Source organism: Sphingobacterium sp. UBA3549 (assembly GCF_002376635.1).
Taxonomy (GTDB): domain Bacteria; phylum Bacteroidota; class Bacteroidia; order Sphingobacteriales; family Sphingobacteriaceae; genus Sphingobacterium.
This window is the reverse complement of record NZ_DFOE01000037.1, coordinates 346029-461371: the sequence shown is the minus strand read 5'-3', so window position 1 is coordinate 461371 and position 115343 is coordinate 346029. Positions and strand designations below refer to the sequence as shown.

Sequence of the window (115343 nt, the reverse complement as noted above, 5' to 3'; positions counted from 1 at the left end):
ACTTCATTTTTCATCAATAGGCTCACTGGCCTAAAAATTCCCATTGGCTGCGATCCTTCAGAAAATCCCCTTTCCGTCGAACAGCCCCCATCTACCCAGGGTAGATCCATAATATGTGCCGGATGGTCTGCTCGAACAGCTAAAAGATTGGGCGTACCATCCAATTTAATTGCATCAGTGACATCCAGTGTAAATGTGGTTCTTCCACCCGCATGGTATCCCACGCGCATACCATTTAACCAAACGGTCGCATAGGAGCCCACCCCTTCGAAGAATAAATAGAACCTATTTTTGTTCTTTTGCTGTTTGATCGAGAAATTTTTTCGATACCAAGAATAACCATGTAAATTGCCATGAAGCAATCTACGATAACCCTCGTAGCCATCCCAATTATGAGGAACATCCACTTTCCGCCAGTCCTTATCTGTCTTAAAAGACACATTGTGAAATCCATTGTATCTTGCGGAATCTTTCTGATGCATTATGGTTTCCCATCCAAAATCCAATGTGATCGTTTTACGGAGTTTTTGGGCATACGAAAATGATCCGCACAATAGCATACAAACGCAATAAAACAGTTTTCTGAACAACGTCAATCTAATCTTCATTATTTCTTTAACTTCAATTCTTTATCAAAGGCATAAGATTCGCCTTTCTTTGTTTTAATCTTTATTTCGTGACGACCATAACGCAAATGGAGTTCTTCTCCTGAAAGCGATTCAACGGCCACCCCTAATAACTGACCGTCTTTCCATTCCATATTGATCTGAAATGCGCCTCGCGCTTTGATTCCTTGGACTTTTCCTGTTCCGATTTCCGCCGGTAATGCCGGTAATAGCTCAATTCCATCCGTGTGGCTCTGGAGTAACATTTCTATAATTCCCGATGCCCCACCGAAATTCCCATCGATCTGAAACGGTGGATGGGCATCAAATAGGTTTGGATAAGAACCACCTCCATTATCCGCCGGCCGCAATAGCATTTTTACCATGTGATAAGCATGCTGAGCGTCTTTTAATCTCGCCCAAAAATTAATTTTCCATGCTAAGCTCCAACCTGTCCCTTCATCTCCCCGTAACACCAACGAGCGCTTTGCAGCTTCAACCAGCTGTGGTGTACCAATCAGATTGATTTCATTTCCCGGGAATAAACCCCACAAATGGGATACATGTCGATGTTTATTCTGCGGATCGTCCATATCTACCAACCACTCCTGCAGTTGTCCATATTGCCCGATTTGGTTAGGTGCAATCTGATTCCGCATGTTGCTAATCGAATCCCGTAAAAGATTATCGCTATCCAGTATCTTGGAGCTTTGGTTGAAAATATCAAATAAGGAGCGAATAATCTGATGATCCATAGTAGGCCCCTTGACCAACCCTCCATTCTCGGGGGAGTTTGAAGGTGAGCTGACCAACCATCCCGTTACTTTGTCCTTGACAAGAAAGTCCTTAAAAAATAAGGTAGCATCCTTAATAATTGAATAATATTCTTTTAAAAAGTGTAAATCTTGTGTGTAAAGATAATGTTCCCAAAGATGTCTCACCAACCAAGCTCCACCTGTTGGCCATATACCATGGTTGGAATTATTAATGGGAGCTGTACCCCGCCATAAATCCGTATTGTGATGTAAAACCCAACCCCGGGCAGCATAATATTCTTTGGCCGTTTCTGCACCCGCCACATGCAAATCTTGAATCATTTGGAATAAAGGATCCTGCAATTCAGAGAGATTTAAAACCTCGGTCGGCCAATAGTTCATCTCCAAATTTATGTTAGTCGTATATTTGCTCCCCCATGATGGTTCTAAAGATGAATTCCAAATGCCCTGAAGATTCATAGGTTGGCTACCTGTTCGAGAAGCTGCAATTTGGAGATATCGGGCGTATTGCACATAAAGCGCGAGCAGCCCAGGGTCATCCAACATTACTGCCCTTCTTAATCTTCTATCTGTTGGAATAGTATCGAGCTGGCTGCTATCGTAAAGTTCTATTGCAAAGCGACGGTACAAATTCTGGTAATCTTTTTGATGGATTTGATACAATTTATCAAAGTCCGACTTCCATAAATTTTTGGATCTATCCAATGCGACAGTAGCATACTGATCGTTCAGTTCTCGATAAGATTTAAAATTGGTTGATGCAGTTAGATAAATCTGGACCTCATCGGCTTGTTTAACAACAAGATCATTACCTTCATAAAATACCCGACCACCTTTCAATTTGAGCTTTACGAAGGCTGTTCCTCGCATCGAACCATTTTTGACCCATACCTCCATACCGATGGAGGAGTCCATCATGTGATCAAGTTTGGCACGCTGATGTTTGGTATTCAAGCGTAATCTAAAAGTGATTTTTCCCTTCTGATCTGCCTGTAATCTTAAGCCGATAAAATTGTTGGGATAACTTGCAAAATAAGTTCTTTTATAGTGAATTCCATGAGCATCATAATTGACACGAACTTCACCTTTATCCATATCGAGTATCCGGCTGTAGCGCTTTGCCTCTTTGTGATCGAATTGCAAATTTAACGTACCAAAAGGCTGATAAGATGCCTGATAACTTCCTATTTTGGGACTGTTTGGATCTTGAATATAGTATTTCCACTCTCCATTAAGCGAGATTAGTTTTCCGGTGGAACTTTTTAATCCTATTGACTGCTTTGTGTCCTTATAACCAGCTACACCTCCTTTTCCTTCTAAATTGATCACCTGAATTGCGATACTATTTCTCCCTTCTTTCAGTAGCCCTTTAGGTATTTGATAAAGTCTTCTGGTATCATCCCCCACCGACTGACCAACGAGCTTACCATTGATATACGTATAATCGATGGTCCTGATCTTATTTAAATCCAACGCCCAGACCTCTGACAGCTGATTTTTTGAAAGGTGAAATTCATAACGAAACCAAACGGCACCATCCAAACCCTCCAGTCCTAGACTCTCCCAACCCTCATAATGCGGAGCCCTTATAAGCGGCCATTTACTATCGTCAAAAACGAACTCAAAAGGCCCATGCTTTTGCTCGCGAATTTTCCCAATTTTTTCCAGCCAAGCATCAGGATCTTCTGATTCACTTTTAAGCCCCATAAATTCCCGCATCGCTAAAGATTCCGCACCTCTCTGTTGCCCTTGATCAAGCAACTCCCGTATGTTTTGAAGATACTTTGATGCGCCTTTTTTATTATAATTTCGTGGTCCATCCGTCCACAATGTCTCCTCATTAAACTGCAATTCTTCCTCCTCGACTCCCCCATAAACCATGGCTCCGAGTCGACCATTGCCAATAGGTAAAGCCTCCTCCCATTGTTTGGCAGGATGATCAAACCACACACGTGTTTGTGCAAAAGCGAAGCCCAAGGGCCATATCGAAAAAAAAGACAATAAAATATACAGATACAAACGCATTATTTAGCTTCCAAAGGGTTTACATTTGACGTTAACTGACCGTTTCTATAATTACCACGGAGTATTTGTTTTACACGAGCTAGATTATTACCGTGAACATAGATAGCTTCATTCGCTGATCCGACTAAATCCAAAAAGAGTGCTGTACCTAACAATGGAAAGCAACTCTGCACATTCACTGATTTACAATTTTCAAGCTCGATAAGCGATCTTTCAGCCACCGGTGTTGTGTTTTTTATATTCAATAGATTCAGTTCTTTACCGTTCTTGACGGATAATAGCGCACCCTGTGTGATCGCGACGTTTACATTACTCAATGTCAATCCATTCACATTGAGCGCTGAAAAACCTGTGGTTCCCTGCATGTTAATATCCGAAAACACGACATTTTCAATTGGCATTTCTGCTAAGCCTCGCATATAACCAATGCGATTTGTTGTACCAGATAAATTGTTGATAAAGATGTTCCTGAATTTAGGCGTACGTTCACTAACAGGCCCCGGTTCACTTTTAGCATATTCCATATCTAGTACAATAGCCTGATCTCGAATATCACGCATGACAATATTGGAGACTTGAATATTTTCTACAATCCCACCTCTACCTCTTGCGGTTTTTAAACGTATACCACGATCTGTTCCGTCGAAAATACAATTGGAAATAACAATATTTTTCACACCACCTGACATTTCACTCCCAATAACTACCCCACCATGTCCGCGAAGCATCGTACAGTTTGTAATGGTATAATTCTCTGCGGGGATATTGATTTTCCTTCCCGAACGATCCTTTCCAGATTTTATGGTAATGCAATCATCCCCTACACTAATGTGGCAATTGGCAATGCGAACATTGGAGCAAGATTCTGGATTGATACCATCTGTATTAGGCGAAGGAGGGTTATCTATTGTAACGCCTTCTACGGTAACGTTATCACAATATTGTGGATTAATTGTCCAAAACGGCGAATTTTGAATTTTAATATCTCTGATCTGTACATTTTTACAGTTTAAGAACTGTATAAAAGGCGGGCGTAAAAATCCTCTCTCAATCCATCCCGGAAGGTCCGGAGCCAAAACATCTTTATTGAGGCGTTTAAACTCTTTTTGCCATTTGCTATCTTCTGTCTGCTTCTTAACATCAACCTCTGAATAGCCCCACCATTTTTTACCGTGTCCGTCAATGAGCCCACGTCCTTGGATACTGATATTCTCTAGATTATTACCGTAAAATAATGGCGAAAAGTTTGTAACAACAGTTCCTTCCCAACGAGATTCAACCATAGGTAAATACTCATCAAAATTATCGCTAAAATGTAACTCCGCTCCAGCATCGATATAAATCGTAATATTACTTTTAAGATGAATGGGCCCGGTGACGTATTTTCCAGCTGGAAAATAAATCGTCCCCCCGCCTCTATTGGACGCTGTTGTAATAGCTTTTTTGATAGCCAATGTATTACTTCCCGTGCTGTCCTTCCGACCACCAAAATCCATGACGTTAAGCCAAGTTTGTGCCTGCAAACCCAACATGAATAAACAGAGTAATACAGTTATTATTCCATGACGATAGCTCTTTCTGATCATATTACTTTAAGTTAATCTTACAATTTTTTAAATCCTTTTGTTGCATTGACTTTACACCGTCCACATAGATGATCAGTCCCTTGCCTTTGTGATATTTCTCGCCAGTGACATCCCAGTAAATAGCAATGTTCTTATTGTGATACGTTAACTGGGTGAGTGAAAAGTAGTCCCATTGATCTTTCGAAATCAACGGTTTTATCTCAAGAATAGGATTAGTTTGTGGTTTTATTCCAATTAGATCCTGAATAATGATATCCGCAAATGTAGAATGGTTATAAAACTTACTTCTCGGATGATCTCCCTTCAACCATTCGCCAGTTTTCTCATCTTGATATTCACCGATGTAGGGTTTACCATTCATAACATGGGATTTGGCATATTTATGGATTTGCTCGTATAAATCGTTTGCGTCAACTGCTTTATTCCTTTTATAATCGCTTAAATAATTAGCCATCCCCCTGATGGTCTGTGAACTTGTAAAAGGCCAAATTGCACCATCCCATTCACAGCTATGTCCAGTTCCACGGGTTCGAAATGTCGGTTCACGCCGCTCAGCCGTTGTTGTTCCCCAAGGTGCATTAAATCCTGCGGTATCGGGTAGCTGCAGCCAAGCTTTTCCATAAGCTGTTCTATCCGGAGGTAAATGAAAGTACCATGGGATAAAACCGATTGCTTCCCGCGTGGGGTGTAGCTCCCCTTTTTCCATCTTTGTTTTAAAAAATTGATCTTCTTTGTCCCAAAGCGAATCCAATATCAATTGGCGTAAAGTCTGTGCATAGGAATTGTATTTTTTCTCTAATTTTGGATTAGACACCAATTTGGCAATTGTCGCAATCGCTACAGCGTTTCCATACATATAGCTATTGATTGACGGACGCATATTATGAACCTTACGTCCACCCGACACCGACTCTTCCATACCATCTTGAACGTCAAATTGCCAAAAGAGTCCATTTTTAGTCTTTCTTTCTTTTTCCCACTTTTTAAAATCCAAATCCAAATCCAATAGACGGTCTTTTAGATATTGATTATCAGGATTAACTTTACAATAAGCTAGTAAGGCATCAGGTAGCCAAGAACTGAATTGATGAAACCTTGGCTTCGATTGATTCTTGTCTGCATGATAAAGCCAAAAGTCGATGTATTCTTTTAGAAATGCATTGTCACGAATCCACCTTCCTTCATACAAATGGTGTCCGAGCGCACAACTGATTGAATTGTATTTTCCAGCATGCTTCACTGGCTCAATAAATTCGGTCACCAAGGTGCCTTCCGGACTAGATTTGATATGTTTTCGGTAAGACCACCATCGAAAATAATAGGTTTGCTCGATTTCCTTATCCGGACAGTCAAATAAAGGAATATTAGCCATCATCCAGTCATAGGCATCCTTATTCGGAATATTATTGATTACTGCTTCGTTATCGTTTTTGTTAAACTCTTGAACATAGCTGTGAACTTTATCTTCTAATTTCTGCTGTGCCTTTACACATGATAGCGCACAGAAAAGAAGCGCAAGAATAGATTTTATAATTTTCATTCCTTATTTAATATCAAAAAAGTTGAAGTAGATGTATTGTGTTCTCGTAAAATACCCACTTCGTTTAAGTTGTTTATCCTGTACTATCCTGAAGGACATGGTTGTATTTACAATTTGGTTTCCCGATAATAGCCAAACAAGTCGTCTAGATCATCTCCTTGATTGTCCACGTCTGCATTATATGAATTAGAGAGTTGCTCATGATCCACTATACCCAAAATAAGCACCTCTCCTTTTGGAATCTTCAGCTCATTGACCCCTGGAGGAAAGGAATAGGTATGAATATCCACCATCGGCATGTATTGTATTCGTATAGCATTACGTATTCTTGCCTCTGCTTGACCAAAATCATTTGCACTTGCATCAATTTCCAGTATAGGTTTAGGCGCAAAAACTTTGTCATTACTATTAAAATAACCAATCAATATCTTCACTGCTTTATTATTCTTAAAGCGAAGATGTGTTCCCTGAAGCTTTTGCTTTTCGGTATTAATCTGTACCGCTTGCAGTCCTTCCAATTCGTTGGCCAGATGGGTAACAACTAACTCCTGATCTGCATACAATTTTGCGCCCTTTTTCAATGGAATAAGTTGCTGATCATCCAAAAACGTAATCTCTTCTGACTTTAATACCGCTTTGGCATGTGTATAGACATCCGAAATTGTAGCTAAAGAATCTATCGCATGTTTAAAATTATTCAACTCCGCTTCAAATACAGGAAGCATCTCTTTCCAGTGAATGAACGAAGCATCAGCTCCGCGCATGGGTATCTTACGTTGTTTAGTCTGCATGCTATTTGCATATAAATAGGCCTGATTTGTGATCTGCGTAAGTTTTCGATATTCCGTCACACTTTGCTCCAAATCTGGCAGCGCTTTCCGAAGCGCGCCAAGATCATGGGAATACTTGTATTGAAGCAGCTGAAGAGCTGCCTTAACCTTATAGCTATAATGATTGGCCAACAATTGATGAATCCGTATATCAGTAAGCCAGCGATTAAATTCTGCAACATTTTTCATTGGTTTTCCTAACTCCTTAATCAGCGCAGCTGCACGATCTCCATGTTTCACAATTTCTTCCGACACTTGCAGAGGTGTCTCCCCAACATGGCCTTCCTTGTGGTAATCTCTCTCGACATAATCAATAATCATTTCTCCTTCAGGAGCTTCAGATTCATAAAGAAGAGTAAACAGACCATAACGATAAGGATTTATCAATTGCGTCATCAGCATTCCGAGTGAAGACGTCTGTCTATTACCATCTGTAATACCAAATCGCCTAAGTATTTTAGGCGATATCTCACCAATTTCTTCGATAGCCAATAGTAAATTCAGTGCATCCTTCTCGGGAATACCATAATATCGGGAAAGTTCATTCGACCAATAAGATTGCTCTTGTGACAAATCTCGATTTTCATTCCAAGCATATCGTGACCATGCCTTGTACCACATCCAGTCGCGATCTACCTGAAGCAATCTATTATTTACCTTGTCTGCTGCATATGGCCAGTCCCAGTAAGATGCCTGGGGGTAGATATGAATACCGTTTGAATGATGAACTTCATGCATAGCTTTGACCGATCTCTGGATAAAATCAGGTGAGCCATATCTAAATGGTTCCAAGTTGGCTAAAATATGAACATTCTGAATATGGACTGTACCAATGGCACTTAAAGAGCGATGTAACTCGGCCCACTTCCCTCTTGGAGTATAGGTGGTCAGCGCCTCACCATTATATTTAGCCATAGTATAGAGGTTTTTATAAATTGGTAATGCAGCTTTCATAACAGCTGGTGCATCAGTGTCGTGGGCTCTTAAAATAATAGGTGGCTCGCCATTAGTACCTGATGCATGTAATCCGTCCTTTACTCCCGGAATGATGGTATTGGTAAACCAGTTAATATCATCTTGACCGACTCCCTCCATTGCCTCGCCCAACGTGATTAGTAATCCGACGTTTGGATACTTAGCCACAAAAGCAGCAATACTTTTGCGGGTGTAATCAGAAATTAGCGGTGTAATAGCACGATTGCGCTCTTGAGTTTTTAACCCATGACGATCGGCAAAAGGCTTCGGCAGGATGATGTTATAAAACATCTGGATAATCCAAATCCCCCTTTTATTAGCTTCTTTTGTCAAAAAAGTATAGATCTCCTCGTTTTTATCAAATGTTGTCTCATCTACTTCAAGCGCATAAGAATAATCTTTTAATTTCACCAATGAAGAAAAAGGGTGCCCATTCCATAAATACAAAGCATTGTACCTGTTTTCAACCATCATATCCAAATACTTCAACCACAATTTTTTATCATAAAACCATGGAAAAGATTCAGGTGTATAAGGATATTCGTAAATATCATGCCCCGGCAAATACGCAGTTTTTTGAAGGCCAATGCTTGTGCCACGCATAACCATTTTTGGTCCATCGGCCAAAAAGAATGGCCCAGCGTTCAGCCAATGCCTATCTGCCAGCAACGCCATACAGCCATACAAAACCCCCGATTCATCCGTACCGATCAAAGTGATCGGATCTGTTTTGCTCTTTCGAAATAGAACAAAATGTTCTTTTTCAATCAATTTACTCCTGATTGAGTCTGGTAAAGATTTTCTTTGTACTGCCGTACTTACCTCAATATCGAGATCGTCGGTAACACTTGATTTAATCAATTCTTTTTGTAACAGGTCAACTGCATATTGAAACCGTTCTTGATTTACAATTCCTTCCATCGTGTAACGAACGGTACTACTTTTATTTCCGGCATAAAGTTCAGCAAGTATTGAAAAGACAAAAAGAAACATGCATAATAGTCTTTTGCACATAATTGGTTATTTATAATTCACTAATAAATGTTAATTTTACATATAAAATTTCAAACATTAAAATTCGTATCTCGTTTTTTACAAAGGAGATGCTTTACAAATGCAGATTTCTCTATTATTAACTAGAATATTTTAGTATTTTAGAGCATACTCAACAATAATTCATTGAAAAAATATTTGCTATTTCTAGATACAGAAACGTCTGGCCTACCGAAAAAATGGAATAAAAGGTACACAGAAATCGATAATTGGCCACATGTACTGCAATTGGCCTGGATCATTTTTGACGAAGCCCAAAATGAGATCAAACGGAGCAATAAATATATCTACGAACCACTCATTCCGATCAGTCCGGCATCAGAGCAAATCCATGGGTTGACGCCCCCTTTCTTAAGGCAATATGGTGAGAAGAAAAAAGAAGTGTTGCGCAAGCTCAGTCATGACATCAAAAAATATAAACCTCAGATTGTTGGACATTTCCTTTCCTTTGATTTACAAGTATTATCTGCGGAATTCTACCGATCGAACCTTGCGCTTCCGTTTGGTGAAATAGATTATTTTTGTACACTTTTACATAGCAAAAGGTATGTTAGAAATCCAAATATGGTACATCTTCCACTGTCGCTGTTACATGAATCCCTATTCTTGTCTCCACCGGAACATTTACACGATGCAGAAAAGGACGCTGAGATAACAGCTAAATGTTATTTTGAAATGATTCAACGAAAGGATCTAACTCATCAAGATATCCTTAACCAGCAAATAGAATTTCATAACATCTTTTAATTTTTTCCTAATGAAAAATTCCGAGATTATCCTTTCTACACTAAAATCTACCCCTCCATTTCAGGCACTGCCCGAATCCCTGCAGCTCAGTATTGTTGATATATTCAATGAGTACCGCTTCTCCAAAGACACGCTTGTTTATCGACAAAGCATTACAGACATGGATGGGGTAGACTTAATCTATGAAGGTGAATATGAAACATTTTTCTTGGACGATTTAGACAACAAAAGATTAATAGAAATTCACCATAAACCCTATTGTTTTGGCGGAATATCCGTGCTTTTAAATAGAACAAAAGCATTAAAATCCGTAATTGCCAAAAAAGGTACAATTATCTATCGGTTACCTAGGAAAAACTTTATCGAGCTTTGTAACGCTAATGAAGAATTTTTTCATTTTTTCACTAATTCTTTTGGAAGAAGAATGTTGGATGAAGAATTTTCCCATTTTGTCAAATCTCCAGCTTCCTTTGAAGAAAGCTATTTTGCTGCAGATCAATTATATTCAAGAAAGATCGAACACATCACCTACAAAGATATTGTTGCTTGCTCCCCTCAAACGCCCATCTATGAAGTTGCGAAGACTATGGCGAATCAAAAGGTGAGCTGCCTGTTCATAAAAGATGATAACAGCATTATTGGTTATGTAACCGATATGACCTTGCGCGATAATGTAGTTGCTAAACAGGTGCCAGTCGACCACGAAATTATGGAAGTCATGGGCAACCCTATTGTTAGCATTTCAGATCAATCTTATCTTTATGAAGCAGTATTAAAAATGTTCCGGACAAAATCCAGATATCTGCTGGTTGAAAAAGAAGGTAACTACGTTGGATTTTTAAGCCGGAACAGATTATTAAGCGAACAGGGCCAATCTCCACTTGTTTTTATTCAATCTGTCAAGCTTGCAGAAACACTCAATGAATTGCGTGAAAAATGGAACAACGTTCCCGAGATTATCCATCAGTTGCTTGGCAGAGGCGTAAATGCTGAAATTGCCAATCAGGTAATCACAACCGTAGCAGACAGTATTGCACTAAAGGTCATCGAAAAAGTCATCGGAGAAATGGGCGAACCGCCTGCTAAATTTGTATTTATGGTGACTGGCAGTGAAGGGAGAAAAGAGCAAACATTAATGACGGATCAGGATAATGCCATTATCTATGAAGATAAGGCAAACGAACAGCGTGAACTCGTCCGAGAATATTTTTTAAATTTTGCTACCCGGGTGTCAGATCATCTAAATACAATAGGTTTTAGCTACTGTACGGGCGGATATATGGCCAGCAATCCCGAGTGGACACACTCCCTATCCCATTGGAAAAACAACTACAAAAAATGGATTGAAGAAAGTATTCCTGAAAACGCGATTAAGTTTTCAACTTTTTTCGACTGCAGACGCTTGTATGGCGATCAAGGCATTATTAATCAGCTTAAAGAATTTCTCAATATTGAATTACAGCGGCCAAATGATCGCTTTTTTACCTTTATAGCAAAAAATGCCCTTCAATATGAGCCACCGCTAACATTTTTTAAAGCGATAAAAACCCAAACTATAGGATCATCCGAAGTATTCAATATAAAAAAAGCAATGACGCCTATTGTTGACTTGGTCCGCGTATACGCGCTCAAAAACCGAATTTATGAAGAAAACACTGGTGGTAGGCTCAAACAGCTATTAGAATTAGGAATATTCACACAAGAACAATATGAAGAATTACATCAATCCTATTATTATCTGATGTCGATTCGTCTGAAAAATCAAGCAAATCAGATTAGAATAGCCAAACTGAGTCCAAACAATTATGTACCGATGGACAGCCTGACAAATATTGAAAAAGCAACCATCAAAGAGATATTTAAAACGATCACTAACTTTCAGTTGGGAATCAAAGTAAAATTTACCAGCAACCTCTTCGGTTAACAGGTCGAATTAACACCAAATTGTTAAAAATCTCTTTCCGAAAGTTCAATTTTATATCCCTATGTCCATAAGGAAAACAAGGAAGCCATCAGTAAACTGATGGCTTCCTTAACGCATATTCAACTTATTTCTAGATGGTTTTGCTGCCTATTTCGTAGGCAGTCTAATCAGCGTAAAGGAGTATGGTGCAAAAGTTTGAACAAGTTTTTTCCCATTATAAACAACAGTACTTTCCTTTGGACGAATATTTAATGGTTCTTCCAAACTATTACTGACATTTAGGTCGGGATTCGCCAGCGTAACAAGCTGTGCCGTGGCCGTTAGCTTCTTCTTGGAAACTACATCAAGATTAACTTTTTTCGGCTGACTATTGTAATTGACAACTTTCACAATCAATTCCTTTGAAGACTCGTCATAAACTGCAGATGCATACAAACTATCTTTACCCGAAACGGATTCACCATCACGCATAATCGGAATAATAGCTGTGCCCCTGTTGGTTGCATACAACTTTTGAACCTGGTAGCTAGGTGTACCATATACCTGCAGATTATCAACCCAAATTAGATCCGGAGACCATTGCCACCCATCAACATGACCAAACAATGGCGCATAAGATGCCATTTCAACCACATCACCATTTCGTTCAAGACCAGTCATGAATGCAGCTTCAGAAAGAGCTGCCTCCCACGTACTTTTTCCAGGACCATTTGGTCGTGTCGTATGTGAAGCGTATTCACCCGCAAAAATCTTTGCGCCGTTTCGGTTGTAATTGTCATAACGGCTCGCACTTGAAAGAAACCAGGATGGTGGGCGATAATAATGTTCATCGATGATATCGATATTCATGGCACGCAACTTATCATCTAAGAAATCAAAGCGATCCCCCTCTGGATCAGTACCTGAACTCGCTATAATTTTGATCTCTGGATGCTTTTCGTTCAATGCCTTCTTAAAGATGGCCAGACGTTCAATATATTGAGGACCCCAATTTTCATTGCCTACGCCTAACATTTTGAGATGAAATGGCTCAGGGTGCCCCATTTCTGCACGCAATTTACCCCATTTTGTAGCAGTAGATCCGTTGGCAAATTCAATCAGATCCAAGGCATCCTGAACATACTCATCTAACTCATCTAATGGTACAACTTCGCCTGTATTAAACTGACACGCCATCCCACAATTAAGGATAGGCACCGCAGTGGCGCCGATATCTTCTGCCAATAAAAAATATTCGAAGAAACCTAAGCCAAAAGTTTGGAAATAATCTGGCGTTAAACGATGTTTAAATTCAGTATTCCAACGGTTAATAATCAGTTCTCGTTCACTAATTGGACCAACCGTTTTTTTCCATTGAAATCGATTGGCCAAATCTCTACCTTCCACAATACAACCTCCCGGAAACCGGATAAAACCAGGTTTCATATCCGCAAGCATTTGAACCATGTCTTTGCGTAATCCCTTTCGTCTCCCTTTCCAAGTGTCGACGGGAAACAAAGACAACATATCGACGTCTAAAGTGCCCTCACCTGTAAACCAAACATTTAATTTAGCCTTTTCTGTTGTTTGGTCAACAGGAAATTTAACCGCAGCTTCCGACCACGATGCGACGGGATCAAGAGGAAGTTCAGCGGCCCCGATTACCTTATTTTGAGGATCAAGCAGTTCAACGTGGATTGTCATTCCTTTCGCAGTACTTTGGTACTGTAAAGAAAACTCATATGCTCCTCCCGCTTTTACCCCCATTCCCCTAAAGCCTTCATTTTGCAATCCTAATTTTAGATTGCCCGCATTATTTAATCTTAAATAACGTTTATTACCCTTCCGCTTACTGTCATTCACCAGCAAATAAGTCCCCTCAACACCATTTTCGAGCTTCTTCCAGCCCATCCAAGGTTCATCAAATTCAAAGGATCTATTCTTCACCAATTCAGCATAGATTCCCCCATCAGCGCCCAAGTTAATGTCTTCAAAAAACACGCCCCACATATGTGGCGATATTTTCCCCGAGGGCTTATCTAACTGAATATTTAATGCTATTGGTGACTGCGCCGCAGCTGAAAAGCCTAAACCCGCTAGCGCTACCATCAACGATACAACTTTCTTCATCTATATAATTATTTGATCATTAATGTTTAATTAATGAGTTTTAAAACTATCTTAGGTTAATTCCAATACGATTACTGAAAAAGCAGGAATATCTACTTCAACGGTACCATTAACAACCTTCGCCTTATTGTACACGGCAGGTGTAATCGTTGTCGGTTTGTCGAACGAATTAAAATCGCGCAGATGCTCAGCGGTAAGTATTCTACCAGTTACTTTTCCGGCTTTCAACGAGCCCAAATCCACCTGCACCTTATTTTTCTTTTTTGGGTCAATATTCACAAGGGAAATATGTGTACGGCCTTGTTTGTCCTCTGAGGCTGAAACCGAAACCGCAGGGATTTTCTCTTGATTAAATTCAAAATCAGTCGATTGCAGCGATATAGGAATTAACTTAGCGTCCTGATGTACCTTATACATTTCCATGACATGGTACGTAGGCGTCAAAATCATATTCTTCCCTTCCGTAAGAATAACCGCTTGTAATACATTTACTGCCTGGGCTAAATTGGCCATCTTAACCCGACGAGCATGATTATTAAAGATATTCAATGTCATACCAGCAATCATAGCATCACGCATGGTGTTCTGTTGGTAGAGAAAGCCAGGGTTCGTCCCTGGTTCGACCTCATACCAGCCCCCCCACTCGTCTACGATTAGATCTATCAGTCCTTTTGGATCGTATTTGTCCATGATGGCAATATTCTTCTCCACTAGTTCATTCATAAACCAAGCTGATTTCATGGTCTTGAAATACTCCTCTTCCGAATATTTCGTTGCAGAGCCTTTCTTATCCCAGTTGATGACCGCATAGTGATGTAATCCCATACCTTTCATCAAACCACTTGGAATTTTCTTCATGAGTGTTTCGGTCCAATTGTAATCTGCACTATTGGCTCCAGAAGCAATTCGATATAGACCACTCCCATTCGTCCAATCCGACATGAAAGTCGCGTATTTGCGGTAGATATCAGTATAATAATCGGCAGTCATATTTCCACCACAGCCCCAAGCTTCATTTCCTACACCCCAAAATTTAACCTTCCAAGGTTCCTGCCGTCCATTTTTACGTCTCCAATCTGACATGGGGCTTTCTCCTTTAAAGTTTACATATTGAACCCAATCAGCAAGCTCCTGCACCTCACCACTACCAACATTACCAGCTAGATAAGGTTCTGCCCCAAGCAATTCACACATATTTAGAAAATCATGCGTTCCGAATGAATTATCCTCTGTCACGCCACCCCACCAGTTATTAACCATAGCAGGACGTTGGGCTTTGGGGCCAACTCCATCCTTCCAATGATACGTATCGGCAAAACATCCACCGGGCCAACGTAGATTGGGGATGTTCAAATTTTTGAGGGCTTCGATAACATCTTTCCGAACGCCATCAGCATGGGGAATCGAGTCATTTTTTTCACCAACATAAAATCCATCATAAATGCAGCGGCCCAAATGTTCAGCAAAATGACCATATATATGTCGACTTATAATCTGCTCTTGCTGCGGAGTTTGCAATTTGACACTACTCTGTCCATGGAGTAGCCCATTGACCAGCGCGAATACAACGCCTAATGTAAATCTTAGCTTCATCCTATATTGACTTTACTCTTTCACGATAAATTTATAAGTCGTTTTGGAGCTATATTGCTCTCCAGGCTTTAATACTGTCGATGCAAAATTGGGATGATTCGGTGCATCTGGAAAATGTTGCGTTTCCAAACAGAATGCCGAACGGAATGGATAGACTTTTCCTGCTTTCCCTTTAGGGTCTGTATCCTTCATAAAATTGCCACTGTAAAACTGCAAACCAGGTTCGGTCGTATAGACTTCCATTGCAATACCAGTCTTGCTTGTATACACCTGAGCAACCTTTTGGAAACCATCTTTCTTATCAAGTTCAAAATTATGATCATAGCCCTTTCCGATCTTTAGCTGCGCATTTTCATCCTCAATCCGAGCACCAATACGTGCCGGCTTCTTAAAATCGAATGCTGTACCCGCTACCGGCAAACTCTTTCCTGTTGGAATTAAGCTGTCGTCAACTTCTGTAATCGTCTTTGCATCAATCTGAAGTTCGTGATCCAAAATCGAAGAATCACCGGCCCCATTAAGATTAAAGTAAGCGTGGTTGGTAAGGTTCAATACGGTCTCCTTATCCGTTGTTGCTTGATAGTCTATAGCCAACCCATTGTCGTCCAAGGTGTAAGTTACCTCCATCTTGACTGTCCCCGGATAACCAGCTTCTTTATCGGGTGAAGTATAGGCCAATGTAATGGATGTTTCCGTGCTACTAACGACATCCCACACTTTATTATACACACCATTTGTACCACCATGAAGGGAATTTTCGCCATCATTCTTTTCCAGAGAGTACACCTCTCCATTCAGCTTAAACGAAGCTTTACCAATCCGATTACCATACCGTCCTACAATAGCCCCATAAAAATTATTATAGTTTTCCTTGTATTCATTAGCTGAATCGTAACCCAAAATCACATCTGTCATTTGACCATCCTTATTAGGAACATTTAAACTCACCAAGCGTGCACCATAATTTGTCAAGGTAATGGCAAGTTTGTCATTCTTAAGCTGGAATAGTTTAACCTCTTTACCATCAATCTGGCTGTCAAAAGCCTGGTTGGAAGAAGAATCAGCCAATGTCGATGCTGGCTTATTTTGAGTTGACGGGGACTGACAGCCATAAGCTAATGAAGCACAGGTCAACAAACCAATAATAATTTTCTTATTCATCTGCAATTAAGTTTTGTTCCATCGTTTTGATGGAGGCTTCCTAATTTCAATTAGGAATGGTTCATAATCATTTATTTAATCAAACAGCGTTAATGCTACCAAAAACGCACATAAATAGCAGTGACCAATAATAAAGTCACGACAATTAATGCCAATACGGATGGTTCTACTTTGAACATCGATCGATCCAAGACGAAAGCTTTTGGATTAACCTTCGGTCCGAATAAGCTAACGGCAATCATAGCGATCATAGTAAATACAAAAGCTAACCCCATACAGATCTGGAACGGAATTTCATATACACCAGCTTTATTCAGATACGCAGTATAGATCCATGTCTCTGGTCCAAAAACTTTCGTTGCAAACTCGTTGAAGAATATAGACAACGCAAATCCAGTGATCAGTCCAGTGATAGCCGCCGCTCCGGTGGTTCTTTTCCAAAACATACCCAACAAAAACATCGCAAAAACCCCAGGACTAATAAAACCGGTATATTTTTGAATGAATGTAAATCCTCCGGCCCCGCCGATGCCCAGCGCATCATTCCACGTAAACAGCACAGAAAGTAAAATAGAGATAACGATCGTTATCTTTCCTACCCAGACCATTTTAGCTTCACTCGCATCTTTATTGATATATTTTTTAAAAATATCCAATGTGAAGATTGTTGCGATACTATTTGCTTTTCCTGCTAATCCAGCAACAATAGCAGCTGTTAAGGCAGCTAATGCAAGTCCTTTCATACCATTTGGCAAATAGCCCAAAATTGCTGAATATGCATTATCGGCATGAAACACGCCCCCAGGGGCCATTTCTTGTTGTAATGCCCCATTTTTATAGAGCACATAAGCAGCTATGCCTGGAAGCATGACAATAATTGGCATAAACAATTTTAGAAATCCCGCAAAGAGAATTCCGGTTCGCGCAGTCTTCAAATCAGCACCCAAAGCGCGTTGGGTGATATATTGATTGCAACCCCAGTAATTTAAATTGACTATCCAGATTCCCGCAAGGTACATCCCTATTCCAGGTAACATCAGATATTTATTAATATCTTCCTGACTGGCGCCTGGTCCGGGTTTATCAACAAAAAGGTTGAAATGCTCCGGAGAGTCTTCCATCAGTTTATTAAATCCAGCTAACGCATCTTTTCCTAAACCAAAATGTTCGCTGACTAAAGTCAACGCTACATAGGTCGTAGCTATACCACCAATAATCAACACAACAACCTGAATAACATCCGTAAAACCAATAACACGCATTCCACCTAGGGTAATAATCACCGCAAATACAGCTAAAGCGACTGTTATCGTATGAAAGCTATCTCCGCCACCGGCCATACTCGAAATGGCAATTGCCCCTAAATACAAAATCGATGTCAGGTTGACAAAAACATATAAAAACAACCAGAAAATTGCCATGATAAGACTTGTCGTTTCATTGTATCGATTATTCAAAAACTGGGGCATGGTGAAAATCTTATTTTTCAAATAGACCGGTATAAACCAAACCGCCACAATAATTAGCGCTACCGCCGCAATAAGCTCATATGCCGCCACAGCAATACCAACCTCAAAGCCGTTACCGCTCATCCCGATAAATTGTTCAGCCGAGATGTTTGACGCAATCAATGAAGAGCCTATGGCCCACCAGGTAAGTGATCCTTCCGCCAAAAAGTAGTCCTTGCTACTGCTCAAACTATTGGTCTTTTTACGATAAATCCAGTAGCCATAGCCAGCTACGATAAAGAAGTAAATTACAAAGATGATGTAATCTACCGTTGCAAATTTTTCCATATTTCCCAAATTGGTTATTATAAATAAGCCATTTATGCCTTCACGAGAGAAGCACATAAATGGCTTAAGTTATTATTTACTGAGTAAATAATAAAGTTCATTCCATTTTAATTGATCTTCGAGTTTCGCTAGTGTAGTCTCCTCATCGATCAAAACATATTCCAGTCCGGCAATACGCGCAAAATCTTCGAGATATTCAGGCGTCAAGCTCAAACTGTAAGCGGTATGGTGAGCACCTCCAGCTACAATCCAGGCGCTGCAACCTGTTTTCATATCAGGAAGCGGTTTCCATAACACGCGTGCGACGGGAAGCTTTGGTAAATCCTCTTCCACGGAAACACCTTGTACCTTATTAACGATCAAACGAAAGCGCGTTCCCATATCGACCAATGAAGCATTCAGTGCATTTCCGCTCTGACCGTTGAACACCAAACGGGCAGGGTCCGCCTTGCCACCAATCCCTAGCGGATGCACTTCGATACGCGGTTTTCCGGTTGCTAATGCCGGGTCTACTTCTAACATATGTGAACCAAGTACCATTGGATTCTGTGGATCAAAATGATAAGTATAGTCTTCCATAAATGCAGTGGTTCCTGGTAATCCTGCTCCCATCACTTTACATGCACGCACCAAAGCTGGAGTCTTCCAATCTCCTTCACCTGCAAAACCATATCCCTCAGCCATTAATCGCTGTACTGCCAAGCCCGGAAGTTGCACCATACCATGCAGATCCTCAAAAGTATCCGTGAAACCTTTAAAGTTTCCTTGTTCCAAAAACTTCCTTAAACCAATTTCGATTTTAGCGGCCTCGATTAAGTTCGTATGAAACGCTCCGCCAGCTTTCACATTTTCGGCCAACTCATAAGCCGATTCGTACTCCGCCAGCAAGGCTTCAATTTCCGCTTCAGTACTGGCGTTGATAACCTCTACTAAATCACCGATGGCGTAAGTATTTACCGAAAAGCCAAATCTCGACTCCGCTTCCACTTTATCGCCGTCTGTAACCGCCACATAGCGCATATTGTCACCAAATCGTGCAAATTTTGCGCCCTGCCAGTCATGCCACCCAGCTGCCGCGCGAGCCCAAATATTGATCCGTTCAAGCACCTCCGCATCTTGCCAATGGCCAGTCACGACTTTACGCGCTATCTTTAAGCGGCTAACGATATGTCCAAATTCGCGATCTCCATGAGCACTTTGATTGAGATTCATAAAATCCATATCGATACTATTCCATGGAATATCCTGGTTGTACTGCGTATGCAGATGTAACAATGGCTTTTGTAATGCCTTTAAACCTCTAATCCACATCTTTGCTGGGGAAAATGTATGCATCCATGTGATGACGCCTATACAATTTTCTGCACTATTGGCGGCAGCCAATGTGGTATATATCTCATCCGTATTCTTTACGATCGGTTTATATTTTACTCCTACCGGAATCACTTTTTGCGTATGAAGGTAATTGGCTATCTCTTCTGCATGTAGAGCAACTTGTCTTAAAGTCTCCTCTCCATACAGGTCTTGGCTCCCCACGACAAACCAGACCTCTAGTTCTTTTAAATTGATATTCATGTTAAATTGTAGTTTTTCTATAGATTTTTTATTACTCAAACATTATTGACCATAATAGGAATTAGCACCATGCTTCCGTTCATAATGCTTTTTAACCAAAGCAGCTTTTAATCGAGCGGCTTTGGGATTGATCTGTTCTGTCAGCCAGGCCATTTTAGCAACCTGTTCCAGCACCGCACTGTTATACACAGATTTTGCTCCAGTTTTACCCCAGGCAAATGGAGCATGGTTGCCAACGAGAATCATTTCCACTTCTTTATAGTCTAGCTTTTTCTCACTAAAATGATTGATAATCTGAAAGCCTGTTTCATGTTCATAGTTTCCTGCAATCATTTCATCGCTCATCGGTGGAGCACATGGAATATCTTTTGTCAGGTGATCGGCGTGTGTGGTACCAAAAATAGGAATATCCCGCTGCGCTTGTGCCCATGCCGTGGCATAGGTTGAGTGTGTATGGGTTATACCTCCAATCTCTTCCCAGTGTTTGTAGAGCAGCGCATGCGTCTTTGTATCGGACGACGGGCGGAGATCACCTTCAATGATTCGACCGTCAAAATCTACAATTACCATATGCTCTGGCGAAAGTTCTTCATAGGGAACGCCACTAGGTTTAATAGCAAATACACCATGCTGACGATCGACCACACTCACATTTCCAAATGTAAAAAGCACTAAGCCCAATTGGGGCAATTGCATATTGCAATGATATGCTTCCTCTTTAATTGAATTATACATGATTAAATTTGAATGGTTAAACAGTAAGGGCACGCAATTCTTTTCCTTCTACGAAAGCACCCAAAGCACGGTAACGTTCGTAGCGTTTAGCATACATTGGCACCCATTTTTCCTCTGGTATGTAGGTTTGTTCAAAGCCTTGCCCCATCGCTTTCATCGCATCTTCGACCCGGTCATATAAACCCGCTGCCGTGGCGGCAAACATCGCTGCGCCGATAGCGCACGTCTGCTCACTTTTATGGATACGAATCGGCATATTCATTACATTTGCCATCATTTGCATAATAAAAGGTGATTTTTTTGCGACACCGCCCAAACCAATCAAACCTTTCACAGGAATACCCTGAGCGACAAAACGGTCCACAATCGCCTTTGCTCCGAAACATGTTGCTTCGACAATCGCCCTGAAAATACGTGGAGCATCAGTTCCGAGGTGTAAGCCCGTAATCGCACCTTGCAAGGATTGATCTGCATCGGGTGTGCGGCGACCATTGAGCCAGTCAATTGCTAATTCAGACGCTTCTGTTACCGGAAGCAACGCAGCCTGCTCACTTAACCGAAACAATAGCTTATCTTCCAATGTGGCGATCAACTGTTCACGGTTGTCCTCAGACATACCTTCAACCTCTTGTATTAAATTCTTCGTTGGCCACAATAACACTTGCTTCAGCCATGCGTAAGCATCACCAAATGCAGACTGTCCTGCCTCCATGCCAATCATTCCCGGAATAATCGAACCATCTACCTGACCACAGATCCCCTTCACCAAAGTATGCTGTACTTCCTCCTTTGGGGCAACTAGCATGTCGCAAGTAGATGTTCCCATCACCTTACTTAAATAATACGGTTCAATTTGCCCCCCAACCGCACCCATATGACAGTCAAAAGCACCTACACCGACAACGACCGACGTCGTCAGCCCCAATCGTTGTGCCCATTCTTCCGAAAGTTGACCAGCAGCTTTATCGGCCGTATAGGTTTCGGAAAACAGTCGGTCTACTATACCGTCCAACAAGGGGTCTAGCGACGAAAAAAAGGAATTAGGTGGCAATCCACCAAATTCTTCAGCCCAAAGCGATTTGTGACCAGCCGAACAGACACCACGTTTCATAGCAGCTACATCTGTTCCTCCAGTTAATAAAAAAGGAATGTAATCGCAATGCTCCACCCAGCTGTATGTAGCGGCACGCACCTTTTCATCAGCCCTAAAAACATGAAGCAATTTGGCCCAGAACCATTCCGAAGAATAGACGCCCCCCACATACTTCAGATAATCGACTGAATTATTTTGATTATAAAGGTTAATCTCCTTGGCCTCCTGAACGGCCGTATGATCTTTCCATAAGACGAACATGGCATTGGGGTTTTGCTCAAACTCTGGCAGTAAAGCTAACGGAATGCCCTTTTCATTTACGGCAACTGGAGTAGACCCCGTTGTATCAACGGAAATCGCTCTTACGGTTTCACCTATATTGCTTAATCCCGATTTGCTTAAGCAATCTTTTATGGTCGCTTCCAATCCTTCGATGTAATCCAAAGGGTGTTGCCTGAACTGACTTAAAGCAGCATCACAATACTCACCTCTTTTCCAACGCGGGTAGTAAAATACCGAAGAAGCGATTTCCTCGCCATTGTTAGCATCGACCAATACCGAACGGACCGAATCACTTCCATAGTCCACCCCAATGACATGCGATTTATTCATTTTTGCTGAATTTGGTTTATAACTTATATTATAATTGTTCTTAACGTCTTACTTTTCAATTTTCCATCTCTAAAGTTAGCATTGAAAAAAATAATTAGTGTCAAATAAACATTTAATTTTTTAAATATGAAAGAAAATTTTCATATTTAAAAAATTGATCTAACTTCATAGCAGCAAATTATGATTGACCCTACATCCTGATATAGGCATATAATACGGTTTAAAGGAGTATATCAGCCAATTATTGTACTTATTTTTAGCTATTTACTTTTTTACATAGTTTTGCCCATGGAATTGGTGGGGTGAAGTCAGATAAAACGATAAAACGATAGACAATGGAATATTATAAAAAAGATTCAGGGATCCTTTTGGCTGTAGACTGTATCATATTTGGATTTAACGGCGAATCCCTAGAAGTACTTTTAATTAAACGCGATTTCGAACCAGAAAGAAATAAATGGAGCCTAATGGGAGGTTTCGTTCAATCCAATGAAAGTCCTGAAGAAGCTGCAAGCAGAGTGCTGAGACAGCTAACAGGACTTGAAAATGTATATATGGAGCAATGTAGTGTATTTGGGGAGCCTACCCGCGAACCTAACGATCGCGTTGTCAGCATCTGTTACTTTGCCCTGATTGATACGCAGCAATACAAACATATCCTCAGTGATGATTACGAAGCAAAATGGTTTCCTTTGCAAGAGCGCCCGGCACTTATCTTCGACCACGACCAGATGATTACTTCAGCGCAGCACCGCCTACGCATGAAAGCAGCGTTATATCCCATATTATTTGAATTGCTACCCGAGAAATTTACCATTCCCCAAATTGCTGCGCTCTATGAAGGCGTGTATAATATCGAGCTGGATAAGCGCAATTTCAGCCGAAAGCTGCTATCTTCAGATCTTATCATCAAACTCCAAGAAAAGGATAAAGAAAACTCGAAGAAAGGTGCCTATTTTTTTAAATTGAATACGGCTATTTATAAGGAAAAGATCATGTCCTTTCTTCGTTATTTACCGAGCTGGTCTATCGAACCCTAAAAATAAAGCAGGAAAATCTAACCTGACAATAGGAATATATTCACTTTCAATTTTCGTTTTTTCAATTATTCCTTATATTTATCACAGGTATATCCTAGCTTTACATCTAGGAAAAGCTAAATGATGCATTTTATAACTATAAACAACATGAGCAAATTGAGATTAGCATTTATATTCTTTACAATTTTATTTATTTCATCATATACTACACTACAGGCACAAAATCCTGCATCGGCTCCCCCGACTAAAGCAGCGCAACAGGATAATGCCTTCAAGTATAGTCCCGATGGATTAAAAAAAGGAAGTTTGTCCAATCAATTTGACCACCTTAACTATATTTCGAAAAACAACTATGATTTCAAGATGGTGCGTAAAACCAATCTTGACATTGTCAAAAGGAATGTGATTGATACTGTAGCAAAACTTCACAAAGAAATCAGCTCATTGAAATCTTCTTCAAGCAATTATTCTTCGAACACAAAAAATTTGCAAGATTCTATCCAGGTCTTAAACGATCAGCTGGCGCAAGAGAAGGAAAAGACAGAAAGTTTATCTTTCTTGGGAATCAGTACATCGAAAGCTTTTTACAATACCGTTGTTTGGACGATCATTGGGATATTGGCAGTAGCGACATTTATCTTTCTATTTTCCTATCGAAAAGCGAAAGTGGATACAGTGGAATTCCAAAAGACAGCGGAGCAATCCCAGGAAGAATTTGCAACTTTTCGCAAAAAGGCTATGGAAAAAGAACAACTGCTTAAGCGCCAGCTACAAGACGAATTAAACAAAAAAATCTAGTACTCCTTTTCCTAAAATTAGGAGATATATCTTGATCGACCTGTAGCGAATCCATGAACCATTCGATGACAGGTCGATTTTATTTAGCGGTGTAGGTTAAAGAAGAAAAACTATATTTGCATCGATCGAAATTGAAACAGACAGAATTACAATAGATAACATTTTGACCTACATTAATAAATTTATAATTTAATTACAAATTCTATTTGTTTTTAAATACGAATAACCTTATTTTTGCTGACCAAAAAAGAGGCCTTTTATGTCTCTTATATAAAATTGATTAATAAATATTTAGTCCCTATAATATGCCCAAGATTGGTAAAATAGCGCAGATTATCGGCCCAGTTGTTGACGTCAACTTCGCCGACAGTGAAAATCTACCTAAAATTTACGATGCATTGTACATTCAAAAAGAAAATGGACAACGTGTTGTATTAGAAGTTCAACAACACTTAGGTCAGGATCGTGTACGTACAATTGCCATGGACGCAACTGAAGGTTTAGTTCGCGGAATGGAAGTCGTCGATACTGGTGCTCCTATCAAAATGCCTGTTGGTGAAGAAATCAAAGGTCGTGTATTCAATGTAGTTGGTGATGCCATTGACGGGATCCAAAATTTGAATAAGGAGAATGGTCGTCCTATTCACAACGTACCACCTAAATTCGAAGATTTATCAACTGAATCCGAAGTACTTTTTACTGGTATCAAAGTTATTGACCTTTTAGAGCCATATGCTAAAGGTGGTAAAATTGGTTTATTCGGTGGTGCCGGTGTAGGTAAAACTGTATTAATCCAAGAATTAATCAACAATATCGCAAAAGGTCACGGTGGTCTTTCTGTATTCGCCGGTGTAGGTGAACGTACTCGGGAAGGTAATGACTTGTTGCGCGAGATGTTAGAATCTGGTATCATCAAATATGGTGAGCATTTTATGGAAGGCATGGAAAAAGGCGAATGGCCTTTAGACACTGTAGACCACGAATTGATGAAAGATTCAAAATGTACATTCGTATTCGGTCAAATGAACGAGCCTCCTGGTGCACGTGCACGTGTTGCTTTATCAGGCCTTACAGTAGCGGAATACTTCCGTGACGGTGATGGCGAAGGTCAGGGCCGTGACGTATTATTCTTCATTGATAACATCTTCCGTTTTACACAAGCAGGTTCTGAAGTATCAGCCCTATTGGGTCGTATGCCATCAGCCGTAGGTTATCAACCAACGTTGGCAACGGAAATGGGTTTAATGCAAGAGCGTATCACATCAACTAAAAACGGATCTATCACTTCTGTACAAGCCGTATATGTACCTGCCGATGACTTAACTGACCCTGCTCCAGCGACAACTTTCGCCCACTTGGATGCAACCACAGTATTGTCTCGTAAAATTGCTGAGTTAGGTATCTACCCTGCCGTGGATCCATTAGATTCTACATCGCGTATCCTTTCTCCAGCCGTTTTAGGTAACGAACACTACAATACCGCTCAACGTGTAAAAGAAATTCTTCAACGTTATAAAGAATTGCAAGATATCATCGCTATCTTAGGTATGGATGAATTATCTGAAGAAGATAAATTAACAGTACACCGTGCACGTCGTGTACAACGCTTCTTATCACAACCTTTCCATGTTGCAGAGCAGTTTACAGGTTTAAAAGGCGTATTGGTAGATATCAAAGATACCATCAAAGGATTCAATATGATTATTGACGGTGAAGTAGATGAGTATCCTGAAGCTGCCTTCAACTTAGTAGGTAACATTGATGATGCTATCGAAAAAGGTAAAAAATTATTAGCAGAAGCAGTTTAATTTAGATTATATCTAAGAATAATGAAATTAACAATTATCACTCCTGACAAATTAGCATTCGAAGGCGAAGTAACGGCTGTTACTGTACCTGGCTCTGCAGGCTCTTTCCAAATTTTGAAAGACCACGCTGCCATCGTTTCTACTTTGGAAGATGGAAAAGTAATTATTCAACAAGGTAAAGGTGAACAAGAAGTGTTCATTAAAGGTGGTGTTGTCGAAGCAAAAGACAATGTCATTACCGTGCTTGCTGAAGGAATTATCGGAGATTAAATCAAATCGATTTTATAAAATTTAAAAGCTTCCGATATTTCTATCGGAAGCTTTTTTTTTAAAGTTTTTTTGACGTTTTCATCATTTTAAGAAGAAAATTGACCGTTGTCACAAAAAATTATTTTTCACAACAGTAGACCGATATTAAATATGGTATACGACTAACAAAATATAAAACTGACAAAACCTACTATTTTATCAAAAAAAATTGCAAAAAGAATTTAATATAAAATTTTATTCTAAATTTAAAATTAGCAGTTTGCCTATTGCCAATTATTGTAATTCCTGCTACCTTGAGGAAATGAAAATCGAAAGTTTTTATAGAAACTTGAGATCGCATGATTTACCACCAAAACACCACGAAGGGAATTATTATACTGAGGTAAATTCAGGGTTATGAAATACTACGATAAAAATACATTGATCTATTTGAATGGAGCTTTTGTAAAAGCTTCCGAAGCGGCGTTGGATCCGTTTGCGCAGTCACTGCATTATGGGTATGCTGTATTCGATGGATTACGCGCATATAATACCCACAATGGCCCCCGTATCTTTAAAGCTGATAAGCATTTCGACCGTTTGAAGAAATCATGTGAAGGAGTTAATATTCCTTATCGTTGGAGTAATAGAGAGCTGATCGAAATTTGTTATGAGCTTCTGGCCACCAACAACCTCAGAGAAGCCTATATACGTCCATTGGTATTGACCGGTTCAAATATGCACTTAACCTCATCAACCGAAGCAACCATCATGATTGCAGCCTGGGAATGGGGGCCATATCTTGGTCAAAACTTATTACGGGTATGTATTTCGGATATCAAAAGACCTAATCCAAAATCGTTTAAAATTGACTCGAAAATCTCTGGGCAATATGTTAACTCTATTCTTGCCACAACGGAAGCCATCAAAAGAGGGTATGACGAAGCTTTAATGCTCGATCATGAAGGCTATGTTGCCCAAGCATCCAGTGAAAACATTTTTATTGAAAAAGATTTCAAAATCTATACACCGCCCACGAAGAACATCTTCCCGGGCATTACACGCCAAACGGTGAAAAATATCTGTAAAAAGTTAAATTTCGAAGTTATCGAAAAGCAACTGACTGTTGAAGATATTTATACCGCAGACAGCGCCTTCTTATGTGGGACTGCCGCAGAAATCATCGGAATCAAACAAGTCGATGATGTCATCTATCAAGAAGCTTGGGAACATAGCATAGGGGCATCAATCCAAAGACGTTATAAAAATTTAGTATTAGAGAACGAAAATTATGAAGTCATCATCTAACGGCGAAAATGCAATGAACAAATACAGCCGTACATTTACACAAGACGAAACGCAACCTGCTGCAAAAGCCATGCTTTACGGTATCGGTCTTACAGATGCCGACATGGACAAAGCACAGGTCGGTATTGCCAGCATGGGATATGATGGTAATACGTGTAATATGCACTTAAATGATTTGGCACAAATCGTCAAAAAGGGCGTTTGGAACAATAATTTAGTAGGCCTGACCTTCGGAACCATTGGCGTCAGCGACGGGATGAGTAATGGTACAGATGGCATGCGTTATTCATTGGTAAGCCGGGATGTGATCGCTGACAGTATCGAAACAATCTGCGGTGGGCAATATTATGATGGCTTGATCTCTATTCCTGGCTGTGATAAAAACATGCCCGGCGCTATTATGGCAATGGCTCGTCTGGACCGTCCTTCTTTAATGGTATATGGTGGAACAATCGCTCCTGGCCACTATAAAGGGGAAGAATTAAACATTGTATCTGCATTTGAAGCATTGGGACAACGCATCTGCGGAAATCTATCCGATGAAGACTATGAAGGGATTATCAAACATACCTGTCCCGGTGCAGGTGCCTGTGGCGGGATGTATACAGCAAATACCATGGCTTCTGCTATTGAAGCATTAGGCATGAGCTTGCCTTACTCGTCTTCCAATCCAGCAATATCGGAAGAGAAGAAAAATGAATGCCTCGAGGCAGGTAAACACATCCGTACCCTACTTGAGAAAGATATCAAGCCTTCTGATATCATGACACGCAAGGCATTTGAAAATGCTTTACGCACCATTGTTATCTTGGGGGGAAGCACGAATGCTGTTCTTCACTTTATTGCTATAGGTAAAGCGATAGGCGTAGACATCACCCAAGATGACTTTCAACGCATGAGCGATGAAACGCCTGTGTTAGCCGACTTTAAACCATCCGGCAAATACTTGATGCAAGATCTCCAACAATATGGTGGAACTCCTGCTGTCATGAAGTATCTCTTAGACCAAGGCTTACTCCACGGCGACTGCATTACTGTAACAGGAAAAACCATTGCCGAAAACTTGGCTGATGTTAAATCAATCATGGAATATGATCAACCGATTATCAAACCATTAAGCGATCCTATTAAAGCCACAGGACACTTACAGATTCTTTACGGAAATCTTGCTGAAAAAGGTTCTGTAGCAAAAATCTCCGGTAAGGAAGGTGAAAAATTCACCGGCCCTGCACGCGTATTCGACGGCGAACATGATTTAGTAGCAGGTATTGCATCGGGACGAATCAAGCCTGGCGATGTTGTCGTAATCAAAAATGAAGGTCCTGTAGGGGCACCAGGCATGCCTGAAATGCTCAAACCGACCTCATTGATTATCGGCGCGGGCTTGGGTAAATCTGTTGCTTTGATTACTGATGGCCGCTTCTCTGGTGGAACGCATGGTTTTGTCGTAGGGCATATCACACCGGAATCTTACAAAGGTGGGCTGATCGGCCTTGTACATGATGATGATATCATCGAGATTGACGCGGTCAATAACAGCATCAATGTCATCCTTTCGGATGAGGAGATCGCACAACGCCGCACAGCTTGGGTACAACCGGCATTGAAAGTTAGCAAAGGCGTATTATATAAATATGCTAAAACAGTTGCAGATGCCTCAGAAGGTTGTGTAACCGATCTATAGAAATCAAGAAATGGAGACGTTGAGCTCTAACGTCTCCTGATCGAATAGCTAAATACTAAAAAGACTGAATAATCAACAAAAAAAAATCAACGTAATGAGTACACTGGAAATAACAGAAAATAAGGCTACCGCAGCGCAACAAACTCCGACACAAATTTCGGGATCTAAAGCTGTACTGGAAGCCTTATTGAGCGAAGGAGTTGATACCGTATTTGGTTATCCTGGAGGCGCAATTATGCCCATCTATGATGCCCTTTATGATTATACGGATCGTCTGAAGCATATTTTAGTGCGCCATGAACAAGGTGGAATCCACGCGGCGCAAGGTTATGCAAGATCTTCAGGTCGTACCGGTGTCGTCTTTGCGACAAGTGGTCCTGGAGCAACAAACTTAGTTACTGGATTGGCTGACGCCATGATTGACAGTAACCCGATCGTCTGTGTCACAGGTCAGGTCTTCGCTTCACTATTAGGAACTGATGCATTTCAGGAAACTGATGTCATCAATATCACGGCACCGGTTACAAAGTGGAACTATCAAGTTACCGACGCCACTGAAATTCCAGCTGCACTTGCAAAAGCATTTTACATTGCCAGCACTGGCCGTCCCGGGCCGGTACTGATCGATATCACGAAAAACGCGCAATTGCAATTGTTTGATTATTATGGTTACGAAAAGTGCAACCATGTACGCAGCTACCGACCTGCACCACAAGTACGAAAAGAATATGTCGAACAAGCGGCAGCCCTAATCAACAATGCCAAGAAACCATTTGTTCTTTGGGGACAAGGAATTATTTTAGGAAAAGCCGAGGAGGAATTTAAAACATTTATCGAAAAGGCCGGTATCCCATCTGCGAGCACTGTTATGGGTTTGAGTGCCCTACCAACAGACCATAAACTTCATGTCGGCATGCTTGGTATGCATGGTAACTATGCGCCAAACGTAATGACCAATGAATGCGATGTGTTGATTGCTATCGGTATGCGATTCGACGACCGCGTAACGGGTCGTTTGGATAAATACGCCAAACAGGCAAAAGTAATCCATTTGGATATAGACCCCGCCGAGATTGACAAAAATGTACAGACAACCGTACCTGTATGGGGCGACTGTAAAGAATCACTCCCGATGCTGACGGAATTGATAAATGCAACAGACCATTCTGCTTGGTTAGCGCAATTCCGCGAACTTGAAAAAGAAGAAATCAAGGAAGTTATCCAGGATGAACTTCATCCGCAAACAGATATTATGACGATGGGTGAAGTAATCAATGTGTTGAATGAATTGACGGGAGGTGATGCAATCATCACAACCGATGTTGGTCAACATCAAATGGTAACTTGTCGCTATGCTAAATTTAATAACAGCAAATCAAATGTAACCTCAGGAGGTTTGGGAACCATGGGTTTTGGACTTCCAGCAGCTATCGGTGCTTGGTATGGCGCTCCAGAAAAAACCGTTGTGGCCATCATCGGCGACGGTGGTATACAGATGACCATCCAAGAGTTGGGAACGATCATGCAATTTGGTGCAAAAGTCAAAATTATGATTCTCAACAATGAATTCCTGGGCATGGTGCGTCAATGGCAGCAATTATTCCACGACAGGCGCTATTCATTCGTGAATATCACGAGTCCTGATTTTGTTGCTGTAGCGAAAGGCTATTACATCGACGGTCAGAAGATTTCGGAAAGAAAAGATCTTCGTAATGCCCTGAAAACAATGATTGATCATGACGGAGCTTATCTATTGGAAGTGATGGTCGGTAAGGAAAATAATGTATTCCCAATGGTTGCGCAAGGAACATCGGTATCTGAGATACGCTTAAAGTAGAATTTAACATGGAAAAACAAGAATATACCATCACCCTATATACAGAGAATTCTATCGGTCTTATCGGTCGGATTTCAACGATTTTTTCGAGAAGAAAAATCAATATCGAAAGTTTGAACACTTCCCCTTCTGAAGTGGAAGGGATACATCGTTTTACCATTGTGATCACAGAAGCGGAGGATGTTCTGCGTAAGCTTTGCCGTCAGCTGGAAAAACAAATTGACATCCTCAAAGCCTATTACAACACCAATGATGAAGTGATCTGGCAAGAACAGGCATTATATAAAGTGCCTGCGGATGTTGTGAATGAAAAAGTTTACGTCGAGCGGTTGTTACGCCAATACGGTGCGAATGTCGTTGTGATCCGCAACGATTATATTGTATTTGAAACGGCCGGTCACCGCGAAGAGATTGATAAGTTAACCGAAGAGCTGACAAAATATGGCTTGATCGAATTTGTACGTGGAGCTCGTATTGCCATCATCAAGGATAGTGCTGGCTTCCACTCCAAATTGGTTCAGTTTGAAGCCCGAGAGCCTTCTGAAGAAATTGTAGAAAACGAATATCTCGACAAAAGAGATGATGTATTTACAATGTAAGCATTAAAAATATCATGCAAGAAACATTTAAATTTATCTTAAAGTCACGTCAAAAATTCATTGAATTAATTGAAGGCCTTTCTATAGAACAGCTTAACAAAATTCCTGTAGGATTTAACAACAATATCATCTGGAATTTTGCGCATATCGTTGTCAGTACCCAGACCTTGATCTATGTGCGTACAGGAATTAAAGCCGATACGGCTTGGGTAAAATATAACGAAGATTATAAAAAAGATACCAAACCAACCCGCTTTGTTGAACAAGCGGAGATCGATGAATTAAAAGAAATCGCCATCCGTAGTATTGAGCAAATTGCCGCCGATTATGACAATGGTGTCTTTGGAGAAATCACTTCCTTTTCAACAGCAACCTATGGTTATCCAATGGACACCATTGAAGAAGTTATTGCCCTGACATCTGGACATGACAATGTTCATTTCGGCTATGCAATGGCACAACGCAGATTAGTACAATAATTAAAACAAATAATCAACAACCCATAACAGAAAGAAAGTAAAACAATGGCAAATTATTTCAACACTTTACCGCTTAGAGAGCAGTTAGAACAATTAAGTCACGCTGAATTCATGGACAACACCGAATTCACGGATGGCGTAAATGCTTTAAAAGGTAAAAAAATCGTAATCGTAGGATGTGGCGCACAAGGCTTGAACCAAGGTTTAAACTTAAGAGATAGCGGATTGGACGTTTCTTATGCTTTACGTAAGGAAGCTATTGAACAAAAAAGAGATTCTTGGAAAAATGCTACGGACAACAATTTTAATGTAGGAACTTACGAAGAATTGATTCCCACTGCAGATTTAGTCATCAACTTGACTCCAGATAAACAACACACTTCAGTTATCAACGCCGTAATGCCTTTGATGAAAGAAGGCGCTACATTATCGTATTCACACGGTTTCAACATTGTGGAAGAAGGCATGCAGATCCGTAAAGATATTACTGTCATCATGGTTGCGCCAAAATGTCCAGGTTCTGAGGTTCGCGCAGAGTACCTTCGTGGCTTTGGTGTACCTACCTTAATCGCTGTTCACCCGGAGAATGACCCACAAGGAAAAGGCTGGGCTGAAGCAAAAGCATATTGTGTAGGAACAGGTGGTCACAAAGCAGGTGTATTGAAATCTTCATTCGTAGCTGAAGTAAAATCAGATTTGATGGGTGAGCAAACGATTCTTTGCGGATTGTTGCAAACAGGTTCGATCTTATCTTTCGATAAAATGATCGAAAAAGGAATTGAAGCAGGCTACGCCTCTAAATTGGTACAATATGGCGTAGAAGTGATCACAGAAGCCCTAAAGCACGGTGGTGTAAGCGGCATGATGGATCGTCTAAGCAACCCAGCAAAGGTGAAAGCTTTTGAAATCTCTGAGGAATTGAAAGATATTATGCGTCCATTGTTTCAAAAACATCAAGACGATATCATGTCAGGACACTTTAGCAAGACCATGATGGAAGATTGGGCTAATGGTGATGCAAACTTATTGAAATGGCGCGCTGAAACAGGTGAAACGGCATTCGAAAAAACACCTGCTGGTGATGTTAAGATCAACGAACAGGAGTATTTCGACAACTACACATTGATGGTTGCTTTCATCCGTGCCGGTGTTGAATTGGCGTTCGAAACGATGGTTGAAGCGGGTATAAAACCTGAATCAGCATACTATGAATCATTGCACGAAACACCATTAATCGCCAATACAATCGCCCGTAAGAAATTGTTCGAAATGAACCGCGTCATCTCTGATACAGCTGAATACGGTTGTTACCTATTCGATCAGGCTTGTAAACCGTTGTTGGCAGACTTTATGAAAACTGTAGATACTGATTTAGTCGGTAAAAACTTTAACGAAGGCCGAGATGGTTCAGTTGACAATGCTCAATTGGTTGTTATCAATGAAATTTTACGCGACCACCCCGTGGAAATTGTTGGACGCAAATTGCGTAAAGCAATGACCGCAATGAAAGCGATCAAAACTGTTTAAAGTTTATACGGAATTATACATGCTTCAAAATCATGAAAATTTCGTAATTTAGTATATTGAAACCAAGGTGATATTGAGACATTTACAATATCACCTTGGCTAATATAAAAATAACATAAGAGAGAATAAAAAATGTCAAAAACTTTAGTAGAAAAGATTTGGGATGCTCACGTGGTTAAGCGTGAAGAAGGGTTCCCAGATATTATTTATATCGATACCCATTTAATTCATGAAGTTACTTCACCTCAAGCTTTTGATGGCCTACGTAAAAGAGGAATCCCAGTTTTTCGCCCAAAACAAACGGTAGCTACTGCCGACCATAATGTACCGACACTTAATCAGCATTTACCAATCAAAGAAGAACTATCGCGTTATCAGGTTGATATGCTCACCAAAAATTGTGCTGAATTTGGTATTGAATTATACGGTTTGGGACATCCCTACCAAGGTATCGTACACGTTATCGGTCCAGAGCTGGGTATTACCTTACCGGGTAAAACAATGGTGTGTGGCGATAGCCATACCTCCACTCACGGTGCTTTTGGAGCTATTGCTTTTGGTATAGGAACCTCTCAAGTAGAACAAGTCTTCGCTACCCAATGTCTATTGCAGTCGAAGCCCAAAACAATGAAAATTGAAGTTAATGGTACCCTTCAAAAAGGCGTTGGAGCCAAAGATATCATCTTGTATATCATCTCCAAAATTTCAGCTGCCGGCGGTACGGGTTACTTTATCGAATATGCTGGTTCAGCGATCCGTTCGTTAAGTATGGAGGCACGTATGACCATCTGTAACATGAGCATTGAAATGGGGGCTCGCGGAGGGTTAATTGCACCTGATCAGATTACATTTGATTATGTGGAAGGTCGTGAATTTGCGCCGAAAGGAGAAGAATGGGATAAAGCGCTAGCCTACTGGAAAACATTATATTCCGACGAAGATGCCATCTTCGATAAAGTATTGACTTTTGATGCGGAAGACATCGCTCCCATGATTACCTACGGTACCAACCCCGGGATGGGAATGGGAATTGCAGAACATATTCCAGCAACTACTGCTCAGCCAGAATCAGAAAGACCATCGTATCAAAAAGCATTAGACTACATGGGCTTTAAAGACGATTCAACAGTATTAGGCAACCGTGTTGATTACGTCTTCATCGGAAGTTGTACCAATTCCCGTATCGAAGACTTACGTGAAGTTGCTTCATTCGTACAGGGTAAGCAGAAAGCACAGGACGTTGAAGTATGGATTGTACCAGGCTCAAAACAAGTAGAAAAACAAGCCAAAGAAGAAGGCTTGGATAGAATATTTGAGGCAGCGGGATTCCAGCTACGCGAACCAGGATGCTCGGCATGTCTAGGGATGAACGAAGATAAAATCCCTGCTGGCAAATATTGCGTTTCGACTTCAAATAGAAACTTCGAAGGACGTCAAGGGCCTAATGCACGTACCATGCTGGTATCTCCTTTAACAGCAGCCGCTGCGGCTGTAACAGGTAAAGTAACAGATGTGAGAGAGTTGATCTAAAAAAAATAAAGCGTAAAATATATTAATCCAAAAATGAAAAGTACTACTAAAATCACATCTATCATCTTAGCGGGGGCTACACTTTTTACCAGTTGTGCGAGCAAAACATTGATTCAATCAAATCCAGTTGGGGCAAAAGTTTATATTCAAGGAGAGTATGCGGGTACAACACCGTATTCTTATAAAGACACCAAAATCGTTGGCAGCACAACTGACTTGAAAATAGAAAAAGAAGGTTATGAGCCTTTTATTACCAGTTTTTCTAGAAATGAAAAAGCTGACGTCGGTGCTATCATCGGGGGGATATTTGTACTCGTTCCATTTCTATGGACCATGAAATATAAAGAGCAACATACGTATGAATTGATACCTCTAGGTAGCGGAGCAAAAAAAGAGTCAACAGACACATCATTGTCAGCTAAATTACAAGAGCTAAAAAAGATGTACGATGACAAGCTCATTACCAAAGAGGAGTATGAAAAGCAAAGAGAAAAGGTTTTGAACAATTAGCGTTCGACAAAAAATAAAACAGATAAAAAACGGAGGGCTAATAGACTCAGCTCCGTTTTTTATTTTGACTTTGAAAAAATGAAAAAATTTGAAACTTTAACTTCACGGGTAGTTCCACTACCTATTGAAAATATTGATACCGATCAGATCATTCCAGCGCGTTTTCTAAAAGCGACAACGCGCGAAGGATTTGGAGATAATTTATTCCGTGATTGGCGCTATGAATCAGACAATCAGCCCAAAACGGATTTCGTATTGAACAACCCGACCTATTCGGGAAAAATATTGGTTGCGGGGAAAAACTTTGGCTGTGGCTCTAGTCGCGAACACGCTGCCTGGGCTATTCAAGACTATGGTTTTGACGTTGTTATCAGTTCATTCTTTGCAGATATCTTCAAAGGAAATGCGCTGAATAATGGGGTTTTGCCCATTCAAGTTCCAGAAGAGTTTTTAGGGAAAATATTCGAATTAGTACATCAAAATCCTAATACAGAAATTATCGTCGACCTGGAAAAACAAACAGTTATGTTGAAAGAAACAGGCGATCAGTTTGAATTTGAAATCAATCCATACAAAAAATCATGCTTGATTAATGGATATGATGATATCGATTTTATCCTTAACCAAAAAGATTTAATCAAAGCATTTGAAGTAAACAGACAATGGTAGATCCTGTCGTCCATATTGCCAATTTAACTGTTCAGTACGGTAGAGATATCGTATTGCAAGATTTAAATTGGCAAATTTTTAAGGGTGAACAATGGATCTTAGGAGGACCGAGTGGTACCGGAAAAACGACGCTTGCAAAAGCAATTGCCGGTCAAATAAAATATGAAGGAAAAATCGAATTCAACCTCGGCTCCAACAATACCCTTTCTTCAAAAATTCACTATGTTTCCAATTGGTTTCAGTTTACCAATCTGGAAGGCGACCGCAACTTTTATTATCAACAGCGCTACAACAAATTCGCGAAAAACGATACGTTAACTGTTTTTGCAGAGTTGAAACATTTTGCACAGGAGGAACAACTCTCTTTTGACGACGTACGCAACTATCTGACAATTTTTGGTTTTGAAAATTTCAAAGATCAACAGTTGATCGAACTCTCCAGTGGGGAGCATAAAAGACTACAATTGATCAAGGCGCTATGGCTCCAGCCTGAGGTACTTATCATTGATCAACCTTATACAGGTTTAGACGTACAGTCTCGGCAAGACCTCAATCACATTTTTGATCAGTTGGCAAATAAAGGTGTGTCGTTGTTGCTTATTAGTAATGATGAGGAATACCCCAGCTGCATCAATCGCTTCGCAGAAATTCAGGAGGGCAAGATCGTTATTCGCCAACGTAGCGAAGAGCTATCCAGAGGGTTACGCCGAACGAGAAAGGCACTGCCTTATTTTCTGCAACGAGCCCCAGAAGTTTCTTCTCAGATCATGGTAAAGATGAACAAGATTAATATCTCTTATGGAGAAAAACAAGTTCTAAAAAACATAGACTGGGAGGTAAAAGCTGGTGAAAAGTGGCTACTGCAAGGTCATAATGGCTCTGGAAAATCAACTTTGCTTAGTTTAATCAATGGAGATCATCCCCAGGCCTATGCCAATGACATCTATCTTTTCGGTAAAAAAAGAGGATCTGGAGAAAGTATCTGGGACATCAAAGAACATTTGGGGATCATATCGCCAGAATTACATTGGTACTACGATATGAATGCCAACGTTGGACAGACCATCGCTTCGGGATTCTTTAATTCCATGAGCCTCTATCAACGATTAGGATTTGAACAACAGCAGAAGCTGGAGCAAATTCTTCATTTTTTTGACCTCAAAGAGGTTAAACATAAAACATTGGGATCATTACCCCTAGGCCAACAACGTTTGGTTCTACTGGCCCGCACGATCGTGAAACATCCTGAATTGTTGATTTTGGACGAACCATGTCAGGGGCTGGACAAAGAGCAGACACAGTATTTCAACGACGTCATCGATGATCTGAGTAAAAGCGGCCAAACCCTCATCTATGTAGGGCATTTCCACGCTCAGCTACCAACTTGCATTGATAAGAAAATGGTGTTGGAAAAGGGAGAAGTGAAAGCGATAACCAGAGTTATCCACAAAAAAGAGGCTTTTTCCACATAAGAAATGTGGAAAACGACCAGTTAGAATAGAAAATAGATGTTAGCGGTTAGCATTTAGAGACTAACAGCTCAATAGTTATAAAACAATGAAAAAAAATATTTTAATCATACCTGGAGATGGCATCGGCCAAGAAGTAACCACTTGGGGTAAAAAAGTTCTAGAAAAAATCGGTGAAAATTATGGTCATGAATTTAGCTTCGATGAAGCCATCATGGGCCATACGGCGATTGAAGCTACTGGCAATCCGCTACCTGACGAGACATTAGCGAAAGCAAAAGCTTCTGATGCGATCCTTTTCGGTGCCATTGGCCATATCAAGTATGATAATGACCCATCTGCTAAAGTTAGACCTGAACAGGGTTTACTAAAGATACGTAAAGAGCTGGGTCTTTATGCTAATCTTCGCCCGATATTATTATTTGATGAATTGTTGGATGCTTCAAGCTTAAAGCCAGAAATTCTTCAAGGGACAGATATCCTTTTCTTTCGTGAATTAACAGGCGATGTATATTTTGGCGAGAAAAATCGCAATGAGGACAACACCTTTGCGTCAGATTTGATGAATTACCACCGTTACGAAGTTGAGCGTATCGCACGTAAAGCTTACGAGGCAGCGCGCACACGTAATAAAAGATTATGCTCTGTTGATAAAGCTAATGTTTTGGAAACTTCACGTCTTTGGAGAGAAGTTGTACAAGAAATCGCAAAAGAATATCCAGATGTTGAAACAGAGCACATGTTTATTGATAATGCCGCCATGCAATTGGTTAAAAATCCAAAGAAGTTTGATGTTGTTTTAACCGCCAATCTTTTTGGTGATATCCTAACAGACGAGGCTTCGCAAATTGCAGGATCCATGGGTATGTTGGCTTCCGCTTCCGTAGGCGATGGCACAGGCTTCTTCGAACCTATACATGGCTCTGCGCATGATATCGCTGGTCAAAATAAAGCAAATCCACTTGCGTCAATATTATCTGCAGCCTTGATGCTTGATATTAGCTTTGGCCTACAGGAAGAAGCTAAAACGGTTACCCATGCTGTAGCTGAAACATTAAAAGCTGGTTGGAGAACCGGTGACATTGCAAACAGTAGCACAGAAGCTTCAAAAATTTTAGGCACCCAAGAAATGGGGCAAAAAGTATTGGAGTTTATTAAATAGTATTGAGATATGAGTAATGAAGTAGTGAGTATTGGGAATCAGATGCCGCAAGCCTTTGCTCGGGCACTTTAAATGCATTGCTTCTTACATATTTAGTTTATAAATCTTTTGAATTAAGAAATTATGTTACACGATCCTAATCATCTTTACATCTTCGACACCACATTGCGTGATGGCGAACAGGTACCCGGATGCCAATTAACTACTCGAGAGAAAATTGAGATCGCAAAGGACTTAGAAAAACTTGGCGTTGATATTATCGAAGCTGGTTTCCCAGTGTCTAGCCCTGGTGATTTTCAATCGGTGGTAGAATTGTCTAAAGCCGTGAACGATGTCATTATATGTGCATTGACCCGTGCCAATAAAAACGATATTGATGTCGCTGCCGAAGCATTAAAATACGCCAAACGCCCGCGCATCCATACGGGTATAGGCTCTTCGGACATGCATATCAAATATAAATTCAATAGCACACGAGAAGAAATTTTAGAACGAGCTGTTTCCGCTGTAAAACATGCTAAATCCTATGTTGAGGATGTCGAGTTTTATGCAGAAGATGCTGGTCGCGCAGACTTAGAATTTCTAGCTAAAATGGTGGAATCGGTCATTGCTGCCGGAGCTACTGTCGTTAATATTCCTGATACAAACGGTTATTGTTTACCGGACCAATATGGATCAAAAATCAAGTATCTGAAAGAACATGTACGCAATATTGATCAAGCGATCATTTCCGCTCATTGCCATAATGACTTGGGACTTGCAACGGCAAATTCCGTCGCTGCGATACAAAATGGTGCCCGTCAGGTAGAATGTACAATAAACGGTATCGGTGAGCGTGCTGGTAACACGTCGCTGGAAGAAGTGGCCATGATCCTTAAGGTACACAAGCAAGCATTTGGAAGTTTAACATCGAATATTGATAGCCGCATGTTTACCTACTTATCCCGCAAGGTAAGTGAAATGATGAACATGCCTGTGCAGCCAAATAAAGCTATTGTAGGTCGCAATGCCTTTGCACATAGCTCAGGCATCCACCAGGATGGATTCTTAAAGCATCGCGAAAACTATGAGATTATCAGACCAGAAGATGTTGGTTTGTTGGAAGCTGATATCATTTTAACGGCCCGTTCTGGAAGACATGCACTTAAACACCATTTAGAGCGCTTAGGATTTCACCTTGAAAAAGACGATCTAGCAGATTGCTATCAACGCTTTTTGGTTCTGGCCGACGAAAAGAAAAATATTTGTGATGATGACCTGAAAAGCCTCGTCCAAGAAAAAATCTAGAAAAGGAAGGCTGCTCATGCAGCCTTTTTTCTTCAAAAAAAATCAACTATATTAAAACACACAGTAGCGGTAGAATCTTTAGTATAATAGCGGGTATCTGCATTTTCTTACCTACCTTAACTGGGCAATCCTCTAACAATGAATCTTTCAACCTTAAATATCGACTCCGAGGCCACGCTTGAACGCATCAAGTCTGTGGTCAATCGCACCCCCTTACAGTATAACAGGCATTTATCCGAAAAATATGGCGCCGAAGTTTACCTCAAACGAGAAGACCTACAGGTCGTACGTTCGTACAAGCTACGAGGAGCCTATAATAAGATTATTTCACTTACAGAAGAAGAGCGGCAGCTTGGTGTTGTATGCGCAAGCGCAGGTAATCATGCACAAGGCGTCGCTTTCTCCTGTAATAAACTCGATATCAAAGGGGTGATATTTATGCCCGGTCCGACACCACGCCAGAAAATTTCGCAAACCGAAATGTGGGGTAATGGCAATGTAGAAATCATCTTAACCGGCGACACCTTTGACGACTGCCAAAAGGCTGCGCTAGCTTATACAGCAGAGTACGGCATGACTTTTATCCCTCCTTTTGATGACCTCAAAATTGTAGAAGGTCAGGGCACCGTTGCTGTTGAAGCCTTGCAGGATCTACCCGATATGGACGCTATGTTTATTCCTATTGGTGGTGGCGGTCTGGCTGCAGGCGCTAGCTATTACCTTAAAAATAAAAACAAAGCAATCAAATGTTATGGTGTAGAACCCGAAGGTGCCCCTTCCATGCAAGCTGCCCTGACACATGGCGCACCGATTGAACTTGAACATATTAACAAATTCGTTGATGGGGCCGCTGTTAAAAAAATCGGTGCCACAACATTCGAAATCGCCAAACAACTGCTGGATGATACGCGTTCTATTCCTGAAGGAAAAATCTGTACCTGTATCTTAGAACTATATAATAAGGATGCAATTGTCGTCGAACCTGCAGGAGCACTTTCCGTAGCAGCGCTCGAGTTCCACAAAGATGAAATTAAAGGAAAGAAAGTCGTCTGTATCATATCCGGTGGAAATAATGATATTGACCGTATGAGTGAAATCAAAGAACTGTCTTTACTTTACGAAGGTTACAAACATTATTTCATCGTTCGTTTCCCGCAAAGGCCTGGCGCATTGAAACTTTTCGTATCCGAAGTATTGGGACCTAAAGATGATATTACACGATTTGAGTTTATCAAAAAGACTGAGCGAGAAAGGGGGCCCGCGCTAGTCGGCATCGAGCTCAACAAACCCGAAGATTATACAACATTGATTGAACGCATGAAAGAATATAAGTTTGATGTCATTGAGATCAACAAAGACCAAACATTATTCGAGTATTTGGTATAAAAATAAAAAGCCAGCGCTTAAAACGCTGGCTTTTTATTTTTATCTATTTCCAGGATACAACTCATAGCGCCTAAGACCGACCGGTCATGATTTCGTAAAGTTCTAATAAAACGGAAAATTTTCATCACATAAAAATCTTATATTTAATTGTTTAATCAAAAAAATAAGCACATATGAGAGTAGTGATTTTAGCAATTCTGACCTTAATAGGTCAGCTTACCTTTGCGCAGACAGACAAAAGTAAACGACCAAGTCCTCCTGACAACACCAAGGTGACTACGGTCGATGGTATCACAATCGACATCAATTACAGCCGTCCATCATTGAAAGGCCGTCAATTGGGTGTTGATGTTGCCCCTATCGGTAAAGTATGGCGAACCGGAGCAAATGAAGCCACCACGATCGAATTCGATAAAGATGTATTGGTTGAAGGCAAGAAATTGGCCGCTGGAAAATATAGTCTTTACAGTATCCCGGGCGAACATGAAACAACGCTCATGTTCAATAAAGTTTGGAATCAGTGGGGAACGAAATATGATTCCAAAGAAGACGCCTTAAGCATTTCCGTCAGTAATGCAACAGCAAGTACCTCACAGGAACAATTTAAGATTAATGCAAGTCCACAGGGAACAGTCTCCTTGGAGTGGGGAGCATATGTCGTACCCTTTACGGTCAAAGCGAGCAAATAGGTACGATGCTTGATAGTCAAGCAAAATTTATTGCACAGAAAAAGGGACTGACAGTAGTCCCTTTTTTCTTAAAATAGCGTCTTGTCCGGATCACAATAGTTTCGGCCAGACAGTTAATTTTTTAAGTATTTTTGCAAAAATTGATCCTGCTCCCACAATAGATGGAAGATATTTTCTTTGGCAACATATCCATGCGCTTCACGCGGCAAAATCACCATGCGCACAGGAGCTCCCAAATTTTTCAGCGCCTGGAAATAGCGCTCTGTCTGCAAAGTAAACGTCCCGGGATTATTATCTGCTCCACCGTGAATCAATAACAGTGGCGTTTTCATCCGATCGGCACTTACAAAAGGAGACATGGTCATATACAATGCGGGATCATCCCAGAAGTTTCGCTGCTCACTTTGAAAACCGAATGGCGTTAAGGTTCGATTATATGCTCCAGAACGTGCTATTCCCACTGCAAACAATTTAGAATTGGACAACAAATGCGCTGTCATAAATGCACCATAGGAATGCCCGCCTACCGCAACTTTTTTTCGATCGATATAGCCCAGCCGGTCTACCGCATCGATTGCTGCCTCAGCATTGGCCACAAGTTGCTCAATAAAAGTATCATTCGGTTCTTTTGTCCCTTCTCCAACAATTGGAAAGGCAGCATTATCCAATACAGCATACCCTTTGGATACCCAATAGATAAAAGAACCATAACTTGGGAATGTAAACTCCTTAGGGTTGGCCGTGCTCTGTCCAGCGGTATGCTTATCCTTGTATTCCCTTGGGTAAGCCCACATGAGCAATGGCAATTTTTCCTTTTTATTAAAATCATAACCGGCAGGCAGATAAAGCGTTCCCGAAAGCTCTACCCCATCGTTACGTTTGTAATTCAAAATCTCTTTATGAACTTTTTCCAAGGATTTGAACGGGTTTTCAAGAGCTGTTAGTGTCGTCTGTTTCCCTGATTTCATATTTTTCATGGAATAATTGGGGTAGATCGATGCTGATTGAAGCGAAATTAATAAGTCACCTGTTTTGGGATTTACTATTTGGCTGATACGTTCTTGTAGTGCGGATGCTGCTGCAGTGTAAATTCGCTTTTTCTTTAAAGAGTGTAAATTGAGTTCATCCACAAAGGGAAACTCGCCATCTTTAGTAAACCCCTTGCCCACAAATAAGACCTTATCCTTATCTATATACATAGCGTAAGTGCCTAAGCTATTTCTTTCCGTATACACGTCGCCAGGATCATTATACACGTCTTGACTGTTCCGATCGTGCAACAGTTTGGATTCTCCCGTGGAAGGATTAACCACAAAAGTTTTTTTATTTCTAGTATCATACCATTGCGAATGAACCAAAGCATACTTCTCATTGCCCCATACTACACCTGCATAACGGTCTTTGGTTTTAAAAATAAGCTTTCCCGCCCCTTTAAAAGGGTATGGCAAGGTATATAAGGCATCCCGAAACTCCGTTTTATTATTCGCATCCCCGCCGTCAAGGGCTTCAATATAAGCTAACGTAGCAGGTTGGTCGCTCCGCCAATGCCAGGCCCGTTTTCCAGCGCGTGTAGATGAAAAGCCCTTTGCCATAACTTCCGTTAAAGGCACCTCATTTACAAGTGCGATTTCCTTACCTGACCGATCATAGATATGTACCTTCTGTGGAAAATACGAAAGCGGAACCACATACGAATAGGGCTTCGCGATCGTTGATACCATCACATATTCGCCATTCGGGGAAAAGCTGATCCCTGTATAAATGGCTCTGTCTTTAAAAGAGGAAATTTTGCCGTTAAGATCCACAATTTGCAGATTCGACTGCGCCAATGTTTCAAAGTTTGCCTCGTCCAACGGGTTCTTCAGCAAGTCCTGATACGTTCTCAACTGAGAAACCTTTCCATCGCTTGTGGAAACAACCGGCCCTTTCGGCAAATCTTTGGAAGGATCCAATAGTGCAGGCCTATCCTGCGGCAGACTGGTGATCATTAAACCTGACGAATTTTTCAACCATTGAAAAGGTGCCGTCATTGTTCCATTCAAATTGTAATTGGTTAACTGTTTGACGTTCCGCGTAGCGAGATCAACGACAAATAAAGCTGTACCACTATCATTGCTATTGCTGAATGCCAAGCATTTATTGTCCGGAGAAAACATAAAATTGGATAGTGCAGCCTTTTCTGGCATCCCGGAAAAGTCAGTATATTCAACATTTTGATCGATTTTTTTTAAGGCTATCTTATCGTAAAAGAGCGTTGAGCTCTCCATATATGTTTTCGGATTAATCCTTAATCCCGCCAGTTTCATTTCTTCCTGCCCCAATTCAGCTAGACTTTTATAAGTCGGGCGGAATGTAAAAAGCATCCAATTTTTATCGCCTGAAATTTTCAGCTGAGGAGGGCGTACATAATCCGCTAACGCCAGAATTTCAGTAGAAGGTTTTTGAAAGGTAATGTTTTCCTGCGCTTGCGTTTGTAGTGAAGTTAACAGCAAGAGACCATAGAATAGTTTCTTCATAAATTTATTTTTCAAATTAAGGCAAAATAAAATAATAAAACTTTCATTAAGAAGCAAGATTTGTAGCTTTTTTATGACACTCAAATTAAACTTAAAACATTTGTAAAATAGCGGTAAAAATTACCAATTTAAAGTTATCCACATTCTTAACGCTAACAAAATCAATAACTTAACCACAACAATCTTCTACAAACGCATGCTCTGTTAAACTTTTACCCAAAATGTGGAAAAGTCAACCTACCGCATAGCAGGAAAATGTAGGATATTTGTTAAGCTAATAAAAGAATTAGCAACTCAATGAAGTTTTTTACGTATCGGAAACAGACCGTTCTATTTGGTAATTGTCTGTTTTCAATGCCCGGCCTAACCTTAGGATCGGGCTCCCCTATTAAAATTGATACAATTAACTTCGTTCCGAGTTTTTCTATAAAGATTGGAATAAAAAAAATAAACAAGTAACATGGCAAGAATTATCAAATTTGAGAAAAACGATTGTGCCCCTTGTGCACAAGTATCGGCTTATTTGGATCAAAAAGGTATCCAATATGAAACGGTTAATCCTTTTGATGAACCAGACTTGGCCGCAAGATTCAAAATCCGCACAGTTCCTACTGTAATTGTGTTGGAAAATGAAGAGATTCAACACCGTATCATTGGCTTTAAACCAGAAGAATTGGCTGCCATTGCACTTTAATAAATTCAGCGTATCATTTAAACCAAACAACAACATGATACACATTTATTATGATTCCAAAACGGGCAACGTACAGCGTTTTATGGATAAGGTCGCTCAAATAACAGGCTGGCAAATCCATAAAATAACCCCCGATTTGAGGGTAAAAGAACCTGGCCATTTGGTCACTTTCACCACAAATTTTGGGCAGGTACCCGAAAATACAGTAGAATTCATGAAACGCGAAGCTAAAAACATCTATTCTGTTACTTCCAGCGGTAATCGCAATTGGGGTCCGAATTATGGCTTAGCAGCTGATCGCATTTCACAAGATTTCGACATTCCACTGGCATTCAAATTTGAACTGTCCGGAACAATGGAAGACATTAATCAATTTATTGACATCTTAAAGAACTTTTGCGATGGTAGCAAACGAAGTAGCAAAAAACTGGATATTGCTTAATAATGAAATCATGATTAAGCATGATGACGAATTCAGCTTACATAAAGATAAGGAAGCAGTTCGTGCCTATTTCTTAGAATATGTAAATAAGAACACGGTGTTCTTTTATACATTGAAAGAAAAAATAGACTATTTGGTAGAGAATAACTATTATATTGACTTTTACCAATGGTTTACATTTGAAGAGATGGAAGAAGTATTCAACTATGTATACGCTAAAAAATTCCGTTTTGAATCTTTTATGGCGGCCTTCAAATTCTTCCAGAGCTACGCTTTGCGTGACGATTCTGGTGAGAAATTCCTAGAGCGCTATGAAGACCGCGTTGTTGCTGTTTCCCTATTCTTGGCAAGAGAAGAAGGTGTAAAAAAAGCAATTGAATACGCCGAAATCATGATCAATCAAGAATACCAACCAGCGACACCTACATTCTTAAATGCAGGAAAGAAACGCTCGGGAGAATTGGTATCTTGTTTCCTTGATGAAATCGGTGACAACTTAAATGGTATTGGTTACGCTGTTGATTCTGCTATGAAGTTATCTTCTATCGGTGGTGGCGTATCCTTCAATATTTCGAAAATCCGTGCTCGTGGCGAGGCAATTAAAGGTGTTGAAGGTCGTGCGGGCGGTGTACTTCCTATTATGAAAATCATGGAAGATACATTCTCCTATGCCAATCAATTGGGACAGCGTCCGGGTGCAGGTGCCGTATATCTCAATATTTTTCACTCCGATATTGAAGAGTTTTTGGATTGTAAAAAGATCAATGTCGATGAAAAAGTACGTATCAAATCCTTGTCTATCGGTATTATCGTGCCTGATAAATTCATGGAATTGGCAGAAAAAGATGAGCCTTGCTATTTGATCTACCCACATACCGTCATGCAAGAGTATGGACAATTCTTGGACGAGATGGATATGGACAAAATGTACGACGAATTGATCACGAATCCAAACGTAAAAAAGAAAAAGATCAATGCCCGTCACCTCTTGGTTAAGATTGCACAGACACAAAAAGAATCCGGTTACCCGTATATATTTTTTAAAGAGAATACCAACCGTGTCCATGCGTTGAATGAAATCGGTCAGGTAAAATTCTCTAACCTATGTACGGAGATCATGCAGGTATCTCAAGTATCCGACATTGAGATCTATGGCAAACAAGACACGATCCGTTATGGGATCTCCTGTAATCTTGGTTCATTGAATATTGCAACTGTAATGGACAACAAACGTATCAAAGAAACCGTAAAAACGGCTATGCGTGCTTTAACTGTCGTTACAGACGTAACCAATATTGATATGGTCCCTTCGATTGCAAAAGCAAATCGCGAGTTGCATTCCGTAGGGCTAGGTGCGATGAACTTACACGGTTATCTTGCAAAAAGCTTCATCATGTACGAATCGAACGAAGCATTGGATTTTGCCAATACGTTCTTTATGATGATGAACTATTATTCATTGGAAGCGTCCATGGAAATTGCCAAAGAACGTGGTAAAACATTTGTTGGATTTGAAAAATCAGCCTATGCTGATGGCACCTATTTCAACAACTATGTCAACCGCGATTACATGCCAAAGACAGCGAAGGTAACGGAGTTATTCGAAGGTATACATATTCCAACGGTAGAAGATTGGTTGGCGTTAAAAGCACAAATCAAAGAACATGGCATCTATCATGCTTATCGCTTGGCTATTGCTCCAAATCAGTCGACTTCCTATATCATGAATGCTACTGCATCGGTTATGCCTATTGTAGATATCATTGAAGTACGTGAATATGGCGACAGCACAACTTACTATCCAATGCCATATTTGACAAATGATAATTATTTCTATTTCAAATCGGCATATGATATGGATCAATTCAAAGTATTGAAGCTGATTTCAGTCATTCAACGTCATATCGATCAGGGTGTATCCACTATTTTGCATACCAACTCAAAAGATTCGACGAGAGATTTATCGAGATATTATATCTATGCACATAAACTAGGGTTAAAATCCCTTTACTATACACGGACAAGAAAATCAACGATTGACGAATGTGTCTCTTGTTCAGCTTAATTTTGCGATTTGGTAAACTAAATGCCTAATACTTTAAACTAAAAATGAGTAAAACATATAAAGCCGTCAACTGGAATACCCCCGAGAACGATTATGTATTAATGTTCTGGGAACAAAATATCCGTCAATTCTGGATCGACACAGAATACATTCCATCGAAAGATATTGATAGTTGGAAACGTATCAGTCCAGAAATGAAAGATGCGTATAAAAAAGCATTGGGTGGCTTAACCTTATTGGATACCCTTCAGAGTCATACGGGTATGCCTAAGATCATCGATCATATCGACACATTACAGAATAAAGCAGTATTGTCCTATATGTGTATGATGGAAGCTATCCATGCAAAATCGTATTCCACTATTTTCACGACAGTTTCTACAACCGCTGAAATCAACGATATTTTCGAATGGGTTCAGCAAAATAAATACTTACAATACAAAGCGCAAACAATCGATGGTTATTATCGTGCGATCGATAAAGAAGATGCTTCAGAAGAAGAAATCTATATGGCGATGGCTTCTTCGGTATTATTGGAGTCCTTCCTGTTCTATTCCGGGTTCTTCCTACCGTTATGGTTATGTGGACAAGGCGAGATGGTCGCATCAGCTGATATCATTAAAAAAATCATCGCTGATGAATCGATACATGGCGTATTCGTAGGATTGATCGCCCAAGATCAATTCAAAAAATTAAAAAATCAAGATCAGGTCAAAGCACGTTTCTTGGCACTTCTTTACAATTTGTATGAGAATGAATTGAAATATACCGAAGAGATCTATACCGAAGTGGGCTTAACTGCCGAGGTGAAAGAATATGTTCGTTATAATGCCAACAAAGCGTTAATGAATCTTGGATTTGATCCGATCTTCGAAGTAAAACAGGTCAATCCAATCGTATTGAATGGATTGAATACCGAGACAACACAACATGATTTCTTCTCCAAGAAATCAACTAACTACGAAAAAGCAACTGAGATTGTTCATCTAAAAGATGATGACTTTAAAATGGATGTGGTCGTAGATATATAATATTGGCGATAACGTAAAAAAGCCGTTAAGATCAATTCTTAACGGCTTTTTTTATGTGGCTCCGATACCCGACCAACACTGAACAGTCACTGATTTTTTTGCGTGAAGGAGCATTAGACAAAGCGCTGGTTCTAAAATAACTTTGCTGATTCGGGATTTTCACCTATAAATCAGTTTAGATAGTCATGGCTATCCATTTTGATAGCCATGACCACTATTGAAAGATCTATTGATACCCTGGATTCTGAGTCAATTTATTGTTGCGTTGAATCTCATCAGGTGAAATAGGCCATAAGAGATCGGATTCTTTAAATGTCGCACCAGATGCGTTTTTCGCACCGATTAGCGGAACAAAATCTACTTTTCCGGCTTCTGTTGTGGAGATTACAGGGAACATCTTTGTACGTACAATATCATCCCACATTTTGTATTCCAGCGGTAATTCGCGTAGACGTTCTTTCCAGCATTCTTTGACAAAATTTTCTGCTGACAATCCTTGTAGTTCTGCCGTGAAAGCAGCAACGGATTTTCCAGCTGTGTTCGCACGTGCTTTGACCTGTGCTAAATATCCGGCAGCTTCAGCACTGACTCCAGTTGTTTTAGCGATACTTTCGGCCGCAGTTAACAAAGCTTCTGGATAACGGTAAAAATTCCAGTCCTTTGTCCCTCTTCCCGTCGTTAACAGAGCTTGCTCATCGACATAATACCATATACCAGCATCTTCTGAAGTCCATTTTTTACCATTAATCGGATTGGTATAAGACCAGTGATAGAACTGGTTAGGTTTGATCCGTAAATCATCTTTATCGTAAACATTCAAAAACTGTTTCGTAGGACCAAAAACACGCTCAAATATCGAATAAGTAGTAAATACCGAAACTGCGGACGAGCTAAAAGCAGTGGCTGTTCGCGCCCCACTATTGGCAATAATATCATCAAATTCTTGCGCATAGATAACCTCATCCAGATTATCCGTACGACGCAACAAGTTGTAGGCACTATTTTCTGCAAAGTCCGTATTTTGTGTCATCTTGTGCGGCGAGTTAACCACAATCTTAGCCATAGTAGCCGCATCGGCAAATTTACTTTGCTGCAAATAAACATCTGCCAACAGCATTGCCGCCACGTATTTTGTAATACGATGACCATTGTCTACGAACGTCTTGGCTGGCAGTACCTCTACAGCACTTTTCAGGTCTGTCTCTATCAATTCATAGATTTTCGTCGCCTCGGTACGTTCTAGATAAAGTGGATCGTTCAATGTCTCATTCGGGAGTGTATACAAGGGCACTGCTCCAAATGTTTTGACAAGATAAAAGTAGTTGTAGGCTCTAAAAAATTTGGCTTCAGCCAATAAGGTATTTTTCTTGGTCTCATTGACCATGTTTATCTGCGGGATGTACTTTACACCTGCATTAGCGATATTAATGGCTTCGTAAGCTCCATCCCAAATCGTATTCATTGTAGGAGATATTACGCTCGTATTTTGTTGTCGCGTCAACTCACGCGCAAACAAGGTGACACGCTCTTGCCCTTCATAACTATTCGTAAAATACCCGGTTAAAATGGTATTAATGGAAGCCGTAGAACCTAGATAGGAACCTGTTGTAGAATAACGTAATGGTGAACCCCGACGGTAAAGTGCATTTACAGTTGCTTCGGCCTGTCCTTCATTTTCATAATAACTAATTAATGACAGGTTAGAGCTAGGATTTTCGTCCAAAAATTTATTACAGGATGTTGTGAGAGCCAGTCCGGCCAATAACAACAGAAATAATTTATTCTTCATCTTTTTAAATTCTATGCATTAAAATGTAACATTAACACCCAAAGAGAATGTTTTCGCTCTAGGATAGGAGAAAAAGGTCATGTTTTGTCCAAATTTTCCATTCCCTTGTGCAGTAAATTGAGAAGTCATTTCTGGATCATACTGAGAAGTACTTTCCGGGTCGTAACCTTTAAAATCTTTTGATGTGAATAAGAATGGATTATTTGCATTCGCATAAACACGTAATCTGGATAATCCTATGCGCTTTAGTACGTCCGAATTAAACGTATAGCCAAATTGTATCAAATTTACACGCACATAAGAACCATCCGCAACCCAAGCATCGTCCACATTGGTGTCCTGACCAGCATGCCCTCCATTGGTCAGGTAGATCGCCTGTTGTTTGGTATCCGGATTTGAACCGTTATACGCATCCGTCAGGATTTCTTTTAGACCATTGGTAATACCAAAACGATCATACGTTGAATGGAAGAATTGTTGCATGACATCCACTCCCTTCACAAATTGTAGATCTAACGTAAAGTCGAAGTTTTTATAACGCAAGTTGTTGATTAAGCTACCGGTCCAATCTGGTAGACCTTTACCGATAATTTCTTTCTCGGTTGTGCGTTTTGCACGGCCAATTTGCTTCACCGTAGCGTTTCCAGCATCAACATCTGCTTTCGTGTAGACACCTAACCTTCTATAGCCGTAGAAGCTGTTGAGGTTTTCGCCAACGCGGATCACACTATTTGCACCACCGACCCAATCATTCTTTAAGATATCTGCATTGTTCTCCCCCAATTTCAATACCTTATTCTTGTTGTAGTTGGCGTTCAACGATGCTTTCCAATCAAAATTCTCATTGGTCACAATCGTACCGGTAATCATCATATCCAGACCTTGATTTTGTACGGCGCCGATATTTTTCATGACGGATTTGAAACCGGTCGCTCTTGGTATCGGTGTCTCCAACAGTAGGTCTGTTGTTTTTCGACGGTAATAAGAAACATCAAAATTTAGACGATTTTGAAGTAAACCCAATTCCACCCCAACATCAAACTGTGCAGTTTTCTCCCACTTTAAATCTTCATTTGAAATCGTGCTGACATAAGACCAGGGCGCCCGTGTATTATTTAATAAAATTGTACCAGCATCTACGATTGATAACGATCTATAAGGATCAATTTCAGAGTTCCCTGTCAAACCGTAACTTGTATGCAGCTTCAAGTTGCTAATGGTCTGACTATCCTTTAAAAATTCCTCGTTGGACACATTCCAAGCCAAACCTAATGAAGGGAAAAATGCATATTTATTGTTCTTGCCAAATTTCGATGAACCATCATAACGACTTGTAACTGTTGCAGAGTAGCGATTATCATACGAGTATGCTGCCCGCAAGAAATACGAATTCATCGCCCAATCATTGTAGAATGATTCAGGCGTAGCTGGCGTTACACCTAGGTTCATTCGATTATACTCATAGAAATCATCTGGGAATCCTTCCGTCCGCATTTTATCGTAGTCATAGGTCTTCTTTTGCCACGACAGACCTGCCATCGCATTGATGCGATGTTTATCAAATTGCTTATTATAGGTCAGATAGGTTTCTTCCTGCCAATACAGCGTATTCGTATGCGAACGTTCTGCCCAGCCATTTGGTCTGGAAATATTATTTAATAATTTTGAAGAGTATCCTTTATAGTCTTTTCTATGGTGATCAATCCCCAATTGCGTTTTCAAATCCAATCCATCGGCCAGATGAAACGTTAATGCCGCATTTCCAAAAATCTGTGTATTGTAGCGTAGGCGTTTTTGCAAATCCAAAATGGAAACCGGATTGGCCATTCCTTCAAAACTTAATTTTTCGGCTACCGTAGACGATGCAGAATTTGTATAGAGTCCATTTTTATCATAAACAGGATACCAAGGAATCATCTCGATCATGGTACGACGCGCTTCCTGTCCACCACCGTCTTCCGGCGTATAACGCCCCCAGGTGTGATTGACGGTTAAATTAATTGCTGTAGAGAGCCATGTTGTCGGTTTTGCATCATAAGCCATTTTTGCATTGATCCGCTTATTCCAGGTATTGTTCATGATTCCCTGTTGATCCGTATAATTCAAAAATGCACCAACAGATGATTTTTCATCACCTTGTTGCACATTTAATTGGTGGTTATGTGAAATGGCCGTACGGGTTGCCTCGCGTTGCCAATCGGTATCATACAGTGGATTGCCGTTTGCATCAAAATAGTCTGCATCATTAAACCACGTCTTTTTATCTAAAGACCATGACTTTCCTTGGTACTTATTTTCATTTTCCAACCCAATCATAAAGGCATCCACCCATTCCTGTGCATTGAGCAAATCCATGTATCGCTGAGCCGAGCTAACACCCGCCGATCCTTGATAGCTAATCGTTCGAGATCCATCTTTGTTTCCACGTTTTGTGGTTACCAAGATAACACCATTTGCTCCGCGCGCACCGTAGATTGCCGCAGAAGAAGCATCTTTTAAAACCTCTATGTTTTCAATATCATTCGGATTCAACAAATTGAAATCTTCCATCACGACTCCATCAACTACATATAATGGGTTGGAAGAAGAATTGATCGTTGCTACACCACGAATAACAACTCTATTCGCATTAGCACCAGGTTGGCTTGAATTCGAAAAGATATTTACCCCCGAAGCTTTGCCTCTCAAGGCATCTAAAGCACTGAAACTTTGATCTTTAATCAGGTCGGCTCCTTTAACCATCGCAATAGACCCCGTTACATCCGATTTACGCATGGTACCGTACCCTACAACGACAACTTCGTCCAATTGACTTTGATCATCGTCTAATTGCACGGAAACTGTTGTACCGGAAACAGTGACTTCTTTGGCTTTGTAACCAACGGAAGAAACTACCAGTACATCCCCCGATTTAGCATCTAGTGTAAAATTACCCAAGGCATCGGATTGCGTACCCTTTGAAGTACCTTTAACGGCGATGTTCACTCCCGAAATTGGCTTTCCGGTAGCATCCAATACTTTCCCTTTAACTTGTTGCTGCAAATGGCTCATCTCTTTCACGACGGATTTGCCCTCGTACTTGAATGAAGTTGCGACTGCGGCATTGGCTTGTTGGAAAGTACCAGCAATGACAGCTAATGAGAAAAATAGTTTTGATTTTTTCCCAAGCTGCGCAAGTGATTTTACGTCAACTTTGCTCATATTAATAGTGATTTGGTTTATAAAAACGTTTTAGCAAAATGAAGCTTAGAACGTCTAGTTTAATTTAGTTTCCCTTAATTGATGTTTTTTTGCAATCTACTGCTTGAAAAATTGCCTATTAGATTCCTTTTGCGTTCATTTACGATAAAATAAATAGCATCAGGTCTAAATATCTATGGAATTATTGTCTCACAGAATTCGCAATAAATTAGCTAAATCGCTTTTGCTTTTGTTGTAAAAATTTTTTGGTTTCCCAATTTTGGTTTTTTAATTGTCTATAAATTTTTGTCTTTCTTTTGGTTATTGTTTCTTGGTTGTAACATGTTATCCAGTTGGAAAGATAACATTTTATTTTTATTGGAGGAAGATTTTTAAAAAAAAATCTTCCTCCAATACCGCACTTTTAGATATTTCCTTTTTTCATTTCGCTGATCGCATAATCGACAGCCCGTGCCGAAAATGCCATATACGTCAATGAAGGATTTTGTGTTGATGTAGACGTCATACTGGCACCATCAGTGACAAATACATTTTTCACCGCATGCATTTGATTCCATTTGTTCAATACCGAAGTCTTCGGATCGTGTCCCATACGTGCACCGCCCATTTCATGAATATCCAAACCTGGAGCCTGCCAGTGTGTATCCGGACGAATATTTGTGAAGCCAGCATCTGTAAACATTTCCGTCATGACAGCGATGTAATCATTTTTCATTTTTTCATCGTTCTCATCATAATCGACAGCAATTTTTAATAGCGGAATGCCCCAGTCATCTTTTTTACTACTGTCTAATGAAACCATCCCCGATTCTTTTGGTATGGTTTCACCCATCATGTGAGATCCCACCTGCCACACACCTAATTTGGGATTTAACAAATTACTTTTCAGATCAAGTCCTAAACCCGAACGATCGGACTGTTTACCGCGCGAAGCTCCGAATCCGGCAGCATACCCCCTTAAAAAGTCGGTCTCCTGTTTATGCAAGTTCCTGAAACGTGGAATATATCCCCCACCCGCGGGATTCCGCCCTTCGGTTTTAAAATCCAACAGTCCTTCATATTCTGCATAGATACGCGCACTATAATTATGAAAGGCGACGTATTTGCCTAAAACGCCACTATCGTTACCCAAACCATTTGGAAAGCGGTTGGACTTAGAATTCAATAAGATCAAATTTGTATTAATTGCCGCCGCATTGACAAAAATCAGCTTAGCATAAAAATCAATCTCTTCTTTTGTATTGGTATCAATCACACGTACGCCCACGGCTTTTCCTTTTTGTTCATCATACAGGATAGAGTGAACTACAGAAAATGGCCGTAAGGTCATATTTCCGGTCTTTGCGGCCCAAGGGATTGTCGTGGCATTCGAACTGAAATATCCACCAAAAGGGCATCCGCGCTGGCAAAGTACCCGATTTTGACACTGTACGCGTCCCTGCTCGATGTGAATGGGATTGGGTTTAGAGAGATGTGCACAGCGTGCTGAAATCACCTTGCGTTCCGGAAATCTCTTTTGAACGCTTTCTTTAAAATACTTTTCAACAATATTTAAAGGGTATCCCGGCAGAAACTCACCATCTGGCAATTCTGGAAGTCCGTCGTGGTTTCCAGCAATGCCGGCAAATTTTTCGACGTAACTGTACCAAGGTGCTAAATCGGCGTAACGTATCGGCCAATCTACAGCAAAACCATCTCTGGCAGGGCCTTCAAAATCAAAATCAGACCAACGTTGTGTCTGTCTCGCCCATAACAGCGATTTACCCCCCACCTGGTATCCCCTGATCCAATCGAATGGTTTCTCCTGAATATACGGGTGCTCTTTATCCTTCACAAAAAAATGGGCTGCATCCTCATGAAATGCATAACATTTGCTGACGACTGGATTTTCTTCCTTTACTTTGAAAGGCATTTCGTTCCGATGCTCAAACTCCCAGGGCATCATATTGGTGGTTGGGTAATCTTTAATATGCTGAACATCACGTCCACGTTCCAACACCAATGTTTTTAACCCCTTCTCGCACAACTCTTTTGCGGACCATCCCCCGCTAATTCCAGAACCGATTACAATAGCATCGTAGGTCCTGTTTTTTTCACTGTCAATATTTAAGTTTGCCATGTGCTATTTACGCCTTAACTTTTACCTCACCATTATACGGACCCGGAATAAGTTTATAGATCACCTTATTCTTCATCACATATTCTGAGTTCATATACCCCTGAATTGCACGTGATTTGAAAGTTTCAAAAAAAGCCTTCTCGTCGGTTTGGTCTTTTAACGCCATCAATGTGGCCGCAGTCTCTGAACCATTTGCCAAATTTAACCGTTTCTTCAACGCGTTGAAACCTGCTACAAATTTAGCCTGATTTTCTGGCGACTCACAATCGTCCACCATTTTGATGACAAAAAGATGCAGATTCAGATCCTTTCCTCCCGGTGTATCCGATTTGGGAATCAATACGTCGGCGAGACTGCCCAAAAACTGCTCATCCTCCGCCGAAATCTTCAGCTTATTCAATACAATGGATGCACCACCATCATTCAGACAGGACGACAAAATCGTCAGTCCGCCTGCTACAATGAAAAATTGCTTTATCGCGGTTCTTCGGTTCATAATCAGAATTCCATTTACAATTCGGTAATATTACGTATATCCAAATAAAAATACAAATGCTAAAACGATTAAATTATCCGGCAATCCTTAAATCCATTGTGATAACAGCGCTTTTGCTTCAGATAAGTTTTCCACAATGTTATCCACAGCTGTTAGTCTAGCACGTTCTACCTCCTGTTTCGTCACCGCAATCAACCGCATACCCGCGCCCAAAGCCGATTTACTTCCAGTTATCGTATCCTCAATAGCCACACAACTATCCGCTGCTAAGTTTAAGTTCGTCAATGCCAAACGGTATGGCTCCGGATTAGGCTTGGGAAATTCGACGCACTCACGGGTAACGAAAAATTCAAAATAATCCAAAAGCCCATGTTTACCCAAAACCGTATCTACCGTACTGCGGAAACTGGAGGTGACAAGTCCGATATGAATGCCGCTCTCTTTCAAAAACGTTAAGATTTCCCGGGCATCCGGCATCAATTCAATGTCGCTCATGTTGGAATCGGCATAAGCTGCACGTGTACGCTTCCACATATATTCTTCCGTCGTATCGTAGCCGTAGTCATCGACCAATCGTTTGACATTATGTGCTAAAGTATGCCCTGCAAAATCACGAATCCAATCTTCGTAGCTGATCACTAAATTAAATTCATCCTTTAATATCGGCGCCCAATTTTTGAAATAGAAATATTCCGAATCAATCAACGTTCCGTCTAGGTCAAATAACACTGCCTTAATTTTATCCATAGTGTTAAAGATACACAAGTAGGCTGAAAAATCCTATTAAATGACACCGCAATAGGTCGAATTGGAGAGTACACCTTGATAGGTATCCCAAAAACCGATGTAGACATGATAATCAAATTTGTCCATTTTAAATCTCGGGATCTCAACCGTACATTCACCCTGCCATGCATCCGCGATAGCCATTTTGAGATCCCCCTCCCTATCCAAACTGACCAAGGCCAAATTTAATTTAAAAGTGCTATCCCTGTATTTCGGATTCGGTATCCAGTGTAATTTCAGCAGATCATCCTCCCATCGAGCCTCAACACCTTCGGGTGACATGAGCTCCCCGACAAATACCTGCACTTTTTCCATATTAATAACAGGTCTATTTTCGACATCCAAATCAATCGCGTTTTTGAGAATCTGCTGTTGTGCAAGCTGAAATTTCCCAAGCCCCGATTTTTTAGCTTCTTCAAATTGATACCCAAAATTAACAATAGGCTTTATCCAGCCACAAAACTTACCGGCCAATTTCATTTTTTCACGATGTGTCAATTGCGCGTGAGTTGGAGGTTTGGAACTCTTTCTACGTGAACCGCGTATCACCCATTTGCCATTGAGGTTATAACCATAGACTGAGCCCACTTTACCACGAAAACCACCATTCGGACCATCTTCTAATATTGCCATTTTTAAACCTTTTTATTGTAATGCTATAATCTATTTTACAGCCTAACAAATAATAGCCATCAATGTTTGACTTAGTTTAGTAATAAATTAGAATTTAGATAGGTTTAAGTTAGGTTTTAATTAGGCTATACCTAAACAAACCCTAACTAAACCCTAAACAAACCCTAACTAAACCCTATGCAAATAGACCATTTGACTTAGTGGATAATATAGGTTGTTTATCATCATTTTTGGATAAGGTTTGGACATTTACTAAGTTTGTTGAAGTGAGCTATACAGAAGGAATACCGCTTAACAGAGATATGCGATGGACGTCGAGCTTAAGTGTTCGCTAAGAAATCTAAAAGCTTCATCGCCTTAAAAATTTATATCATGAAAATAATTGCTATCGGTCGCAATTACATCGACCACGCTAAAGAACTCAATAATCCAGTCCCTGAAACTCCCATTATATTTTTAAAACCTGATACTGCGGTGTTAAAGGATAACAAAGATTTCTATTATCCTGAATTTTCAAAAAATATCCAGTTTGAAACCGAAGTCGTCCTTCGGATATGTAAGGAAGGAAAACATGTGACACCAAAATTTGCATCAACTTATTTCGATGCTGTCGGCCTGGGGATTGACTTTACCGCCAGGGATGTACAGCAAGAATTAAAAGCAAAAAGCCTTCCCTGGGAATTGGCAAAAGCATTTGACCATTCGGCAGTCATCAGCAACTTGATTCCTAAAGAAGAATTTGCGGAAGTAAATTCGATTGATTTCTCCCTGCAGCAAAATGGGCAAACAGTTCAACAGGGAAATACCAAGGACATGATATTTTCCTACGAAGATCTGATTGTCTACACCTCCAAATTTATTACCCTACGCAAAGGTGACCTCATTTACACCGGAACTCCAGTTGGTGTCGGATCTGTAGCCATCGGCGATTTATTGGAAGGTTTCATTGGCGAACAGAAGATGTTTAGCTGTAAAATCAAATAGCTGGGAAATAGCATGATAAAAAAAACGACAGCAATGCTCTCCCTGCTGGCCTGCATGACAGGTCTAATCAAGGGACAAGATATTATCAAAAGCCGCAATTATCCACAGAATTATTTTGTCCGCCCGATGGATATTCCTCCGCAGGCTTCGGGATCGTTTGGCGAATTGCGCGCGACGCATTTTCATGGCGGAGACGATTACCGTACACAACAACGTATAAATATACCTGTACACGCGGCAGCAGAAGGTTTTGTATCCCGTGTACGGGTACAAATTGGTGGTGGGGGCAATTATGTTTACATTGATCATCCGAATGGTTATACTTCTGTGTACATGCACCTCGAAAGTTTCAATTCGGATCTTGCGAAAATCGTCAAAGATGAGCAGTACAAACAAAAACGTTTTGATGTCGATGTATTTCTCAAACCCAACCAAGTTCCTGTAAGAAAAGGTGAATTTATTGCCAATTCAGGAAATACCGGTGGTTCAGCTGGCCCACATCTTCATTTCGAGATCCGGGATACAAAAGCACAATTGCCGCTTAATCCGCAATTGTTTGGCCTGTTGTTTCCAGACGGTGTAAAACCGATTATCCGCGGTATGACGGTCTACGATTTAGGTTCCGAAATATTCGACGAAAATACTCCTCGAAGACATCAAACGATCAAGTCGGCCGGCAATGGTACCTATAGCTTAGCGAGTACAGCGCCGATACCTGTGAATGGCACCTTTGGATTAGGAATCAACACCGTTGATAAACGGAGAGGCATCTCCTTTACGTATGGCGTGTATTCGATTGAACTATTTTTGGATAATAAAAACATCAGCACGGTACTGTTCGAATCCATTCCTTTTGATCAGACCCGTGCGATACAGTCCTACGTAGACTACCCTTACTTAAAAAAGTCGGGGGTACGCGTGCAAAAGAGCTTCAAAGATCCAAACAACCCGATCAACATCTTTAAAAACTTGGATAACCTCGGTAAAATAACGTTGAAAGACAATGAGGTCCATGATGTAAAATATGTGGTTAAAGATGTTCAAGGGAATACGAGTGAATTGAATTTTAAGGTACAAAACAATCTGTCGCTGTCAATCAGCCGCCCAACTGCGAAGGGCCTTAAAATGTTTCACTATGCCGACGAAAACAAATATGAAGCCGAGAACGCGCGTATTTACATGGGCAAAAACATCTTGTATGACGACCTTTACTTCAATTATACACAAGGAACAAAACCAGCAAGGGGTTACTCGGCAATGCACTATATCCACAACGTGTATACACCGGTCTTCGGATACTACAAGCTCATGATCAAACCCGACTACACCCTGTCTGAAAACCTGTATGACAAAGCCTTGATCGTTTCTTCTGATGGCGGTGCACAAGGGGGTAAATATGAGAACGGCTGGGTGGTAGCCAATGTACGCGAATTTGGTGGTTTTTACATCGCTGTCGATACCATTGCACCGAATATCATTGCGCGTAACCTGACTGACGGCAAGAATGTATCTAATCAACGCTCCATCGATTTTACCATCAGCGACAATCTATCGGGTATAGCTACTTTTGACGCTTATATTGATGGGAAATGGGCGTTAATGAAATATGATCCTAAAACAAGACATATCTGGCATGACTTCGAACCAGACCTCAGCAGCGGCAGACACGACTTTAAACTTGAAGTGAAAGACAACAAAGGAAATGTAAAGACATACGAAGCTTCATTTATGAAATAGAGTCCTGATTTTCGGTAATAAATCAGCGGTTTTAAGAGATTAATCGTATCTTAATAGACTAAATACAACGTATTATGGCAACACTTGAAGTAGGACAGAAAGCACCGGATTTCAGTGCAAAAAATCAACATGGCGAGACCGTCCATCTTTCCGATTTTAAAGGGAAAAAGGTTATTTTATATTTTTATCCCAAAGACAATACACCTGGCTGTACGACAGAAGCCTGCAACTTCAGGGACAATTATCAGTCTTTGAAAAAAGATGGTTTTGAGATCATAGGCGTAAGTGTGGACAATGAAGCATCACATCAAAAATTCATCAGTAAACATGAGCTCCCTTTTCAGTTGCTTGTCGATGAAGACATGAAACTCGTCGAGGCTTATGGTGTATGGGTCGAAAAAAATATGTATGGAAAAAAGTATATGGGCACAGCACGTACTACCTTTGTGATTGATGCGGATGGTATTATCCAACATATAATCAAAAAAGTAGATAACAAAAATGCGTCTCAGCAGATCCGCGATTTAGGCGTTTAAAATCTAAATACTTATATCTATATTTGCCACTTATGAGCAAACAGACAGACGACTTTTTCAAAAGTGTAGTATCACACGCGAAGGAATACGGTTTTGTATTTCAATCGAGCGAAATATATGACGGATTAAGTGCCGTCTACGATTATGGTCAATTGGGTTCGGAACTAAAAAACAACCTCAAAACTTATTGGTGGAAATCCATGGTGCAGTTGAACGAAAACATTGTTGGTATCGATGCCGCAATTTTTATGCACCCCACAACATGGAAAGCCTCTGGTCACGTCGATGGTTTCAACGATCCGATGATCGACAATAAAGATTCAAAAAAACGTTACCGTGCAGATCAATTGATCGAAGATAAAATTGCGCGTTATGAAGCTGATGGTAAAACGACTGAAGCAGCAGCACTATTAGAGTCGTTGAATACCGCATTGAATGCAGACGATCTAGCCGCTCTGAAAAGTATTATTGAAGAACATAACATTGTATGCCCAGTCTCAGGCACCAAAAACTGGACTGAAGTACGTCAATTTAATTTGATGTTTGCAACCCAAATGGGTGCTATGGCTGACGGTGCAGATCAAGTGTACCTTCGTCCTGAAACTGCACAGGGTATTTTCGTCAACTTCCTGAACGTACAAAAAACAGGACGTATGAAAATTCCTTTTGGTATTGCCCAAATTGGTAAAGCTTTCAGGAATGAAGTAATCGCACGTCAGTTTATTATGCGTATGCGCGAATTCGAGCAAATGGAAATGCAATTTTTCTGCCGCCCAGGCACGGAACTGGAATGGTACAATAAATGGAAAGAGACTCGCCTGAAATGGCATTTGGCTTTAGGCTTCGATCCTTCCAACTACCGTTACCACGATCACGATAAACTAGCACACTACGCCAATGCGGCTGTTGATATCGAATTCAACTTCCCATTCGGCTTTAAAGAAGTGGAAGGTATTCACTCGCGCACAGATTTTGACCTGAAACAACATCAGGAATTTTCTAAAAAGAAAATGCAATATTTTGATCCGGAGATCAATCAAAACTACATTCCGTATGTGATTGAAACGTCCATTGGATTGGACCGCCTTTTCTTAACTGTATTATGTAACGCCCTGGTAACGGAAGATCTTTCTACGGAAGAAAAACAAGATTCGCGCGTTGTATTGAAATTCCCTCCAGCATTGGCTCCGGTAAAAGCTGCAATTTTACCATTAACCAAAAAAGATGGTTTGCCAGAAAAAGCGCGAGAAATATTGAATACGCTGAAATTCGATTACAATGTTCAGTACGACGAAAAAGATGCTATCGGAAAACGTTATCGTCGTCAGGATGCTATCGGAACGCCGATCTGTATCACAGTTGATTACGATTCTTTGCAAGACAACACTGTCACGATCCGCCACCGGGATACTATGGCACAAGAACGTGTTGCCATTGCCGATCTTGAAAAAATAATTAATGACCTAGCTGGTTGGAATACCATGCTAAAAAAATTAATATAGCCAAAATGCTATAATAGAAAAAAGGTGTCCAATATTGGACACCTTTTTTCTATTATAGATGTAGGGAGGCTAGATGGTAGATGAAAAAGCTTTACTTAGTATGCTATCACAATATGATCATCCCAACGCTCGTTCTTCAAGATCTGGAAACCCAGTGCTCCATGGGCAGATTCCAACAATTTGCCCTTAAATTGTATTTGAACATTGTTTCGGATTTCGCTACCTAATTCAAATGTACGTAGTAACTGACCTGCTCTGAAAACGCGGAACTGATATTTAATGACCTTGTTTTCTAAATAATAGCCCATAAATTGATTGAAAGAAAAACTTTGATTTTCTGCTGTAAAATGTGGGACTATAGTCAACATACTTTTATCGAGCTGATCATTACTTCGTGCTATAAAGGGATAATAATGAAATGCAGGATGAAGCTGCTCCACCTGTATACTATCTATTATACTTAGATCCTCCGTGTCGGTAAATGTCAGTTTAACCTCGCTGTAGATACGATTTAAGTTCAATACCCGCTCGGTAACACCCTTCACTTCAAAAGTATCCCGACCGGCAAATAACTCTGCAGACTGTTCAGAAAAAGGATTCGTAGCATAGAAGTGTTCAAAATCAGCGGCCTCCGACATCACCAGAGGCAATGTTGAATTTTTGGCAATCAGGCTCAGATAGTAGGTGCCGTTCGGCAATTCTAAATCAAAAGCGCCCTGCGAGTTAAGCACCCCTGAGGTAACCATTGCCTTTGAATGCGCATCGAAAACATGATAGTAAAATTTGCTGGGTAGCGCTTCTGGATTTACTTGACCATAAATCATCAAATTATCCATCTTAAAAGTGCCTGTCGTTGCACTATAACCGGCTCCACCATCTCTATTTCCAGCCAATAGTGAAATTTTCAACCAAAGCTCCTTACTGTACCCTAGGGGTATATCTGCCAAAGAGGTGTTCACGGCGACTTTTCCTGACAACGATAGATTTGAGGGATACTTGATGGTATCTGAGAGCAGCGAAAAATTATTTCCCTTATCCAAAGAGTAACTCAATAAGAGCGTCCTTGGACCTGTGCTTGAGCTATTTGCATCAAATACCCAGCTGCCTATGGAACGAATACCTTGGGTAGGAATTTTAATCAAGATCTCTCTAGCACCTTTGAAACTAATGGCTTTCCCCGTTGTGGGCCAGCCGGCCAGAAAATCATAATCTGTCTTTCCATCGTTGTAATCGATTAAGATACCTTCATCTAGCGCAGCCTCAGGAATGGTGTTGCTGTTGTCAAAGGTCCAATGATACAGTAGCAACTCGTTTTCGGAAGCGGCTTTGCTTAAGGCAGCCCGATTTGTGCTTGTTGCTTGTTTTTTTAGCGGAGTAACAATCGTTTCAAAATCCTTGATCTTGAATTTTACGGCATGAATTGTTTCATTGTTTTCATCGGGAAGTTTTGCATGCTTTTTACACGAAGGCAATGCGGCTAAAACCAGGATGAATACACCCGAAAGAATTCCCCAAGTTGACTTGGATTTTCTTTTCATAAATATAAATGATTTATAAGTTAATTAACCGGCAGAATAAAATTAACTCATAAATTATTTAAATCCAAAATAGTAACCAAAATGTTACAACTCATTTTTGCTTTTTGGGAATACCGCTGCTGATTTACAAAGTTTGGCTGGATTATTCGTACAGTGAAGATCAACGTCATCTTTCACGTTTAACTGCGCTTCTAATCGGACGAGATGGGGATCTGCCAATTGCGAACGACTCGCTGAAACATCAAACGCGCTAGTCGCGCATGCGGTGTTCCTGCAGGTATTCACTCGGCGAGAGTTTGGTTATTTTTTTGAATACCCGATTAAAATTCACAACATTATTAAATCCCGTCTTAAATGCGATGTTTGAAACGCTCTCCGAAGATTCATCAATCAACATTTTGCAGGCGCGTTCAATTCGGATTTCATTGAGAAAAGTAACATAGGTTTTCCGGGTATGCTTTTTAAAATACTTACAAAACGCATGTGGTGTCATGTGTGCTACCGCAGCGATATCTTCCAGGGAAATCTTGTCTCCAAAGTGCTGAAAAGTATATTGGAATATCTCATTGATCCGCAATCCTTCGGCATCTGAAAACTTCTTTTGTGGGATACCAGTATACAGCGAAGTCCATTGATCTACTTTTTTACTCAAAAAATTAATCAGCTTTACCAACGACAGCAGCCGATCGATGCCCGCGCTGGAATTGATGTGTACAAACTTTTCTTTTAATGCTACAGCATGTTCCGCATCCAATTTTTTACTGACATTGATGTGTTCCAAAAAATACTTAACATCATCAAATTCGGGGAAGTCCAAGAAAGATCTAAAATGTTCATAGTCGAAAAAAATATGGATCGCATGTATGCCATCCTTTACATCCTCTCCCGTTTTGAACATATGCGGTTCATCCGCGTCCACAATATAGATTTCATCCTGTTCGAAACTGTGCGTAAAGTTGCCGATCATAAAGGTTCCCCGGCCTTTTAAAATATAGGTCAGCTGGATCTCCTTGTGCCGGTGGTAATTGCTGTAAAATGAAGGCAGGATGTCTTCCTGCACACAAATAGATCCTTGGTAAACTACCGGAACTGTAAATTGAACAACTTTCATTAGGTATAGAAATAACAAATATTAAACAGTTATTTCAAATATAGGACTTTTTAAGACAATAAACGTTAATTTTTAGCAAGAAATTCCCTTACCTTCTCGAGAAACGGTGGCATCGCTGGATCTTCACCGCTCAAAGATAAGATCTGGAGCGTCTCCGGATTAATCCACAAATAGCTTGGTGTGCGGTCTATCCCAAAATTATTTTCCATCATAGCCTGATCGTTGTAGTTTAAAAAGTAACTCTGTTTTCCCAGGGCAAGATCTTTGCTTGCTTTCATCCATTTGTCCAGATCCTTATCCAGCGAAAAGTAAATAACCTTTACCCCTAGGGCATTCAGTTGCGCTTCCTTTGTCCGAAGCATCTTGATATCAGCTTGACTATTGCTATTTGATGCTTTCCAAAATGCGGCAATCAACATTTTTGATTTTGAAACATCTTTCAGGTTCAGCGTATCCCTTTGCACATTCATCGGCGTTATCGATGGGAACACCGGCATATTTTCATAAAAATCTTTCACCTTATCGACCTTTTCCCCGGCAAATTTGAAATAAGGGTGTTTCTGTAGTTCAACATCGAAGCCCTGCAATGCCGCATCAAATTTCTTATAATTTGTCTGGTCGAGCGATACGTACTTAAAAAAATAAGGCAATAGCAAGGAGAAACGGTGGGTACTGTCGAGAATAAAATCGGCATAAAGTGTGCGTGGGTTAAATGCGCCAGTGCCGCTCAACCGCTGTATTTCATCCACCGCTTTTTCATAAGAACCGTCGTTTCTTGCTGCCATCGAAGGCAATTGCCCCTCCAGCTGCTTTATCCGTTGACTTTTATTGGTGCTTTTACTTTTTTCTTCCTGTTCACGCTGTTGATATTTCGCATTGAACTGCATAAAATCTTTAGCATTGGAAGAAGATGTAATCAACGTAAATTTCCCATGTTCTTCGTTCAGCTCGTAGTCGCTTCCACCTTCGAGAACTAACGTGTAAGGTTCCATTCCCTTGATCTGGATATCGTAAAATCCCGCCATAGCCAATTCGCCTTCCAGAACAAATTGTCCATTAGTGACCTCCGTTTTTACAAATTGCTGCAATGTATTGTCGTGATCCACGAGGCTTACCTGCGTCCCATCCGGGGCAGTGGTTTTTCCGGTGATCGTGTAACTGAAACTCTTCGCTATTGCCGCTTTCTTTTCCGATTCTGTGCGTTGGGAACAGCTTGTTGTCCCCAAGGCCAACACAGCTATCAAACACACATAGTTAACGCACTTCATAATCCCTGTAATTTCCATTTTCAAATAGTCGAATCTTTCCTTTTTTTCCTTTAATCTGCAATGCGGAGACTTTCCCATTCTCCCATGTGATATCTACGGTATAATTTCCTCGGGCCTTGAGACCTTTAACTTCCCCTTTTGGCCAAGCTTTGGGTAAGGCAGGCAATAGGTGGATATAACCATTGTGGCTCTGAATGAGCATCTCGGCAATCCCTGCTGCTCCACCAAAATTTCCGTCTATCTGGAAAGGTGGATGCGCGCAGAACAAATTGGGGTAAGTGCCCGCTCCAACACCTTGGTAAGTCGTTTCATTGCAATATGCCGGTTTGAGTAGCTGTCTTAGAATCTCGAGCGCATGATTTCCATCCTGCAGTCTTGCCCAGAACAATATCTTCCAGGCTCTCGACCAGCCTGTTCCTTCATCCCCACGTACAGCGAGCGTCTGACGCGCCGCTTCAGCCCATTCGGGCGTTGTTTGTGGCGATATAAATGCTGCTGGATATAGGCCATATAAATGCGATACGTGCCGATGTTTAGGTTCAACTTCCTCATAATCCTCCAGCCACTCCATCACGCGCCCAGATGCGCTAACGACCACAGGCGGTGGAATATTTTTTAACTTCAATTTGAGGCTATCAACAAAAATGTCTTTCTTTTTAAGAATAGAATCTGCCTGAATCAACGCCTGATACAATTCCCGAACGATCTGGTTATCAATTGTAGGGCCCATCACCACCGCAGCAACTTTCCCATTGGGCATCCGAAACGCATTTTCTGGCGATACCGACGGCGACGTCACCCACCACCCTGTTTTAGGGTCTCGAACAAGCGTGTGATCGTAAAACACGGCAGCTCCTCTTAATATCGGATAAATCTCGCTGAGGTAACTTTTATCACCGGTAAAGAGATAATGTTCCCAAAGATGATTACATAGCCAGCCCGAAGCCGTACTAGCTCCCCAGGAAGCTTGCTCGCCCGGAGCAGAATACCCCCATACATTGGTCATCATATAAACCACCCATCCCGGTGCATTATAGTATGCCTTTGCGGTCTGTTCACCCGTCTTAGCAATACGCTTGATCAGCTCGATAAAAGGCCGATGATATTCCGTCAGGTTGTTGACCTCTACTCCCCAATGATTCATCTGTGCATTGATGTTGAGATGATAGTCACCATTCCAGGGTGTATTGATTTCATTTGCCCATAGGCCCTGCAAATTAGGGGGAAGTGAATTTGTACTTTTCGGAGCAGCACTTGAAATATTCAAATATCTCCCAAATTGGTAATAAATCGTCGCCAGATCTGGATCCTGTACTGGATTTTTGTAGAAATTTGCTATCCGTTCATTCGTAGGAATAGTATCATTGGCTGCATTGCCAAATAGGTTGAGTTTTACCCGATTGAAGATCTTTTGGTACGCAGCAAGATGGTTGCGGTATATTTTTTGTTCATCAGCGATTTTTGCCGCTTCCACATTTGCCTTGACAACAGGTATTGGATTCTTTCCATAATAGGAAGTACTTGCGGAAAAATAGATTGTGAGATTGCCCTTTACCGATACTTGCAAAACCTGATCCATTTTGCTGATCTGCAGATTTTCACCTTTTACCCGAATTAAGCCGACAAACTTCAGGTTTTTACCACCTTTTCCATCGGGTAATGATCCTTCAATTAGAATTCCATCATTCAGTAGGGTGTACCGGTCGATATTTTCTTGGCGCTGGAACGATAGGTCAACCTTCTGTACCTTATCTTTCGGTTGGTTCAGTTGGATAAGTCCAACATTTTTATCAAAGGATGTATAATAGTTTCGTTGGAACTGCTGCCCATTGATTTTAAATGAAGTTTGCGCAGACGCTGTCGCTAAGTCCAATGAGCGTTTGTAGTCTTCCACTGTTCCGGCTGGCAATTTATAATCCAGTAATAGGTTGCCGAACAGTTGATAACAGCCATAGGGTACATTTGCTCCGTTGCCAAATCCAGAACCCTTTCCTTTCGTAACAAAAGTTTCGTTGACCAGCTTTTCGGCCTCATCATTTTTGCCCGCTTTAAGTAGTGCCTGAATGGCGTCGACATTTTTATAGGCCTCATCCTTATTGGGATCCTCGGGGCTACCCGACCACATGCTGATCTCATTGAGTACAATTTTTTCCTGATGGGGATTGCCATCCGGCATCATGCCGATAAGTCCGTTTCCCAGTGGCAAAGTTTCTTCCCAGACTTTAGCGGGCTTATTATACCGAAGTACAAGCGGCAGTTGCTGAGCAAAAAGCATCGTGGTATGACTGGCACATACCACGATGAGCATTAAAATTCTATTTACCATACAATTCAAATTCTGCTATGGCTAATTCGCTGCCTTCTATAAAGTGCTTGGGCTCAAATTTGATAAACTTGGTTGCGCTATTGGTATCAAAAAACACCTGTTGTAAAATTGGGTTTGCTTTAATATTAGAGAACTCTCCTTCTTTGGCGACAGTCCATTTTTTACCGTCGGCACTGGTAGATATGCGATACTGTGTTGGTGTGCCAACATGCTTTCCATCTTGACGAGGAAGGAAGCCGATACCAGAAACAGGTTTGTCTGTGGAGACAACAATTACGCCCTGATCGGCAACTGTAGCGAAAGTATTCGCCTTTCCATCCAACATATAGGCATTGGCATTAGATCTGCCGGTTTTAATCTGAAAACCGCGTAGCTTTTTGACTTCTTCTGTGCGAAAGGCAAATGGCTCATCATATTCCTTAAACAATCCAAAATCACTGAGCGTAATCGCTACAGGCGCATAAACATGTAGCCTTAATCGACTTGCAGTCTGCGGCTGTTCCAATTTGATCAGGCGGTTTGCACCAATGCTTGTTGCTTTGGCTAAGGGCTTCCAGCTGTTATTTTCCCATCGCTCAACGAAAACACTATCGATACGTTGCCCCAGCTTAATATTCTCCCTTAACTGGATAAGATCAAATTTAGCCGGTGATTGTAATTTAATTTCTAGCGTAGCCGATGTTTTGGCATCGTCTGTTGCCCAATAGCTATAGCGGTCGTCATCGATAATAAACGCTGTACTGTAGGTTGTACTGTCGTCATTACGTGTATTTGATGCGGTAATGCTTGCCCCTTTGGCTAGATTTGTACGGAAAGTTTCCTTCACTTTCTTTCCAAAAGCCTGCAACGACTTCACATCGTGCTCATGTAATGTACCGGAGGGCATCGGTGCTAAGCCCAGGTTCATGCAGGCTCCCCTACCTACAGATTTCAGATAGATTTCAAACAGTTCGTTCGGTGTTTTTACGCGGCTATTTTGCTCCTCATGGTAAAACCATCCGGGGCGTTGAGGCACATCACATTCAGCAGGTATCCAATATTTACCATTACGGTCGCCCGTTTCGGCATTGTGTGATTCTGTTGCACCCGGAACAGCGACTTTTCCGTTTAACCCAATGGGCGTAAAAGTTGCCCATGATGTTTCGGCCGCATATCCTCTTTCATTGCCAACCCAACGCATATCCGGACCGATATCTGAAAAAATCACCGCCTGGGGCTGTAATTTACGTACGATAGGCCAAGTTTTTTCATGCCACTCATAGTAAGTTGTGCGATCGATGATGCGCTTCCCTTCATGTCCACCATAGAAGCCATCCCCACCATTTGCGCCATCATGCCAAGAGGTAAACAATGGACCATAATTGCTCATTAATTCAGTGAGCTGTTGCCTATACGCATCGGCATAGGCTGGAGTACCGTAACGTTCATCGTGACGGTCCCAAGCAGAAAGATATACACCAAATTTCATCCCATTCCGGTGGGTCGCCTCCATAAAGTCTTTGACCATATCACCTTTTCCATTTTTCCATGGTGAAGCGGCAATACTGTAAGATGTCGTCTTGGTTGGCCATAAACAGAATCCATCGTGGTGTTTTGCCACACTAATTAGCCCCCGGAAACCACCGGCCGCTGCAGCTTGCGCAATTTGGTTCGCATCAAAAGCCGAAGGATTAAACAACGCAGGCTGTGCATCACCGTAACCCCATTCTTTGTTTTGGAAAGTTGTTGGTGTATAATGGATCAAACAATACGTTTCCATCTCCTGCCACTTTAATTGACGCTCGGTCGGCAAAGCCCCATAAGCTTTTAAAGTATCTGACTTGGCTACAGTTCCGCTGGAAAGTAAAATGGAGGATAACAAGATTGTCAACATAGTCTTTATTTATGTGCTAGAAAATTAGGTTGTAAAGCCCTAAGATAAGAAGTTTTTACAAAATGCTGTATGTAACATTTGCGTACGATTGTAACCCCAAAATCACTTCGCGGATAAAAAGTCTTGAATGTTAATACCGCTAAGCATACCCGACAATCGCTTGGTCCGACTGAAACTGTGGCAATTCAATAGCAACTATGATCCACTGTGAGCAGGCAAACAAGTTTAACATGCAGAAAAATACCCTTGGAAATCTGATGAAAATAAATGATTTCACTACTTAAAAATGTGGATATAAAATTTTCATCTCGTACCTTTACATATCATGAAACAAGATCAATCTAAAATCATACGTGAACAGGTCGATCGTTCTGCACTTCGCGAACATTCGACCCCCTTATACCTTACATCAAGTTTTATCTTCGACAGCGCTGAACAAGGTCGGGCGGTCTTTGCTGGCGAAGAGGATGCGATGATATACTCCCGTTATGCCAACCCAAATACTTCAGAATTCATCAATAAAGTGTGTATTCTGGAAGGTGCAGAAGCAGGCTTATCATTTGCGTCCGGTATGGCGGCCGTATTTGCTTCCTTTGCGGGAATTATTGAAAGTGGAGACCATATCGTTTCTTCACGCGCAATATTCGGGTCTACTCACCAGTTATTTACGGAGCTATTCCCCCGCTGGGGAGTGACCACGACTTATGTGGATGCAGCAAATCCCGAAGAATGGGAAAAAGCGATCCAGCCCAATACAAAAATTATCTTTCTAGAATCTCCCTCTAACCCCGGGTTGGAATTGGTGGATCTGGAATGGTTGGGTAAATTCAAAGAGAAATATCCCCATATTATCCTTTCTATCGACAATTGTTTTGCCACACCTTATCTTCAGAAACCCATTCAGTATGGATTTGACCTGGTTATCCATTCGGCGACGAAGTATATGGATGGGCAAGGCCGTGTTTTGGGTGGGATTGTTGTCGGCAAACAAGCGCTTATCGACAAACTGATGTTCTTCATCCGTCATACAGGTCCGGCGTTATCCCCATTCAATGCCTGGATCATATCAAAAAGTTTGGACACTTTGGGCATCCGTATGGACCGCCATTGTTCCAACGCATTGGCTTTGGCTGAAGCTTTGGAAAATCATCCAGAGATTGAAGATGTCAAATATCCATTCTTGCCCAGCCATCCACAATATGAACTGGCCAAGAAACAGATGAAAGCCGGTGGCGGCATTGTAACGTTGGTTGTCAAAGGCGGCTTCGAGCGCGCGAAAGCTTTTGTGGACCAGTTGGAGATGATCTTATACACGTCCAATCTAGGCGACTCAAGATCGATCGCTACGCATCCTGCTTCCACCACACACTCTAAACTATCCGAAGATGAACGCCTCAATTTAGGCATCAAACCCGGCAGTATCCGTCTATCGGTGGGCTTGGAAGATCAACAAGATATTATCAACGATATCTTGCAGGCTTTGGAGAAAACAAGATAACAGCGAACAAGCTCCACTTAAAATCAAAAAGCGCCTTCGCAATATGCGAAGGCGCTTTTTGATTCGTTCTGCCATCGCCTTTAATTCAAGGAAGCAATGGCTGCTGCATAATTGGGCTCGTCTGCAATTTCCGCAACTTGCTCTTCATACAATACCTTTCCGTTTTCATCCAATGTGATGACCACACGGCTCAACAGACCTGCCAAAGGACCATCGGCGATAGTCAATTGATAAGCATCAGAAAAGTTTGAATCTTTATATTCTGATAATGTCACCACATTATTTAAACCTTCTGCTGCACAAAAACGTCCTTGCGCAAAAGGTAAGTCTTTGGATATACACAATACGACCGTGTTATCCAACTGAGAAGCCTCTTGATTAAATGCACGTACAGAAGCAGCACAAGTTCCTGTATCGACACTAGGAAAAATATTTAACACAATTTTTTTTCCTTTAAAGTCTGCAAGAGACTTATCGGAAAGATCGCCTGCAGTTAATTTAAAATCAGGTGCTTGCTCGCCAACCTGAGGTAAACTGCCTTTTGTATTTACTGGAGTGCCTTTAAATGTAATTGTAGCCATATAATTATGATCGTTTAATTTTGTTATCCTTGCACTTAAAGGTACGAGCAAAAAAAATATTACACAACATTTATTAATTTTAGTCAAACATTTATTATGTTAGCATTGTATTTGAAAGAGGAATGTTAACCAAAAATAAACACTAGTATGAAGAAACTACTATTCTCAATACTTTGTGCAAGCCCGTCACTCCTGTTTGCACAAGGATCTCAAGTGAATCTACAAAGTCCCAAAGCTGTGGGAATGGGGGGAGCAGGTTCTGCTTACTTTTTAGATGAGTCTTCCATTTTTTATAGTCCGGGTGCTTTAGCAAAAATGGATCATAACGCCATTTCCGTTGCTGGGAATGCTGTCATGTACAAATCTGCCTTTCAAGAGGTTGGAAGCACCGTTGTTTACAATACTAGAAATCAAATATCCACTCCTTTTTCAGTATTTGCTGCATTTGGGCCTAAAAATTCCTGGTGGAAAGCCGGTATTGGAGTTTATACACCATATGGTGGGGCTGTCGATTGGGGAAAGGATTGGGTTGGTAAATTCAGTTTAGTTAGCCTTTCGCTACGCGCAATCTATATTCAACCTACATTAAGTTTCAAACTGACTGAAAATTTTAGTGTCGGTGGTGGTTTCGTCTATAACGTCGGTACGGTAGACCTGGAAAATTCAGTTCCTGTATTCTATCCGGATGGTCATGCAGGACTTGCAACCTTAAAGGGGACCGGTACAGGTACAGGCTATAACGTAGGTATCCACTACAATTTAGAAGACGAATTTTCCATCTCTTTAAGTTACCGCTCGAAAGTTGTCACTAAACTTAAAAATGGGGATGCAACTTTTGACGTGCCGGAATCGGTGGCAAGTAATTTTCCTGCGGGTAACAAATTCAGTGCTGAGTTACCTCTTCCATCCACTTTTGCTGCCGGAATAGCCTTCCCGCTTTCGGAAAAGCTAAAAATGGCGATCGATGCAACACTAATCAATTACGACATTTATAAGGCACTGGATTTTGACTACAAAGAAAATACGCCTGTCTTACAAGATACGCATTCGCCAAAAAATTATGATAAAGCAGGATCGATCAAAGCAGGTTTGGAGTATATTGCCTCCGACCGTTTGCAATTGCGTGTAGGAGGGGGCTATATCGCCACTCCAGTACAACAGAGCGCCTATGTTTATCCAGAGACACCAGATAACACCCGATATTTAATCTCTGGGGGTTTTACAATAAAACCATCCCCAAAATTTGACGTCACAGGTTCTTTTGCTTATCAGCGTATCATGGCTCGCCAGTCAACCAATATTGAGAGCCGTCTTTCGGGGACTTATGCGACTAATATTTTTGCTCCAGGCATTGGTGTAAGCTATAAATGGTAATTAACAGCCAAATTTGACTAAGATGAAAAAAAACAAACTTTACATAGCCGCGGCATTAGCACTTGTAGCAATTGCCTCGTGCAAACCTTCTTTGGAGGAGTATACACCTTCGGCGGGATCGCTTAATTTTTCAAAATATGTTGCCATCGGGAATTCATTGACGGCAGGATATGCAGATGGGGGCCTTTATCTGGAGGGGCAAAAGGTTGCTTACCCCAACTTAATTGCTGAGCAGTTAAAACAAGTAGGTGGCGGGGAATTTAAATCGCCGTTTTTCAGTGAAGATCAAGCCAACGGTTCTGGCTACATCACCCTTACAGCACTTGTCAATGGACAGCCCGTGACGGCACCTGTAACGGATAAACTTGCCTACAGACCTGGTTCAACAAAACTATTAACGAAATATACTGATCCTGTCAATAACCTCGGTGTACCGGGTATGCGGATGGATCTTTCTATGGTAGCAGGCATGGGCTCAACTGCCGGCAATCCGTATTTCGAGCGCTTATTGCCCGACGGGGACGCCTCGAAAACGTATTTCACCTATTCAACGACACAAAACCACACCTTTTTTAGTTTTGCACTGGGTAACAACGATGCTTTGGGTTGGGCAACTAACGGAGGAGTGGTCAATATGAATCCAACAACGAATCAGCCCGATCCAACAACCGTATTGACTGAAACAGCTCAATTTACGGCGATTCTCAATGGCTATGTGCAGGCACTGACTGCCGGCGGGCAAAAAGGTGTATTGGCCACCATTCCAGATGTAACCGCAACACCTTATTTTACAACGGTTACCCGTGCGGCTCTGCTAGCGGCTGTCAACGCAACAAATCCGCCTGCGCCGGTAACGAATATTTATATCGCTACGAAATCTGGATCTCGTGCAGCGACCGATCAAGATTATTTTGTACTTCCTTTCTTGTCTGCAGGACTATTGGGTAAGCCAAACGCAGCACAGATTCCATATGGTTTACGTCCCGAAAATCCTGTTGAAGACAAATACGTGCTTGATGTAAGCGAAATAGCAACAGTTGTGAAGCGGATCAACGAGTACAATGCAGCCATCAAAGCTGCTGCAGCTTCAAAAGACCTCGCTTTAGCAGACGTACATGCATTCCTAAACAATGTAAAAGGTGGTGTTCGTATCAATGGATTAGCCGTTAGTGCCAAATACATCACTGGAAATGCATTCTCTTTGGATGGCATCCACCTCACGCCAATTGGGAATGCCCTCATGGCAAACATCTTTATCAGTGCCATCAATTCTAAATATGGATCGAAGATCCCACAAGTTGACGTAGCCAAATATCGCGGTGTTAAACTGCCAGATACCGTCACAAAATAAACAGTGACCAACATACTGACAAAAGGCAGACGAATAATCGTCTGCCTTTTTGTATATTTGTGTTGCACAGATTTTAGTTAGATCTGTTATTATCAATGAGGGCTATTCGCTAAAATTGGTGTGCAAAAAATGAATAAAATATGTTAAGATGAAAATCAAATTAAACCGCGTCAACCAGGCTGTGCATTTCGAAGCCAGCAGCGAATTATCTTCGGTCAAAGTCAACATCGATGGTTCAGAAGCGATCGGCGGCGAAGGAAAAGGTGTTCGCCCCATGGAATTGGTGTTAATGGCACTGGGTTCTTGTAGTGTCTTCGATCTCCATAGCATACTGGTAAAACAACGCCAACAAATTGACGATATCCAGGTGGAAGTGGAAGGTAAACGCCGGGAAGAAATACCACAGGTATTTACAGCTATACACATCAACTTCTTCTTAAAAGGTGAAATTGATGAGGTAAAAGCAGCTAAAGCGGCTGAACTGGCCCTTAAAAAATATTGTTCTGTACATGATATGTTGTCCGCGGGTGGTATCAATATCACGTATTCTTTGAAAATAAACTAAGAAAACACTTTTCTGACATCTGATTGTACTCCACATCAGACGTGGAGGACGCTTGCTTTTAATTCTTGCCTTATTCATTTTCTTTATGGATATAAAGTTACAGTGATATGAAGAATTTGATTTTGTAAGAATTCAACAGATTTACAGGCGGTTCTGCTCTTCTGTTTTTGCGGGCTGATTGTTACTTTTGACTTTCTGATTTCCAAAATGGTACCGCAGCGTCAGATTCACCTTTCTGGTATCCCGATAATCTTTATAAAAGTTATTTTGATCGGCATATTTGGAGGATATGGTCATTTTTTCCGTTTTAAAGATGTCCATAAACGATAGATTTACCTCAAACTTGTTTTTAAAGAATTTTCGATTTGTCATCACATAGGTACTGGAATAGCCAGTTATTTTAAATGGCCCCTGGATGGTGGGCGATGTAAAGGTATTGCCGAGCTCAAGATTCCAGCCTGCTTCTTTGCTCAAGACATAGCTGCTACTTATATTTCCGTTGCCAATATATACATCGTTCTTGTGCAGCACATCATCAGTCCCCATAAAGTAATTCTCATTGTACATTCCCTCTAGCTGCAGGTTCATTCCCCAACGTTCAGTAAACTGAAAACTCTTACCCAGGTCTATCCCTGCTCCCTGCCCCTTTTTAATGTTGGTATAATGATAAATCAGCTGGTGGTTGACATTATCCTGCAAGGCTATTTCCATATTGGGCCACTTTTCAAATCGGTAGAATAGATCAATATTCCAGTTGTTTTTGGTCCACGTCAGATTCAGGTTATGCACGATCGTAGCCCTTAAACGGGGATCTCCCTGAAAGTATGAAAAACGATTGTAGTAGGATTTTGCGGGATTGAGCCAAGAATAGGAAGGACGACTGATCCGCTTTCCATAGGAAAAACCTAACTGCTGATTTTCCGTCAAGTCATATTGCATATAAAATGTCGGGAAGAGCACAAAATAATCCTGTTTATTGATATCTTCTGGTTCTGATACAATGCCCTTCAAGTTGGTATATTCTCCTCTTAATCCTGCTTTCCAGCTCCATTTTTTCCAGGTATAGTCCAATGAACCATAAAGAGCTACATTCCGTTCTTTGTAATCAAACTCACTGCTCTTATCCGGCCTATGCTCCAACTTGCCCGATTCATCATCAGTGAACACAAGACTGTTTGTCGTTGTAACATCGCTAAATTTCCCTCCAAATTCCATCCCAAGCTGCTTTACTTTACCGGAAAAATCGACCTGTGAAGAAAAGAGCCTATTTTTATTTCCGTTGTTGCTAATAAATCGTGTATCCCTGGGTTGTTGATCCTTAAATCTCAGCGCGGTGAGCACATCCTGATTATTTGTCGAATGATGGTCTGTAAAGTAAGAAGACCAATTTATACTCCAGCTGGCGTTAAGCTTCTTAATGACCTGGAGATACATGTTCTTTGTCTCTGTAGATGACTCATGATCATTTGTCGTGAGGTAACTCGACTGTTGAATACGGTTGCTATCGTAAATGACAGTTGGCACCACGTAGGTACCGTAGGCTTTGGGGCCATAATATCCATTTAGCCCTCCGCTAACAGTCCAGGTTGAATCGGGTGTGTATTCCATCGAAAGCACATAGCTGTTCTGACTGTTATTGGTATCAAATCGATCCATCACACCTTCCCACGAGGTTTGCTCATTGGGATAATACACATAATTCGTTTCGTAACGTGCATAAGTTCCCCTTCCGAAATTATAGGTGCCCCGAACGTTGATTTTTTCATTTCTATAATACTGGGTCAGCCCAAACAGTTGCTTCCAGGTACTGCTTTTCTCGGCCAACGCAACCGCCGAACCCCGATATCCATAGAGGTTCGATTTGGAAAGTTTAATATTGATAATGGTACTGCCCTCGGCTTCATATTTTGCAGGTGGGTTGGTAATGACCTCAATCGATTGGACATCGCTGCCCGCCGTATTCTCGAGATAGGTTTTCAATTCCTCCCCCGTGAGCATAACTTTTCGTTCATTAATCAATACAACAATATTTTTGCTCCCACGGACCATTAAATCTGAGCCATTTGCCATCACTAATGGCGTCCGTTTCAAAATGTCCCAACTGTTGAGCGCCGAAAGATTAGAATGCTGCACGTTAAATTCCAGGCGGTCCAACTTGCGGATCAATCTCGGCGCCCGCCCGACAACCTGTGCTTCTTCGAGTACTTTTGATTCGGGAATAAGTTCAAGTATCAGAGGGCGAGCAATGGTGTCGCTACGGAAAAAGTGCTCCTGAGGTCTAAAGTTAAGATAAGTGGACCGTAGATAATAGCTGCCAGAATGATCCAGCGACAGCATAAACGTTCCAAGATGGTCAGTTTTCACTTCACGGATAGCTTGATAGTTACTATCCAATAGCATAACGGTTGCACCTGCTAATACAATTTTGTTTGTATCCTGCACTTGTCCCCCGATCTTTGTCTGTGCTGAAAGCACTAAAGGGAAAGCGAGAAAAAATAGGATTGATTTCATGTACAAATAATTAGTCTTTAATTTCATTAGCGCATACCTGGATTGTTATATCCATTAGCTGTGCTGTCAAACGCATGCTTTTTTGTGGTTATCCGCATTTGACAGTCACTGAACTTTTACACGCTTCCGATGGCTCAAAATTGTCCATCTCCGTAGTAAATAATGGTTAATGAAGGGTTAATACTGCGTTAAGGTATATTATATTGGCCTTCAGCAGTTATATTTGTGTATGGAATTGAAACCCAAAAATTATAGTGTTCTCTTTACATTATTTTTTGCTGTACTGATCGGCATTCAGGGCTATCAATTGTACAACACCTATCAGCTCAAACAGCGCGATATTTTTGCAACAGTAAAAAGCAAACTGAACAAATCTCCCAAAATTGACAGTCTTTTTGATGATGATTTAATGAGCAAGGACATCGCCAGAGACTACTACATCAAATTGGTTAAAAATGAGATAACAGCTCAACAGCTTAAAGGACTATATCATGCCAATGCGCATAAAACATCCGGGAAGCTCACACGCTATGTCGACAGTCTATTTCAACCACTGGGTATGGATGTTATCCTAAAAAAGGAGATCTTGGGTATTTATTTTAGAAACTTTAACAAGCAGATTGCTGATGGCCCCATTACGGTTTACACCACACAGGGAAATTTCCGACGACCTGTTGAACTTTCTTCCAGTGAATGGATAACGGAAAAAACCGAAACACAGAAAATTGAAGAGAGCATCCAAAGCAAGGAAATCTTATACACCTTTTTAGTCCATAGAAGGAGCTCTTTTGAGGTAACCAATCTCCACTGGATATTATTCAAAGAACTTACCTCCCTCCTGTTGAGCACCTTATTTATATTGGCCGCCTTTCTTTGGCTTTTTTATAGAACCATTCAAAATCTCAAAAAACAGCAGAAGCAGATCACCGTGCTTCACGACGTGGTTGACAATGTATCGCATGAACTTAAAACCCCTATTGCAACCTTAAAAATTGCCGCTAAGACACTTCGAAAATCGACAGGTGAAAATATTATAACGGTCATTGAGCGGCAAGTCAATCGCCTGGAACACACCCTTGCCCCACTGGCCGAAGACCTGAAACCATCGGGTCATCCTCCTGTTACCACGATGGAACTCCAAGCGATTTTCAATGATTTTCAATTGACGAACCCGGCCATTGCATTTGAAACAAGTCCATTGCCTGAAGGGAAATTATGCTTGGGCCTCAGCGATGCAACAACATTATTTCAGAATCTCATGAACAATGCTGTAAAGTATGGCGCGAAATGGCTTAAAGTTCATTTTGAGCAAAAGAAAAATAAGCTTTCAATTTACGTACAAGACAATGGTGATGGCATGGAGGAGTGCGAACTCCCTTATATTTTCGACAAGTTTTACCGTATCCAAAAAAACAATATACACGACACCAAAGGATTGGGAATTGGCCTTTTCCTTGTTAAAAAAATCGTGGATCGTTATCAGGGACAGCTTACAGTAACTAGTAAGCCTGGTGTAGGTACTACGTTTAAAATTCAATTGCCGCTCGTTGCTATTCCATCATAAGGTAGTGTAATCAGCTAGAGGGATGGCATTTAGCCGTAGATTAGTAGTTTAGATGAACGACTGAATATAAAAAATGAACAAATTACTCCTCGTTGAAGATGACGCTGATTTTGGCTTTATGCTCAAGCAATATCTTGAGCTGTCTGCATTTGTCGTAGATTGGATGGCGCAGCCTCAGGATCTTACGGAAAATTTTCAGCAGCTAGCCAGCTACGACCTGGTTATACTGGATGTGATGCTTCCTCAAATCAGCGGTTTTAGTCTGGCCAAAGAAATTAATGCCCTGCATCCCGCATTACCCTTTATCTTTTTAACCGCCAAAGAACAAAAGATCGACAAGCTTACGGGATTAAAAATCGGTGCTGATGATTATGTCACTAAACCTTGCGACCCTGAAGAACTCTTGCTTCGCATACAGAATATATTAAAACGGAATCAGAAAAATAGTACGCCAAAATCGATTGTCCTCGGGACGTATGTATTTCATCCTGAACAGTTAGTATTAAGCCATGCACAAGGTCAGTTTAAGCTCACTGAGCGCGAAGCACAACTGCTCCTATTTCTATGGCAACACAGGGGGCAGCTTGTCACGCGCGAAGATATTCTTGAAAAGGTATGGGGAAATGCAGATTTCTTTACAGGAAGGAGCATGGATGTTTTTATTACCCGGATCCGAAAATACTTAAGCCTCGATCCCAATCTGAGCATCAATTCCAATAGAGGTGTTGGATTTACCATCCATTTGTGAAAGTTATTCGGCTATTTCGTCTTTCCTTTTGTTCCATAATTTCTCTGCCCAACGGCCGACGAACCAGAAGGACACGGCCAAAATTAAAAAGAATACTGCTCGATTGATGTTGTCCCAGAGGTATTCCACATAACGTGTGTAGATATTGAGCACTAAAAATACAAACCCAACTTCTCTGCTCACATTGTCTTTCGCCTTTAAACCATAGACGACCAAAAATACAGATACCGCAGTTGACAATATCCCCCAATAGAACATATGGTATTGACGTACGGTGGTCCATTCATAAAAATCAGCATAATTCCCAAAAATAGAGAGTGTCCATAAGGATACCATCAGGTAGATCAATCCGACAATATAACTGATAGGCTGAAAGACTTGCAGCTGTGCGAACCGGGGTTGAGCCCAAACGGCCAGTGCAGTGATCAGTGTCCCAAAAATGGTGAACCGAAGGGGATAATTCATTCCCCAAAACTTGAATCCCCAATTGCTATGGTACGCCGTTTCGGTTGCAAACCAGACCCCTAGGGCCAAAAGCATAAATGTCCAGATGAGCTTACTATCAAGCTTAACAGCAAGGAAGCCATAAATTGCCACGGAAAGCAAAAATAAAAGCGAGTAGTGCATGGTATCTTTATCCAATACCTTACCCATGAATCCGATACAGGCTGCTGTAGCAAAAACTCCAATCAGCATCATGGTTTCGGTGGATAAGTTTTTATATGGATAACGTTTCTTATAGCGCAACCCCAAGGTATAGAACAATACTGCCACGGCAGCAAAAAAGAAACAAAATAAGATATTTGGCGCTTCGTAAAGGGTATCCACAAAGGCTAGGAATGACGCATCGGTAAACAGCGAAAAAACGGCGAACACCAAGGATGCCAGTGCAATCCAAAAAGCATACCGAGCCAGTTGTCCCCAATCAAAACTTTTCACGTCCAAACTCTCCATCAGCTCGTTCGCTTTTTGCTCATCCAATAGATTCTCTTTCTTCCAGAATTGGACAATATCATCGATCGATTGCTTTTCTTGTTTGCTGACGTCGTATTTTCGCATAAATTTAGATTTGTGGTGCAAGGTACATTATTTTTTTAAATCACTTGTATATCACATTTTGTTCCAAAAGTCAGATCGGCTCGCATAATTCCTTTAAAATCTGTAATTTTGCATGTTTTGCATTTAATCCCTCACAAAGGGACCTTAAGGAGTTTTCATGGCAATAAAAAGAAGTCCAGATTTGGGCGAACAGAGTGAAGTTCAGGTATTTGGAGCGCGTGCGCACAATTTAAAAAATATAGATGTTTCTTTTCCAAGAAATGAATTGGTTGTAATTACAGGGCTAAGTGGAAGTGGAAAGTCATCGTTGGCTTTTGACACCATTTATGCCGAGGGGCAACGCCGCTATATGGAGACATTCAGTGCGTATAGCCGACAGTTTTTGGGTGGTATGGAACGTCCGGATGTGGATAAGATATCGGGCTTAAGTCCGGTAATCTCCATTGAACAGAAAACCACCAGCAAAAACCCCAGGTCTACTGTTGGAACGATTACTGAAGTGTATGATTTTATGCGTTTACTTTTTGCCCGTGCTGGAGAAGCCTTCTCTTATGTGACCGGAAAAAAGATGGAGCGCATGTCGGACGATCAGGTCATTGAACGCATTCTGACTGAATTTGAAGGACAGGCTTTAAATATCCTGGCACCTGTGGTCAAAGGGCGTAAGGGTCACTATCGGGAATTGTTCGAACAAATCCGCAAGCAAGGTTATGTGAAGGTGCGTGTGGATGGGGAAATATTGGATCTTGTGCCAAAAATGCAGGTTGACCGGTATAAAATACACGATATTGAAATCGTTGTAGATCGTCTGAAAGTAGAGCGTGAAGATAAAAAGCGCTTACAGACTTCGGTCATGCAGGCGATGAAAACAGCAAAAGGAATCATCAAAGTCTCTAACAAGGATAATCAGGAGCAATTTTATAGCCGTTACCTCATGGATGCGGAATCGGGCATTTCGTATGATGAGCCACAGCCCAATACGTTTTCATTCAATTCGCCCTATGGCGCTTGTCCCACGTGTGATGGTTTAGGCTATATTTTTGAAATTGACAAGCATGCGGTTATTCCGGACAAAAAGCTAAGCATTCAAAAAGGCGGTTTAGCTCCTCTGGGCCCCACACGTGAAAACTGGACTTCGGAAGTCTTGAAAGCTGTCGCTAAAAAATTGGATTTTACCATTACAACGCCGCTTGAAAAACTCAATGAAGAACAGATTGATCAGCTTTTGTTTGGAAATAAAGAAGAGCCTATCGTTGTCACGGTTTCTTATGGCAGTTATGGCACGCGTGAATATCGCGTTGAATTTGAAGGCATCTTTAAGATGCTGGAGGAATTTTCGGGAAAATCGTCCGATGAAGCCCCTTCGTTAGATGATTTCAGAACAAAAGTTACTTGTCCTACATGTGCGGGCGCACGATTGAAAAAAGAATCTTTACATTTCAAAATTGCCGATAAGAATATTCATGAACTTGCTACGATGGATATTACTTCCATCAAAGAATGGTTTGACCAGGTAGAAAGTAAACTTGACGAACGCCAGCTTATTATTGCAACAGAGATCTTAAAGGAAATCCGTGCGCGTTTGGGTTTCTTGCTGGATGTAGGCTTAAATTACCTGACCCTGGACCGTACAGCGAAGACGCTTTCAGGTGGTGAGGCACAACGCATTCGTCTGGCCACACAGATTGGTTCGCAATTAGTCAATGTACTTTACATTCTTGATGAGCCGAGTATCGGACTGCATCAGCGGGACAATGAGCGACTGATCAATGCACTCAAAAACCTACGCGATATTGGTAATTCGGTGCTTGTGGTAGAACATGATAAAGACATGATCCTACATGCCGACCATGTTATCGACATGGGACCTGCTGCGGGAGTTCATGGTGGTACGGTGGTTGCCGAAGGCACACCTAAGGAAATTTTAAAATCAGACTCCCTCACGGCGGCTTATCTCAACGGAACAAAAGCGGTGAAAATCCCTGAAAAACGCCGTACGGGCAATGGAAAAACTTTGTCGTTACGAGGAGCAACAGGGCATAACTTGAAGAATCTATCGGTCTCTTTTCCTTTAGGAAAGCTTATTGTGGTGTCCGGTGTTTCGGGTTCGGGCAAATCCAGCTTGATTACAGGCACGTTATACCCGATTTTGAATAAACATTTTTTCAGGGCAAAAGCAACTCCACTTCCCTTCAAAAAAATTGAAGGGTTAGAACATATTGACAAAGTTATCGAGATCGATCAAAGTCCTATCGGTCGTACACCGCGATCCAACCCGTCAACCTATACAGGTGTATTTTCGGATATCAGAACCTTGTTTGTCCAGTTGCCTGAAGCAAAAATCAGGGGCTATAAGCCCGGGAGATTCTCCTTCAATGTGAAAGGTGGTCGTTGTGAAACCTGTCAGGGAGCCGGACTAAAGGTCATCGAGATGAATTTCCTTCCTGATGTGCAGGTTCCTTGTGAAACCTGTCACGGAAAACGCTATAACCGAGAAACTTTGGAGGTACGCTATAAAGGAAAATCCATTTCCGATGTTCTCGATATGAGCATCAACGATGCGGTAGATTTCTTCGAAAATGTACCGAGTATCTACCGAAAGATTAAAACACTGCAGGATGTCGGTTTGGGTTACATCACCTTAGGTCAGTCGTCGACAACCTTATCGGGAGGTGAGGCTCAGCGGGTAAAATTGGCTACTGAACTTTCTAAAAAAGATACTGGAAATACATTTTATATCCTTGACGAACCGACTACCGGCCTTCACTTTGAAGATGTAAATGTACTGATGGGTGTGATCAATCGTTTAGTGGACCGTGGAAATACGGTATTGATCATCGAGCACAATCTTGATGTTGTTAAATCGGCAGACTGGGTGATTGATATTGGTCCTGAGGGTGGTAAAGAAGGGGGCCAGGTCTTATTTGAGGGAACGCCTGAAAACTTAATTAAAAATAATAAAAGCGAAACAGCACGTTTCTTAAAGCTGGAGATGTAATGTCGCTGGAGATGTTATGTCATTGAAACGGAGGACCGTTGTTCCTATTCCGGACATGGGTAATACACGCTGTATCTGACCGCCGTTAAATTGTGCATAAGCAATTCGATAGCGTATATGCAATAATTATGTCGGTTTTGCAGTTTGTTTTAGTATGTCAATAAGGTATCATTTACAGCCAGTTCATTGGGATAAGTGAACGTTTTAAAGGCTTTTATTTTAAAGAAACAAGTGGAACGTCCATTTGATTTTCATCCGTGTTTATACGCTGTAAATATGGATATTTCGTAACTTTGTATTATATGTCGGATATTATTCAATTACTTCCAGATAATGTTGCTAATCAGATTGCGGCGGGAGAAGTGGTGCAGCGACCAGCGTCTGCCATTAAAGAATTGATTGAGAATGCTATTGATGCTGGAGCTGACAAAATAAAACTTATTGTTAAAGACGCAGGCAAGTCATTGATTCAGGTCATTGACAATGGCTGCGGCATGAGTGTGACTGATGCCCGCCTTTGCTTTGAACGGCACGCAACATCAAAAATTCGTAAGGCTGAAGACTTATTTGCAATCCGAACAATGGGTTTCCGTGGTGAAGCAATGGCATCCATTGCTGCGATAGCACAGGTCGAACTCAAAACACGCCGCTTCGAAGATGAGCTAGGGACAGTTGTTGAGATAGAAGGATCAAAAGTTGTCAACCAATACCCGGAAGCTGTTGCTGCCGGAACAAATATTTTAGTAAAAAATCTTTTTTACAATATTCCTGCACGGCGGAACTTCTTAAAGAGTAACTCCGTAGAAATGCGTCATATTATTGATGAATTTCAACGTATAGCCTTATCCAATCCGCAGATTTTCCTGACCTTGCACAGCGACGGAAATGAAATTTATCATTTGCCCGCGGAAACGCTCAAACAGCGTGTTGTCCATATTTTCGGAAACAATTACAATCAGCGCCTTGTTCCTGTCGAAGAGGACACATCCATCATCAAGGTAGAAGGTTTCGTTGGGAAACCCGAGTTTGCAAAGAAAACTCGGGGTGAACAGTTTTTCTTTGTCAACAAACGCTTTGTACGTGATCCTTATCTGCATCATGCTGTGATGAATGCTTATGAGGATATTTTACAAGCCGAAACATTCCCTTTCTATGTCTTATTTATCGACATAGATCCTGCGCGAATCGATATCAATGTACACCCCACGAAAACCGAAATCAAGTATGAAGACGATAAGGCCATTTACGCCATTATCCGTTCAGCAGTAAAAAGATCACTGGGGCGGTACAATATCATGCCATCTTTGGATTTTGAACAGGAAACAAGTTTCACCAATCTCATTACAAAAAAGGCATTGGATGAAATTATCGTTCCAACAGTAACTTTCAATCCGGACTTCAACCCATTTGATACGGACAAATCAAAATCCAGTTCGAGCTATACCCGATCAGAAAGCTATGCTGAAGGGCTTACCAAGAAAACGGGCGGGATTCCGAGCAACTGGGATTCCCTCTATCAAATTGTCGAAAAAGAGGAGTCCGTCCAGCTGCCGTTGCATAGAAAATCTGAGTTGGATGCCGATGGTCCACAGGTAATTCAAGTCGAAGATAAATCATCATCGAAGCTCTTTTTCCAGCTGCATAATAAATATATTGTTTCGCAGATTCACTCTGGATTTATTCTGATCGACCAGCAGGCAGCGCACGAACGTATTCTTTTCGAACAGTTTCTTACGCAGCTGGATCAACATAAAGGTCTGAGTCAGCAAAGTTTGTTTCCGCAGACGTTAGATCTGAATGCTGCAGATAATGAATTGATGAGAGATCTCCTGGAGGACATCAATGGCTTGGGCTTTCAAATTCGTGAATTTGGAAAAAATTCCTATATTATTGACGGAATCCCTGCAGACTTAGGAACAGGATTCGATGAAATAAAGATGATTGAGAAAATATTGGAAGATTATAAAAACAATCAATCTGAGTATAAGCTAGCTAAGCGCGAAAATCTTGCCAAGAGCCTTGCCCGCAATGCCGCCATTAAACCGGGCACTGTATTGGACAACACGGCTATGGCAGAGCTGGTGGATAAGCTTTTCGCCTGTCACTCGCCCAATATCTCCATTTATGGAAATCCTGTAATTGTAACATTTACATTGCAAGAATTAGCGGAAAAATTTGGTAAAAACTAGAAGATAAAATATATGTTTCCACAATTAACACCTGTTATCAAGAATTTATTGATCATCAATATTGTATTTTATATTGGATCGCAAATTGTACCTGTAGCATATGATTATCTTGCGGTCTATTATCCAGACTCGCCTTATTTTAAAATCTGGCAGGTAGTCACGCACATGTTTATGCATGATAAAAAAAGTATTACCCATATCTTCTTCAATATGTTTTCGCTGGTCATGTTTGGGCCAATGATTGAGCAGGTACTTGGATCGAAACGTTTTTTAAATTTCTATATGGTATCCGGAATCGGTGCGTGGTTTCTTTATACCGCAGTGAATGGTTTACAACTCTACAATGCAACGGGTTCTTTTGCCCCCCTCCATGGTATGAATGGGAACGAGCTTATCTCATTGGCAAATACCGGGAATAATGAAGCCCTAACTTATCTTATTCCAATGCTGGGTGCGTCAGGGGCGATCTATGGTGTTCTATTGGCATTTGCCTACCTTTTCCCAAACATCCCACTGCAATTTTTGTTTATTCCTGTACCAGTCAAAGCGAAGTATATGATCGGTGGATTTATCCTCATCGAAATTTATATGAGCTTATCTCGACCGGGAGATTCGGTGGCTCACCTGGCTCACGTCGGAGGAGCACTATTCGGCTATCTACTCCTTAAGCTGTGGAAGATTAGAAAGGGAATTTATTAATATCGTGCGAAATGAATAACATCGGGCTAAAAGATTTTTGGAGACAAACCTATAAAACTGGATCACCAGTACCGTTAGTAATTAGCATTCAGGCATGTTTGTTTGTCCTCATCTATTTTTTGGATCTACTCTTTGAATTACAGATCGTTTCGCAGAGCTTGCTGGAACCTTTAGTGAGAGGATTGAGCCTTCCAAGTAGCTTTTCCCGTTTTCTCGAACAGCCATGGTCTTTGTTTACATCGAATTTTGTCTATGTCAAACTTTGGACTATACTCTTCGAGAGTTTATGGCTTTATTGGGTCGGCCAGATTTTCTTCACTTTCTTGAACAAAAGGCAATTTCTATTTATTTATATCACCTCCTGGCTATTTGGTGGTATACTATATGTGGGGTTCGGCTCGCTTCTTCCAATGTCCGGCGAGCTACAGCTCATGGGAGGTGCGCTTCCTTTGGCGGCGGTATTGGCGGCCATTGTCACTTTAGTTCCCAAGTACGAATTACGCTTACTGCTCATAGGTAATATCAAGCTAAAATTGGTGGCCATCATTTATTTTGGACTGGAATTCCTTGCACTCACCATGACAAACCGGCCCGCGGCCATTTCCTATTTTGCCGTTATTTTGTTCGGAATGGGATTCACCTATGCATTAAAATCGGGGATGGACTGGTCCACAATATTCCAGAAAAAACAAAATAAGCCTGCAAAAATGAAAGTCGTTGTAGGCAACAACATACAGACAAATCGGAAACATCGTTATGACTTGCCCAATCAGGCCGAAATCGATGCTATTTTAGATAAAATTTCTATTTCTGGCTACGACAGTCTAACAAATCCCGAAAAAGAAACGCTCTTTAGGGCAAGCAATAGTGGTGATAAGGTTGATGGATAGAAGGACATTTTTAAGAAGAAAACTGGGGTTTATAAGTAAAACAATGTTCCTGGCGAATATGCTTGCGATCATTGCCTTGCTGATGAGCTATTCAGCGACTTTCATCAATCCTAAATCTTTTTGGCCTATTGCTTTTATGGGGTTAGGCTACCTTCCTATACTTATTATTAATATTGGCTTTATCTGCTATTGGCTGCTCCGCAAGCGAAAAATTGCATTTTATTCACTCGTGACCATCCTGATTGGATGGCCTTTTTTAACTAAACACTGGAACATTCGCAAAGAGAATGCCCCTGTCTCGTCGGAAACACGTACGCTGCGTATCATGACCTTCAATGCACATTTATTCAAAAAGGTAAACGACGAGAAAAAAAACTTTAAAGCCGATGTTGTTCGCATTATAGACAGTATATCTCCTGATGTGATCTGCTTTCAGGAATATATTAGTAAAATTAAAGGAAAACATGTGTTCTCGGAAGAGTTCAAAGATAAGCTGGGCTATGATTATTTTTTCTTTGAACCTAGTTCTAAAAATGATTATGAGGCCTATGGAATGGCTGTTCTTTCACGTTTCCCGATTTATGATTCAGGTACCATAAGAGACAACGATTACGGTATCAATCGCATAAGTTATGTCGATGTCAAAAAACAGGATACCTTGATTCGCATCTACAATATACATCTCCGTTCTTTTGCGCTTCAAAATGAAGACAAAGAGTTTATTCAAAATTTATCCAATACTAATGAATTGGATAATTCAAGAACACGTAGATTGAGCCGCAAACTGAAGAATGCTTTCGAACTCAGGAGTGAACAGGCACATTCGTTAAAGAAGCATATGAATGAATGTCAATATCCTTATATTGCCGTAGGTGATTTCAATGATACGCCAATGAGCTACTCGGTCAATTTGATTGGAGATGGTCTGTACAATGCGTTTAAGGAGAAAGGTAATGGTTGGGGTGTGACGCATCACGCCCTTTTACCGATCTTTCAGATTGATTATATTTTTGCAAGTCAGAAATTTCAGGTGATGAACTATCAGATTGTCAAAAAGAAATTATCAGATCACTACCCTGTATGGGCTGATCTTAGACTTAAACCTTAGGCATTTGATAGCCCAATGTTTTAAGGCCTATTTCGATAAATTTATCTCTTCTATTTTTGATTTTATAGTAGGCTTCACGGCCAAAATAGTATCGCCCTACTAATGCTTCGATATCGGATTGAATAATATCATGTAAATTTTTAGCTTCTCTGGATGTCACCGAAATACGCTTTTGGCTATTGAGGTATGAAATAAATAGATCAAATTCTGCCGCAGGCAAATGGTAGCCACTTATAAAATTCTCGATAGAATATGCGGGCAGCTGTTTTGTGAATCGATCATAAACAAACTCTTCGATTGCATTGGAATGGAAAATCTCGCGATATTTGGAGCTGGTTTCATTGGTATCAATGGGGATAGTCACATCGGGAAGGATACCGCCACCACCAAAGACAAGCTTTCCTTTGCTGGTTGTAAACATTTCTTTTTGGCTGAATTCGGTATCCATGGTCCAAAGATCGAAGCCTGTCATGTATTTTGCTGCATCAAAATTTGCGCGTGTATATTTTCGTTGAATACATCTTCCGAGTGGCGTATAGTAACGTGCCACGGTCAAATTGATTGCCGAACCGTCTGAAAAATCAAATTGCTCTTGTACCAAACCTTTGCCATAGGACCGACGCCCCACAATTGTAGCCCGATCCAGGTCCTGAAGAGCGCCGCTAACAATTTCGCTTGCCGAGGCTGTGCTTTCGTTGATCAGCACAATGACACGGCCGTCGCCAAACTCCCCAGCTTTCTCGGAATAGAAATCCTGACGTGGCTCATTGGCCCCTTCGGTATACATTAACAGTCTTTTTTCATGAAAAAATTGACCCGCTAGATCAATTGCCGTATGCACAAACCCACCACCATTATTACGTAAATCCAAAATAAGATCTTGCGCTCCACTTTTTCGTAAGTCAATGAGTGACTGCCTGAATTCGTCTGCCGTCTTATGTCCAAACCTTCGAATTTTTACATAAGCTGTTTTTGGAGCGATCATATAGGATGCATCTAAGCTCGAAACATTGACCTGATCACGGATCACTTTTATTGGATTGCTCAATACCACTCCATTGCGCTGAATGGAAATTAATACCGCTGTTCCTTTCTTTCCACGGATCAGTCTTTCTATTTCGTTTTCGGTCACTTTCCTTCCGACAAGATCCTTATTTCCGATCTTTAAAATGCGGTCACCAATACGCATTCCCGCCTTCTCAGCAGGGCCTGCAGCAACCATCCCAACAACGAGCAGGGTATCTTTCAAACGAAAATACTCTACTCCAATACCATCAAATGTTCCTTCAAGCGTCTCCTGCTTAGCCAGCACTTGATTTGGTTTCAAAAATGTGGAAAAAGGGTCTAAGCGGGATACAACATGCTCAATGGCTTCGTCCTGAACGGTGTCTATACTGACATTATCGACGTAATTTTCGGCAATTAATTGAATGAGATATTGCAATTTATCCGAGTTACCGTTGGAGCGTAAGCTAGAAAAAGTTGTTTTTTGATTACTTCCTTGCTCTTCAGCATAATTTTGTCCCAACAGCAAGCCGAGAAGCAATACCGCAGCATATGTAGCGGCTACAAAAATATTTCTTTTAATACTTTTTTGCATGGGAAATCTTCCTGAATTATCGAAGAAGAGAAAAATTATTCAACATTCATTACCTGATCAAAAATAATAAGTTTATTCGGTTAAACGAGTACGTGAACCATATTTTTACATTAAAAATAAAAAACCGTACTATGGTCTAGGACAGCCTGTCAGTGCCATTCGTCCGTTCAATTCCATCCCCACATCTCTTCGATCGCTCGAAGAGCAAGCCGTAGGGACTTTCTCACTCTTTTCCTCAAAACAGTACTATGCCTGTAATTTAACTTGCAAATCCGCGTAAATTTATCTTAGTTTGAGTCGAAAACGATTCAACTGGTATGCACGAAATCGAACCTTATTACAATTGGCGGGATTATTACATTGCCGCTGATGATGAACAATCGCCCTTCTATGGCACCATCTATAGCGAATTTGATTTTGACAAACAGGTCTATAATTTTCTCCTCCATCCGCAATGGGATGAATTTGGTTCGCTTACTTTATATTTAAAAATTCTGTTTGTAGACTATGAGAAACAATATTGCATTATCGAACTGATTGGTGAATGGAATGATGCCATCTACAATGATATCATGTTATTCAAGCGAGAAATTATTGATGTATTGATCAGTCAAGGTATCAAATATTTTATTGTAATCGGCGAGAATGTGCTGAATTTCCATGCTTCAGACGACTCGTATTATGAGGAGTGGTTTCAGGATATTGAGGATGGCTGGATTGCAGGGATTGGTTTCCGTGAACATGTTATCGAAGAGTTCCAACAACAGAATATAGATTATTACATTAATTTTGGAGGGGGGTTGAATACACTCGCTTGGCGAACATTAAAACCGAAACAGGTATTCTACCATGTGAATGAATCCTTGACAAAACGTCTTGGTTTTTAAGATTTGCTTATTGGGAGTTTTATTCTTAATCCTTGTTCTTTACTGTATTATCCTGTAACTTTGTGATTGATGTATTATGCGCTTAGCGCATGTACTTTTAATTTTACGTTTTACTTATACTTACATACTATGTCATTCAGAATTGAAAAAGACACGATGGGTGAAGTTCAAGTACCTGCAGACAAATACTGGGGTGCACAGACAGAGCGTTCACGCAACAACTTTAAAATCGGGCCGGCAGCTTCCATGCCACACGAAATCGTCGCAGGCTTTGCCTATTTAAAGAAAGCAGCAGCTTATGCTAACCACGAGCTGGGCGTATTATCTGTGGAGAAACGGGATGCCATCGCTGCAGTATCTGATGAGATCTTAGCGGGCAAATTGGATGATCAATTTCCACTGGTTATCTGGCAGACAGGTTCGGGCACGCAATCCAATATGAACGTGAATGAGGTTGTCGCAAACCGTGCACAAGTGTTGGCTGGACATAAAATCGGTGAAGGCGAGCCTGTGTTAAAAGCAAATGATGACGTAAACAAATCACAATCATCGAATGACACTTTCCCTACCGGAATGCATATCGCGGCTTACAAAGCTGTTGCAGAAGTTACCATTCCAGGCGTAGAAAAATTGCGTGACACCTTGGCTAAAAAAGCGGAGGAGTTTAAAAATGTAGTTAAAATTGGCCGTACACACTTAATGGATGCTACTCCGTTAACGTTAGGTCAGGAGATTTCAGGATATGTTGCTCAATTGAACCATGGTTTGAAAGCTTTGAGAAATACACTTTCGCATTTATCTGAACTTGCATTGGGTGGTACTGCTGTCGGTACAGGATTGAATACGCCAAACGGTTATGACGTAGTGGTTGCAAAATATATCGCTGAATTTACAGGGCTTCCTTTCGTCACCGCTGAAAACAAATTCGAGGCATTGGCTGCTCATGACGCAATTGTTGAAACTCACGGAGCATTAAAGCAGTTGGCTGTAGCCTTAAATAAAATAGCAAACGATATCCGTATGTTGGCTTCTGGACCACGCTCTGGTATCGGTGAAATCTTGATTCCTGAAAACGAACCAGGATCATCGATTATGCCAGGTAAAGTTAATCCGACACAATGTGAAGCATTGACTATGGTGGCGGCTCAGGTGATGGGTAATGACGTTGCAATCACCATTGGTGGAACACAAGGCCATTACGAATTGAACGTGTTTAAACCATTGATGGCGGCGAATTTCTTGCAATCGGCACGCCTATTGGGTGATGCTTGTGTTTCATTTGAAGAGCATTGTGCTGCAGGTATTGAGCCAAACTACAAGCGCATCAAAGAATTGGTTGACAACTCATTGATGTTGGTAACAGCGCTAAACACAAAAATTGGTTATTACAAATCTGCAGAAATTGCTCAAACAGCACATAAAAACGGGACTACGCTGAAAGAGGAAGCGGTACGTTTGGGTTACGTAACTCCTGAAGATTTTGACGCTTGGGTAAAACCAGAAGATATGGTTGGAAGTTTAAAATAAGCTGTGACTTTTATTTCAATTAAAAATATAAAAAGAAAAACATACCTACTGGCTGTTGTCATAGGTATGTTTTTCTTTTCTAATGCCTGTAAATTCAATTCGGATATGCAGAGTGAGGGCGCCCCTTTTTTGCAGGGAGAGTGGGTTCAGGATAGTATTCCAGGACAGCAGCAGATGATGCAATATACGTTGACCGATTTCAAGTTCACTTGCGACTCTGTTTATGCGACCATGCATGTCAACAATAAAGTACAAACAATCCCGGATAGCTGTTACAAAAACGGTTCCTGGACGGAACATGCAAAGGGGATCTATGTTTTGCGCGGAGACTCTATCCTTGTGGATGGCATTTACACGAAAGCTAATGGCAAGCAGAAGATTTCTGGCTGCTATCTTTCCGGCCAGTATATCCCCCGGTTTAAAGTCGTATACCATGCTGCTGATTCGGTCGTGCTGGAAAGCAGATTAGATCAACGTCAGATCATCTTAAGAAAAACTAAAAATATTACTTGTGTCCCTCAAAAAAGGTATCAGTAGTTTTTAGTACAATCTATTTATTATCTTCGTACCATTATCGTACAACCTCAACCTTAAAACACAATGAACAAAGGAATTATTTCTTTGGCATTTGGCGGACTTGCCATCGGAATGACCGAATTCACGATGATGGGAATTTTGCCGGATATTGCCCAAGATCTTCATATCGAGATCCCTACAGCCGCCCATCTGATTGCACTCTATGCACTAGGTGTTGTTGTCGGTGCCCCTACATTAGTACTATTTACGGGTAAATATCCTCCAAAGAAGGTATTGCTGTTTTTAATGCTGCTATTTTTTATCTTTAATGGCCTTTTTAGCATCGCACCGGGACAGTTTTTGATCAGTCTCTCCCGGTTTATGGCTGGACTTCCGCATGGTGCTTTCTTTGGTGTCGGTTCTGTCGTTGCGGCCAGACTGGCTCCAAAAGGAAAAGAAGCGCAGGCTATCTCCATTATGTTTACGGGAATGACGATTGCTAATTTAGCGGGCGTACCATTGGGCACCTACCTGGGTCATCATTATTCCTGGCGTTTGACTTATGGAATCATCAGCATACTGGGATTAATCACTTTTGCCGCGATTTATGTCTGGATGCCAAAAATTGAAGCCGCGAAAGGAAATAATATTTTTAGCCAACTCAACTTCTTCAATAAAAAAATTGCCTGGCTGTTAATGGCAATCATCGCCATTGGTACCGGTGGTCTTTTTGCCTGGATCAGTTACATCGCCCCATTAGTGACCAATGTATCGGGCATCGCTGCTGATCGCGTACCACTAATTATGATTCTGATCGGCGTTGGTATGTTTTTTGGAAACCTTATTGGTGGTAAATTAGCCGACACCATTTCACCAACCAAAGCAGCTATCGCGAGCTTTTCAGCCATGGCGCTTTGCCTTGTGATGGTTTATTTTATATCGCCTTTGGAATGGACAGCTTACCCGTTAGCATTTATCACCGGATTAGTGTCGTTTACCATTGGTTCACCGACCCAGCTCATGCTGATCCGTGCTTCGAAAGAGGCCGCCACGTTGGCGGCAGCAGGTGGTCAGGCTGCCTTTAACCTCGGAAATACCTTGGGAGCATTTTTAGGTGGAATTCCAATAACCTTGGGTTTGGCGTATAATGCGCCGTCACTTGTTGGCGTGGGCATGGCGACCATTGGAGCACTCCTAACCTTCCTTTATTTGAAAGTCTACGACAATAAACGCTAGTAAAAAATAGCAAAATCAAATGGCGCGAACCAGTTATATCAGTGTACTACGTATTGTGGCGATATTGCTCGTTATCTTGATTCATTCCTCTTCAGGTTATCTGAATAGTAATGAATTTCAGTCATTCGATTGGAAATATGCCAATTGGCTTAACAGCTTTTCGCGCTTTGCAGTACCGCTGTTTGTCATCATCTCAGGCGCCCTGCTTTTACAGAAAGACGAAAGCACGGGCGAATTTTATCGAAAACGTCTGTTAAAAATTGTTCCGCCCTTTCTTTTTTGGAGTATCGTTTATCTGGTCTACTATTTCATTCGTTACATTGATTTTGACTACATCGGTTTTCCACAAGTTATTAACATTGTGTTAATTCGCTTAAAATCAGGAACCAATGCCCACCTATGGTATCTATATATGATCCTTGGCCTCTACCTGGCAGTTCCTTTTATCCGTAAAATTGTAGGCAACTGCAGTAAAAAAGAAATCGAGATCTTTTTGGGACTTTGGTTTGCTTCCTTATTTTTCATGAATAAATGGTTTAATAGCTACCTGCCTAATTTTGACCTAACTTTTTTCTCGGGGTATATGGGTTATCTGGTTTTAGGCCATTACTTGCGCAACTATCCCATCCAGATGGGAAAATTACCGAGTTCTACATTTTTCCTGATCTGCTGTTTGATGACTACTGCTGGAACATATTATTTAAGTGTGTCACGAGGGGAATTTGATCCAACACTTTACAATTACCTTTCGCCAAATATCGCTTTGAGCGCAGGCTTTCTATTTGTATTTGTTCAACGGCTTAAACTCCCAGAAAACCTCCATGTATTCTGGGAATTTATTGATAGGCACAGCTTTGGTATTTACTTATGTCATATATTGTTGCTTAACTACATCCATCCTTTGCTTCCACTGTCCACTTTGTGGAAAATACCGACTGCAACAGTGAGCACGCTGTTGGCAAGTGCGCTGCTGACCTATTTACTACGGAAAATCCCGTATGGCAAATATGTCAGTGGATAAGTCAAGCAAGGAAATTTTGCTTTACAATTTTTCTCCTTCGACCTTATTATATACATAAAGATGTGCGTTGGGACCTTCGATCTCATGACCTTCCTGATCCAGCCCGATCAACTTATTTTCCCCAACTTTTAATTTCATATTGGTTTCTTTCCCTGTCAGATGAACGACGGCCCCTTTGTCGTGCCACATGACTTTGCCACTGTCCTCTACCTTGGTATTTTTATTTATATATTCACTCACAATAGTGAACGTATTGTTATTTTTTAAGGTAATGTTGGTTTTGATTCCCTCACAGTCGGCACAGGGAATAGTAGCTTCGTAAGTACCATGCCAATCGAGTGAATTGCGTGATGTATGGAAAGTATCCACCGCAACAGTCTCGTGGGCAGCAGAATCTGCAGCGGCTTGCTGACTATTTTTTGAGGTTTGATTGCATGCACTTAGCGAAATCGCTGCTAAGCAAAAATAGAATACGGGTAATTTCATAGCTGTTATTTTTTGATTTAAGACATCCAACAGCAAGCAATTTCAGCGCCAAGAAAAGTAGCGGTTGGTATCGGGCTATCTGTATTATAAAAAAGGCTTCTTGAGGAAGCCTTTTTTATTGTAGATAACTGTATTGCTTACAGTTTAAATAATCTATTTGCTACCGCGAGCAGTGCACAAATCCTATTCCGATTAGAATGGTAGATCATCGTCATCTGATGAACCCGCTAAATCTACAGGAGCAGGCATATCTGCGTAACCTGGGGAAGAAGGTGCTGGAGCAGCATTACCTAATTTTGTTACACGCCATGCTACCAATGAGTTAAAATAAGTTGTTACACCATCTTTATTAGTCCAAGGACGACCACGAAGATTAAAAGATACTTCTACCTCTTCACCAATCGCTAGGTTATCAAAAATTGACGTTCTGTCTTGTGTAGCTTCAAAACGGATATACTCAACAAATTGTGGGTTTTCGGCATAAGCTACAATCATATCGCGTTTTTTGAATGATTCTGTCACTTGTTGTGTCGCTCCTATCTCGTGTACTTTTCCTCTAATTTCCATAATCAAAAAAATAAATATTAAAGCGTAAAATTAAGCAATTTTTGAGGAAGAGTTTAATTAACTTTGTACAAAATATGATGGAAGTTTTCAACACCCCCAATAAAGTTATTATAACGTGCAATAAGCGCTTATCACCTTATTTGCAGCAGGAAGTTAAAGAGTTAGGTTTTGACATTGTCAGGGCATTTCCCACAGGAGTAGAATTAAAGGTCAGTATAAATGATACGATCAAGCTGAATCTGAATCTACGTACAGCCTCTCAGATTTTGTATTCGTTAAAAGAGTTTACAGCCAATAATCCCACGGAGCTTTATGAACAATTGAGTCAAATTGCCTGGGAAGAACTCATTCAATTTGATGGATACTTCTCGGTCAGCTCCAATGTGGACAATGAAACAATCAGCACTCCTTTATTTGCAAACGTAAAGGTTAAAGATGCTATCGTGGACCGCATCAAGGAAAAAAAGGGCATGCGTCCTAATTCAGGTCCAGACAACAATAAGGCTGTTGTACACCTGTATTGGAAAGATGACCGCGCAGAAATTTTCATAGATACTTCCGGTGAGACCCTAGCAAAACATGGTTATCGCAAGATTCCTGGAAAAGCTCCGATGCTGGAAGCTCTTGCAGCCTCAACAATTATGGCATCCAAATGGGATGGCAATGCTCCATTTGTAAACCCGATGTGCGGTTCCGGAACTTTAGCGATTGAAGCCGCTCTGATTGCAACAAATAGGAAACCGGGTTTGCTGCGCATGAATTACTCTTTTATGCATTTCATCGGTTATGATGAAACTGTGTTCTTCCAGGAGCGCAGACTACTTAAAGATCAAATCAATAAAAAGGCGGCCCCACAAATTATTGCAAGTGATATTTCGGAAGAGGCGATCAATGTTTCCAAGATGAATGCCAGAACTGCCGGCGTGGAACAATTAATTTCATTTGAAGTATGCGATTTTGCCGAAACACACGTTCCTAAAGAGGAAGGTGGCGTTATTTTATTCAATCCTGAATACGGTGAACGCCTAGGCACGCACAGCAAACTGGAAATTACCTACAAGCGTATGGGGGATTTCATGAAGCAGGAGTGCAAAGGGTATAGAGGCTATATATTTACAGGGAATCCAGATTTGGCAAAGAAAATTGGGCTGCGTGCATCCCGAAGGATAGAGTTTTATAATGGTAAGTTAGATTGTAGATTATTAGAATACGAATTATACGAGGGTACTCGCGAAAAAACAAAAGTATTGTATGAATAACATTATTGAGCGCACAGTAGCATTTGTGCAAGACCGATTGAAATTTGCAGAAGCAGGCCACGATTGGTCGCATATTCAACGCGTATGGAACAATACGAAGTTAATTTTAGAAAATGAAACGGCGGATGTCATGGTCTGCGAATTAGCCGCGCTATTACATGACATCGCTGACAGTAAGTTTCATGATGGCGACGAAACTGTAGGCCCTCGTGTTGCCGGAGAATTTTTGGCAAGTCTAGAAATTTCGCCTGAGATCATTGACCATGTCAAAAAAATTATCTTCAACATGTCTTTCAAAGCAAGCTTAGGCGAAGTGTCATTCCATTCGAAAGAGATGGAGATCGTGCAGGATGCTGATCGTCTGGATGCCATCGGAGCAATTGGTATTGCCCGCGCATTCAGCTTTGGCGGAAACAAGGGACGTGAGATGTATAACCCTAACATTCCTGTGCAGGAATATAAGGATAAAGAAGCATACAAACATTCAGAGGCCCCTACAATCAATCATTTCTACGAAAAACTGTTGTTGCTAAAGAATAAAATGAATACAGAGGCTGCGAAAAAAATAGCAGCGCATCGCCATGATTATATGCTCAACTTCCTTGATGAGTTTATAGCCGAATGGAATGGTAAAAAATAAATTACACTTAACAATTACTAAATATAAAAGTGGTACTTTAGATCTTGTACATTGAGATAAAAAGTACCACTTTTTTGCTTTCTATAACGTCAGCTTTAAAAATTATTCGCGAGAAATGATGATATGATCAGTGGTGCTCTTATGCGGTTTACAAGATAATCTTTCAGATTAAGTGTCCGAAAACAGGAATAAATCAACGAGTGAAACGGATAATTTATACCGTTTAAAACAAACACTCCTACATAATTATAGCATGAAAAAACATATTTTTAGTTGCCTTACGCTAGCCATGGTGATCTCATCCTCGGCATTATTTGCACAAACAAAAGCCATTGCGCATCGTGGCGTATGGAAAAACAGCCACCTTCCCCAAAATTCAATTGCATCTTTAACTGCGGCTCACGATCTCAAGCTTTTTGGGTCTGAGTTTGATGTGCATTTGACCAAAGACAACATACTGGTTGTCAACCATGACAATGATTTCTATGGTATTGATATTGCTACAGCAACGTACAAAGAACTCTTGGAAAAGAAGCACCCTAACGGCGAATCTATTCCTACATTGGAAGAATATCTTCATGCTGGAAAAAAATTGAAAGGCTTGCGTCTTATCCTTGAATTGAAAACCAATAAGCTCGGCCTAGAGCGTACACTTGAAGCGACAACAAAAACGGTGGAAATGGTTAAAAAATTAAAAGCAGAGAAGGTCACTGACTATATTTCTTTTAGTTTTGAGGCTTGTCAGAAGATTCACGAGATGGCTCCAAAGGCCAATATCCAATACCTTACGGGTGACAAATCTCCGGCTGAGGTAAAGGCTGCCGGAATAAATGGATTGGATTATCACTTTTCAGTTTTCAAAAAGAATGGCACATGGTTGAAAGATGCACATCAACTTGGTATGAAAGTGAACGCATGGACAGTGAATACTGCTGAGGAGATGACCAATTTAATCAATCAGAATATTGATTTTATTACAACGGACGAGCCTGAAATGTTGCTCCGTGTATTAAAGAAATAAGAATGCTTTAACATAGTCATGGCCCACAATCAGCCGATTAAATAGAAGGCCGACTTCGTGGTCATAAACAAATCAACATCATTTAAAAACGAAACTATTCATGAAAAAAAGTCTTTTTCTATTTTTAGCGCTCTGCCTTTCCTTTCTATCTCATGCCCAAGAATTTATTGCGGGCAGCTATAATATCCGCCAAAGAAACACTGTCGATGTGGACAACTTTTGGAACGACCGTAAAGTTCCGTTAACCAATCTGATCAAATACCACGGCTTCGCTATTTTTGGTATTCAGGAGGGATTCTTTGATCAGGTTCAAGATCTTAAAAAGCTGCTTCCTGGATTTGATTACGTGGGAGTTGGACGCGACGATGGCGCTCAGGAAGGTGAGCATTCAGCTATTTTCTACAATTCAAATCGCTTTAAAGCTATAAAGAGTGGTACTTTTTGGCTTTCAGCAACCGATACCGAACACCCGAATAAAGGCTGGGATGCTGCATTACCGCGGATCTGCACCTGGGGTATTTTTGAAGACAAGGCCAACAAAAAGCGCTTTATCTTTATGAACACGCACTTTGATCATATCGGCCGTACGGCACGTACCGAAAGTGCCAAATTGATTTTGGCAAAAGCAAAAGAGTTTGCCAAAGATTTACCGTTGATTTTAACTGGAGACTTCAATGTCGATGAAAAGGATGAGGCGTATTTCACCTTGGCGAACAGTAAAGTCGTCACTGACGTACACGAATTGGCACCATTCAAATACGAACCCAATTCCTCCTTCAATGGCTGGGGCAAAAGCACCACACCAACAGGTCGCATTGACCATATCTTTATCACCAAACCTTTTCAGGTCAAAAAATACGGTATCCTCACCGATACTTACATGAATAAATTTCCTTCAGATCACTTCCCAGTGGCAACGACACTCTCCTGGAAATAATATTGTGTGAACAACAACCGATCGCTGAAACAGCAGGTTCGATGAGGACCTGCTGTTTTCGTTTGGATTGTATCAATTAAAGTGATTTGGAGTTATGGCATCCGTACGATCTCTCCACATCGCTGTAGCCTATCTGCTACGATTCTAGACAATCTGCAGAGTTGGCTGAAATTGGCTTAAACTTTCACACATATTAACAGTCGATATACCTAATTTTGGCAGCAAAACAATAACATGATGAAATTTCCACTATTATATTGTACACTACTTGTCTCAGCATTACTTTATTCCAATACAAGCGAAGGACAGATTTTTAAGAAAATCACGGAGGCTTTGGCAAAAGCAAATCAGGGTCAAACCGACAGTGCTAAAACGACGTCTGCTTCAGGCACTACAGCAACATCATCAAAAAACAACACCTTAGCGTCTGTATCCAATAGCGATGCTTCATCAGGAATTAAACAGGCTCTAAGAAATGGTTTAAATATGAGCATCGAATCTTTGGCCAAGAAAGATGGTTTCTTAGGGGATGCAACGGTAAAAATTCTAATGCCTGCAGAAGCACAAAAGGTAGAAAAAACATTGCGTGCAGTTGGTATGGGGAAATTATGCGATCAATTTATACAAAGTATGAACAGAGCGGCGGAGGGAGCTGTTAAAGAAGCTGCCCCCGTATTTGTGAACGCTCTTTCAAAGATGACGATTACAGATGCGACGAATATCCTGTTGGGCAGCAAAGAAGATGCTGCGACAACGTTCTTTAAAACAAATACATCGACTGAATTAACAGACAAGTTTCGTCCTGTCATTAAATCTGCCATGGGTACAAACAATGTGGATCAGTACTGGACGCAATTGACAACAGCTTACAATAACCTCCCTTTAGGCAATAAAGTGGAAACAAATCTTACGGCATACGTTACCCAAAAGGCTATAGATGGTTTATTTATCAAAGTCGCTGACCAAGAATCAAAAATTAGACATAATATCGGTGGCAGTAGAAATACCAATATTTTACAGCAGGTATTCGGGTATGCCGACGAGAAAAAATTTAAATAGCGTCATATGTGTTTAATAAAGGACAATTTGTTTGTAATGCAACACAATTAAATTGCAAATAAAAAGCAATTTATCTAAGTTTGACCACCCTTATCACATTAAGGCTATTAGAAAATGAGCACATTTGAGATCAATAACATACATGATTTTTCGGTGTCCGAAAGATTTCAACGCTATGTACAGATTGACACCCAGTCTAATGCAAATTCACCAACATGCCCTTCTACGGAAAAGCAAAAAAACCTTGGCGAGTTACTGGTAACGGAGTTGTTAGCATTAGGCATTTCAGACGCTGCTATGGACGAAAATGGCTACATCTATGCAACCATTCCAGCGAATAGTTCCAAGAAAGTTCCTGTTATCTGCTTTTGTTCTCATATGGATACTTCTCCGGACTCTTCGGGGAAAGATGTTAAACCTTTGTTACACAAGAACTATCAGGGGCAAGACTTGGTACTTCCTGACGACAGTAGTGTTATCATCAAATATGCGGAGCATCCAGACTTGGCCAATCAAATTGGCAATGATATCATTACTGCAAGCGGCACCACTTTGCTGGGAGCTGATGACAAAGCTGGTGTGGCCGAAATCATGGATGCCGCCCGTTTATTGATGAAACATCCTGAAATTAAACATGGCGATATCAAAATACTTTTTACGCCAGATGAGGAGATTGGCAGAGGCGTAGATAAAGCCGATCTAAAACGTTTAGCAGCGGATTTTGCCTATACAATGGATGGTGAGCGAGCGGGAACGATTGAGGATGAGACATTTTCAGCTGATGGTGCTACCTTGACCATTCATGGTGTATCTGTACACCCGGGATTTGCTAAAGGGAAGATGCAAAGTGCTATCAAAATCGCCAGTGCTGTAATTGATGCCTTACCGAAAGATAGACTTTCCCCTGAAAGTACCAGTAAAAAAGACGGCTTTGTACATCCTGTTCATATCAGCGGTTCGGTAGAAAAAGCAGAAATTCAATTTATCATACGCGATCATGTGACCGCCAATCTCAAGAAGCACGAAGACGAACTGGAGGAAATTGCAAAATCGATCGTGGAGAAATATCCAAATTGTACGTATACTTTCGCTGTAAAAGAACAATACCGTAATATGAAAGAAGTGCTGGATCAGCATCCACAAATTATGGAAATCGGCATGGAGGCGATCAACCGCGCAGGAATGGTAGCCGAAAGGAGAAGTATCCGTGGCGGAACAGATGGCTCGCGCCTTTCATTTATGGGCTTACCTTGTCCGAATATTTTTGCGGGAGGCCATGCTTTCCATGGAAAACAAGAGTGGGTATCGGTACAGGATATGGAAAAAGCGGTCAAAACAATTTTACATGTTGTATCTTTATGGGAAGAGAAAGCATAGTTGGACTTCATCCTACCAAAGGCATTGCGATGCCTAAAAGCAATACCAATTCATGAGCAAATAGCCGAGTGCAACGGGTTCATTTATACAGTTAAAAAGTAGACACGCATAAATAATTAACAATGAAAAACGACGTATTACAAGCGATACATTACAGAAGATCCGTATTTCAAGCTTCATTTACAGAAGAAGAAGTCAGTAAAGAAGATATCTTGAATATTTTGGAAGCAGCTAACGCAGCTCCAACTCATAAAAGAACACAACCTTGGCGTTTTGTGATCTTCCGTAAAGAAGGGTTAGAACGTTTAGGCGCTGAATTGTCACGCATTTACAAATCGGTAACACCAGCGGAGAAATATACGGAGGCAACAGAAATAACCATGGGTAAAAAAGCAACCCAGTCAAACGTTGCAATTGCGATTGTTGTCAACTATACGGGAGAAGTTCCTGAATGGGAAGAGCTGGCCTGTACCGCTGCTGCAGTTGAAAACATGTGGTTAGCTGCGCACTCGCTAAATATCGGCGGATACTGGGCAACCCCAGGTTTAATCAATCACTTGGGTGGATTCTTAAATCTCGAAGAAAATCAAAAATGTATTGGTCTATTCTATTTAGGGCATCATCAGTCTGAGCCACGTGAACCGAACCGTACACCAATTGAGGAAAAGATTCGCTGGGAAGAATAAACTGTATTCCTCTCCTATAGAATAACAGCCCATTTCTTACAAAATGGCTGTTATTTAAAACATCGATCTCTATTTCTTTTCAACTCCAAAACAATGGGGTGGTTTAATCACATTTGCTTGCGCTTGATTTTTTTCATCTTTGACAGGGAAAGCGATCTTCAGCCGACCTTTTGTTCCCTGCCATTTTGGTCCCTTCTGCAGCAGTCGAATCGCTTCATCGAGGAGTGACGACTCCGGTTGTCCCTCGGCACGAATATCGGTTGGAACACCATTCTTGTCGATTATAAAATTGACAGTAATTTCTCCGCCTGTTGCCGGAGCTCCTGATTTCTGATTGAGGTACTGTTCAAACATTTTCCAGCCTTCGCGCGGTGTTGCGTCCCCCCCGTCCAGCAAAGGTTGAACAGACACCTTGTTCTCTGGTTCACTTAATTCCACATCCGTTGTACGCTCCGCTTTACCATTAAAATGTTTAAAATATAGCAGGGCCAATAAAGTCACAAACAGTACGCCTGCGGTAGCACCTATGGCCAAACGCTGCCACGTGAAATATTGGGCGTGCCGTGTCGCAACGGTATCTTCCACTCTACGAGTGAGACGTTGTTGCAGCAGGCTCAATTGCCGCGTATCTACTCCATTTTGCAATCGGTAACCGTCGATAGCATCCTGTAAAAAAGGATCCTCCAATGCTTCTCGTTCCAATTGAAACATTTCCTCCTTACTCATCAAACCGTGGATGTAATTGTGGATCCGTGATAATTGATAATTATTTTCCATTTTCTTTCCTTTCCATACAGATTTTCAGATTGCGCTTTCCGTTTTGAATAGCACTTTTGACCTTATTCAAATCATATCCAGTCACATCTGCGATATCTTTATAACATTTTTGCTCGAGATAAAACAAGCGTACACACTCTTGTTGTTCGCGATTTAAAGTTCGCATACAGCCTTCCAGTTTCTCAAAATCCTTTTCTTCCCATTTGGTTTCACTGGTATCATTTAGCTTTTGTTCGCTTTCAAACAAATTGTCTTCAATATCAACCTGCGTTGTCCGCTTATCTTTACGCAACTGCATCAAGCAATAATTTTTACTGTAAACGTGCAGCCAGCTCTTAAAATTATCGACTTCATAGTGGCGAAGCTTCTGGATAAGCTCTTCAAATATCTGCATCACAGCATCCTGACTGCGATCAGGATCTTGCAGGTATTTAAAGCATACACCATAAAGCAAAGACATATAGGGTGAATATAATTTCCCCAATGTAGACAAGTCACCGCTTGTTTTATAGTGTTGTAAAAGCTCTTTTTCGTTCATACGCAAATCATTCCCCTTAATGATGATTTAAGATACAAATTTCCATATATAAAAAAGATGCAAATATATATTGTCCCAAAAACAAAAAACCGTCCCCATGATGAAATGGAGACGGTCGATAAAAATATATATGAATTACGGACTTAATTCCCCTGCTTCCAATTGTATCGGAGCGTGACGCCATAGGTTCGTGGATCGGCGACCACTCCGGCGTACTGCCCATAACTTCCCGGGGCCGCTAGCAGCTGTTCATAGTAATCTTTATTCGTTAGATTTCTACTCCACACAAACACCGAAATACCGTTCGATCCCCTGAATCCTAGCCTGGCGTTCAAGACCGAATAGGCATCAATATTTAGGTATTGGGATGGTGAAGAACTGGACGAAAATTTAGAACGGTGAAAGAGGTCTGCGCCCACAAAGTAAGATCCATTAATTCCGATCAGTTTACCGCTTTTATTCGCTTCACCACCCAGCGACCAAGACCATTTGGAAACACCAGGAAGGACGCCGCCAGAGATATCTTTAAAAGCCTGCGCTCCGCCAACCTCTTCTAAAGGGACAGGTGCATTGGTAAATTTGACGTATTTGGCATCCGTATAAGCCAATGCTCCATTCAGTCGGAGAAAATGTCCAATATTGATATTTCCATCCAATTCAACACCCTTTACACGCACCTTTTCGGCATTGGCCAGATAACCACGGTTCACACCCGGTTCGGGCGTCTGCACTTGGGTCTGGTAGTCTTTTATATCCGTTTGATAGACCGTCAGGTTGAGCAGTGAGTTGCGTGTCGGATTTGTTTTCACACCAATTTCTTTATGCTGGAGAGCCTCAGGTTTTACTTCGGCCAGATCCAGCAACACTGCTCCATTGGCTGTCGGTAATCCACCGACGTTGATACCGACAGGCTTATAGCTGATGGAATATGTAGCGTAAGCATTTATCTTCGGATTGAAGCGGTATCTTGTTGAGAGCTGACCAGAGAAATTGTCGGCATCGGCATTGACATCAAAAGTTTGATTGGTATATACACCGTTCTTCAACGCAAGCAATGCCGGGTCTGATGTTTGCAAGCCACCATAGGTTTGTCTATCGTAGTTAGCTACCTTTTTATCATAGTTGTAGCGAAGACCTGGCAGGATGTGTAATTTTGGGGTTACAGCCCAATCAATCTGTGTATAGGCGGCCAGGCTTGTGCTCTTAATTCCATAAACGGTCTTGATTCCAAAATTGTCGAATAAGCCGGGAGTCTGCCACAGTGCACTCGTCGAGCTTTTTTGAAAACGCCAAAACGCAGATCCTGTTTCTTCGGTATGTACGGGATCTGTGCCAAGATCCTGCCAAAGACCAAATAGCCCAACAACGCCGCTAACCTTTTCACTAATCTTTCCAGAATACCTGAATTCCTGTGACCATTGGTTATGGACCGAATTACCTGCTGAAACTGTATATACAGGGAGCCCTAAGTAATCGCGGTCATTCAGCGGCACCCATGTCCATGTCCGCCAGGCAGAAGTTGAGGTTAGTGTTCCCCCGCCAATCTTGATATCGGCGTTCAATGCAACTCCTCCCAATTTATTATCCGCTTTGGACTGAGTATCCAGGTCAATCTTACGTTCGAAAGCGCTTTGATATGGGAGTTCGTAACCAAGATCCTTGATAATTGCATCAAATTGTCTATAATCTGCACGCTGTGTTTTTACCACTCCCGCAACGGCCCATCCATAACCGTCAGGTCTTTGCGACGACACATCACCGGAAAGCACCAGTTTGATATTTTCAGATGGAGTAAAGAGCAATTGTCCTCTAAAACCCAGGTTGTTGATATCGTTAATCTTTCTATTGGTGTGTACATTAAAAAGATTGCCATCACGCTGTGTTCCAGAAAAGGAAACTCTCGCAGCTAAGTTTTTGGCCAGAGGTCCGGATATGGAAGTTTTCGCCTGAATAAAACCCTGATTTCCGTAACTCACTTCCACATTGGCTTCTGGTGTGAATTGTGGTAAACGTGAAGTGATATTGAATGCTCCTGCTGTTGTATTTTTTCCAAACAATGTACCCTGGGGGCCCCGCAGTACTTCGATTTGGTCAATGTCAATAAAGTCCAACCAAGTCGCTGCGGGACGTGCAATATAAACACCATCAAGATAAAACCCTACTCCCGGATCAATCCCATCATTGGTAAGACCATAAGTTGAGCCCATTCCTCGGATATTAAGCGTCGTATTACGTGCGTTCGATGCATACAACTGAACTGTAGGTACAAGCTCTTTTAGTCTATTGACATTAAAGGCACCTGCATCCTCAAGTGCTGCTCCACGAATAATAGAAATGGGAATAGGTACATCCTGTAGCTGCTCTTTACGACGGCGTGCTGTGACCACCACCTGATCCAAGGCTTCCAACCGCGGCGTAAGCTCGATTATTGCAGGAGATTGATCAATAACAATATGACGGGTTTGATACCCAACAATAGATACAATTAATGAAAAAGGTAATTTTTGTCCAGTTACAAACTGAAAAACTCCTTTACTGTCAGTTTTCACCTGGTGTGTAACAGCCTCAAGTTGCACCGTAACACCTTGCAATGGTTCTTTTGTGACGGCATCAATTACAGTACCTGTTAAAGAGGCATTTATAATAGGTTTTGGATTTTCCACTTGCGCGTAGACTTGGTAAGAGCCTGTCAAAAGCAAGCTAAAAATGACGCTAATTCGGAAAATAGCATTTTTTTTCATAAATTTATTCAGTTTAATGGTGAATCTAAACAAGTGCCAACGCCAATCGATACTTGCTTCATTGTTAAAACTTGGTAAAAGGGAAGCCTCGGCTTCCCTTTTCTAATATAAGAGAGTGTAAGAGAGAAATTTTAACAACACATTCGTTCCTTAGCGCTTTTTAAGGTCATTATACCTGCTTCAACTGGAAAAAGCAATACACTTGTTTTTGCGGAGTAATCTTGTTTCATTCGTTTTATTTGTTATTTTCTTTTATTTACCTTGCCATTCACGCATCAGTTGCATGTGCATATTTATGTTGTAATTTTAAAAAGCTATGAACACATATTCTCTTTTATAAGATCAAATGCTATTGCTAGTTCGATTCATAATCAAGTTAGTTCATTTCGCCCGCTGCTCTACTTGCCTGTAAGTCAGATGACGATACAAATATATAAATATTTTTTAAAAGACTACTAATTTGATAGATTTTATAATATTTTTTTTTAAAACACATTAACCCTTAATTAACAGCTATTTATAGAAAAAAAAAGGCTATTCATCGTCCACTCAGGATAAAAAATCAAGGCGGCAACAATCCTATACGCTAACAATCCAGCAAAAATCGAGAAGCAAAGCGTTATTATAAAAAACAATGATCTGTACTATGAGCCAGAAAAAAATCGCCACGCATAACCTCGTTATGAAAACGCATAAAAAAGGCCATCCTATTTGGACGACCATCTTTACCGTCATATTATAACGATCTGTTTCACGTTGAAACACTTACCTTCTTAGCGAAATAACACCAATGCAATCAATAAAGTAATAATAACATTAAAAGTCTGAGCAATCAGAAAAGCATACAACGGCTTCTTATTATCTTGTACAAAAAGGTCCTTAAAATTCGTTTCCAAACCGATTGATGTAAATGCTAAGGTAAACCAAAGCCCCTGTAAGTTTTTCAAACTTCCTTTGACCGCATCTATCTTCTCAGGAGATACAATAAAAGAGAATAACAGGGAGGCTAATACAAAGCCCAATACAAATTTTGGGAAGCGTTCCCAGATAATTTTCAATGTCGGTTTATCGCGTTTGGTCTCATCATCAACAGATTTAGCATAAGTCCAATAAATACTGATCGCAAAAGCTGCTAGTCCAAGCAATACATTTTGTGAAAATTTCACAATAGTACTAATCTCCAAAGCTCTTTCACCTACGAGCGACCCGGAAGCCACTACAGCTCCCGTTGTATCAATACTACCACCAAGCCAAGCACCTGTAACCTCTTGCGACAACCCCATCCACTCTGCCATGTAAGGCATGAAGATCATCATTGGAATCGCCGTAATCAGGACCAACGAAATCACATAGGAAAGTTTTTTACTATCGCCTTTGATCGCGCCTGAAGTTGCTATTGCAGCAGAGACACCACAAATAGATACTGCACTCGACAACATCAACGCCATCTCTTTATCAATCTTTAACTTTTTGCAGATCCAGAAAGCGAAGTACCAAACCGATAGTACGACAGCCAGCGCTTGAATAAGCCCCAAGGATCCGGCTTTGAGAATATCTCCGAAGATAACGGTGGTTCCAAGTAGAATTAGACCGATCTTGACATAAAGCTCCGTACTGAGCGCTTCTTTAAACCACTTAGGCAGTTTAAAGCAATTGCTGATAATTAACCCAATAATCAAACTAAAAATTACAGCTTCGAGATTATATTCTTTAACCGTTGCATTGCCTGCCAAAACCAAGGCAAATACCGTAAGGAAAAATACAACAGGAAATACAACTAATAAATATTTTATAGATTTTCCCAAAAGAAATGCGCCCAATAGTGCGGTTGCGAATACGTAAATAAATTGCTCAAATAGCTTCATTAAATTTGCCGGGTCCAATACAGTTGATACGAGTTCGGCCGAATTATTCCACGAAAAACTAGGTACTGGTGCCACGACTCCTGATAATGCAAGAAGGATGGTAGCAATTCCCAAGATGACGACTACCCAGTCTTCTGTAAATGTAAATGATCTTGAAGATGTCATATAATGGTTAGGGTTTAAAAGGTTAAATTTAATATAATTACAGTTACTTCTGGAATTGTAACACAAAAATGGCCGAAGAGAAATCTTCGGCCATCAACCAAAACCAATAATTTATTTTCAATCAAAAACAATACTTATTCTCGTCTATCAATTTTTTTGCAATTCGCTGACGGGCATCTTTCACATTGAACGGTTGGGCTTTAGTGAATCTGCGCAAGCCAACCAACATCATGTTCAGCTCGTCGCCCTCACCAAATGAATACAATGCTTCTTTGCCGGCAGCGCTGACTTTATCTATCGCACCATACAGGTAGATTTTAGCCATATCTGTTGCGTAATCAGCTTTATCAGATCCTGTATGTACCAATTTTTCCGCACGTAACAAAACAGATTCGGCGATATAAACATATCCAATAATATCGGCTATGTTCATTAGAATCTCCTCTTCTTTGGAAAGTGACATCATCAATTTCTGTACAGCAGCCCCTGCAATTAATAATCCCGCCTTTTTAAGATTTGCCACAATTTTCTTTTCTGCTGCAAAAGGTGCGTCATCCTCATCTGCAAAGTCGGGAATAGCTAAAAGCTCACCGGCTACAGCTTGCGCAGGTCCCATCAGGTCTAATTCCCCTTTCATGGCGCGTTTTAACAACATATCTACGACGAGCAAACGATTCACTTCGTTGGTGCCTTCAAAAATCCTGTTAATCCGTGAATCCCGATAAGCACGTTCCATAGGTGCATCCGCCGAATAGCCCATTCCACCATAAATCTGTACGCCCTCATCCACCACATAATCCAACATTTCTGAACACCACACTTTGATAATAGCGCACTCGATCGCAAACTGCTCCATAGACTTCAATTTTGCTTTTGCTTCATCCATACCACCCGCAATCAGCGCATCGTAGGCATCGTCAATATTCTGACCTGCGCGATAGGATGCAGACTCGACGGCAAATAAACGTGTTGCCATTTCGGCCAGTTTATATCGGATAGCACCGAATTTGGAAATCGGCAAATTAAATTGCACACGTTCATTGGCATACTGTACGGCATGGTTGATGACCATTCGTGCCGAACCTATCGTAGCAGCTCCAAGTTTTATACGACCAATATTTAGGATGTTTACAGCAATCTTAAATCCGTTCTCACGATCAGAAAGCATATTTTCTACCGGAACAGCACAATCATTAAAAAAGATCTGGCGTGTTGAAGAGCCTTTAATACCCAATTTATGTTCTTCCGGATTCATCGTAATACCACCAAAATCTTTCTCGACAATAAATGCCGTCAAGTTTTTATCATTATCGATTTTTGCAAATACGATAAAAATATCTGCAAAACCACCATTCGTAATCCACATTTTTTGACCATTGATCAAATAATGGGTTCCCTCAGCATTTAATTTTGCCGAGGTACGTCCCGAGTTTGCGTCCGATCCAGCGTTGGGTTCTGTCAAACAATACGACGCTTTCCATTCACCAGTAGCAAGTTTAGGAATATATTTTGCCTTTTGACTATCATTGCCATAATACAAAATAGGCAGAGTACCTATTCCTGTATGGGCTGACAGTGCGACCGCAAAGGAAAACCCACCACCTACTGCATCGGCAACGAGCATTGAAGTGTTGAAACTCTTGCCAAAACCGCCATATTCTTCGGGAATAGAAACGCCCAGCATGCCAAGTTCACCGGCCTTATCCATCAAACTGGGCATCAGACCTTCCTCTTGCGCATCGATACGGTCAAGCTTGTTCAATACTTCGGTATCCAAGAAATCTAAGCAGGTCTGACGAATCATTTTAGCTTCTTCATCAAACTCTTCTGGAATAAAAACTGCGGTGTAGGGAGTTTCTCTAATCACGAACTCTCCGCCTTTAATTGCTTTACTTTCGCTCATTATCTTTTTAGATTTATATGGACGCGCAAATTCCAGCTAAGTGATGTTGCTGTCCACCATGTTTTTTAAAATACTTCTATCAGCTATGAGATCAGAAATCCATATGCTGTTTACAGTGCTATTCTATGCGGCTAATTCTAGTCCAATAACTCAAAAATACCTGCTGCTCCCTGACCAGTTCCCACGCACATCGTCACCATCCCGTACTTTTTGCCTCTGCGTTTCAACTCGTTTAAAATTTGGACTGTTAATTTAGCACCCGTACAGCCAAGTGGGTGACCTAACGCGATAGCACCGCCATTGACATTCACCTTTTCTTCGTCTAATCCAAGTTCACGGATAACGGCTAGGGACTGAGACGCAAAAGCTTCATTCAGCTCAAAGAGATCAATATCTTCTTTTTTAAGCCCCGCTCTATGCAAAGCCTTAGGTATCGCATAAATGGGTCCAATCCCCATAATGCGAGGTGGAACGCCTGCCACAGCAAAACTGACGAGCTTTGCAATAGGCTTCACGCCAAGCTCTTTCACTTTAGCTTCGGACATCACTAAGACAAATGCTGCGCCGTCAGATGTTTGTGAGGAATTACCTGCAGTCACCGAACCATTTGCAGCAAAAACTGGTTTTAACTTTCCCAGAGCCTCCAAGGAGGTATCAGCGCGAGGACCTTCATCGGTATCGACCACATATTCACGTGTTGCAATTTTGCCGTCCTTTAAATAGTTTTCTTTTACAGTGATAGGCACGATACCATCTTTCAAATGGCCGTTTTGAATAGCCGCAACTGCCTTTTGGTTTGATTTAAGTGCGAATGCATCCTGGTCTTCACGGGAAACCTTGTAGTCTTTAGCGACCGCTTCAGCTGTCAACCCCATACCCCAGTACCAGTCGGGATGATCTTTGGCGACCACAGGATTGGGCACAATTTTCCAGCCGCCAAAAGGCATTCCGGACATGACTTCTACCCCGCCGGCAATAATGACATCTGCCATACCTGTCTTAATTTTCGCTACCGCTGTAGCAATAGTTTCCAACCCAGATGCGCAGTATCGATTGACAGTCACTCCGGGCACCTTATCGGTATCCAACCCCATTAAGGAAATAAAACGTGCCATATTGAGCCCCTGTTCAGCCTCTGGCATTGCATTTCCAACGATAACATCATCTATATCTTCTTTATTTAAATTCGGCACAGTAGATACGAGATGCTTAATCACATCCGATGCTAAATCATCCGCCCGCATAAAGCGAAATACTCCTCGCGGCGCTTTACCTACTGCTGTACGAAATCCTGCTACTATATATGCTTCCATTATTTTTATTTTTTTCGTGAGTAGTGAGTTTTAGTTCCGTAAAGGCTTACCTTTTGTCAACATAAATTGAATCCTTTCAAGTGTTTTGCGTTCTGCACAAAGCTCGAGAAACGTTCTACGTTCAAGATCCAGTAAATATTGTTCGGACACTTCGGTCGGTGATGATAAGTTTCCTCCACACATCACCCAGCCTAGCTTTTCTGAGATCTTACGATCATAATCTGATATATAGTTACCCTCTCGCATAGACGAAGCTCCCACATACACAATTCCCAATCCCTGATTGCCTAAAACCTTGATATCATTGCGCGGAGCCGGCTGAACATATCCCTTATCGGCCAACTCTATGGCCTTTGCTTTGGCATCTGCCAAGAGGCGGGCACGATTCATTGTTATTGCAAATTTATCTTTCTGCAAATAGCCAAGTTCATAAGCTTCATAAGCAGAAGTGGATACTTTTGCCTGCCCAATAGTGAGGAATTTATCTTTCAACGTGTTTTGAACAATTTGATCCTCTTTAAATTCTTCAGAGGCCCTTAGTGTAAATTCTTTGGTACCGCCGCCGCCGGGGATAACACCAACTCCTAATTCGACCAAACCCATATATGTTTCGGCATGAGCCTGCACAAAATCCGCATGCATTGAAAATTCACAGCCACCGCCGAGGGTCATTT

88 protein-coding genes (2 of these 88 cut by a window edge) are annotated in these 115343 nt (G+C 41.0%); 51 read left to right on the top strand and 37 right to left on the bottom strand.

The genetic code is table 11. The annotated features are described in order from the left end of the window. The 5 genes from B2W36_RS20695 to B2W36_RS20675 form a co-directional block, all read right to left on the bottom strand. Positions 1 to 608 carry the 5' portion of a malectin domain-containing carbohydrate-binding protein gene (locus B2W36_RS20695; RefSeq protein WP_293889402.1) on the bottom strand. It extends 2902 nt beyond the left edge of the window, so only the first 608 of its 3510 coding nucleotides appear in the window; the start codon lies at positions 606 to 608; its stop codon lies beyond the left edge, outside the window. Beyond that, entirely contained in the window at positions 608 to 3406 is a 2799-nt protein-coding gene (locus B2W36_RS20690; protein ID WP_293883908.1) for a glycoside hydrolase family 95 protein, read from the bottom strand. Before B2W36_RS20690 ends, B2W36_RS20695 begins: the two co-directional genes overlap by 1 nt. Next, entirely contained in the window at positions 3406 to 4992 is a 1587-nt protein-coding gene (locus B2W36_RS20685) for a glycoside hydrolase family 28 protein (RefSeq protein ID WP_293883910.1), read from the bottom strand. Before B2W36_RS20685 ends, B2W36_RS20690 begins: the two co-directional genes overlap by 1 nt. Before the next feature lies 1 nt (position 4993). Next, the gene (locus tag B2W36_RS20680; RefSeq protein WP_293883912.1) at positions 4994 to 6532 is read right to left on the bottom strand and encodes an MGH1-like glycoside hydrolase domain-containing protein; all 1539 of its coding nucleotides are present in this window, start codon (positions 6530 to 6532) and stop codon (positions 4994 to 4996) included. Positions 6533 to 6639: 107 nt separating this feature from the next. After that, entirely contained in the window at positions 6640 to 9351 is a 2712-nt protein-coding gene (locus B2W36_RS20675; protein ID WP_293883914.1) for an alpha-d-galacturonidase, read from the bottom strand. Between the two features lie 165 nt (positions 9352 to 9516). Between B2W36_RS20675 and B2W36_RS20670 the strand changes: the two genes are divergently transcribed. Beyond that, on the top strand, positions 9517 to 10137 hold the full coding sequence (locus B2W36_RS20670) for a 3'-5' exonuclease (protein ID WP_293883916.1): 621 nt from the start codon (positions 9517 to 9519) through the stop codon (positions 10135 to 10137). 10 nt (positions 10138 to 10147) lie between these two features. Continuing rightward, complete coding sequence (locus B2W36_RS20665; RefSeq protein ID WP_293883918.1) at positions 10148 to 12061, top strand: DUF294 nucleotidyltransferase-like domain-containing protein; 1914 nt, start codon at positions 10148 to 10150, stop codon at positions 12059 to 12061. A 147-nt stretch (positions 12062 to 12208) separates the two neighbouring features. Here the strand turns inward: B2W36_RS20665 and B2W36_RS20660 are convergent, their stop codons facing one another. From B2W36_RS20660 to B2W36_RS20630, 7 genes are all read right to left on the bottom strand, one after another. Then, the gene (locus B2W36_RS20660; protein ID WP_293883920.1) at positions 12209 to 14170 is read right to left on the bottom strand and encodes an alpha-L-arabinofuranosidase C-terminal domain-containing protein; all 1962 of its coding nucleotides are present in this window, start codon (positions 14168 to 14170) and stop codon (positions 12209 to 12211) included. 51 nt (positions 14171 to 14221) lie between these two features. Then, positions 14222 to 15763: an alpha-N-arabinofuranosidase gene (locus B2W36_RS20655; RefSeq protein WP_293883922.1), complete on the bottom strand. Its 1542-nt coding sequence runs from the start codon at positions 15761 to 15763 to the stop codon at positions 14222 to 14224. Between the two features lie 12 nt (positions 15764 to 15775). Further along, positions 15776 to 16924 (bottom strand): aldose epimerase family protein, encoded by a 1149-nt coding sequence (locus B2W36_RS20650; protein WP_293883924.1) that lies wholly within the window; start codon positions 16922 to 16924, stop codon positions 15776 to 15778. 95 nt (positions 16925 to 17019) lie between these two features. Beyond that, complete coding sequence (locus tag B2W36_RS20645; RefSeq protein ID WP_293883926.1) at positions 17020 to 18720, bottom strand: sodium:solute symporter family transporter; 1701 nt, start codon at positions 18718 to 18720, stop codon at positions 17020 to 17022. 72 nt (positions 18721 to 18792) lie between these two features. Then, positions 18793 to 20295 carry an L-arabinose isomerase gene (araA, locus tag B2W36_RS20640; RefSeq protein WP_293883928.1) on the bottom strand — a complete coding sequence of 501 codons (1503 nt, stop codon included), beginning with the start codon at positions 20293 to 20295 and terminating at the stop codon, positions 18793 to 18795. A 42-nt stretch (positions 20296 to 20337) separates the two neighbouring features. Next, positions 20338 to 21030, bottom strand: coding sequence for an L-ribulose-5-phosphate 4-epimerase (locus B2W36_RS20635; RefSeq protein WP_293883930.1), 693 nt, complete (start codon positions 21028 to 21030; stop codon positions 20338 to 20340). Between the two features lie 16 nt (positions 21031 to 21046). Continuing rightward, positions 21047 to 22735, bottom strand: a complete 1689-nt coding sequence (locus tag B2W36_RS20630) for a ribulokinase (RefSeq protein WP_293883932.1) — start codon at positions 22733 to 22735, stop codon at positions 21047 to 21049. 335 nt (positions 22736 to 23070) lie between these two features. On the opposite strand from B2W36_RS20630, the gene B2W36_RS20625 reads away from it, so the two are divergent. The 18 genes from B2W36_RS20625 (at position 23071) to B2W36_RS20540 (ending at position 42766) form a co-directional block, all read left to right on the top strand. Beyond that, positions 23071 to 23775: an NUDIX hydrolase gene (locus tag B2W36_RS20625; protein ID WP_209578175.1), complete on the top strand. Its 705-nt coding sequence runs from the start codon at positions 23071 to 23073 to the stop codon at positions 23773 to 23775. 147 nt (positions 23776 to 23922) lie between these two features. Next, positions 23923 to 24573 (top strand): hypothetical protein, encoded by a 651-nt coding sequence (locus B2W36_RS20620; protein ID WP_293883933.1) that lies wholly within the window; start codon positions 23923 to 23925, stop codon positions 24571 to 24573. 305 nt (positions 24574 to 24878) lie between these two features. Further along, positions 24879 to 26381 carry a F0F1 ATP synthase subunit beta gene (gene atpD / locus B2W36_RS20615; protein ID WP_046673738.1) on the top strand — a complete coding sequence of 501 codons (1503 nt, stop codon included), beginning with the start codon at positions 24879 to 24881 and terminating at the stop codon, positions 26379 to 26381. Positions 26382 to 26402: 21 nt separating this feature from the next. Further along, the gene (gene atpC, locus B2W36_RS20610) at positions 26403 to 26651 is read left to right on the top strand and encodes an ATP synthase F1 subunit epsilon (protein WP_209578172.1); all 249 of its coding nucleotides are present in this window, start codon (positions 26403 to 26405) and stop codon (positions 26649 to 26651) included. A gap of 396 nt (positions 26652 to 27047) precedes the next feature. Further along, entirely contained in the window at positions 27048 to 27938 is an 891-nt protein-coding gene (locus tag B2W36_RS20605) for a branched-chain amino acid transaminase (RefSeq protein ID WP_293883940.1), read from the top strand. After that, a complete protein-coding gene (ilvD, locus tag B2W36_RS20600; protein ID WP_293889401.1) occupies positions 27922 to 29622 on the top strand; it encodes a dihydroxy-acid dehydratase in 1701 nt (566 codons plus the stop codon). The genes B2W36_RS20605 and ilvD overlap by 17 nt, the downstream gene beginning before the upstream one ends. A gap of 94 nt (positions 29623 to 29716) precedes the next feature. Beyond that, positions 29717 to 31459 (top strand): biosynthetic-type acetolactate synthase large subunit, encoded by a 1743-nt coding sequence (gene ilvB, locus B2W36_RS20595; protein ID WP_293883944.1) that lies wholly within the window; start codon positions 29717 to 29719, stop codon positions 31457 to 31459. Positions 31460 to 31467: 8 nt separating this feature from the next. Next, positions 31468 to 32058, top strand: a complete 591-nt coding sequence (gene ilvN, locus B2W36_RS20590) for an acetolactate synthase small subunit (protein ID WP_209578168.1) — start codon at positions 31468 to 31470, stop codon at positions 32056 to 32058. 14 nt (positions 32059 to 32072) lie between these two features. Next, a complete protein-coding gene (locus B2W36_RS20585) occupies positions 32073 to 32537 on the top strand; it encodes a DinB family protein (protein ID WP_293883946.1) in 465 nt (154 codons plus the stop codon). Between the two features lie 45 nt (positions 32538 to 32582). Further along, positions 32583 to 34064: a ketol-acid reductoisomerase gene (gene ilvC, locus B2W36_RS20580; RefSeq protein WP_209578167.1), complete on the top strand. Its 1482-nt coding sequence runs from the start codon at positions 32583 to 32585 to the stop codon at positions 34062 to 34064. A 132-nt stretch (positions 34065 to 34196) separates the two neighbouring features. Continuing rightward, positions 34197 to 35594 (top strand): 3-isopropylmalate dehydratase large subunit, encoded by a 1398-nt coding sequence (gene leuC / locus B2W36_RS20575; protein ID WP_209578166.1) that lies wholly within the window; start codon positions 34197 to 34199, stop codon positions 35592 to 35594. A 33-nt stretch (positions 35595 to 35627) separates the two neighbouring features. Beyond that, a complete protein-coding gene (locus tag B2W36_RS20570) occupies positions 35628 to 36104 on the top strand; it encodes a PEGA domain-containing protein (protein WP_293883949.1) in 477 nt (158 codons plus the stop codon). 78 nt (positions 36105 to 36182) lie between these two features. Further along, on the top strand, positions 36183 to 36773 hold the full coding sequence (leuD, locus tag B2W36_RS20565; RefSeq protein ID WP_209578164.1) for a 3-isopropylmalate dehydratase small subunit: 591 nt from the start codon (positions 36183 to 36185) through the stop codon (positions 36771 to 36773). Beyond that, complete coding sequence (locus B2W36_RS20560; protein ID WP_293889400.1) at positions 36767 to 38245, top strand: ATP-binding cassette domain-containing protein; 1479 nt, start codon at positions 36767 to 36769, stop codon at positions 38243 to 38245. Before leuD ends, B2W36_RS20560 begins: the two co-directional genes overlap by 7 nt. 85 nt (positions 38246 to 38330) lie before the next feature. Then, positions 38331 to 39404 carry a 3-isopropylmalate dehydrogenase gene (gene leuB, locus B2W36_RS20555; RefSeq protein ID WP_293883953.1) on the top strand — a complete coding sequence of 358 codons (1074 nt, stop codon included), beginning with the start codon at positions 38331 to 38333 and terminating at the stop codon, positions 39402 to 39404. 123 nt (positions 39405 to 39527) lie between these two features. Next, positions 39528 to 40691: a 2-isopropylmalate synthase gene (locus tag B2W36_RS20550; RefSeq protein ID WP_293883954.1), complete on the top strand. Its 1164-nt coding sequence runs from the start codon at positions 39528 to 39530 to the stop codon at positions 40689 to 40691. A gap of 138 nt (positions 40692 to 40829) precedes the next feature. Continuing rightward, complete coding sequence (gene ilvA, locus B2W36_RS20545) at positions 40830 to 42077, top strand: threonine ammonia-lyase IlvA (RefSeq protein WP_293883955.1); 1248 nt, start codon at positions 40830 to 40832, stop codon at positions 42075 to 42077. A gap of 173 nt (positions 42078 to 42250) precedes the next feature. Continuing rightward, on the top strand, positions 42251 to 42766 hold the full coding sequence (locus B2W36_RS20540) for a DUF2911 domain-containing protein (protein ID WP_293883956.1): 516 nt from the start codon (positions 42251 to 42253) through the stop codon (positions 42764 to 42766). A 113-nt stretch (positions 42767 to 42879) separates the two neighbouring features. On the opposite strand, the gene B2W36_RS20535 is transcribed toward B2W36_RS20540, so the two are convergent. After that, a complete protein-coding gene (locus tag B2W36_RS20535) occupies positions 42880 to 45282 on the bottom strand; it encodes a S9 family peptidase (RefSeq protein ID WP_293883958.1) in 2403 nt (800 codons plus the stop codon). Positions 45283 to 45742: 460 nt separating this feature from the next. Between B2W36_RS20535 and B2W36_RS20530 the strand changes: the two genes are divergently transcribed. The 4 genes from B2W36_RS20530 to nrdF are packed head-to-tail and all read left to right on the top strand — an operon-like array spanning position 45743 to position 49514. Continuing rightward, positions 45743 to 45976: a thioredoxin family protein gene (locus B2W36_RS20530; protein ID WP_046673718.1), complete on the top strand. Its 234-nt coding sequence runs from the start codon at positions 45743 to 45745 to the stop codon at positions 45974 to 45976. Between the two features lie 34 nt (positions 45977 to 46010). After that, complete coding sequence (nrdI, locus tag B2W36_RS20525; RefSeq protein ID WP_293883963.1) at positions 46011 to 46418, top strand: class Ib ribonucleoside-diphosphate reductase assembly flavoprotein NrdI; 408 nt, start codon at positions 46011 to 46013, stop codon at positions 46416 to 46418. Then, entirely contained in the window at positions 46378 to 48483 is a 2106-nt protein-coding gene (gene nrdE / locus B2W36_RS20520; protein ID WP_209578156.1) for a class 1b ribonucleoside-diphosphate reductase subunit alpha, read from the top strand. Before nrdI ends, nrdE begins: the two co-directional genes overlap by 41 nt. A gap of 44 nt (positions 48484 to 48527) precedes the next feature. Then, complete coding sequence (nrdF, locus tag B2W36_RS20515) at positions 48528 to 49514, top strand: class 1b ribonucleoside-diphosphate reductase subunit beta (protein WP_209578155.1); 987 nt, start codon at positions 48528 to 48530, stop codon at positions 49512 to 49514. A 226-nt stretch (positions 49515 to 49740) separates the two neighbouring features. On the opposite strand, the gene B2W36_RS20510 is transcribed toward nrdF, so the two are convergent. From B2W36_RS20510 to B2W36_RS20485, 6 genes are all read right to left on the bottom strand, one after another. After that, complete coding sequence (locus B2W36_RS20510) at positions 49741 to 51303, bottom strand: RagB/SusD family nutrient uptake outer membrane protein (RefSeq protein ID WP_293883967.1); 1563 nt, start codon at positions 51301 to 51303, stop codon at positions 49741 to 49743. Between the two features lie 18 nt (positions 51304 to 51321). Beyond that, positions 51322 to 54504, bottom strand: a complete 3183-nt coding sequence (locus tag B2W36_RS20505; RefSeq protein ID WP_293883969.1) for a SusC/RagA family TonB-linked outer membrane protein — start codon at positions 54502 to 54504, stop codon at positions 51322 to 51324. A 403-nt stretch (positions 54505 to 54907) separates the two neighbouring features. Continuing rightward, entirely contained in the window at positions 54908 to 56623 is a 1716-nt protein-coding gene (locus tag B2W36_RS20500) for a GMC oxidoreductase (RefSeq protein WP_293889399.1), read from the bottom strand. 7 nt (positions 56624 to 56630) lie between these two features. Continuing rightward, positions 56631 to 57119, bottom strand: coding sequence for a gluconate 2-dehydrogenase subunit 3 family protein (locus B2W36_RS20495; RefSeq protein WP_293889398.1), 489 nt, complete (start codon positions 57117 to 57119; stop codon positions 56631 to 56633). An 87-nt stretch (positions 57120 to 57206) separates the two neighbouring features. Further along, positions 57207 to 57866, bottom strand: coding sequence for an HAD family hydrolase (locus B2W36_RS20490; protein ID WP_293883975.1), 660 nt, complete (start codon positions 57864 to 57866; stop codon positions 57207 to 57209). 36 nt (positions 57867 to 57902) lie between these two features. Beyond that, the gene (locus B2W36_RS20485) at positions 57903 to 58538 is read right to left on the bottom strand and encodes a DUF6266 family protein (protein ID WP_293889397.1); all 636 of its coding nucleotides are present in this window, start codon (positions 58536 to 58538) and stop codon (positions 57903 to 57905) included. Between the two features lie 372 nt (positions 58539 to 58910). Here B2W36_RS20485 and B2W36_RS20480 point away from each other — a divergent pair, with 372 nt between their 5' ends. From B2W36_RS20480 to B2W36_RS20465, 4 genes are all read left to right on the top strand, one after another. Next, on the top strand, positions 58911 to 59522 hold the full coding sequence (locus tag B2W36_RS20480; RefSeq protein WP_293883978.1) for a fumarylacetoacetate hydrolase family protein: 612 nt from the start codon (positions 58911 to 58913) through the stop codon (positions 59520 to 59522). Between the two features lie 12 nt (positions 59523 to 59534). Next, positions 59535 to 61259 (top strand): M23 family metallopeptidase, encoded by a 1725-nt coding sequence (locus tag B2W36_RS20475; RefSeq protein WP_293889396.1) that lies wholly within the window; start codon positions 59535 to 59537, stop codon positions 61257 to 61259. Between the two features lie 74 nt (positions 61260 to 61333). Then, on the top strand, positions 61334 to 61795 hold the full coding sequence (gene bcp, locus B2W36_RS20470; RefSeq protein ID WP_209578147.1) for a thioredoxin-dependent thiol peroxidase: 462 nt from the start codon (positions 61334 to 61336) through the stop codon (positions 61793 to 61795). A 32-nt stretch (positions 61796 to 61827) separates the two neighbouring features. After that, complete coding sequence (locus B2W36_RS20465; RefSeq protein ID WP_209578146.1) at positions 61828 to 63297, top strand: glycine--tRNA ligase; 1470 nt, start codon at positions 61828 to 61830, stop codon at positions 63295 to 63297. A gap of 95 nt (positions 63298 to 63392) precedes the next feature. Here B2W36_RS20465 and B2W36_RS20460 read toward each other — a convergent pair whose 3' ends face one another. The 5 genes from B2W36_RS20460 to B2W36_RS20440 all read right to left on the bottom strand — a co-directional run bounded on the left by B2W36_RS20460 (position 63393) and on the right by B2W36_RS20440 (position 71413). After that, a complete protein-coding gene (locus B2W36_RS20460; RefSeq protein ID WP_293889395.1) occupies positions 63393 to 64835 on the bottom strand; it encodes a hypothetical protein in 1443 nt (480 codons plus the stop codon). A 250-nt stretch (positions 64836 to 65085) separates the two neighbouring features. Further along, positions 65086 to 65946, bottom strand: a complete 861-nt coding sequence (locus B2W36_RS20455; RefSeq protein WP_293889394.1) for a helix-turn-helix domain-containing protein — start codon at positions 65944 to 65946, stop codon at positions 65086 to 65088. Between the two features lie 65 nt (positions 65947 to 66011). Further along, entirely contained in the window at positions 66012 to 67214 is a 1203-nt protein-coding gene (locus B2W36_RS20450) for a DUF4369 domain-containing protein (protein WP_293889393.1), read from the bottom strand. Then, positions 67201 to 69540 (bottom strand): glycoside hydrolase family 95 protein, encoded by a 2340-nt coding sequence (locus B2W36_RS20445; protein WP_293889392.1) that lies wholly within the window; start codon positions 69538 to 69540, stop codon positions 67201 to 67203. Before B2W36_RS20445 ends, B2W36_RS20450 begins: the two co-directional genes overlap by 14 nt. Beyond that, positions 69530 to 71413, bottom strand: coding sequence for an alpha-L-fucosidase (locus tag B2W36_RS20440; RefSeq protein ID WP_293889391.1), 1884 nt, complete (start codon positions 71411 to 71413; stop codon positions 69530 to 69532). The genes B2W36_RS20445 and B2W36_RS20440 overlap by 11 nt, the downstream gene beginning before the upstream one ends. 325 nt (positions 71414 to 71738) lie before the next feature. On the opposite strand from B2W36_RS20440, the gene B2W36_RS20435 reads away from it, so the two are divergent. Further along, positions 71739 to 72911: a trans-sulfuration enzyme family protein gene (locus B2W36_RS20435; protein ID WP_293889390.1), complete on the top strand. Its 1173-nt coding sequence runs from the start codon at positions 71739 to 71741 to the stop codon at positions 72909 to 72911. Between the two features lie 80 nt (positions 72912 to 72991). Here B2W36_RS20435 and tpx read toward each other — a convergent pair whose 3' ends face one another. Then, entirely contained in the window at positions 72992 to 73492 is a 501-nt protein-coding gene (gene tpx / locus B2W36_RS20430) for a thiol peroxidase (protein WP_293883993.1), read from the bottom strand. Between the two features lie 147 nt (positions 73493 to 73639). Here tpx and B2W36_RS20425 point away from each other — a divergent pair, with 147 nt between their 5' ends. From B2W36_RS20425 to B2W36_RS20415, 3 genes are all read left to right on the top strand, one after another. Further along, positions 73640 to 74866: an OmpP1/FadL family transporter gene (locus tag B2W36_RS20425; RefSeq protein WP_293883995.1), complete on the top strand. Its 1227-nt coding sequence runs from the start codon at positions 73640 to 73642 to the stop codon at positions 74864 to 74866. Between the two features lie 22 nt (positions 74867 to 74888). Continuing rightward, a complete protein-coding gene (locus B2W36_RS20420; protein WP_293883997.1) occupies positions 74889 to 76217 on the top strand; it encodes an SGNH/GDSL hydrolase family protein in 1329 nt (442 codons plus the stop codon). Positions 76218 to 76365: 148 nt separating this feature from the next. Further along, the gene (locus B2W36_RS20415) at positions 76366 to 76782 is read left to right on the top strand and encodes an OsmC family protein (protein ID WP_293889389.1); all 417 of its coding nucleotides are present in this window, start codon (positions 76366 to 76368) and stop codon (positions 76780 to 76782) included. A 141-nt stretch (positions 76783 to 76923) separates the two neighbouring features. Here the strand turns inward: B2W36_RS20415 and B2W36_RS20410 are convergent, their stop codons facing one another. Next, positions 76924 to 79293 (bottom strand): outer membrane beta-barrel family protein, encoded by a 2370-nt coding sequence (locus B2W36_RS20410; RefSeq protein ID WP_293884001.1) that lies wholly within the window; start codon positions 79291 to 79293, stop codon positions 76924 to 76926. 229 nt (positions 79294 to 79522) lie between these two features. On the opposite strand from B2W36_RS20410, the gene B2W36_RS20405 reads away from it, so the two are divergent. Both B2W36_RS20405 and B2W36_RS20400 read left to right on the top strand, forming a co-directional pair. Continuing rightward, positions 79523 to 80857, top strand: coding sequence for a sensor histidine kinase (locus B2W36_RS20405; protein WP_293884003.1), 1335 nt, complete (start codon positions 79523 to 79525; stop codon positions 80855 to 80857). Positions 80858 to 80930: 73 nt separating this feature from the next. Further along, positions 80931 to 81605, top strand: coding sequence for a response regulator transcription factor (locus B2W36_RS20400; protein ID WP_209578129.1), 675 nt, complete (start codon positions 80931 to 80933; stop codon positions 81603 to 81605). 3 nt (positions 81606 to 81608) lie between these two features. On the opposite strand, the gene B2W36_RS20395 is transcribed toward B2W36_RS20400, so the two are convergent. Further along, positions 81609 to 82664, bottom strand: coding sequence for a DUF2157 domain-containing protein (locus B2W36_RS20395; RefSeq protein WP_293889388.1), 1056 nt, complete (start codon positions 82662 to 82664; stop codon positions 81609 to 81611). Positions 82665 to 82821: 157 nt separating this feature from the next. Between B2W36_RS20395 and uvrA the strand changes: the two genes are divergently transcribed. From uvrA to B2W36_RS20370, 5 genes are all read left to right on the top strand, one after another. Further along, the gene (gene uvrA, locus B2W36_RS20390) at positions 82822 to 85662 is read left to right on the top strand and encodes an excinuclease ABC subunit UvrA (protein WP_293884009.1); all 2841 of its coding nucleotides are present in this window, start codon (positions 82822 to 82824) and stop codon (positions 85660 to 85662) included. 302 nt (positions 85663 to 85964) lie between these two features. After that, positions 85965 to 87851: a DNA mismatch repair endonuclease MutL gene (gene mutL / locus B2W36_RS20385; RefSeq protein ID WP_293884011.1), complete on the top strand. Its 1887-nt coding sequence runs from the start codon at positions 85965 to 85967 to the stop codon at positions 87849 to 87851. Between the two features lie 12 nt (positions 87852 to 87863). Then, positions 87864 to 88550, top strand: a complete 687-nt coding sequence (locus B2W36_RS20380; protein WP_293884013.1) for a rhomboid family intramembrane serine protease — start codon at positions 87864 to 87866, stop codon at positions 88548 to 88550. 11 nt (positions 88551 to 88561) lie between these two features. Further along, positions 88562 to 89440: a rhomboid family intramembrane serine protease gene (locus tag B2W36_RS20375; protein ID WP_293889387.1), complete on the top strand. Its 879-nt coding sequence runs from the start codon at positions 88562 to 88564 to the stop codon at positions 89438 to 89440. Positions 89441 to 89483: 43 nt separating this feature from the next. Beyond that, a complete protein-coding gene (locus tag B2W36_RS20370) occupies positions 89484 to 90548 on the top strand; it encodes an endonuclease/exonuclease/phosphatase family protein (RefSeq protein WP_293889386.1) in 1065 nt (354 codons plus the stop codon). Here B2W36_RS20370 and B2W36_RS20365 read toward each other — a convergent pair. Further along, positions 90538 to 92148 carry a S41 family peptidase gene (locus B2W36_RS20365; protein WP_293889385.1) on the bottom strand — a complete coding sequence of 537 codons (1611 nt, stop codon included), beginning with the start codon at positions 92146 to 92148 and terminating at the stop codon, positions 90538 to 90540. The two genes, B2W36_RS20370 and B2W36_RS20365, sit on opposite strands and share 11 nt — an antisense overlap. A gap of 317 nt (positions 92149 to 92465) precedes the next feature. Here B2W36_RS20365 and B2W36_RS20360 point away from each other — a divergent pair, with 317 nt between their 5' ends. From B2W36_RS20360 to B2W36_RS20340, 5 genes are all read left to right on the top strand, one after another. After that, positions 92466 to 93035 carry a hypothetical protein gene (locus tag B2W36_RS20360; RefSeq protein ID WP_209578121.1) on the top strand — a complete coding sequence of 190 codons (570 nt, stop codon included), beginning with the start codon at positions 92466 to 92468 and terminating at the stop codon, positions 93033 to 93035. Between the two features lie 129 nt (positions 93036 to 93164). Continuing rightward, positions 93165 to 94562, top strand: coding sequence for a class II fumarate hydratase (gene fumC / locus B2W36_RS20355; RefSeq protein WP_293884023.1), 1398 nt, complete (start codon positions 93165 to 93167; stop codon positions 94560 to 94562). 3 nt (positions 94563 to 94565) lie between these two features. Then, a complete protein-coding gene (locus B2W36_RS20350) occupies positions 94566 to 95099 on the top strand; it encodes a fumarate hydratase (RefSeq protein ID WP_209578119.1) in 534 nt (177 codons plus the stop codon). A 63-nt stretch (positions 95100 to 95162) separates the two neighbouring features. Continuing rightward, positions 95163 to 96314, top strand: a complete 1152-nt coding sequence (locus B2W36_RS20345; RefSeq protein ID WP_293884026.1) for an MFS transporter — start codon at positions 95163 to 95165, stop codon at positions 96312 to 96314. A 19-nt stretch (positions 96315 to 96333) separates the two neighbouring features. After that, positions 96334 to 97335: an acyltransferase gene (locus tag B2W36_RS20340; RefSeq protein WP_293884028.1), complete on the top strand. Its 1002-nt coding sequence runs from the start codon at positions 96334 to 96336 to the stop codon at positions 97333 to 97335. 21 nt (positions 97336 to 97356) lie between these two features. On the opposite strand, the gene B2W36_RS20335 is transcribed toward B2W36_RS20340, so the two are convergent. Further along, entirely contained in the window at positions 97357 to 97821 is a 465-nt protein-coding gene (locus B2W36_RS20335; RefSeq protein ID WP_293884030.1) for a copper resistance protein NlpE, read from the bottom strand. Positions 97822 to 98013: 192 nt separating this feature from the next. Beyond that, on the bottom strand, positions 98014 to 98388 hold the full coding sequence (locus B2W36_RS20330) for a DUF3127 domain-containing protein (RefSeq protein ID WP_070570272.1): 375 nt from the start codon (positions 98386 to 98388) through the stop codon (positions 98014 to 98016). Between the two features lie 77 nt (positions 98389 to 98465). Here B2W36_RS20330 and B2W36_RS20325 point away from each other — a divergent pair, with 77 nt between their 5' ends. The 7 genes from B2W36_RS20325 (at position 98466) to B2W36_RS20295 (ending at position 105367) form a co-directional block, all read left to right on the top strand. Continuing rightward, a complete protein-coding gene (locus tag B2W36_RS20325; RefSeq protein WP_209578269.1) occupies positions 98466 to 99647 on the top strand; it encodes a THUMP domain-containing class I SAM-dependent RNA methyltransferase in 1182 nt (393 codons plus the stop codon). Beyond that, a complete protein-coding gene (locus B2W36_RS20320) occupies positions 99640 to 100287 on the top strand; it encodes an HD domain-containing protein (protein WP_209578115.1) in 648 nt (215 codons plus the stop codon). Before B2W36_RS20325 ends, B2W36_RS20320 begins: the two co-directional genes overlap by 8 nt. Before the next feature lie 253 nt (positions 100288 to 100540). Further along, entirely contained in the window at positions 100541 to 101308 is a 768-nt protein-coding gene (locus B2W36_RS20315) for a glycerophosphodiester phosphodiesterase (RefSeq protein WP_293884035.1), read from the top strand. A 100-nt stretch (positions 101309 to 101408) separates the two neighbouring features. Next, positions 101409 to 102245 (top strand): endonuclease/exonuclease/phosphatase family protein, encoded by an 837-nt coding sequence (locus B2W36_RS20310; RefSeq protein ID WP_293884037.1) that lies wholly within the window; start codon positions 101409 to 101411, stop codon positions 102243 to 102245. A gap of 234 nt (positions 102246 to 102479) precedes the next feature. Continuing rightward, positions 102480 to 103304, top strand: a complete 825-nt coding sequence (locus tag B2W36_RS20305) for a DUF4197 domain-containing protein (protein WP_293884039.1) — start codon at positions 102480 to 102482, stop codon at positions 103302 to 103304. Between the two features lie 114 nt (positions 103305 to 103418). After that, entirely contained in the window at positions 103419 to 104681 is a 1263-nt protein-coding gene (gene pepT, locus B2W36_RS20300; protein WP_293884041.1) for a peptidase T, read from the top strand. A gap of 122 nt (positions 104682 to 104803) precedes the next feature. Further along, a complete protein-coding gene (locus B2W36_RS20295) occupies positions 104804 to 105367 on the top strand; it encodes a nitroreductase family protein (protein ID WP_293884043.1) in 564 nt (187 codons plus the stop codon). Positions 105368 to 105436: 69 nt separating this feature from the next. On the opposite strand, the gene B2W36_RS20290 is transcribed toward B2W36_RS20295, so the two are convergent. The 7 genes from B2W36_RS20290 to B2W36_RS20260 form a co-directional block, all read right to left on the bottom strand. Then, entirely contained in the window at positions 105437 to 106144 is a 708-nt protein-coding gene (locus tag B2W36_RS20290; RefSeq protein WP_293884045.1) for a hypothetical protein, read from the bottom strand. Continuing rightward, positions 106134 to 106682, bottom strand: a complete 549-nt coding sequence (locus tag B2W36_RS20285; RefSeq protein ID WP_209578108.1) for an RNA polymerase sigma factor — start codon at positions 106680 to 106682, stop codon at positions 106134 to 106136. Before B2W36_RS20285 ends, B2W36_RS20290 begins: the two co-directional genes overlap by 11 nt. Before the next feature lie 143 nt (positions 106683 to 106825). Next, entirely contained in the window at positions 106826 to 109423 is a 2598-nt protein-coding gene (locus tag B2W36_RS20280) for a TonB-dependent receptor (RefSeq protein WP_293884048.1), read from the bottom strand. Between the two features lie 773 nt (positions 109424 to 110196). After that, a complete protein-coding gene (locus B2W36_RS20275; RefSeq protein WP_293889384.1) occupies positions 110197 to 111453 on the bottom strand; it encodes a YeiH family protein in 1257 nt (418 codons plus the stop codon). Positions 111454 to 111574: 121 nt separating this feature from the next. Further along, entirely contained in the window at positions 111575 to 113356 is a 1782-nt protein-coding gene (locus B2W36_RS20270) for an acyl-CoA dehydrogenase family protein (RefSeq protein WP_293889383.1), read from the bottom strand. Between the two features lie 137 nt (positions 113357 to 113493). Further along, positions 113494 to 114669 carry an acetyl-CoA C-acyltransferase gene (locus tag B2W36_RS20265; protein ID WP_293889382.1) on the bottom strand — a complete coding sequence of 392 codons (1176 nt, stop codon included), beginning with the start codon at positions 114667 to 114669 and terminating at the stop codon, positions 113494 to 113496. Positions 114670 to 114699: 30 nt separating this feature from the next. Beyond that, a protein-coding gene (locus tag B2W36_RS20260) for a 3-hydroxyacyl-CoA dehydrogenase/enoyl-CoA hydratase family protein (protein ID WP_209578103.1) crosses the window boundary here: on the bottom strand, positions 114700 to 115343 show its 3' end. 1786 nt of this gene lie beyond the right edge of the window; the window shows 644 of its 2430 coding nt (coding positions 1787-2430); its start codon lies off the right edge, out of view; the stop codon is at positions 114700 to 114702.

Coding starts and splice junctions, on each gene's coding strand:
- B2W36_RS20690 (WP_293883908.1), bottom strand. CDS start 3,406: ATGCGTTTGTATCTGTATATTTTATTGTCTTTTTTTTCGATATGGCCC.
- B2W36_RS20685 (WP_293883910.1), bottom strand. CDS start 4,992: ATGATCAGAAAGAGCTATCGTCATGGAATAATAACTGTATTACTCTGT.
- B2W36_RS20680 (WP_293883912.1), bottom strand. CDS start 6,532: ATGAAAATTATAAAATCTATTCTTGCGCTTCTTTTCTGTGCGCTATCA.
- B2W36_RS20675 (WP_293883914.1), bottom strand. CDS start 9,351: ATGTGCAAAAGACTATTATGCATGTTTCTTTTTGTCTTTTCAATACTT.
- B2W36_RS20665 (WP_293883918.1), top strand. CDS start 10,148: ATGAAAAATTCCGAGATTATCCTTTCTACACTAAAATCTACCCCTCCA.
- B2W36_RS20660 (WP_293883920.1), bottom strand. CDS start 14,170: ATGAAGAAAGTTGTATCGTTGATGGTAGCGCTAGCGGGTTTAGGCTTT.
- B2W36_RS20655 (WP_293883922.1), bottom strand. CDS start 15,763: ATGAAGCTAAGATTTACATTAGGCGTTGTATTCGCGCTGGTCAATGGG.
- B2W36_RS20650 (WP_293883924.1), bottom strand. CDS start 16,924: ATGAATAAGAAAATTATTATTGGTTTGTTGACCTGTGCTTCATTAGCT.
- B2W36_RS20645 (WP_293883926.1), bottom strand. CDS start 18,720: ATGGAAAAATTTGCAACGGTAGATTACATCATCTTTGTAATTTACTTC.
- araA (WP_293883928.1), bottom strand. CDS start 20,295: ATGAATATCAATTTAAAAGAACTAGAGGTCTGGTTTGTCGTGGGGAGC.
- B2W36_RS20635 (WP_293883930.1), bottom strand. CDS start 21,030: ATGTATAATTCAATTAAAGAGGAAGCATATCATTGCAATATGCAATTG.
- B2W36_RS20630 (WP_293883932.1), bottom strand. CDS start 22,735: ATGAATAAATCGCATGTCATTGGGGTGGACTATGGAAGTGATTCGGTC.
- B2W36_RS20625 (WP_209578175.1), top strand. CDS start 23,071: ATGGAATATTATAAAAAAGATTCAGGGATCCTTTTGGCTGTAGACTGT.
- B2W36_RS20620 (WP_293883933.1), top strand. CDS start 23,923: ATGAGCAAATTGAGATTAGCATTTATATTCTTTACAATTTTATTTATT.
- atpD (WP_046673738.1), top strand. CDS start 24,879: ATGCCCAAGATTGGTAAAATAGCGCAGATTATCGGCCCAGTTGTTGAC.
- atpC (WP_209578172.1), top strand. CDS start 26,403: ATGAAATTAACAATTATCACTCCTGACAAATTAGCATTCGAAGGCGAA.
- B2W36_RS20605 (WP_293883940.1), top strand. CDS start 27,048: ATGAAATACTACGATAAAAATACATTGATCTATTTGAATGGAGCTTTT.
- ilvD (WP_293889401.1), top strand. CDS start 27,922: ATGAAGTCATCATCTAACGGCGAAAATGCAATGAACAAATACAGCCGT.
- ilvB (WP_293883944.1), top strand. CDS start 29,717: ATGAGTACACTGGAAATAACAGAAAATAAGGCTACCGCAGCGCAACAA.
- ilvN (WP_209578168.1), top strand. CDS start 31,468: ATGGAAAAACAAGAATATACCATCACCCTATATACAGAGAATTCTATC.
- B2W36_RS20585 (WP_293883946.1), top strand. CDS start 32,073: ATGCAAGAAACATTTAAATTTATCTTAAAGTCACGTCAAAAATTCATT.
- ilvC (WP_209578167.1), top strand. CDS start 32,583: ATGGCAAATTATTTCAACACTTTACCGCTTAGAGAGCAGTTAGAACAA.
- leuC (WP_209578166.1), top strand. CDS start 34,197: ATGTCAAAAACTTTAGTAGAAAAGATTTGGGATGCTCACGTGGTTAAG.
- B2W36_RS20570 (WP_293883949.1), top strand. CDS start 35,628: ATGAAAAGTACTACTAAAATCACATCTATCATCTTAGCGGGGGCTACA.
- leuD (WP_209578164.1), top strand. CDS start 36,183: ATGAAAAAATTTGAAACTTTAACTTCACGGGTAGTTCCACTACCTATT.
- B2W36_RS20560 (WP_293889400.1), top strand. CDS start 36,767: ATGGTAGATCCTGTCGTCCATATTGCCAATTTAACTGTTCAGTACGGT.
- leuB (WP_293883953.1), top strand. CDS start 38,331: ATGAAAAAAAATATTTTAATCATACCTGGAGATGGCATCGGCCAAGAA.
- B2W36_RS20550 (WP_293883954.1), top strand. CDS start 39,528: ATGTTACACGATCCTAATCATCTTTACATCTTCGACACCACATTGCGT.
- ilvA (WP_293883955.1), top strand. CDS start 40,830: ATGAATCTTTCAACCTTAAATATCGACTCCGAGGCCACGCTTGAACGC.
- B2W36_RS20540 (WP_293883956.1), top strand. CDS start 42,251: ATGAGAGTAGTGATTTTAGCAATTCTGACCTTAATAGGTCAGCTTACC.
- B2W36_RS20535 (WP_293883958.1), bottom strand. CDS start 45,282: ATGAAGAAACTATTCTATGGTCTCTTGCTGTTAACTTCACTACAAACG.
- B2W36_RS20530 (WP_046673718.1), top strand. CDS start 45,743: ATGGCAAGAATTATCAAATTTGAGAAAAACGATTGTGCCCCTTGTGCA.
- nrdI (WP_293883963.1), top strand. CDS start 46,011: ATGATACACATTTATTATGATTCCAAAACGGGCAACGTACAGCGTTTT.
- nrdE (WP_209578156.1), top strand. CDS start 46,378: ATGGTAGCAAACGAAGTAGCAAAAAACTGGATATTGCTTAATAATGAA.
- nrdF (WP_209578155.1), top strand. CDS start 48,528: ATGAGTAAAACATATAAAGCCGTCAACTGGAATACCCCCGAGAACGAT.
- B2W36_RS20510 (WP_293883967.1), bottom strand. CDS start 51,303: ATGAAGAATAAATTATTTCTGTTGTTATTGGCCGGACTGGCTCTCACA.
- B2W36_RS20505 (WP_293883969.1), bottom strand. CDS start 54,504: ATGAGCAAAGTTGACGTAAAATCACTTGCGCAGCTTGGGAAAAAATCA.
- B2W36_RS20500 (WP_293889399.1), bottom strand. CDS start 56,623: ATGGCAAACTTAAATATTGACAGTGAAAAAAACAGGACCTACGATGCT.
- B2W36_RS20495 (WP_293889398.1), bottom strand. CDS start 57,119: ATGAACCGAAGAACCGCGATAAAGCAATTTTTCATTGTAGCAGGCGGA.
- B2W36_RS20490 (WP_293883975.1), bottom strand. CDS start 57,866: ATGGATAAAATTAAGGCAGTGTTATTTGACCTAGACGGAACGTTGATT.
- B2W36_RS20485 (WP_293889397.1), bottom strand. CDS start 58,538: ATGGCAATATTAGAAGATGGTCCGAATGGTGGTTTTCGTGGTAAAGTG.
- B2W36_RS20480 (WP_293883978.1), top strand. CDS start 58,911: ATGAAAATAATTGCTATCGGTCGCAATTACATCGACCACGCTAAAGAA.
- B2W36_RS20475 (WP_293889396.1), top strand. CDS start 59,535: ATGATAAAAAAAACGACAGCAATGCTCTCCCTGCTGGCCTGCATGACA.
- bcp (WP_209578147.1), top strand. CDS start 61,334: ATGGCAACACTTGAAGTAGGACAGAAAGCACCGGATTTCAGTGCAAAA.
- B2W36_RS20465 (WP_209578146.1), top strand. CDS start 61,828: ATGAGCAAACAGACAGACGACTTTTTCAAAAGTGTAGTATCACACGCG.
- B2W36_RS20460 (WP_293889395.1), bottom strand. CDS start 64,835: ATGAAAAGAAAATCCAAGTCAACTTGGGGAATTCTTTCGGGTGTATTC.
- B2W36_RS20455 (WP_293889394.1), bottom strand. CDS start 65,946: ATGAAAGTTGTTCAATTTACAGTTCCGGTAGTTTACCAAGGATCTATT.
- B2W36_RS20450 (WP_293889393.1), bottom strand. CDS start 67,214: ATGAAGTGCGTTAACTATGTGTGTTTGATAGCTGTGTTGGCCTTGGGG.
- B2W36_RS20445 (WP_293889392.1), bottom strand. CDS start 69,540: ATGGTAAATAGAATTTTAATGCTCATCGTGGTATGTGCCAGTCATACC.
- B2W36_RS20440 (WP_293889391.1), bottom strand. CDS start 71,413: ATGTTGACAATCTTGTTATCCTCCATTTTACTTTCCAGCGGAACTGTA.
- B2W36_RS20435 (WP_293889390.1), top strand. CDS start 71,739: ATGAAACAAGATCAATCTAAAATCATACGTGAACAGGTCGATCGTTCT.
- tpx (WP_293883993.1), bottom strand. CDS start 73,492: ATGGCTACAATTACATTTAAAGGCACTCCAGTAAATACAAAAGGCAGT.
- B2W36_RS20425 (WP_293883995.1), top strand. CDS start 73,640: ATGAAGAAACTACTATTCTCAATACTTTGTGCAAGCCCGTCACTCCTG.
- B2W36_RS20420 (WP_293883997.1), top strand. CDS start 74,889: ATGAAAAAAAACAAACTTTACATAGCCGCGGCATTAGCACTTGTAGCA.
- B2W36_RS20415 (WP_293889389.1), top strand. CDS start 76,366: ATGAAAATCAAATTAAACCGCGTCAACCAGGCTGTGCATTTCGAAGCC.
- B2W36_RS20410 (WP_293884001.1), bottom strand. CDS start 79,293: ATGAAATCAATCCTATTTTTTCTCGCTTTCCCTTTAGTGCTTTCAGCA.
- B2W36_RS20405 (WP_293884003.1), top strand. CDS start 79,523: ATGGAATTGAAACCCAAAAATTATAGTGTTCTCTTTACATTATTTTTT.
- B2W36_RS20400 (WP_209578129.1), top strand. CDS start 80,931: ATGAACAAATTACTCCTCGTTGAAGATGACGCTGATTTTGGCTTTATG.
- B2W36_RS20395 (WP_293889388.1), bottom strand. CDS start 82,664: ATGCGAAAATACGACGTCAGCAAACAAGAAAAGCAATCGATCGATGAT.
- uvrA (WP_293884009.1), top strand. CDS start 82,822: ATGGCAATAAAAAGAAGTCCAGATTTGGGCGAACAGAGTGAAGTTCAG.
- mutL (WP_293884011.1), top strand. CDS start 85,965: ATGTCGGATATTATTCAATTACTTCCAGATAATGTTGCTAATCAGATT.
- B2W36_RS20380 (WP_293884013.1), top strand. CDS start 87,864: ATGTTTCCACAATTAACACCTGTTATCAAGAATTTATTGATCATCAAT.
- B2W36_RS20375 (WP_293889387.1), top strand. CDS start 88,562: ATGAATAACATCGGGCTAAAAGATTTTTGGAGACAAACCTATAAAACT.
- B2W36_RS20370 (WP_293889386.1), top strand. CDS start 89,484: ATGTTCCTGGCGAATATGCTTGCGATCATTGCCTTGCTGATGAGCTAT.
- B2W36_RS20365 (WP_293889385.1), bottom strand. CDS start 92,148: ATGCAAAAAAGTATTAAAAGAAATATTTTTGTAGCCGCTACATATGCT.
- B2W36_RS20360 (WP_209578121.1), top strand. CDS start 92,466: ATGCACGAAATCGAACCTTATTACAATTGGCGGGATTATTACATTGCC.
- fumC (WP_293884023.1), top strand. CDS start 93,165: ATGTCATTCAGAATTGAAAAAGACACGATGGGTGAAGTTCAAGTACCT.
- B2W36_RS20345 (WP_293884026.1), top strand. CDS start 95,163: ATGAACAAAGGAATTATTTCTTTGGCATTTGGCGGACTTGCCATCGGA.
- B2W36_RS20340 (WP_293884028.1), top strand. CDS start 96,334: ATGGCGCGAACCAGTTATATCAGTGTACTACGTATTGTGGCGATATTG.
- B2W36_RS20335 (WP_293884030.1), bottom strand. CDS start 97,821: ATGAAATTACCCGTATTCTATTTTTGCTTAGCAGCGATTTCGCTAAGT.
- B2W36_RS20330 (WP_070570272.1), bottom strand. CDS start 98,388: ATGGAAATTAGAGGAAAAGTACACGAGATAGGAGCGACACAACAAGTG.
- B2W36_RS20325 (WP_209578269.1), top strand. CDS start 98,466: ATGGAAGTTTTCAACACCCCCAATAAAGTTATTATAACGTGCAATAAG.
- B2W36_RS20320 (WP_209578115.1), top strand. CDS start 99,640: ATGAATAACATTATTGAGCGCACAGTAGCATTTGTGCAAGACCGATTG.
- B2W36_RS20315 (WP_293884035.1), top strand. CDS start 100,541: ATGAAAAAACATATTTTTAGTTGCCTTACGCTAGCCATGGTGATCTCA.
- B2W36_RS20310 (WP_293884037.1), top strand. CDS start 101,409: ATGAAAAAAAGTCTTTTTCTATTTTTAGCGCTCTGCCTTTCCTTTCTA.
- B2W36_RS20305 (WP_293884039.1), top strand. CDS start 102,480: ATGATGAAATTTCCACTATTATATTGTACACTACTTGTCTCAGCATTA.
- pepT (WP_293884041.1), top strand. CDS start 103,419: ATGAGCACATTTGAGATCAATAACATACATGATTTTTCGGTGTCCGAA.
- B2W36_RS20295 (WP_293884043.1), top strand. CDS start 104,804: ATGAAAAACGACGTATTACAAGCGATACATTACAGAAGATCCGTATTT.
- B2W36_RS20290 (WP_293884045.1), bottom strand. CDS start 106,144: ATGGAAAATAATTATCAATTATCACGGATCCACAATTACATCCACGGT.
- B2W36_RS20285 (WP_209578108.1), bottom strand. CDS start 106,682: ATGAACGAAAAAGAGCTTTTACAACACTATAAAACAAGCGGTGACTTG.
- B2W36_RS20280 (WP_293884048.1), bottom strand. CDS start 109,423: ATGAAAAAAAATGCTATTTTCCGAATTAGCGTCATTTTTAGCTTGCTT.
- B2W36_RS20275 (WP_293889384.1), bottom strand. CDS start 111,453: ATGACATCTTCAAGATCATTTACATTTACAGAAGACTGGGTAGTCGTC.
- B2W36_RS20270 (WP_293889383.1), bottom strand. CDS start 113,356: ATGAGCGAAAGTAAAGCAATTAAAGGCGGAGAGTTCGTGATTAGAGAA.
- B2W36_RS20265 (WP_293889382.1), bottom strand. CDS start 114,669: ATGGAAGCATATATAGTAGCAGGATTTCGTACAGCAGTAGGTAAAGCG.